70 protein-coding genes and 1 pseudogene are annotated in these 91,332 nt (G+C 57.5%); 37 read left to right on the top strand and 34 right to left on the bottom strand.

Annotation, left to right across the window (positions count from 1 at the left end):
* The first annotated feature begins 315 nt into the window (after positions 1 to 315).
* Positions 316 to 4,914: a dermonecrotic toxin domain-containing protein gene (locus ACIPL2_RS27270; RefSeq protein WP_401361634.1), complete on the top strand. Its 4,599-nt coding sequence runs from the start codon at positions 316 to 318 to the stop codon at positions 4,912 to 4,914.
* Here the strand turns inward: ACIPL2_RS27270 and ACIPL2_RS27265 are convergent, their stop codons facing one another.
* Positions 4,915 to 6,465: a PLP-dependent aminotransferase family protein gene (locus tag ACIPL2_RS27265; RefSeq protein WP_401361632.1), complete on the bottom strand. Its 1,551-nt coding sequence runs from the start codon at positions 6,463 to 6,465 to the stop codon at positions 4,915 to 4,917.
* 90 nt (positions 6,466 to 6,555) lie between these two features.
* Between ACIPL2_RS27265 and ACIPL2_RS27260 the strand changes: the two genes are divergently transcribed.
* The 5 genes from ACIPL2_RS27260 (at position 6,556) to ACIPL2_RS27240 (ending at position 13,868) form a co-directional block, all read left to right on the top strand.
* A complete protein-coding gene (locus ACIPL2_RS27260; protein WP_401361630.1) occupies positions 6,556 to 7,185 on the top strand; it encodes an FMN-binding negative transcriptional regulator in 630 nt (209 codons plus the stop codon).
* A 2-nt stretch (positions 7,186 to 7,187) separates the two neighbouring features.
* The gene (locus ACIPL2_RS27255) at positions 7,188 to 7,634 is read left to right on the top strand and encodes a GNAT family N-acetyltransferase (protein WP_401361628.1); all 447 of its coding nucleotides are present in this window, start codon (positions 7,188 to 7,190) and stop codon (positions 7,632 to 7,634) included.
* Positions 7,635 to 7,651: 17 nt separating this feature from the next.
* Entirely contained in the window at positions 7,652 to 8,323 is a 672-nt protein-coding gene (locus tag ACIPL2_RS27250; RefSeq protein WP_401361626.1) for a GNAT family N-acetyltransferase, read from the top strand.
* Positions 8,324 to 8,544: 221 nt separating this feature from the next.
* Positions 8,545 to 11,508 carry an autotransporter domain-containing protein gene (locus tag ACIPL2_RS27245; RefSeq protein WP_401361624.1) on the top strand — a complete coding sequence of 988 codons (2,964 nt, stop codon included), beginning with the start codon at positions 8,545 to 8,547 and terminating at the stop codon, positions 11,506 to 11,508.
* A 200-nt stretch (positions 11,509 to 11,708) separates the two neighbouring features.
* Entirely contained in the window at positions 11,709 to 13,868 is a 2,160-nt protein-coding gene (locus ACIPL2_RS27240; protein WP_401361622.1) for an autotransporter domain-containing protein, read from the top strand.
* Between the two features lie 210 nt (positions 13,869 to 14,078).
* On the opposite strand, the gene oadA is transcribed toward ACIPL2_RS27240, so the two are convergent.
* Both oadA and ACIPL2_RS27230 read right to left on the bottom strand, forming a co-directional pair.
* Positions 14,079 to 15,887: a sodium-extruding oxaloacetate decarboxylase subunit alpha gene (gene oadA, locus ACIPL2_RS27235; protein ID WP_401361620.1), complete on the bottom strand. Its 1,809-nt coding sequence runs from the start codon at positions 15,885 to 15,887 to the stop codon at positions 14,079 to 14,081.
* Positions 15,888 to 15,898: 11 nt separating this feature from the next.
* A complete protein-coding gene (locus tag ACIPL2_RS27230) occupies positions 15,899 to 17,314 on the bottom strand; it encodes an acetyl-CoA carboxylase biotin carboxylase subunit (RefSeq protein WP_046030798.1) in 1,416 nt (471 codons plus the stop codon).
* 190 nt (positions 17,315 to 17,504) lie between these two features.
* Between ACIPL2_RS27230 and ACIPL2_RS27225 the strand changes: the two genes are divergently transcribed.
* The gene (locus ACIPL2_RS27225; protein ID WP_401361618.1) at positions 17,505 to 18,467 is read left to right on the top strand and encodes a LysR family transcriptional regulator; all 963 of its coding nucleotides are present in this window, start codon (positions 17,505 to 17,507) and stop codon (positions 18,465 to 18,467) included.
* Here ACIPL2_RS27225 and ACIPL2_RS27220 read toward each other — a convergent pair.
* Together ACIPL2_RS27220 and hexR are read right to left on the bottom strand one after the other, a co-directional pair.
* On the bottom strand, positions 18,409 to 18,618 hold the full coding sequence (locus ACIPL2_RS27220) for a PA3496 family putative envelope integrity protein (RefSeq protein WP_401361616.1): 210 nt from the start codon (positions 18,616 to 18,618) through the stop codon (positions 18,409 to 18,411). The genes ACIPL2_RS27225 and ACIPL2_RS27220 overlap by 59 nt on opposite strands.
* A 212-nt stretch (positions 18,619 to 18,830) precedes the next feature.
* A complete protein-coding gene (gene hexR / locus ACIPL2_RS27215) occupies positions 18,831 to 19,697 on the bottom strand; it encodes a transcriptional regulator HexR (protein ID WP_008027445.1) in 867 nt (288 codons plus the stop codon).
* Between the two features lie 357 nt (positions 19,698 to 20,054).
* On the opposite strand from hexR, the gene ACIPL2_RS27210 reads away from it, so the two are divergent.
* Positions 20,055 to 20,369 carry a hypothetical protein gene (locus ACIPL2_RS27210; protein ID WP_401361614.1) on the top strand — a complete coding sequence of 105 codons (315 nt, stop codon included), beginning with the start codon at positions 20,055 to 20,057 and terminating at the stop codon, positions 20,367 to 20,369.
* A 65-nt stretch (positions 20,370 to 20,434) separates the two neighbouring features.
* Here the strand turns inward: ACIPL2_RS27210 and ACIPL2_RS27205 are convergent, their stop codons facing one another.
* Positions 20,435 to 23,305 carry an EAL domain-containing protein gene (locus ACIPL2_RS27205; RefSeq protein WP_401361612.1) on the bottom strand — a complete coding sequence of 957 codons (2,871 nt, stop codon included), beginning with the start codon at positions 23,303 to 23,305 and terminating at the stop codon, positions 20,435 to 20,437.
* 258 nt (positions 23,306 to 23,563) lie between these two features.
* On the opposite strand from ACIPL2_RS27205, the gene uvrD reads away from it, so the two are divergent.
* The 4 genes from uvrD (at position 23,564) to ACIPL2_RS27185 (ending at position 27,920) form a co-directional block, all read left to right on the top strand.
* Complete coding sequence (uvrD, locus tag ACIPL2_RS27200) at positions 23,564 to 25,747, top strand: DNA helicase II (RefSeq protein WP_401361610.1); 2,184 nt, start codon at positions 23,564 to 23,566, stop codon at positions 25,745 to 25,747.
* Between the two features lie 136 nt (positions 25,748 to 25,883).
* Complete coding sequence (locus tag ACIPL2_RS27195) at positions 25,884 to 26,324, top strand: EamA family transporter (RefSeq protein ID WP_401361608.1); 441 nt, start codon at positions 25,884 to 25,886, stop codon at positions 26,322 to 26,324.
* Between the two features lie 179 nt (positions 26,325 to 26,503).
* Positions 26,504 to 27,376 (top strand): Tim44 domain-containing protein, encoded by an 873-nt coding sequence (locus ACIPL2_RS27190; RefSeq protein WP_401361606.1) that lies wholly within the window; start codon positions 26,504 to 26,506, stop codon positions 27,374 to 27,376.
* 136 nt (positions 27,377 to 27,512) lie between these two features.
* Positions 27,513 to 27,920, top strand: coding sequence for an SMI1/KNR4 family protein (locus tag ACIPL2_RS27185; RefSeq protein ID WP_008156656.1), 408 nt, complete (start codon positions 27,513 to 27,515; stop codon positions 27,918 to 27,920).
* 160 nt (positions 27,921 to 28,080) lie between these two features.
* Here the strand turns inward: ACIPL2_RS27185 and ACIPL2_RS27180 are convergent, their stop codons facing one another.
* Positions 28,081 to 29,844 (bottom strand): cation:proton antiporter, encoded by a 1,764-nt coding sequence (locus ACIPL2_RS27180; RefSeq protein WP_401361604.1) that lies wholly within the window; start codon positions 29,842 to 29,844, stop codon positions 28,081 to 28,083.
* A 283-nt stretch (positions 29,845 to 30,127) separates the two neighbouring features.
* Here ACIPL2_RS27180 and ACIPL2_RS27175 point away from each other — a divergent pair, with 283 nt between their 5' ends.
* Positions 30,128 to 30,610, top strand: coding sequence for an acyl-CoA thioesterase (locus ACIPL2_RS27175; protein WP_401361602.1), 483 nt, complete (start codon positions 30,128 to 30,130; stop codon positions 30,608 to 30,610).
* A gap of 147 nt (positions 30,611 to 30,757) precedes the next feature.
* Here the strand turns inward: ACIPL2_RS27175 and pdxY are convergent, their stop codons facing one another.
* Positions 30,758 to 31,630, bottom strand: a complete 873-nt coding sequence (pdxY, locus tag ACIPL2_RS27170; RefSeq protein WP_401361600.1) for a pyridoxal kinase PdxY — start codon at positions 31,628 to 31,630, stop codon at positions 30,758 to 30,760.
* Positions 31,631 to 31,749: 119 nt separating this feature from the next.
* On the opposite strand from pdxY, the gene ACIPL2_RS27165 reads away from it, so the two are divergent.
* Positions 31,750 to 32,163, top strand: coding sequence for a DUF3301 domain-containing protein (locus ACIPL2_RS27165; RefSeq protein WP_401361598.1), 414 nt, complete (start codon positions 31,750 to 31,752; stop codon positions 32,161 to 32,163).
* Positions 32,164 to 32,309: 146 nt separating this feature from the next.
* Here the strand turns inward: ACIPL2_RS27165 and ACIPL2_RS27160 are convergent, their stop codons facing one another.
* Positions 32,310 to 33,281, bottom strand: coding sequence for a CobW family GTP-binding protein (locus ACIPL2_RS27160; protein WP_401361596.1), 972 nt, complete (start codon positions 33,279 to 33,281; stop codon positions 32,310 to 32,312).
* Positions 33,282 to 33,308: 27 nt separating this feature from the next.
* Here ACIPL2_RS27160 and ACIPL2_RS27155 point away from each other — a divergent pair, with 27 nt between their 5' ends.
* Positions 33,309 to 33,665, top strand: a complete 357-nt coding sequence (locus ACIPL2_RS27155) for an NADH:ubiquinone oxidoreductase (RefSeq protein WP_401361594.1) — start codon at positions 33,309 to 33,311, stop codon at positions 33,663 to 33,665.
* 2 nt (positions 33,666 to 33,667) lie between these two features.
* Here the strand turns inward: ACIPL2_RS27155 and ACIPL2_RS27150 are convergent, their stop codons facing one another.
* Entirely contained in the window at positions 33,668 to 34,360 is a 693-nt protein-coding gene (locus tag ACIPL2_RS27150) for a DUF1826 domain-containing protein (protein WP_401361592.1), read from the bottom strand.
* On the bottom strand, positions 34,344 to 35,549 hold the full coding sequence (gene zigA / locus ACIPL2_RS27145; protein WP_401361590.1) for a zinc metallochaperone GTPase ZigA: 1,206 nt from the start codon (positions 35,547 to 35,549) through the stop codon (positions 34,344 to 34,346). The genes ACIPL2_RS27150 and zigA overlap by 17 nt, the downstream gene beginning before the upstream one ends.
* Positions 35,550 to 35,677: 128 nt before the next feature.
* On the opposite strand from zigA, the gene folE2 reads away from it, so the two are divergent.
* The 5 genes from folE2 to ACIPL2_RS27120 are packed head-to-tail and all read left to right on the top strand — an operon-like array spanning position 35,678 to position 39,549.
* Positions 35,678 to 36,574, top strand: coding sequence for a GTP cyclohydrolase FolE2 (gene folE2 / locus ACIPL2_RS27140; protein ID WP_401361588.1), 897 nt, complete (start codon positions 35,678 to 35,680; stop codon positions 36,572 to 36,574).
* A complete protein-coding gene (locus ACIPL2_RS27135) occupies positions 36,571 to 37,239 on the top strand; it encodes a metal ABC transporter ATP-binding protein (protein ID WP_401361586.1) in 669 nt (222 codons plus the stop codon). The genes folE2 and ACIPL2_RS27135 overlap by 4 nt, the downstream gene beginning before the upstream one ends.
* Positions 37,239 to 38,105, top strand: coding sequence for a metal ABC transporter permease (locus tag ACIPL2_RS27130; RefSeq protein ID WP_401361584.1), 867 nt, complete (start codon positions 37,239 to 37,241; stop codon positions 38,103 to 38,105). Before ACIPL2_RS27135 ends, ACIPL2_RS27130 begins: the two co-directional genes overlap by 1 nt.
* Positions 38,106 to 38,116: 11 nt before the next feature.
* Positions 38,117 to 38,992, top strand: coding sequence for a metal ABC transporter substrate-binding protein (locus ACIPL2_RS27125; RefSeq protein WP_401361582.1), 876 nt, complete (start codon positions 38,117 to 38,119; stop codon positions 38,990 to 38,992).
* A complete protein-coding gene (locus ACIPL2_RS27120) occupies positions 38,989 to 39,549 on the top strand; it encodes a DapH/DapD/GlmU-related protein (protein WP_401361580.1) in 561 nt (186 codons plus the stop codon). Before ACIPL2_RS27125 ends, ACIPL2_RS27120 begins: the two co-directional genes overlap by 4 nt.
* 143 nt (positions 39,550 to 39,692) lie before the next feature.
* Here ACIPL2_RS27120 and ACIPL2_RS27115 read toward each other — a convergent pair whose 3' ends face one another.
* A complete protein-coding gene (locus ACIPL2_RS27115; protein WP_401361578.1) occupies positions 39,693 to 40,214 on the bottom strand; it encodes a DUF3617 domain-containing protein in 522 nt (173 codons plus the stop codon).
* Between the two features lie 27 nt (positions 40,215 to 40,241).
* On the opposite strand from ACIPL2_RS27115, the pseudogene ACIPL2_RS27110 reads away from it, so the two are divergent.
* Positions 40,242 to 40,322: pseudogene (locus tag ACIPL2_RS27110) on the top strand (CRISPR-associated DxTHG motif protein); the annotation flags it as partial.
* A gap of 23 nt (positions 40,323 to 40,345) precedes the next feature.
* Positions 40,346 to 41,785: a cardiolipin synthase gene (gene cls / locus ACIPL2_RS27105; RefSeq protein ID WP_401361576.1), complete on the top strand. Its 1,440-nt coding sequence runs from the start codon at positions 40,346 to 40,348 to the stop codon at positions 41,783 to 41,785.
* Here cls and cfaB read toward each other — a convergent pair.
* The 5 genes from cfaB to hflK (ACIPL2_RS27080) form a co-directional block, all read right to left on the bottom strand.
* Complete coding sequence (gene cfaB, locus ACIPL2_RS27100) at positions 41,782 to 42,969, bottom strand: C17 cyclopropane fatty acid synthase CfaB (RefSeq protein WP_401361574.1); 1,188 nt, start codon at positions 42,967 to 42,969, stop codon at positions 41,782 to 41,784. The genes cls and cfaB overlap by 4 nt on opposite strands.
* 204 nt (positions 42,970 to 43,173) lie before the next feature.
* Positions 43,174 to 45,105 carry a heavy metal translocating P-type ATPase gene (locus ACIPL2_RS27095; RefSeq protein WP_401361572.1) on the bottom strand — a complete coding sequence of 644 codons (1,932 nt, stop codon included), beginning with the start codon at positions 45,103 to 45,105 and terminating at the stop codon, positions 43,174 to 43,176.
* Positions 45,102 to 46,160 (bottom strand): protease modulator HflK, encoded by a 1,059-nt coding sequence (gene hflK, locus ACIPL2_RS27090; RefSeq protein WP_401361570.1) that lies wholly within the window; start codon positions 46,158 to 46,160, stop codon positions 45,102 to 45,104. The genes ACIPL2_RS27095 and hflK (ACIPL2_RS27090) overlap by 4 nt, the downstream gene beginning before the upstream one ends.
* Complete coding sequence (gene hflC / locus ACIPL2_RS27085; protein ID WP_401361568.1) at positions 46,157 to 47,197, bottom strand: protease modulator HflC; 1,041 nt, start codon at positions 47,195 to 47,197, stop codon at positions 46,157 to 46,159. The genes hflK (ACIPL2_RS27090) and hflC overlap by 4 nt, the downstream gene beginning before the upstream one ends.
* On the bottom strand, positions 47,194 to 49,152 hold the full coding sequence (hflK, locus tag ACIPL2_RS27080) for a protease modulator HflK (protein WP_401361566.1): 1,959 nt from the start codon (positions 49,150 to 49,152) through the stop codon (positions 47,194 to 47,196). Before hflK (ACIPL2_RS27080) ends, hflC begins: the two co-directional genes overlap by 4 nt.
* A 220-nt stretch (positions 49,153 to 49,372) precedes the next feature.
* Here hflK (ACIPL2_RS27080) and lpdA point away from each other — a divergent pair, with 220 nt between their 5' ends.
* Positions 49,373 to 50,773, top strand: a complete 1,401-nt coding sequence (gene lpdA, locus ACIPL2_RS27075; protein WP_401361564.1) for a dihydrolipoyl dehydrogenase — start codon at positions 49,373 to 49,375, stop codon at positions 50,771 to 50,773.
* Between the two features lie 127 nt (positions 50,774 to 50,900).
* On the opposite strand, the gene ACIPL2_RS27070 is transcribed toward lpdA, so the two are convergent.
* Positions 50,901 to 51,374, bottom strand: a complete 474-nt coding sequence (locus ACIPL2_RS27070) for an Lrp/AsnC family transcriptional regulator (RefSeq protein WP_401361562.1) — start codon at positions 51,372 to 51,374, stop codon at positions 50,901 to 50,903.
* Positions 51,375 to 51,519: 145 nt separating this feature from the next.
* Here ACIPL2_RS27070 and ACIPL2_RS27065 point away from each other — a divergent pair, with 145 nt between their 5' ends.
* A complete protein-coding gene (locus tag ACIPL2_RS27065; RefSeq protein ID WP_401361560.1) occupies positions 51,520 to 52,149 on the top strand; it encodes a LysE family translocator in 630 nt (209 codons plus the stop codon).
* Between the two features lie 3 nt (positions 52,150 to 52,152).
* On the opposite strand, the gene ACIPL2_RS27060 is transcribed toward ACIPL2_RS27065, so the two are convergent.
* From ACIPL2_RS27060 to ACIPL2_RS27040, 5 genes are all read right to left on the bottom strand, one after another.
* Positions 52,153 to 54,285: a hypothetical protein gene (locus ACIPL2_RS27060; RefSeq protein ID WP_401361558.1), complete on the bottom strand. Its 2,133-nt coding sequence runs from the start codon at positions 54,283 to 54,285 to the stop codon at positions 52,153 to 52,155.
* Positions 54,272 to 55,456, bottom strand: coding sequence for a DUF3142 domain-containing protein (locus ACIPL2_RS27055; RefSeq protein WP_401361556.1), 1,185 nt, complete (start codon positions 55,454 to 55,456; stop codon positions 54,272 to 54,274). The genes ACIPL2_RS27060 and ACIPL2_RS27055 overlap by 14 nt, the downstream gene beginning before the upstream one ends.
* A 115-nt stretch (positions 55,457 to 55,571) precedes the next feature.
* Positions 55,572 to 57,602: a pyridoxamine 5'-phosphate oxidase family protein gene (locus ACIPL2_RS27050; protein WP_401361555.1), complete on the bottom strand. Its 2,031-nt coding sequence runs from the start codon at positions 57,600 to 57,602 to the stop codon at positions 55,572 to 55,574.
* A gap of 63 nt (positions 57,603 to 57,665) precedes the next feature.
* On the bottom strand, positions 57,666 to 58,292 hold the full coding sequence (locus ACIPL2_RS27045) for a glutathione S-transferase family protein (protein WP_401361553.1): 627 nt from the start codon (positions 58,290 to 58,292) through the stop codon (positions 57,666 to 57,668).
* 130 nt (positions 58,293 to 58,422) lie between these two features.
* Complete coding sequence (locus tag ACIPL2_RS27040) at positions 58,423 to 59,325, bottom strand: LysR family transcriptional regulator (RefSeq protein ID WP_401361551.1); 903 nt, start codon at positions 59,323 to 59,325, stop codon at positions 58,423 to 58,425.
* Positions 59,326 to 59,647: 322 nt separating this feature from the next.
* Here ACIPL2_RS27040 and ACIPL2_RS27035 point away from each other — a divergent pair, with 322 nt between their 5' ends.
* The 9 genes from ACIPL2_RS27035 to ACIPL2_RS26995 all read left to right on the top strand — a co-directional run bounded on the left by ACIPL2_RS27035 (position 59,648) and on the right by ACIPL2_RS26995 (position 71,016).
* Complete coding sequence (locus ACIPL2_RS27035; protein WP_401361549.1) at positions 59,648 to 60,430, top strand: SIR2 family NAD-dependent protein deacylase; 783 nt, start codon at positions 59,648 to 59,650, stop codon at positions 60,428 to 60,430.
* Between the two features lie 439 nt (positions 60,431 to 60,869).
* Complete coding sequence (locus ACIPL2_RS27030) at positions 60,870 to 62,849, top strand: N-6 DNA methylase (RefSeq protein WP_401361547.1); 1,980 nt, start codon at positions 60,870 to 60,872, stop codon at positions 62,847 to 62,849.
* Positions 62,846 to 64,303: a restriction endonuclease subunit S gene (locus ACIPL2_RS27025; protein ID WP_401361545.1), complete on the top strand. Its 1,458-nt coding sequence runs from the start codon at positions 62,846 to 62,848 to the stop codon at positions 64,301 to 64,303. The genes ACIPL2_RS27030 and ACIPL2_RS27025 overlap by 4 nt, the downstream gene beginning before the upstream one ends.
* Positions 64,303 to 67,503 (top strand): type I restriction endonuclease subunit R, encoded by a 3,201-nt coding sequence (locus tag ACIPL2_RS27020; RefSeq protein WP_401361543.1) that lies wholly within the window; start codon positions 64,303 to 64,305, stop codon positions 67,501 to 67,503. The genes ACIPL2_RS27025 and ACIPL2_RS27020 overlap by 1 nt, the downstream gene beginning before the upstream one ends.
* A 418-nt stretch (positions 67,504 to 67,921) precedes the next feature.
* On the top strand, positions 67,922 to 68,200 hold the full coding sequence (locus ACIPL2_RS27015; RefSeq protein ID WP_401361541.1) for a hypothetical protein: 279 nt from the start codon (positions 67,922 to 67,924) through the stop codon (positions 68,198 to 68,200).
* Positions 68,201 to 68,202: 2 nt separating this feature from the next.
* Positions 68,203 to 68,544 (top strand): helix-turn-helix domain-containing protein, encoded by a 342-nt coding sequence (locus ACIPL2_RS27010; RefSeq protein ID WP_401361539.1) that lies wholly within the window; start codon positions 68,203 to 68,205, stop codon positions 68,542 to 68,544.
* 23 nt (positions 68,545 to 68,567) lie between these two features.
* Positions 68,568 to 69,587 (top strand): ImmA/IrrE family metallo-endopeptidase, encoded by a 1,020-nt coding sequence (locus ACIPL2_RS27005; protein ID WP_401361537.1) that lies wholly within the window; start codon positions 68,568 to 68,570, stop codon positions 69,585 to 69,587.
* Between the two features lie 194 nt (positions 69,588 to 69,781).
* A complete protein-coding gene (locus ACIPL2_RS27000) occupies positions 69,782 to 70,207 on the top strand; it encodes a C1 family peptidase (RefSeq protein WP_401361535.1) in 426 nt (141 codons plus the stop codon).
* Positions 70,207 to 71,016: a hypothetical protein gene (locus ACIPL2_RS26995; protein WP_401361533.1), complete on the top strand. Its 810-nt coding sequence runs from the start codon at positions 70,207 to 70,209 to the stop codon at positions 71,014 to 71,016. The genes ACIPL2_RS27000 and ACIPL2_RS26995 overlap by 1 nt, the downstream gene beginning before the upstream one ends.
* Here ACIPL2_RS26995 and ACIPL2_RS26990 read toward each other — a convergent pair.
* Genes ACIPL2_RS26990 through ACIPL2_RS26980 form a run of 3 tightly spaced genes read right to left on the bottom strand, consistent with a single transcriptional unit; the run spans position 71,013 to position 73,198 of the window.
* Positions 71,013 to 71,678, bottom strand: coding sequence for a uracil-DNA glycosylase (locus tag ACIPL2_RS26990; protein WP_401361531.1), 666 nt, complete (start codon positions 71,676 to 71,678; stop codon positions 71,013 to 71,015). The genes ACIPL2_RS26995 and ACIPL2_RS26990 overlap by 4 nt on opposite strands.
* Complete coding sequence (locus ACIPL2_RS26985; protein ID WP_401361529.1) at positions 71,665 to 72,885, bottom strand: hypothetical protein; 1,221 nt, start codon at positions 72,883 to 72,885, stop codon at positions 71,665 to 71,667. The genes ACIPL2_RS26990 and ACIPL2_RS26985 overlap by 14 nt, the downstream gene beginning before the upstream one ends.
* A 16-nt stretch (positions 72,886 to 72,901) precedes the next feature.
* Positions 72,902 to 73,198 (bottom strand): DUF4031 domain-containing protein, encoded by a 297-nt coding sequence (locus ACIPL2_RS26980; protein ID WP_401361527.1) that lies wholly within the window; start codon positions 73,196 to 73,198, stop codon positions 72,902 to 72,904.
* 36 nt (positions 73,199 to 73,234) lie between these two features.
* Here ACIPL2_RS26980 and ACIPL2_RS26975 point away from each other — a divergent pair, with 36 nt between their 5' ends.
* The 4 genes from ACIPL2_RS26975 (at position 73,235) to ACIPL2_RS26960 (ending at position 80,204) form a co-directional block, all read left to right on the top strand.
* The gene (locus tag ACIPL2_RS26975; protein ID WP_401361525.1) at positions 73,235 to 73,588 is read left to right on the top strand and encodes a helix-turn-helix transcriptional regulator; all 354 of its coding nucleotides are present in this window, start codon (positions 73,235 to 73,237) and stop codon (positions 73,586 to 73,588) included.
* Positions 73,589 to 73,936: 348 nt separating this feature from the next.
* Complete coding sequence (locus ACIPL2_RS26970; protein WP_401361523.1) at positions 73,937 to 78,142, top strand: glycosyltransferase; 4,206 nt, start codon at positions 73,937 to 73,939, stop codon at positions 78,140 to 78,142.
* Positions 78,143 to 78,527: 385 nt separating this feature from the next.
* Positions 78,528 to 79,139 (top strand): HAD family hydrolase, encoded by a 612-nt coding sequence (locus ACIPL2_RS26965; protein ID WP_401361521.1) that lies wholly within the window; start codon positions 78,528 to 78,530, stop codon positions 79,137 to 79,139.
* 237 nt (positions 79,140 to 79,376) lie between these two features.
* Positions 79,377 to 80,204 (top strand): hypothetical protein, encoded by an 828-nt coding sequence (locus ACIPL2_RS26960; RefSeq protein WP_401361519.1) that lies wholly within the window; start codon positions 79,377 to 79,379, stop codon positions 80,202 to 80,204.
* A gap of 134 nt (positions 80,205 to 80,338) precedes the next feature.
* On the opposite strand, the gene ACIPL2_RS26955 is transcribed toward ACIPL2_RS26960, so the two are convergent.
* The 8 genes from ACIPL2_RS26955 to ACIPL2_RS26920 all read right to left on the bottom strand — a co-directional run bounded on the left by ACIPL2_RS26955 (position 80,339) and on the right by ACIPL2_RS26920 (position 91,310).
* Positions 80,339 to 81,610 (bottom strand): TnsD family Tn7-like transposition protein, encoded by a 1,272-nt coding sequence (locus ACIPL2_RS26955; protein WP_401361517.1) that lies wholly within the window; start codon positions 81,608 to 81,610, stop codon positions 80,339 to 80,341.
* 251 nt (positions 81,611 to 81,861) lie between these two features.
* Positions 81,862 to 83,319 (bottom strand): ATP-binding protein, encoded by a 1,458-nt coding sequence (locus ACIPL2_RS26950; protein ID WP_401361515.1) that lies wholly within the window; start codon positions 83,317 to 83,319, stop codon positions 81,862 to 81,864.
* Positions 83,312 to 85,492: a Mu transposase C-terminal domain-containing protein gene (locus tag ACIPL2_RS26945; protein ID WP_401361513.1), complete on the bottom strand. Its 2,181-nt coding sequence runs from the start codon at positions 85,490 to 85,492 to the stop codon at positions 83,312 to 83,314. The genes ACIPL2_RS26950 and ACIPL2_RS26945 overlap by 8 nt, the downstream gene beginning before the upstream one ends.
* On the bottom strand, positions 85,452 to 86,405 hold the full coding sequence (locus tag ACIPL2_RS26940) for a TnsA endonuclease N-terminal domain-containing protein (protein WP_401361511.1): 954 nt from the start codon (positions 86,403 to 86,405) through the stop codon (positions 85,452 to 85,454). Before ACIPL2_RS26940 ends, ACIPL2_RS26945 begins: the two co-directional genes overlap by 41 nt.
* 196 nt (positions 86,406 to 86,601) lie before the next feature.
* On the bottom strand, positions 86,602 to 88,434 hold the full coding sequence (gene glmS, locus ACIPL2_RS26935) for a glutamine--fructose-6-phosphate transaminase (isomerizing) (protein WP_401361509.1): 1,833 nt from the start codon (positions 88,432 to 88,434) through the stop codon (positions 86,602 to 86,604).
* Between the two features lies 1 nt (position 88,435).
* The gene (locus tag ACIPL2_RS26930; RefSeq protein ID WP_401361638.1) at positions 88,436 to 89,215 is read right to left on the bottom strand and encodes a DeoR/GlpR family DNA-binding transcription regulator; all 780 of its coding nucleotides are present in this window, start codon (positions 89,213 to 89,215) and stop codon (positions 88,436 to 88,438) included.
* A gap of 188 nt (positions 89,216 to 89,403) precedes the next feature.
* Complete coding sequence (glmU, locus tag ACIPL2_RS26925; protein ID WP_401361507.1) at positions 89,404 to 90,771, bottom strand: bifunctional UDP-N-acetylglucosamine diphosphorylase/glucosamine-1-phosphate N-acetyltransferase GlmU; 1,368 nt, start codon at positions 90,769 to 90,771, stop codon at positions 89,404 to 89,406.
* A 113-nt stretch (positions 90,772 to 90,884) separates the two neighbouring features.
* Complete coding sequence (locus ACIPL2_RS26920; protein ID WP_401361636.1) at positions 90,885 to 91,310, bottom strand: F0F1 ATP synthase subunit epsilon; 426 nt, start codon at positions 91,308 to 91,310, stop codon at positions 90,885 to 90,887.
* Positions 91,311 to 91,332: the final 22 nt, after the last annotated feature.

Here is a 91,332-nt window from a genome sequence, read left to right as displayed (position 1 = left end):
CCCCGGCCATGGATGGCCGATGGCGGCGGGCCCCCGGAGCAATGCCGGAGTGAGGGCATGCCGAGCCACAGCGAGGCACCGAATGGAGGGGCAAAGCGTTTTGCTTCCTTTTGGGCGTCTGCAAAAGGGAGTCGCTGTAAGAGCGAAACCGCCAGCAGCCGTTACCGCAGAAACGGATATGCCCCCCCACCCAATCCACCCTTAGCAGTTCCCCCGAACCTATACATATCTACCACCTAAGCCCCAAGGCGCCTGAGTACTTTGGATTGCAGACGGCAACTGCCGCCACGCCCATCCCCAACCGGTTCCGAAATCATGAGCGAAACAATCCCAACGCCCACCGCCCCCTTGTTGCTGAACAAAAGCCTCCTGGTAGAACTGACCAGCGACGGCCCAACCCTGCACGACGCCGCTGCTGAGCTTTTACGCCAGGCCCTGAAAAAGACCTTCCCCGATCAGCAGATCGACCCCGACAAAACCATGCTGATGTCCCCCATATGGCGCCAGCGGGGTGAAGAGTTCATCACCCACAGCAGCCATTTCGAATCGCTGACTCACGCGTTGGCGCGTCAGGCCTTCACCCAGGAGCTCGCCAACTACATCGAAGGCGAACATTTCCTGACCCTCACGCCCCGGTCCCCCGAACCGATCCATCTGCCCATCAGCATGGACGCGATCACCACCCTGCTGAACGAGCACGCGCCGATGCTGTTCAAGGGATTCGAACAAAGCCAGCTGGATTACTGGAACGAAACCACGGAAAAACAACCGCGCTGGCAAGTCCTGTCAGACACCCTGAAAGAGGCCCTGAACATCCAGTCCGTGAATGGCTGGGACGCACATGAATGCACCCTGGCGCGACTGATTTCGCAACACCCCGACAAGGCATTACGCCCGACCTCCGACAGCGGTCTGGCGAACATTCGCGCCTGCCTGCTGGACGTCGACCTCGCCTTTGAATTGGCGGAAGCCAGCAGAACCCGACACCTGATGCTGTCCGGTGCACTGGTTTTGACCGCGACACTGGGCAGCCGCGAGTTGATCGTGATGTACACCCTGTCCAATGGCTACGAAACGTTCAGTTCGATGGCGCAGCTGGGGGCCGTCCTCCCCGCTCGGATCGACATCGATCTGAGCGGCCAGAGCCTGAAGTGGCGGCTCTACGAACCCGAGGGCAACATTTTCGACGCAACGGTCTGGGCCTTGGTGGGTTGCCAGCTCGACTCCATCGATGCGCTCGACCCGGCCAGTCGCTCGCCCTTGGTCGGATTGATGTCCCGGCAGGCGACAAGCGCCACGCTCAGCGTCGCCGACAAGGCGCGCGTCGAACAGCTGGATGATGCGATCCCCGAGTGGTTGCTGAAGAGTTCACTGGACGATATCCAGACCTACAGCAGCTACCTGACGGATTTGGGAAGCCTGAGGGGTGAAGCCAACAGTGACGTTTTCAACGTCAGCGAAATCCCCCTCATCCATGCTTACGCCCAGCAGAAAATCTGCGCGGCGATTGTCACGGACAGGCCCGGCGAAGACGCGACGACGCTGCGACTGGATGACATTCGGATCACCATTACCCACAGTTTCGAAGCCGGCGGTTTCACCCTGCCCGACCCGCACAATCGCAGCGTCGAGACCCTCGCCGAATTTGCCCTGCAAAACACCCGCCCGTACAGCGCGACGGTCGCCTATGCCGACGGCACAGCCGCGCCGGCCTGGATGACCGTCACCTTCCTGTTGCGCATGGCCAACCAAGTCAACGTCGGCGAAACCTATCCCCAACTGATCAAGCGCACACTCATCGACGACCCGATGCAGGCCCTGCGCCACAAGGCCCGATACTGTCGTCAGCTGCCGTTGCTCCTGCCGCTGCTGGCGCTGGAGTGCAAACTCCAGCGTCGGGGCGATGTCGATGAGCAGGGCTACCGTCAGGTTCGCCAGCTGATGGAGTCGATCGAAAAAAAATCTCCCACCCGAGAATGGCCGGTGCACATTCGTCCGCTGGCATTCATGCCTCGTTATCGACTGGGCAACACGCCGGACACCGTCGCCAACACGTACATCATCGGCCCCAGCGAGGGCCAAAATGGCCCGTGCCTGCTCTATCAACCGCTGCTGGATCAACCGCTGCGCCAGTTCCCTTCCGAGCAAAACATGCTGTACGCGTTTTACCAGCCCGGCGAACTGCGCGATTCGATACTGGCCTGGCTGCCGGACCGGGCGTTGAGTTTCGACTATGCCCAGTATGTATTTTCCAGCGGCATCCCTTCGCCCTGGACCATTACCGAACTGGCCTTCGAGCCCTTTATCCACCTTGACCTGAGCGCGTCTATCGAGTTGGCGAACACGCCGCTGGACGGCAACATTCTCGCGACCCTGTTCCAGCACAACAGCCAGGCCATGGCCGAGCTCGCCGACCGCCAATCCACCTCCAATGCCGAGCGTCGCTGGACGTTGCTGGCGGACAGCGGCTGGGCCATGTTCAGTGTGGCGGCGAACTTCCTCAGCGGCTCGGCGGGCACCGCGGTGTGGGTCTGGCAAAGCATCCATCAGATTCAACAAGCCCTGGACGCCAATGAACGCGGTAACACCGCCGTGCAATGGTCCTCGATCGGCGATGTGCTGCTGACCCTGGGAATCCTGCTGACCCAAAGGGTCGCGACACGGCGCATCTGGCTTTCAAGTCCCTTCCACGAAAGCGCTGTAGCGAAAGGCCTGCTTAAGGAAGAGCCGCCATTCATTGCACCGCCGTCGACAAAGGCCCCGACCGTCACCCATGAAACAACGCCATTGAGCGCCGAACTGCCCACGACTCATCTCTCGACCCTGACACCCGCGACACTGGGCCGTATCAATGCGGGGGCGCAATTTTCCCGGCAGATCAATCGCTTCCAGGTACCTGCCCCGAATCTGCCAGAGGGCGCTGGCCCCAACGCCAATCACCTTCACGAATTCGAGGGAAAGCTGTTCGCCAAGGTGGGCGAGCGCTGGTTCCAAGTCAGCGCCGAAACGGACGAACCGGTATTCATCGTGGACCCGACTGATCCCTCGCGGTCCGGTTTCGGTGTGAAGTACGACGCAGGCGAACATCGCTGGCACTGGGATTTAAAACTGCGCTTACGCGGGGGTGGGCCGACCGGCAGGATCGAAGCCCTGCGTCGTGAAAAGGCCAGGAAAAAGGACGACGCGTGGGCGGCATTGCATCGGTTCATTGAACTGGAAACCACTCGAAAAGCCAGCCTGGACGAAGCCTTGAAACCCCTGGATAACAACGACCCATTAACCACGATGTCCGAGGAAGCCATCGCCACTTACATTGCAAAATCCGATGAACTTGCCAGTGGCTACGGTCAGGCGCTGGACGATCTGGAAAAATGGCGCGAAGCGGGCGGCGCTGGCGTGTTTTATCAGTCTCAACTGATGCGCTTGACCGTCGAACTGCATCGTTACCTCAGCGGCTGGATGCGCATGAAGTTGCGCGAGTACGCAAAGATCGTTGCACCCCAGTTCAGCCCGTCGGAACCTCCGGAAACGAGGGCGCGTGCCGTGCAAATGGCGGCCGCACAGAAGGCCATCGCCGTGAGCGATGAAATGATCGACCGTCTCGGTCGGCTGCAGGCCTCACTGGACCGATTAATGAGCCATACCGGGACCACGCGTAAAGTCGCCGACGACCTGCGAAGGTTACTGCCTTCATTCTCTCACTATGACTTTGAAGCCAATGAAATCGGCATGTCGACCGAGCTCTGTCTGCGTGAGGTGCCCGGCAGCGACATGGGTCAGATTCGCCAACGCGTCGTAGAGAGTTTCGACAATGCCGCCGACGCGGGTCACACACTGATCGAGCAGCGGACCAAACGACCTGCCGACACCCCGGCACTGGGTATCGAGCAGCTCACCGCTCTGGTGGACCGTTTGGCGGACACCGAAAGACGTCTGCAGGACCTGTCGATCAGCTCGCACGATCAGCTGGAACCGGTCCGGTTCAAGCGTGTACAAGCGCTGGTGGGTAAATTTCATCAACTGGCGCGCAGTCGACTGCTCAAGCTGCTGCCGGAAACTGAAGAAATACCGGTCGCCGCGATGGCCAGGCTCGAGCCGGTGCCCTCCACTTCACGCGCCATCGGCAAGGTGAGCAAATCCCGGCCACGGGTTGTGAAAGTGGAAAAGACGCCGTCGACCGAAACGGAGGTCAGAGATGCAGTGCCCATCGTCAAAATGGCCAACAGGCGCCCCGTGCAATCGACGACATCGGACGACGCCAGCATCGTCGCTAACGGGCTCGCCCTGAATAGCGAACTCGACGCATTTATCCAACGCACACGCTCGGACGCCCAGCGCCCTTCGCGCATTCCAGCGGACATGAAAGACCTGTTCGATCAACGGGCCAACCGCCTTGAACAGGCCGCCGAAGAAGTTGATGCCGTATTGACCCGCAGGGGCGCTGAGTTTCCAGTGGCGAGCCTGACCTCAGAGCTACGCGAAGGCGCCGCGAGAGCCCGGCGTGAAGGCATCAGTGTCTACGGCGCCATGCTGATGGGACGAAAACCGCGGGAGACGTACCTGAAATGGCTGAGCGACCACGACCAGGTCGAGATCGTCAAAGACGAGCGCGGCCGCATCAAGACCCAACAGCGCAGGGACTACTTCCAGGAATACCGGATTCTCGACAAGACACGCCAGAACAAGGTGGTGTGGGTCGCGCACTTTCATTACGACCATTTGACCGACGCTGGCGACAAACCCACGGCCGCGCACCTGAAGTTGGCCGATGCGTATTTACAGGAACTGCCGGCCACGACGCGTGAGGAAATGAGCACCTTCGACGCGGTAGACAATGCACTGCGCCGGATCACTGATCCGGCGGTGCGGGATCTGTTCCTGGCGCTGGAACCGAAAGCCCCGATACGACGCTGATCACTCGCACCAGACCGTGCGCAATCGTGCCAGAGCCGCTTCGATCGCCGGCTCTGGCACGGCGGCAAATCCCAGCACCAGCCCGGCGCGCTGATCCAGCGGTGTCTGCGAGTCGGGCAACCAATAGCTGCTTAAGCTATTGACTTCGACGCCGACGCCTTCGGCCTTTTCGATCAGCTCGCGCTCCCGGGCAACGCTGTTCACCGAGACCGTCAGGTGCAAGCCGGCTGCCACGCTCGGCAAGCTGCCAACGCCCTCGATGTTCGCCGGCCAATGCGCCAGTAAACAATTGCGTCGACTCAAGGCCGCGCGGCGCATGCGCCGGATATGGCGCTGGAAATGCCCGGTGGCGATGAACTCGGCCATCACCGCTTGGGTACTCACTTCAGAGTGGCGCACGTCGACTGCGCGGCGTTGTGCGAAGGCATCCACCAACCCCGGTGGCAGCACCAGATAACCCAGGCGCAACGCCGGAAACGCAACCTTGCCGAACGTCCCCACGTACAACACCCGACCCTGGCGATCGAGTGCTGCCAACGGCGCCAGCGGTGCACCGCTGTAACGGTACTCGCCGTCGTAATCGTCCTCGACGATCCAGCCTTCGCTGCGTTCGGCCCAGGCCAGCAATTCCAGGCGACGCGCCAGGCTCATGACTACGCCCGTCGGGTACTGGTGCGACGGCGTCACGTAAGCCAGACGACAATCGCCCAGTTCCGCCAATTCGGTGCAGTCGATGCCCTCACTGTCCACCGATACTCCGCGCAATCGCGCCCCCGCCACGGCGAACGCATGACCCGCCGCGCGATAGCCCGGATTTTCAATCGCCACCCCGGCGCCCGGCTCCACCAGCAGCTGTGCACAAAGGCTAATCCCCTGCTGTGCGCCACTGGTGATCACTATTTGCTCAGCCTTGCATTGCATGCCCCGTGAACTGCGCAAGTACGCGGCAATCAGCCCACGCAAGCGCGCATCGCCGGCCGGGTCGCCGTAACACAGCTGTTGCAAATCCGGTTTGCGCCAGAACGCCGCATTCAGCTTGGCCCAGACCTCAAAGGGAAACAGGTCGAACGCCGGGACGCCGACTCGAAATGCCCGAGGCGGACCACTGGGTGGCGTCGGCAAATGGTTCTTTTCAACCCGCGCCAACGCGCCGCTGTGGATAACTTTGCTGGATGAAACCACAGGTAAATCCAGCCAATTTGTGGATAAACCTGTGGGTAACCCTGTTGAAAACCCTGTGGATACTTTTGTGGATAGTTTTTTCACCGGCACCGCGCTTTGCGGCAATTGCGCAACATAGGTGCCGTCGCCCACGCGCCCTTCGATGAAGCCTTCGGCATAGAGCTGGTCGTAAGCGCGAACCACGCTGTTGCGTGAAATCGCCAACGCCGCCGCCAGATCCCGACTCGCCGGCAACCGCGTGCCGCTGGCCAGCCGTCCGTCCAGCACCCGCACGCGCAATGCCTGATACAGCTGACGACTCAGGCCCTGGCGGCGATCGAGTTCGATACCCGCCGGGTTGAACGACAGGGACAGCGGTTCGCTGGTCATGGCAATGGACCTATGAAATTGGTCATTAATGGCTCTTACAACAGACCAATAGCCTGCCTAGGATGCAGGCATTCGCCAAGGAATATTTCCATGTATACGCCAAGCTACTTTGCCATCAAAGAATTGCCCGAACTGCAGCAACAGATACTCGGCACCCGCCTCGCCCTGCTGGTCACCCATGGCGAACAAGGCCTGCAAGCCAGTCATTTGCCGTTGCTGCTGAACACTGAAGAAGGGCCGAATGGCACCCTCTACGGCCACTTCGCCAAGGCCAATCCGCAGTGGAAAGAACTGCAGAACGGCGCCGAAGCCCTGATGATTTTTGCCGGCGCCGATGCTTACGTCAGCCCCGGGTTTTACCCAAGCAAAGCCGAGCACGGCAAACACGTGCCCACCTGGAACTACGTCGCCGTGCACGCCTACGGCAGCGCCGAAGTGTTCACTGATGCCGATCGCCTGCTCACGCTGGTCAGCGCGTTGACTGATCGCCATGAAACCGGCCGCGCCCAGCCGTGGAAAGTCGCCGATGCCCCCGCTGATTACATCGACGGGATGCTCAGGGCTATCGTCGGTTTTGCCTTGCCAATCCAGCGCCTGGAAGGCAAGCGCAAGCTCAGCCAGAACCGCAATCCCACAGACATCGCCGGTGTGCGCGAGGGGCTCGCCGCCAGCCCGGATGCGCACGACCAGGCCCTCGCCCACTTGATGCTTAAGGAATGAACATGAGTCAGATCGAGATTCGCCAGGTTAACGCCGACGACCACGCCGCGTGGCTACCGTTGTGGCAGACCTATTTGCGCTTTTACAACACCGAACTGCCGGACGCCGTTACCCAAAGCACCTGGCAGCGTATGCTCGACCCGAGCGAACCAACGCACGCCGCCCTCGCCTGGGCCGACGGCAAAGCGCTGGGCATGGTGCATTTCATCTACCATCGCTCGAACTGGAGCATTGAAAACTCCTGTTACCTGCAAGACTTGCTGGTGACGCCCGAAACCCGTGGCACCGGCATCGGCCGCAAGCTGATTGAATTCGTCTACACCACCGCCAAAGAAGACGGTTGCTGCAAGGTCCACTGGCTGACTCACGAAAGCAACGCCACCGCGATCCAGCTCTACGAGCGCATCGCCGAACGTCCCGGATTCATCCAGTTTCGCAAAGCCATTTAACGTTCAAGGAGAACAGCATGTCGACTTCACTCGCCGATTGGAAAGGCGTCCCGGCACCGTCGGCTCAAACGCTCGAAGGGCGTTTCATCCGCCTGGAAAAACTCGACCCGGCACGCCACGCCGACGGCTTGTGGAAAGCCCTGCAAGGCCCCGGCTCCGATCCCAAGCTGTGGGACTATTTGCCTTACGGCCCCTTTCCCGAGCGCAGCGCCTTCAACGATTGGCTGAACAACCACGCGGCCAACAGCGACCCGTACTTCTTCAGCGTGATCGACCGCGCCAGCGGCGACGTGCAAGGCATCCTCAGCCTGATGTCGATCGTCCCGGCCCAGGGCCGCATCGAGATTGGCCACGTCACCTTCGGCGCACCGATGCAGCGTTCGCCGAAAAGTACCGAGGCGGTTTATCTGCTGGCCAAGGAGTCGTTTGCCCTGGGATACCGGCGCCTGGAATGGAAGTGCAACAACGGCAACGCGCGCTCCAAGTATGCAGCCGAGCGATTGGGCTTCAGTTTTGAAGGGGTGTTTCGCCAGCACATGGTGGTCAAAGGCCAGAACCGCGATACCGCGTGGTACTCGATTCTGGATTCGGAATGGCCGGTGGTTGGGGCTGGGTTTGAGAAGTGGTTGAGCGATGAGAACCAGACGGATTCGGGGCAAGTGAAGACATTGGCGGAGTGCCGCGGCTGATCTTCAGCGCCTGGACGGACGCCTTCGCGGGCAAGCCTCGCTCCTACAGGGTGTGTGTCGTTTTCCAATGATGGGAACGACACAAACCCTGTAGGAGCGAGGCTTGCCCGCGAAGCTGTTAATGATCGTAAAGCTCCGCAAACGCAAAACCCAGACATCATTCTGTAAAAACCTTTCGCTATACAGGACGCCCCGCTTATAACAACACGGACGTCCACCCCATGCCCTTCTCGCCCCAGCGCCTGGCGCTCAGCATCGCCCTGTTGATCAGCACTGGCGTCAGCGCTGCGCCGTACAAGAACGTGCAGATCGACACCGCGACCACCGCCGCGCAAACCCTCGGCGGTGCGGACACGCTGACGATTTCGGCGCCGGGCAGCATTACAAACGCCGGCAAGACGGTCAGCCTCAAGGACGGTACCGCCGGCGTCGGCGTGAAGATCGATAACGCGGGCAAGATTATTTCCAGCGGCGGGCGAGCGATCGACAGCAGCGGCGACCTGACCCAGGCGCGCAACTACAGCATTTACAACCGGGCCGGCGGGCAGATTCTCGGGTTCAATGACGCCCTGCGCATCGACAGCAATTTCGCCAGCGGCAGTCTGTTGATCGATAACAGCGGCATCATCCGCTCCACCACTGGCCAGGGCCTGGACCTCGATGCACTGCGCAGCGCCGGGGTCACGACCACCATTATCAACCGCGCGGGCGGGTTGATTCGCGGAGATGCCAGCGACGGCATGAAGACCGGCGCCAACGCGACGATCACCAACTATGGCGAGATCTCCACGGGCGATGCCCACAACGCTGACGAGAAGTTCGACGGCATCGATATCGATTCGGCACCCGGCGTGTCGGTGACCAACTACGGCACGATCAACGGTGGCCGTCACGGCATCACCACCGATCTGGGTGCGACGCTGACCAACTACGGGCAAATCACCGGGCGCAACGGCTCGGGTTTCGGCTCCGATGGCGATGGCACCGTGATCAACCACGGCATTATCACCGGTGCCTACTCCGGGTTGCAGCCCAACGGTGACGGCGACGGCGTGGACATCGACAAGCTCGCCCACATCGAAAACTACGGCACCATCCAGGGCGTCGGTGCGGGTGGCGTGGACAAGAACGGCTTCGCCAATGGCAGCGAAGGTATCGCGCTCGGCGGCGGCTATGTACTGAACGCCAAAGACGCGCTGATCAGCGGCGCCAACAGTGCCATTTTGGTCGACGACGGCAGCGGTGGTTCCGGCGTGGCGGCGACGACCCTGGAAAACTTCGGCGTCATTCAAGGCCTCGATGGTTTTGGCGTGAAGTTCGTCGGCGAGTTTGCCGACAGTGTGATCAACGGCGGCACCATCAGTGGCAGCGACGGCCTGGCGCTGGACTTGGGCGGCGGCAACGACAGCCTGACCCTGCGCAACGGCAGCCGCTTCATTGGCGTGGTCGACGGCGGCAGCGGCGTCGATCGCGTGGTCATGGATGACGTGGCAGGCGGCAGCTTCGGCGCCAGTCGCCACTTTGAATCGCTGGAGGTCAAGCAAGGCGCCTGGACGCTGACGGGGAGCGGTGATTTCAGTGACGGCGGCGCAGTGCGCAATGGCGCCACGTTGATCAATCAGGGCGGCATTGCCGGCAGCCTGACCGTTGACGCGGGCGGCGTGTATGCCGGCGGCGGTTCGGTGGGCAACTTGCTGGTCAATGGCACCTTGCAGACCAACACCCGACTCGGCACCGCGGCCGTCACCCGCGACCTGACCATGGGCAGCGGTTCGACCCTGGCCTATGGCGTCAATGCCGATGGCAGCAGCGCGCCGATCCAGGTTGGCGGCACGGCCAACCTCAACGGCGCGACGCTGGCGGTGAACCCAAGCGAAGGCACTTATCCGTGGCAAAGCCACTACACCGTGTTGCAGGCGACGAGCGTCAACGGCACCTTCGGCAAGGTCACCAGCGACTACGCGTTCATCACGCCAACCCTGGCCTACACGCCGACCCAGGTCGACCTGACGTACACCCGTAACGATGTCGCCTTCAACGAATTCGCCGTCACCGGCAACGGCAGCCGCGCCGCCAACAGCCTGGCCTCCCTCGGCCAAAACAATGCGCTGTACAACGCCCTTCTCAATACCACCAGCGCCACGGCCGGCGCGGCCATCGAGCAACTCAGCGGCGCCAGCAACGCCGACCTGACCAGCGCGACCCTTGGTGTCAGCAACCAGATTGGCGGCAGCATGCTGTCGGCGATGCAACAGATGGGCAGTGGTTCCGCGTTGCTGGTGGGCCTCGAGCAACGGGACACGCCGGTCCTCGCCGCTAACGGCGTGCCCAACGCAGCACGCAACCTTAACGACCCGAATGCTCAGGGCCGGCTTTGGCTGCAAGCCATCGGCGGCTACGGCAAGCTCGACGGCGAGCACGGCAGCAGCGGCCTGGAACAGCGCAGCAAAGGCACAGTGCTGGGCGTCGACTGGTCACTCGATCCGCAATGGCGCCTGGGCGTGCTTGGCGGTTACTCGAAGACCGACCTGGATGCCACCGGCGTCGATGGCAATGTCGAGAGCTGGCATGCCGGCGTCTATGCCCTGCGCCAGAGTGGCCCGTTGGCCGTGCGCCTCGGCGCGGCGTACAGCGGCCATCAGGGTGAAAGCAAACGCACCGTGGCCTTCAATGGTTTCAACGACCGCCCCAAAGGCGATTACGACGCCGACAGCCAACAGGCCTTCGCCGAACTCGGCTACGCCATGGGCAGCGGTCGCCTCAGCGCCGAGCCGTTCGCCAACCTCGGCTACCAGCGCTATCACCGCGACAGTTACCAGGAAAAAGGCGGCACCGCGGCCCTGCAGGTCGACGGCCAAACTCAGGACAACTTCAGCACCACCTTCGGCCTGCGCCTTGCGCACCTGAGCAGCCTGGACAACGGCATGAGCCTGACCCCGCGCATGACGGCCGGCTGGAAACACACCTACGGCGATGTCAGCAACTCGACGCGTCAGGCCTTCGTGGTCGGGGGCACGGCGTTCAGTGTCGATGGCAGCTCACTGGACCGTGACAGCCTGGTGCTGGAAGCCGGGCTGGACGTGGGCATCTCGGCGCGGCATAGCGTTGGGGTTGGCTATAGCGGCGAGATCGGCAGCAACAGTCGCAATCATGGGGTGATCGGGCAATGGCAAATGAGTTTCTGACAGAGCGATAGCGACGCGGGTCTCGATTTTTTGTAAGAAAAATCGTCTTCTCTCTCCGATAATGTCAGCCGCCTTTAAGCAGCTGTGCCTTTTCCGCGCCAAACGCCGACATCAGCCGCAGCACCTGCGGACGCGCCTGACATCGGTATTTGTGGCTGCCTTTTAGAGTTTGGCCTCCTGTCAAAAGAGGCCAGACGCCGATGCCCGCTCAACACATTTACCGACCAAAACACCTCGCCTTGGCAATTGCGCTTGCCTTGGGTTGCGCTGATTTTGCGATTGCTCAGCAGACCCCGACCGAGATCGCTTCTCCAGCGGATAAAACGCCGGAGGCGCAGATCGCCGACTTAGATCGCTTCCTGAAAGCTCCCGACACCCTTTCCCAAACGATCAAGAAAGCAACGGACGGCAGCACCCTGCAACTGGACGATCGCAATGATTTGATCACCATAGGGACTCGCGGAAGTATCACCGGACTGCTGGATGGCGGCAGCGGTGAGAACGCCGTACAACTCGATGCCGCAAAAGGTGGCAGCCTTGGTGACACCCGCCAATTCCAGCGACTCGACGTCAAGCAGGGTTCCTGGACAACGACCGGTGAAGGAGACTTCAGTACGGGTGCCCTGGTTCGTCCGAAAGCGACCCTTGCCAATGCAGGACGTATCGCCGGCGATGCGTGGGTCCAGGGCACTCTGAACAATAAGGGCGATATCGATGGCCGCGTCGACGTCTTCGAAAAAGCGGCGTTCAGTGGCAACGGCAGCGTGGGTGCCCTCCACGTTCAGGGCCACATGACGGTCAACCGATTGCAAGGTGCACCGACGGTGAAAGGCGACATGAGCCTGTCGAAAACGGCGGTCTTGTCCTATGAGGTCAATCCCGACGGTTCCAGCGAAACCATCAAGGTCGATGGCACTGCCAAACTCGATAGCACGACGCTGAAAGTCGTCACGACAGAGGGCGAATTTCCGCAGAGCAGCCAGTACACAATCATTGAAGCCAACAAGGTTGAAGGCAAATTCGGCAAGGTCATTAGTGACCGGGCTTTCATGACACCAACCCCGCAGTACAACGAAAAGAATGTCGGCCTGACCTATGCCCGTAATGAAGTGCCTATCGAGAGCCTTGCCGATACTGACAACGGACGGGAGTTCGGCAAAAGCGTCATCGAGCCACCGCACAATAGCCCGGAAGTTCAAATACCCTCGGACGGTGGAAATACTGTCGTCGAGGAAGCGTCGCCAACCACCAGCACTGACACACCGCCAGCAGCGTCTCAGCCTTCGACGGCCGCAAGCGCTTCCGCTACAGCTCAAAAACCAGTATCGAACGCTGCCGTCACCACCCTGCTCGCCTCCAACAAAGAAACGGCCTCATACGCCCTCGAACAACTGGCCGGTTCCAGCAACGCCAACCTGGCCAAAGCGACCTTGAGCAGTGTCGATCCGGTCAGCGCCAGCCTGCTTTCAGCTATGCGCCAATTGGGTACCGACAACCAGAGCACGCGAAACAACGCACCACGCCTGGCTGCCGGCAGCGAAGACAATGGCAGGGTCTGGCTGCAAGCACTGGGTCACGGCGGGAAACTGGATCGCGACATTGAGCCGTTGCAACATTCGACCAAGGGACTGTTGCTGGGAGCGGATTGGAGCATCGACGAAGAATGGCGCTTGGGGGTCATGGGCGGTAGCTCCCGTACGCAGTTGGATAGTCGCGAACTCGACGGCAATCTCGATAGCTGGCATCTCGGCGCTTACGCGTTGAGGCACAACGGTCCGATGTCACTTCGGCTTGGCGCGACTTACGGCAGCCACGACGGAAGCACCGCACGCCGGGTCGCCTTCAGCGGTTTCAGCGATCGCCCAAAAGGCAGCTACGATGCCAACACCCAACAAGCCTTCGCGGAGGTGGGTTACAACCTTGGCCGCTACAATGTCAGCTTCGAACCGTTCGCCAGCATCGGCTACCAACGCTATCAGCGCGACGGCTACACCGAAAAAGGTGGGGCCGCGGCGTTGAAGGTTCATGAGCAAGCCCAAAGCAACATGAACAGTACGTTTGGTTTGCGCCTGGCGAAGGTCGAGACCCTGGATAACGGCATGCGACTGACGCCGAGGTTAAGCGCCGGCTGGAAACACACTTACGGTGAGCTCTACACCCACACCCGCCAGCGGTTGGTCACGGGTGGCAACAACTACACCGTTTACGGTGCCGAGCTGGATCGCAACAGCCTGCTGGTAGATGCCGGCCTGGACCTTGGGGTCTCGGCAAATCACAGCGTGGGGGTTGGCCTTACCGGCGAAGCCGGCAGTGACAGCCGCAGCTACGGCGTGATGGGGCAATGGCGGATAGCGTTCTGATCCCCCACTGCCTCAACACCACCCCCCTGTAGGAGCTGTCGAGTAAAACGAGGCTGCGATCTTTTGATTCTGTTTTTTAAAAGCAAGATCAAAAGATCGCAGCCTCGTTTCACTCGACAGCTCCTACACGGCACGATGTTGATCGGCGCACAAAAAAAGGGGAGCACATGCTCCCCCGAGGTTTAAAACAGTGTGATCTCAGCTGTTAAATCAGCCTTCGATCTCGATCAGGATTTCGCCCGGGTTCACCCGGTCGCCCTTGGCCACGTGAATGGCGGTGACTTTGCCGGCGATGGCGGCCTGGACTTCGGTTTCCATCTTCATCGCTTCGGTGATCAGCACCGCCTGGCCAGCCTTGACGGTGTCGCCTTCCTTGACCAGCACGTCGACGATATTGCCCGGCATGGTGGTGCTGACATGGCCCGGTGCAGAGGCTTGCTTGCGCTTGCTGCTGCCGCCGCTGACGAACTCGTTGAGCGGCTCGAACACCACTTCTTCCGGCATGCCGTCGATGGACAGGTAGAAGTGACGCTTGCCTTCAGACTTCACGCCAACACCGGTGATGTCGACGCGGTAGGTTTCGCCGTGGACGTCGATGACGAACTCGGTCGGCACGCCTTCGCCACCGGCCGAGGTCACGCCACCGGCTTCTGGAATCGGCAACAGCACTTCAGGCGTCAGGGTGCCGGCGGCACGTTCCTCGAGGAACTTGCGGCCAATGTCCGGGAACATGGCGTAGGTCAGCACGTCTTCTTCGGACTTGGCCACGGCGCCGATTTCGGCACGCAGCTTGGTCATTTCCGGCTTGAGCAGATCGGCTGGACGCACGTCGATCACGTCTTCGCTGCCGATCGCCTGGCGACGCAGCTTCTCGTTCACGGTGCCCGGCGCCTTGCCGTAGCCGCCTTGCAGGTAGAGCTTCACTTCGTTGGTGATGGTCTTGTAACGCTCGCCGGCCAGCACGTTGAAGAACGCCTGGGTGCCGACGATCTGCGAAGTCGGGGTCACCAGCGGCGGGAAGCCGAGGTCTTCACGAACGCGCGGGATCTCTGCCAGCACTTCGCTCATGCGATTCAGGGCGCCCTGCTCTTTCAACTGGTTGGCCAGGTTGGAAATCATCCCGCCCGGTACCTGGTTGACTTGAACACGGGTGTCGACGGCGGTGAATTCGCTTTCGAACTGGTGGTACTTCTTGCGCACGGCGTAGAAGTACAGGCCGATCTCTTGCAGCAATTCCAGGTTCAGGCCGGTGTCGAACTCGGTGCCTTTAAGGGCAGCGACCATCGACTCGGTGCCTGGGTGGCTGGTACCCGAAGCGAAGCTGGAGATCGCGGTGTCGATGTGGTCGGCACCGTTTTCAATGGCTTTGAGTTGGCACATGGTGGCCAGGCCAGCGGTGTCGTGCGAGTGAATGAACACGGGCAGCGACTGCTCGCTTTTCAGCGCCCTGACCAGTTCGCCGGTGGCGTACGGGGTCAGCAGGCCGGCCATGTCCTTGATCGCCACCGAGTCGCAACCCATGGCTTCCATTTGCTTGGCTTGGGCCACGAACGCGTCGATGGTGTGCACCGGGCTGGTGGTGTAGGCAATGGTGCCCTGGGCGTGTTTGCCCGCCGCTTTCACCGCTTCGATGGCCACGCGCAGGTTACGCACGTCGTTCATCGCGTCGAAAATGCGGAACACGTCGATGCCATTGACCGCAGCTTTGGCAACGAACGCCCTGACCACGTCATCGCTGTAGTGGCGGTAGCCCAGCAGGTTCTGGCCGCGCAGGAGCATTTGCAGGCGCGTGTTAGGCAGTGCGGCGCGCAGTTGGCGCAGACGCTCCCACGGGTCTTCTTTCAGGAAGCGTACACAGGCGTCGAAGGTCGCGCCGCCCCAGCATTCCAGCGACCAGTAGCCGACTTTGTCGAGCTTGTCGCAGATCGGCAGCATGTCTTCGGTGCGCATACGCGTGGCGAGCAGCGATTGGTGGGCGTCGCGCAGGATGGTGTCGGTTACATGGATCTTCTTGGACATTGTTTTATTCCTCACAGGCCTGCGTGGGCGGCGATGGCGGCGGCGATGGCCAGGGCCAGCTCTTCGGGTTTGCGCTTGATCGAGTAGTTGGTCAGTTCAGGGTGGCTTTCAACGAAGCTGGTGTTGAACTGGCCGCTACGGAATTCCGGGTTGCGCAGGATTTCCTGATAGTACGCGGCGGTGGTCTTGACCCCTTGCAGACGCATGTCGTCGAGGGCGCGCAAGCCACGGTCCATCGCCTCTTCCCAGGTCAACGCCCACACCACCAGTTTCAGGCACATGGAGTCGTAGAAGGGCGGAATGGTGTAACCGGTGTAGATCGCCGTGTCGGTGCGCACGCCGGGGCCGCCGGGGGCGTAGTAACGAGTGATCTTGCCGAAGCTCGGCAGGAAATTGTTTTTCGGGTCTTCGGCGTTGATCCGGAACTGCAACGCGAAACCGCGGTGCTGAATGTCTTCCTGTTTCACCGAAAGCGGCAGGCCGGACGCGATGCGGATCTGCTCACGGACGATGTCGATGCCGGTGATTTCTTCGGTGATGGTGTGTTCCACCTGCACCCGAGTGTTCATCTCCATGAAGTACACCTCGCCCTCGGCGAGCAGGAACTCCACGGTGCCGGCGTTCTCGTAACCCACAGCCTTGGCCGCACGCACCGACAGGTCGCCGATGTAGGCGCGCTGTTCGGGGGTCAGTTGCGGGCTCGGGGCGATTTCGATCAACTTCTGGTTGCGACGCTGGATCGAGCAATCACGCTCGAACAGGTGCACCACGTTGCCGAAGCTGTCGCCGAGGATCTGCGCTTCGATGTGCTTCGGATTGACGATGCACTTTTCCAGGAACACTTCCGCGGAACCGAACGCCTTGGTGGCTTCGGAAATGACCCGCGGGAACGCTTGTTCAAGTTCTTCGCGGCTGTCGCAGCGACGGATACCGCGGCCGCCACCACCGGAGGTGGCTTTGAGCATGACCGGATAACCGATGCGGTCGCCTTCAACCAGGGCTTCGGCGATGTCCGCGACGTTGCCTTCAGTGCCCGGGGTGACGGGCACGCCCGCCTTGATCATGCTGCGACGGGCTTCCGTCTTGTCGCCCATGCGGCGAATCACTTCAGCCGATGGACCGATGAATTTGATGCCGCGCTCGGCGCAGATGTCCGCCAGTTCGGCGTTTTCCGAGAGGAAACCATAGCCGGGATGCAAGGCATCACAACCGGTTTCCACCGCCAGGTTCACCAGCTTGCGCGCATTCAGGTAACCCGCCAGTGGCTCGGCACCGATGCTGTGAGCCTCGTCCGCGCGCTTCACATGCAAGGCATGGCGGTCGGCGTCGGAATAGATCGCGACCGAGCGAATGCCCATCTCGGCGCAGGCACGCACGATTCGTACGGCAATCTCACCACGGTTGGCGATCAGGATCTTTTTTATCACTTGGAGGTTCCCTTGAGCCGGTGGTACCCACGACCTGCTAGACCAGGTCGACGCGTGACCAAATGTTTCGATTTAGTCGCAGCCCCACACTAGCCCCCACAAGGGATTAACAAAAATGATTAATTATTGGGTCAGGCATAAGTAAAGACTTATAGTTGATGCTTCAGCCTGCGGCGAGAGCGCCTAAAAAATGCGTAAGTCCTTGATGCGTATGACATTGCGTCAATTGCAGATTTTCAACGAAGTCTGTGATTTGCGCTCCTACAGCCGTGCGGCTGACGAAATGTCGCTCACACAGCCGGCTGTCAGCCTACAGATCCGTCAACTTGAGGAACTGATTGGTCAGCCTTTGTTCGATTACGTCGGCAAAAAACTCTACATGACGGAAGCGGCCGAAGCACTCCAGCGCGCCAGCCGGGACATTTTCGGGCGCCTGGAAAACCTCGATATGCAGCTCTCGGACATGCAAGGGTCGTTGCAGGGTCAGCTGAAACTGGCGGTGGAATCCAGCGCCAAGTATTTCGTGCCGCACCTGTTTGCCGCGTTCAAGCGCCAGCACCCTGAAGTGAACCTGCAACTGACGGTGGTCAATCGCGGGCAAGTGATTCGACGCCTGTCGGACAACCGTGATGACCTGGTGATCATGTCCATGGTGCCGCAGGACATGGGGCTAGAGTTCTTGCCGTTCCTCAACAACCCGATCGTTGCCGTGGCGCCACCCGATCATCCGCTGTGCCACATGGGCCCGCTGCGCTTGCAGGATCTTGAACCGTACACCCTGCTGATGCGCGAACTCGGCTCCGGGACGCGGCTGGCGTGTGAAGAGTATTTCAAAGAGAAACGCGTGCACTTCAACCAGACCCAGGAAGTCTCGTCGGCCGAAGCTCAGCGTGAATGTGTGGTGGCGGGTCTGGGCGTGGCGCTGTTGACGCGACACGCCCTGAACCTTGAATTGGCGACCGGCGGGCTGATCGAACTGCCGGTCGAAGAGCTGCCGCTGTACCGCAGCTGGTGCCTGGTGCAGGCCAAGGCTAAACGGCTGTCACCGGTGGCTCACGCATTCCTTGCGTTTATTCGTAGCGAACGGGTGCAGATCAGCGCGCTGGTTGAGCGTTTCGACGGGAAGTTGCCGGCGCTGCCTGCCAGTAGTTGAGTTCCAACTCAGGAAAATCACCAATCTCGGCCAGTAGCTGACGGCGTTCGCAGCGGTCTTCGATAGCGCGGCGGAATTCCATGCGGCGCTGGTCTTCTTGCTGACGACGGGTTTTGACAGCGCTGTTGCGTTCTTCGTAGGGCTGGGCCATTTCGAGTCTCCCAAGGCGAGTACGGGAGTTACACGATGAACGCTGGGGATGACGGTTTGGCGGCGGGCCGGTTACAGGGATGTGAACATTGGCGAAGGGTGTGGCGAGTTTGAGGACGCCTTCGCGAGCAAGCCCGCTCCCACAGGATAACGCGATCAAAATGTGGGAGCGAGCCTGCTCGCGATTAAGGTCGGAACGACCTTACGACGACGTCAGTCGTCCAGCGCTTTCACCGATTTGGGCGACAAGCGCAAACTGCGAAGGCTGCGTTTGACGCTCTTGAGGTGATTGACCAGGCTCGGCCCGCGCGCCATGGCCACGCCCATCGCCAACACGTCGATCACCACCAGGTGGGCGATACGCGAGGTCAGCGGCGTATAGATTTCAGTGTCTTCATGCACATCGATCGCCAGGTTGACAGTCGACAGCTCGGCTAACGGCGTCTGACTCGGGCACAGCGTGATCAGCGAAGCGCCGCTTTCGCGCACCAGATTCGCGGTGATCAACAAGTCTTTGGAACGCCCGGACTGGGAAATGCAGATCGCCACATCAGTTGGCTTCAAAGTAACCGCCGACATCGCCTGCATGTGCGGGTCGGAATACGCCGCAGCAGTCAGCAGCAAACGGAAGAACTTGTGCTGGGCATCCGCCGCTACTGCGCCCGAGGCGCCAAAACCATAGAACTCGACACGTTGGGCCTGGGACATGAGCGACACCGCCCGCTGCAGTTCCACCGGATCGAGCTTCTCGCGAACTTCCATCAGCGTGTGCAAGGTGGTGTCGAAGATTTTCAGGCTGTAGTCAGCCACCGAATCGTCTTCATGGATCGCGAACTGCCCGAAGCTCGCGCCCGCCGCAAGGCTTTGCGCCAGCTTCAACTTCAAGTCCTGGAAACCGGAACAACCAATGGCACGGCAAAACCGCACGATGGTCGGCTCGCTGATGCCCACGCTGTGGGCCAGGTCGGCCATGGAACTGTGCATCACCGCCGCAGGGTCAAGCAGCACGTGGTCGGCGACCTTGAGCTCCGACTTGCGTAACAGGTGGCGTGACTGGGCGATGTGTTGCAGCAGATTCAAGGGGCTGGACTCTTTGTTATTGGCAGGTGCCGGGGATGTAGCAAGCTTGTAGTTATACTACATGAATCGGCTTTTTGCCTGCTCAATGCGTAACCATATCCCTCGACTACAGGTGCGCGCGCTCGATGTAGCGCTTGTCGCCGGTGTCCTGGCGAGTCATCGATTCACGCCCTCCAAGGTAATAACGGCAACTAGGCGAATCACTTTAAGTCTCTCTTGTTAGTTGCCAAGCGATTAACACCATCAAACATACAACCTTACAAATGCAAACCGTATATACCCACCACAAATAAATTTAGTTGGGTATATTGCTCGGGCAGGAAGCAACATCACTTAAATTAAAAGGAGTTACACACTATGAGCATTAAAACCAAAAACTGGACCGCACAAATCGACCGCATGCCTGTTGCACCTTCTTTCCGCACCTTTGGCACCGTGACCGTAGCGCACACGGGCATTACGCCAAAACTGGAAATGAGTGCAATTCAAGACAAATCCTTTGATCTGCGACTGGAGTTGAAACTTGAAAACTCCAATGAAATCTCGTTGCAGGTCGAAACGGATAAATTGGTTGAATATAAAGTACTGGGTGATTCCAACGTCACTGGCGTCAGTATCTTCTACGAAGGTAAGTTGCTGCATCATATTGATAAAGTGCTGATTACCAACTAACAGCACATCGCTTCAAGGCTTCCCGTCAATCCACTACAGAAGCTGACGGGAAGCTTTCCACTCGCTCAGTCTGCGCCCTGCTCTCGTAGCAGAGCAGCCAGCCCATCCGCCTCAATCGGCCGGCTGATCAAATACCCCTGCACCTCATCGCAGTGTTCGCCCTTGAGAAACTCAAGCTGCTCTGCCCGCTCCACTCCCTCAGCCACCACTTTCAACGACAAGCCGTGCGCCATGGCAATGATTGCCCGGGTGATGGCCGTGTCCACACTGCCCTCGCCCAGACCGCTGATAAACGCCTGGTCAATCTTCACGTAATCCACCGGAATACGCTTGAGGTAGCTCAGGGACGAATAGCCAGTGCCGAAATCGTCGATCGCCAGTTTTATCCCCAGATCGCGCAACTGCTGGAACGTCGCGATGATGTGCTCGACGCTGTCCAGCAACTGGCTTTCCGTGAGCTCCAGCTCAAGGTAGTGCGGCGCCAGGCCGGTTTCTTCCAGCACCTGGCGAACCAGACTGACCAATTTGCCCTGACGCAGTTGATGCACCGACAGATTGACCGACACCCGAATCGGCGCAAGCCCCTGGCGCTGCCATTCGCACGCCTGCCAACAGGCCTGACGCAATACGAACTCGCCGATGGGGCCAATCAGCCCGGTTTCCTCGGCCAGCCCGATGAAATCCCCCGGCGGCACTTGGCCCAGCGTCGGATGATCCCAGCGCACCAGCGCCTCGGCGGCATTCAAGCGGCCCGTGGCGAGGCACAGTTTCGGCTGGTAAAACACCTTCAGTTGCTTCTCTTCGATGGCTTTGCGCAGCTGATTTTCCAGCTGCAAGCGCTCCAGCGTGCTGGCTTGCAAGCTGTCGGTGTAGAACTGGAAATTGTTGCCACCCAAATGCTTGGCATGCTGCATGGCCATGTTCGACTGGCTGACCAACGCGGAAATCTCACGCGCGTTGTCCGGCAACAGGCTGATGCCCATGGACGCACTGACCACCAGTTCATGACCGTCGACGGTCACTGGCAAGCGCAGCTTGCTGGACAAGCGTGTCGCCACCCGCGCCAGGCTTGAGAGGTTGCCGTAGGCGTTGAACAACACCGCGAACTCATCGCCGGACAATCGTGCAATGGTGTCCGCCTCAGGCAGCGCATTGACCAGTCGCCGGGCCATTTTCTGCAACAGCTGGTCAGCGATCTCATGGCCGAGGCTATCGTTGAGCAGCTTGAAGCGATCCAGATTGATGTGCAGCAACGCCAGGCTGCGGTGGACGCCCTGGCGTACGCGCTGATGAGCCTCGTTTAATCGTTCGCGGAACAGCGAACGGTTGGCAAGGCCGGTCAGTTCGTCGTAATGAGTCAAGTAGCGCATGCGCTCTTCGGATTCGCGCCGAGCCGACAGATCGGCGAAGAAGCCCACAATATGGCTCACGTTTCCCCGAGCATCACGCACCGTATTCAGTTGCAACAGCTGCGGATACAACTCGCCATTCTTGCGGGTTTCCACCAGTTCGCCTTGCCAGCTGCCGTGCTGTTCCAGCGCCTGATGAATCGCCCCGTAGTGCCGACGGGCATCGCGACTGCACGGCAACTCGACCACGTTGCGCCCGAGCATGTCCTCGATGTCATAGCCAGTGACCCGGCTGAAGGCTTGATTGACCGCGATCAGCGCGTAATTGGGGTCGAAAATCACGATGCCTTCGCTGGCCGCTTCAAATACGGTTGCCGCCAGTTGCCGTTGCGCTTCCAGGCTTTTGCTGGCACTGATGTCGCGTCGGGTACCAACCATGCGAATCACCCGGCCATTTTCGCTGCGCTCAACCGCGCGGCCCCGGTCCTCGATCCAGACCCAGTGACCGTCACCATGGCGCACGCGGTATTCGATCTGGTAATCCTCAGTGCGGCCCTTCAAATGCTCGACCAGCGCGCGCTTCAGTGCTGGCAAATCATCGGGGTGCAGGCGTGGTTTGAGGTGACGCAACATCGCCGTCACGTAGTCCGGCTCCAGGCCAAACAATTCTTGAAGTTGAGTGTGATGGACTTCATCGGTTTGCAGGTTCCAGTCCCACAAACCCAGCTCACTGGCCTTCAACGCCAGCGCCAGACGCGCTTCACTTTTGCTCAGCGCCTGATTGGCGGCGTCCAGTTCCAGGCTGCGCTGGGCGACACGGCTTTCCAGACCGATCTGAATTTCACGCAGTTCGTCTTCAGCACGACGACGCTGGTCGATTTCCTTGGCCAGCTTTTGATTGAGCTGGTCGCTGCAGTTTTGCGCTTGCTGCAAATGCTCAATCAGCGCCTGATTCTGGAACCGCCGCAACAGCCCGCTATCAATCAATCGATTGACCTGCCAGGCGACGACGCTCAATGCGCCGAGCAGAATCAGGCCGAACCAGCCCCAACCCTGACCTTGCTCATCTCCGCCCCAGAACAAATAGCCGATGGCCGGCAACAGACAGGGCAAGGTAAAGGACAGGAAGGCTGGCAGGCTGACGGCGTAGGCAACGCTGGCCGAGAGGGCCGCGGCGCCGATCAGGCCGAAGACCCAGGCTTGCTGCATGAAGTTGTCTGCAGGGGCCAGCGCAATGCCGGCGCCGGCCAGGGTCAGGCCGGTGAGACCCGAGCCGAGCAGAAACATGCGACGCCAGATCGGATGAGCCTGCCGGTTGGGGATCGCGGAATCGAAGGCCGCCACCTGAATCACCCGCAGCGCCACCAGCGACAACAACCACACCAGCCAGACGCTGACCAGGAAGTAGCGCTGCGGACTCCAGAGCAACCCGGCGCAGACCAGACCATTGATCAACATGAACAGCGTGGGCAGCAGCGAGCCTTGGTAAAGCAGGCGCGTGCGTTCGACCGCCATTTCCATGGCGTACTGTTTACGGATAACCCGGGGCTCCACAGTGGGGCCCGACAGGTCGGAGCTGAGGGTCATAGGCAATGTTCTTGTTCTTATAATGATGAGCATGAGCCCGAAACGTCGACGGAGCATACACAAGCCAGTGCCCGGACCAAACTGCCCCAAGTCATAAAATAGACGAAAGTCTCGACCGCCCGCACCCGCGTAAAAGCAGGCAAGCGAGCCCCGCCAACGCTTGCAGCCAGTGACCGACCGGTCGTCCTCCAACTATCTTTCATCGGCTAAAGCGATGCGGGGTTTGCCCGGTGTGACGCCGCCCCCTAGAATGCCCCGATGCGCGATGATCTCTCCCTTCTGCTGAACTCCCTCAACGATGCCCAACGTCAGGCCGTAGCTGCCTCCGTGGGTCGTCAGTTGGTCCTGGCCGGTGCTGGTTCCGGTAAAACCCGAGTGCTGGTGCACCGTATCGCCTGGTTGATCCAGGTCGAAAACGCCTCGCCCCACTCCATCCTGTCGGTGACCTTCACCAACAAGGCCGCTGCGGAGATGCGTCATCGCATCGAGCAGCTGATGGGTATCAACCCGGCCGGCATGTGGGTCGGCACCTTCCACGGCCTGGCGCACCGCTTGCTGCGGGCGCACTGGCAGGAAGCCGGCCTGAGCCAGACCTTCCAGATTCTCGACAGTGACGACCAGCAACGGCTGGTCAAGCGGGTGATCCGCGAGCTGGGCCTGGATGAGCAACGCTGGCCAGCCCGTCAGGCCCAATGGTTCATTAATGGGCAGAAAGACGAAGGTCTGCGCCCAAAACACATTCAAGCCAGTGGCGACCTGTTCCTGGCGACCATGCGCAACATCTATGAAGCCTATGAGGCGGCGTGCCTGCGCGCCGGCGTCATCGACTTCTCCGAGCTGCTGCTGCGCGCGCTCGACCTGTGGCGCGATCACCCGGGCCTGCTGGCGCATTATCAAAAGCGCTTCCGGCACATTCTGGTGGACGAGTTCCAGGACACCAACGCCGTGCAGTACGCCTGGTTGCGTTTGCTGGCCAAGGGCGGCGACAGCCTGATGGTGGTCGGCGACGACGATCAGTCGATCTACGGCTGGCGTGGCGCAAAAATCGAAAACATCTATCAGTACTCCGACGACTTCCCGGACGCCGAAACCATTCGCCTGGAGCAGAACTACCGCTCCACCGCCGGGATCCTCAAGGCCGCCAACGCCTTGATCGCCAACAACACCGGACGCATGGGCAAAGAGCTGTGGACCGAGGGCGGCGAAGGCGAAGCGATCAACCTGTACGCCGCGTTCAATGAGCACGATGAAGCGCGTTACGTTGTCGAAACCATTGAAAGCGCGCTGAAAACAGGCCTGGCTCGCAGCGATATCGCGATTTTGTACCGCTCCAACGCCCAATCGCGCGTTCTGGAAGAAGCCTTGCTGCGCGAGCGCATTCCGTATCGCATCTATGGCGGCCAGCGCTTCTTCGAGCGGGCGGAAATCAAGAACGCCATGGCTTACCTGCGCTTGCTGGAAGGCCGTGGCAATGATGCGGCGCTGGAGCGGGTGATCAACGTTCCTGCCCGTGGCATCGGTGAAAAAACCGTCGAAGCGATTCGCGACCACGCGCGCCACAGCGATGTGTCGATGTGGGAAGCGATGCGCCAATTGGTGGCCAACAAAGGCCTGACGGGTCGTGCCGCCGGGGCGCTCGGAGCGTTTATCGAGTTGATCGAGAACCTCGCCGCCAAGTGCATGGACATGCCGCTGCACCTGATGACCCAGACCGTCATCGAACAGTCGGGGCTGATTGCCTACCACGAAGCGGAAAAAGGCGAGAAAGGCCAGGCACGGGTAGAAAACCTTGAGGAACTGGTCAGCGCCGCGCGCAACTTCGAAAACGCTGAAGAAGATGAGGACCTGACGCCGCTGGCAGCCTTCCTCGGTCATGCGTCGCTGGAGGCCGGGGACACTCAGGCCGACGAGCACGAAGACAGCATTCAGCTGATGACCCTGCACAGCGCCAAGGGCCTGGAATTCCCGTACGTGTTCCTGGTGGGCATGGAAGAAGGCCTGTTCCCGCACAAGATGAGCCTGGAAGAGCCCGGCCGCTTGGAGGAAGAGCGTCGCCTGGCCTACGTCGGCATCACCCGCGCCATGCAAAACCTGGTGATGACCTATGCTGAAACCCGACGCCTGTACGGCAGCGAAACCTACAACAAGGTGTCGCGTTTCGTACGGGAAGTGCCGAAAGGCCTGATCCAGGAAGTGCGGCTGTCCAACAGCGTCAGCCGCCCGTTCGGCGGTGGCCAGCAGCAGAGCGCCAGCAGCCTGTTTGGTGGCAGCGAGATCCCGGACACCGGGTTCAGCCTCGGTCAGACCGTGCGACATTCGGTGTTCGGCGACGGCGTGATCCTGAACTTCGAAGGCGCCGGGGCTCAGGCTCGGGTGCAGGTGAATTTCAGCGAAGGCAGCAAGTGGCTGATGCTCGGCTATGCGAAGCTGGAAGCAATCTGAAGCTCGCCTGAGGGCTAATGTGGGAGCGGGCTTGCTCGCGAAGGGGCCGTGTCAGCAGACATCAATGTTGACTGACACACCGCTTTCGCGAGCAAGCCCGCTCCCACAGGGTTAAGCGCTAACCAAAGGAAAAATCATGGGCTCAGGCTTCTTTTCTTCCTGGACATTCTGGGCCCTGATGTCGGCAGTTTTCGCCGCGATGACCGCAATCTTTGCCAAAGTCGGCATCGAAAACGTCAATTCCGACTTCGCCACCCTGTTGCGCACCGTGGTGGTTTTGGTCAGCCTGGCCTTGATTTTGTATGCGACGGGCCAATATCAGTCATTAGGATCTATCTCCGCCAAGAGCTATTTATTCCTGCTGCTGTCTGGTCTTGCCACCGGTGCCTCGTGGATTTGCTATTTCCGGGCGCTGAAACTTGGCCCGGCCTCGCTCGTCGCCCCAGTCGACAAGCTCAGCGTGGTGCTTGTGGCGGTGCTGGGCGTGATCCTGCTGGGAGAGCGGCTCGACCTGCGCCAGTGGGGCGCAATCGCTCTGATCACGGCCGGCGTGGTCATGTTGGCACTGCGCCGCTAGGCAGCCCTTCTACAGAACTTATCCATTCCTCCTACAGACCAACGTTAACAGGCCTTTTGGCGCTGACTGAAGCTGAACGCAACCTGTCAGGCAAAAGCCCGAAACACTCTGCCGCTAGCCAGTATCACTTCAGCTGTGCAACATGGCGCGCGTGCCATCCACAAATGGGAATTCCCTTTATGAAACGTTTTCTTAGCATCGCCATGGCGTTGTGCATCGGCCTGACGATGAGCCTCGACGCCAACGCCAAGCGCTTTGGTGGCGGCAAAAGCGTCGGCGCCGCGCCGACCCACCAAACCAGCCAAATGGCTCCTTCTTCTGCCGCGGGCGGCGCTGCTGCGACCGCTGGTGCTGCCGGTGCCGCTGGCACTGCTGCAAAAGCCGGCGGTGCTTCGCGCTGGCTCGGCCCTCTGGCCGGTATCGCGGCCGGTGGCCTCCTGGCCTCCATGTTCATGGGCGGCGGCTTCCAGGGCATGCAGATCTTCGACATCCTGATCATGGCGGTCATCGCCTTCCTGGTCTTCCGTTTCATCGCCGCTCGTCGTCGCAAGCAGCAGGAGCACCTGGCTCCAGCCGGCGCGCCGATGCAGCGTGAAGTGTTCGAGCAGAAGCCAGCAGGCATGGGTTCGATCTTCGGCGGTTCGGCCGCTCCGGTTGCCGCTCGTCCGGTGATCAATGCACCGGCCTGGTTCAATGAAAAGAATTTCATTGAAGCGGCCCGCAACCATTTCCAGTCCCTGCAGCAGCATTGGGACGCCAACGAAATGGACAAGATCGCCGAGTTCGTGACCCCGCAAATGCTGGAGTTCCTCAAGCGCGAACGTGCCGACCTGGGCGAAGGTTTCCAGTCCACCTACATCGATAACCTCAATGTACAACTGGACGGTGTGGATGATCGCGCCGACAAGACCATCGCCACCCTGACCTTCACCGGTGTGTCGAAAACCTCGCGTTTCGACCAGGGCGAAGTGTTCAGCGAAAGCTGGAACATGGAACGCCCTCAAGGCGAAAACCAGCCTTGGCTGGTCGCCGGTATCCGCCAGAACGGCTGATCCGCTCTGCGTTAAGTACGTTGTAATAAAAACCCCGGCCTCGGCCGGGGTTTTCTATTTCGCGGTTGCATCTATAGCGAGCTACTGTATAAACCGCCCCAACTAAACCGCGCCATCAAGCAAGAGGATCCCGGACGTGGAAGAAATCATCGAACAACTGCGTGAAGCCAACGAACCGGTACCGGTCCCCTTGGAGCTGCCTGACGAAGATCAACTGGTGGAAATCGAAGAACAGCTGTTCATCGACATCCCGTTTGTCTTCAGAGAATTTTTGCTGACCGTCAGCGACGTGGTCTACGGCAGCCTGGAACCGGTGACCGTCACCGACCCGCAATCCCACACCTACCTGCCAGATGTTGCCGCTAACGCCTGGGATGCTGGCGTTGATCGCAGCATGATCCCGATCTGCCAGGACGGTGATAACTACTACCTCGTCGAAGAGGATGGCACCGTGGTGCTGTGGCTGGCCGAAGAAGAACTGATTGCCGAAGAAACCTGGGAATCGGTATGGCACTGGGCGCGGGACGTCTGGCTGGAAAGCTGATCTTCCGTATCCCCCGACTCTGTAGCAGCTGCCGAAGGCTGCGTTCGGCTGCGCAGCAGTCGTAAATCAGTCAGTGAGGTGTTTCAGGTCAACCGAGTCAGCAGGTTTACGACTGCTTCGTAGCCGAACGCAGCCGTCGGCAGCTGCTACAGGGGTTATGTCAGTGGCCGGATGCATCCTTGTGGTTGTCCAGGGTTTCCAGCAAGGCCACCTGCATCCGCGTGTGCACGCGGATGAACCAGCGCCAAAGCAGCGCCGCTACGGCGGCCGCGACCACGACGATCAGTACCAGCAACTTGTTGGTCGGCAGAATACTGGCCGACAAGGCTGCCAACAGCAGGAAAATCACCAACAGCGAGAGAATCGGGATCACTTCAGCGATCACCCGGCGCACTCGCTGTGTGTGTCGGCCGGCCATCTCCGGCTTCACGCCCATCTCCGCCAACAGCATCGACAGCGCCTTGAGCTTGCGATAGGCGGCGATCAGGAACGGCAGCGACAACAGCAGCGCCCCACCCCAGATCAACGCTTTCTGCCAGCTCGGGTCGCTGATCCAGCCCTGCAAATACGTGGACATGCGCTCAGCGAAGTACGCGCCCGAAAAGAAAATCGCAATCACCAGCGCCAGATTGACCCCTACCTGCAACAGAATCCGCCGAATCATCGACGCCAGCAGCGCGCCCTCGCCCTGCGGCTGGATGCTGCGCAGCCATTCGCCGTACATGCCCAACACGCGCCCCAACCGCTGCGGCATCACCGCTGCCAGTTTGATCGATAGTGGGTCAGCGGCGCGGATCAGATAGGGTGTCAGCAGCGTGGTGATCACGGAGACGGCCACGGCCACCGGATAGAGGAAGTTGCTGGTGACCTGCAGCGTCATGCCCAGCGCCGCGATGATGAAAGAGAATTCACCAATCTGCGACAGACCCATACCGACCCGCAGTGAGGTGCGTCCGTCATTACCGGCGATAAAGGCGCCGAGCCCGCAGGACAGCATCTTGCCGAGTACTACCGCCACGGTGATTACCGCGATCGGCCAGGCGTATTGCAGCAGGATCATCGGATCAAGCATCAGTCCGATAGCGACGAAGAAGATCGCACTGAACAGGTCGCGAACCGGTTCGATCAATCGCTCGATCTTCAGTAATTGCCGGGACTCGGCCATGATCGCACCAATCAGGAAGGCGCCAAGGACCATGCTGTATTCAAGTTTGACCACCAGCAGGCAGAAGCCAAAACACAGGCCCAACACCGTAATCAGCAGCATCTCGTTGCTTTCAAACTTGGCCACGTAGGCCAACAGTCGCGGCACCAGCAGAATGCCGATGACCAGTGCAACGATCATGAACAACGAGAGCTTGCCGACCGTAGAAAACACTTCGCCGGAACTCACCGTACCGCTGACCGCGATGCTCGACAGCAAGGCGATGATGCCGATACCGAGGATGTCCTCGACGATCAACACGCCGAAGATCAGCTGGGCAAAGCGCTCGTTTTTCATCTTCAGGTCGTTGAGCGCCTTGACGATGATGGTGGTCGAGGAAATCGCCAGGATCGCGCCGAGAAACAGCGAGTCCATGGTGTTCCAGTCGAACCAGCGGCCGATTTCGTAGCCGATCCAGATCATCAGCACGATTTCCAGGAACGCCGCGATAAACGCTGTCGCGCCGACCTTGAGCAGTTTGCGCAAGCTGAATTCCAGGCCCAGGCAGAACATCAGGAAAATCACCCCGAGTTCGGCGAGGGTCTTGATGGTTTCTTCGTCGTGGATCAAGCCGAAGGGCGGCGTGTGCGGGCCGATGATGAAGCCGGCGACGATGTACCCCAGAACCACCGGCTGTTTGAAGCGATGAAACAGCACGGTCACCACACCCGCGACCAACATGATCACTGCCAGGTCCTGAATAAAACTGATGGCATGCATGGTGTGGGCTCCTGGGGTGACATTGCTCAGGTGCCGGACGCGGGAAAGGTCCGATCGAGCAAAGTAAAAAATCCGCTTTCCGCGTAGGAATTGCCCTTGAGGTGGGCTTTTGAAGGGTAACACCGCGACTTCCGGCAGAAAGGCGGTGCAATATATGGAAACAGATCGATCCGGCGTGACGGCGACCACCCGCCCGGCGTCCCGATAACTGTGGTTTGTAAAAACCGACCAGGCATCCGCAGAGGTGCGTCCCCGAAACCCTGCCTTGAACCGTGAGAATGCTATGGAACCCGGAAATGCCCAGCTGTCTATGACGGTATTGATGACCCCCGACATGGCCAACTTCTCTGGCAATGTCCACGGCGGTACCCTGCTCAAATACCTCGACGAAGTGGCCTACGCCTGCGCCAGCCGTTATGCCGGCCGCTACGTGGTGACCTTGTCGGTAGATCAGGTGATTTTTCGCGAGCCGATTCATGTCGGCGAACTGGTGACCTTCCTGGCCTCGGTCAACTACACCGGCAACACCTCCATGGAGGTGGGCATCAAGGTGGTGACCGAGAACATTCGCGAGCGCTCGGTGCGCCACACCAACAGCTGCTTCTTCACCATGGTCGCGGTGGATGACGCCCGCAAACCCGCTGTCGTGCCGCCCCTGCAACCGCAGAACAGCGAAGACAAGCGTCGTTTCATGCAGGCCCAGCAGCGCCGGCAGATTCGTCAGGAACTGGAAAAGCGCTATCAGGAAATCAAGGGCGACTCCTGAGCTGTTCAGTAGGCTTGATGTCGTTCATTAGATAGTCTTCGCGAGCAAGCCCGCTCCCACATTAGGTCTCTGTCGTACACAAAATTTGTGTTCACAGGAGATCCAGTGTGGGAGCGGGCTTGCTCGCGAATGGGGTCAACCCGCAACTCAGAGGCTGATCGCCGTCGCCTCGAACCGCACCCGCGGATGGGCTATTCGGTCTTGAGCCCGCACCAGTTCCAGCTCATAGCTGGAACACGCCTGGGTTTCCAGCAGCACTTCGTGCACCGCCGACGCGGCGAACTCGAAGGCCGCCACCAAGCTGTCGCCCAACAGCACCCGTGCCAGAAACAGCCCGGAGGTCAGGTCGCCGACACCCACCGGCTGACGTGGAAACGCCAACAGCGGACGGCGCAAATGCCAGCTTTCCTCGGCCGTCACCAGCAGCATCTCGAAGACGTCCGACGGTTTGCCGGGATAGTCCAGATGCTTGACCAGCACTGCCTTCGGACCGCGCACCAGCAGCGCTCGCGCCATGGCGAGGCAGTCGAACAGCGATTGCGGCTTGCGCCCGGAAAAGCTGTCCAGTTCCAACTGGTTCGGGCACATGAAGTCCGCCACGGCAGCCGCTTCCTGCAACAGGAAATCGCTGACTTCCGCGGGCACGCTGCAACCTTTCTCCGGGTGGCCCATCACCGGGTCACACAGATAGAGCGCCTTAGGATTCATCGACTTGATCCGCGCCACGCCCGACAGAATTGCCCGTCCCTGCGCCGCACTGCCGAGGTAACCGGACAGGACCGCATCACAGTTGCCCAGCTCACCAATCGCAGCGATGCCTTCGACCAACTCGGGAATCTGCTGTGGCGCCAGCACCTCGCCGGCCCACTGCCCGTATTGGGTGTGGTTGGAGAACTGCACGGTATTGAGCGGCCACACATTCACCCCGACCCGCTGCATCGGGAAAACCGCGGCGCTGTTGCCAGCGTGGCCGAACACCACGTGGGACTGGATGGCGAGCAGATGGGGCGTACGTTTCATTCGGTGAGTTTTCCGTAAACGATTGAAATTGGAGCCGCGCAGTATGCGACTAAACGCAGCCTGTACGACAGACCGGCGACGCAGTTAAGCTGACACTATCTTGTTGGAGCAACCTGTTGATGCTGACCCTCGGAAATATCTTCGTGCTGATGCTGTTCGCCACGGGCGGCGCATGGCTCTGGCACAACCACGGCCTGCGCGAACGCGCGCTGGAGCGGGTCAAGCAGCATTGCAGCAAGCTTGGCATCGAGTTGCTGGATGGCAACGTGGCGTTGAAAAGAATCGCTTTCATCAAAGACGCCAGCGGTCGGCGGCGCCTGGCCCGTGTGTATAACTTTGAATTTACCGTGACCGGAGAAACCCGCCACACCGGCACCATCACCCAGTTCGGCGCCCACAGTGCGCAGATCGAGCTGGCGCCCTACCCAATGCCACACGACGACACTCCGCCGGTGGTCGACGTGGTCAAGCCCCGCGCCGAGGTGATCGAGCTGAGCCAATGGCGGCAGGAACACACCAAGTGGCGGCCGTAAGGTTGATGTTAGCCAGTTAGAACCCTTCGCGGGCAAGCCCGCTCCCACATTGATCTCCGTCGTGCACAAACTTCATGTTCGCTGGAGATCCAGTGTGGGAGCGGGCTTGCCCGCGAAGAGGCCCTCAAAAACCACCCAATAACTCACTAATTCTCTTGATTCCGGCAACCCGCCAAGCCTTTCTGCAGCAATTCAACATTCTGCGGCTCACTAAAGATCAGCTCAATCCGCGAATCCCGCCGCCACTCACTGTCTTGCCAATTCAACCCCGAGTTATCCACCGCATTAACCGAAACCCAACCCTCAGCGCTGTGGATAACCAGCTTCGCCCGCCGCCATGCAAGACCTTCAAGCCACCGCCTAACAAGTGCAGTATCGAATACCTGGCTCGGATGCCAACGCCAGCCAATGCTCCAGCCACCCTCCTGCTCCTGGCTCATACAAATCGGTAGTGCAGGATCAGTCCAGATGGCCGGCATCTGCGCCACTCCTTTAGGCGCAATAAAGTTATCCACACCCGCTACTGCCTGAACGCCAAGACCCGGTAATTCGCTCAACGGCAGCTGCGCCTGCTGCGTCCAAAACAGAGGACGAGCAGGCAACCGTGTGGCGATTCGTTGCCGATCGTTGTCGTCGAGACCTTCCGCCTTGTTCAGCAGCAACAAACCCGCGCTGCTCAACGCTTCCTGTTGCGACTCGGGCAGCGCTTTGCCCACAGCGAGCGCTTGGGCATCCAGCACCAATACGCAAGGCTGTACTGCCAGTACGCCTACCCAAGGTGCTTCATTCAACTGTTTGAGCAACTGTGCCGGATGTCCCAACCCCGAGGGCTCGATGAACAGCCGATCCGGCCGCGCCTTGCGCAGCAACCTTCCGAGGCCGATCTGAAACGGCGCACCGTTGACGCAACACAAGCAGCCCCCGGCCACTTCACCCAGTGCGATACCATCGGCGTCCTGGGTCAGCAGCGCGGCGTCGAGGCCAATCTGGCCGAATTCGTTGATCAGCACCGCCCAGCACTCGCCGACCGGCCGCTGCATCAGCAAGTTCTTGATCAGGCTAGTCTTGCCGGCACCCAGCGGACCCGCAACGACGTGAGTGGGGATGTTCTGCAACATAATCAATGTTTTCGAAGGAGATAAAGAATGCGGTGGATGGGATTGTCGTTGCTCTTGGCGCTCTGCTCCGGCGAAGCGTTGGCTCAGGCGTGTGTAGTACATAGTACGGGCGCGAGAATTGACGTAAAAGTATGCCAGCAGAACCGCAACATCCCGGAAAAACTCTTCGCCGAAGGCTTCTGTCAGCCAAACCTTCCGGGGCAGAAAGTCGAGGTGCAGTACGTCGACCAATGCCCCAGCGGTGCGTTCGGCGTATGCAGCAACGCCCAAGTCGCCAATATGCCTTACCGCCAGGATATTCACTATTACGGCGTGGCCACCGATGCGGCGTATTTGAAGCCGTTTTGTGAAGCGCAGAGCCAGGGCACCTGGCTCAAGCCTTGAGCCTAGCTGACCCAGTCGAGGGTCAGGATTAAACGACGCTCACACGGAGCGAGATGCGGTGAGCGATGGATCAGGCCGAACCCTTCGTTGCCATACCATTTCTCACCCTTGAGCAGCGCTACGTCGCCGCTGGCGATCTGCTGGATCAGCGAATCGTCCCGGGGTTCGGCATCTGGTTTGCCCAGTTGCTGACGCTCCATCGCTCCCTCCTTCAGCCACTGGCTGCCGATTCCGGCGTACGTGGTGATCAAGCGCACCGGCACGTGATCGACGTGGAAGCGCGGGCACATGGCCTTGTCCAGAGCCCGCAGGCGCAGGCCTATGCGTTTGGCGCCCAGCAGGCAGGCGAAGGCGCTGACTAGCCAGGAAACGTCGGCGATGAAGCCTTCGTAGCCTTCCAGATCGCTGAAGCCTGAGGCCAAGCCTTGGAGATTGGGTTCGGCTTCATCGCTTTGCATGTCCAGCGACAGCCCTTCGGCCAATGGTTCGTTAAGGGACAGCAGCAGGCTGCCAAAATCAGCGATGTGTACCGGGAGTTGGCGGTTCCAGACGGCCAGGTTTACGTCGTCCTCAAGGATTTTGGCCAGCGCGCCTCGGGGGTTGAGCCATGGTGTTGATGTCTTGTTCGAAAGGACGCCTTCGCGGGCAAGCCTGTTCTCACAGGGTTCAATATGAGCATCAGGCGGCCTCTTCATGCCAAGGGCCGAACGGGTCCGGCAGCAGTCGCCAGCGCTCGGCACCCAACGCCATTTCATCATCGCTCAGCAGGCAATCGTCGAGTTCGGCGATAAGTTGGGCGAAGTCGATATTTTGCCCAATGAACACCAATTCCTGACGGCAATCACCGGTCGTGGCGGTCCAGTTTTCCATGATCCCGGTGGTGCTTTCCTCGTCCTGTGGCCACTGTGTTTTCGGCACGAAACGCCACCAGCGTCCGGCGAAACCGTGGCGCATCAGGCCGCCGGCCTGGGACCAGCTACCGGCGTCCATGGGCTTGCTCGCCAGCCAGAAGAACCCTTTGGAACGCAGCAGTTTGCCGTTCACCCACGGGCGGTCGATAAAGCTGAAAAAGCGCTGCGGGTGAAACGGGCGACGTGCTCGGTAAGCGGTGGAGGCGATGCCGTACGCTTCGCTTTCCGCTACATGCTCGCCCCGTAGTTCCTGCAACCATCCCGGTGCCTGAGCGGCTTTGTCGAAGTCGAAACGGCCGGTGTTGAGGATCTTTTCCAGAGGGATTTCACCCATGACCATCGGGATGATTTCCGCCTGGGCATTAAGCCGTTCGAGGATTGCAATCAGCTCCTGGCGCTCGCTGCTGCTGATCAAGTCGATCTTGCTGATCAGGATCACGTCGGCGAATTCGACTTGCTCGATCAGCAGGTCAGTGATCGAGCGTTCGTCCTCCTCGCCCAATGTTTCACCTCGGGAGGCCAGACTGTCAGCGGCCTGGTAGTCGAGCAGGAAGTTCATGCCGTCGACGACAGTGACCATGGTGTCGAGCCGGGCCATGTCCGCCAGGCTCTGCCCGTCTTCGTCGCGGAAGGTGAAGGTTTCCGCTACTGGCAGCGGTTCGGAAATGCCGGTGGATTCGATCAGCAAGTAATCAAAACGACCGTCCCTGGCGAGCTTGCTGACCTCTTCCAGCAAGTCTTCGCGCAAGGTGCAGCAGATACAGCCGTTGCTCATTTCCACGAGTTTTTCTTCGGCACGATTCAAGCTGACATCCCGCTGGACCTCGCTGCCATCGATGTTGATTTCGCTCATATCGTTGACGATTACCGCGACTCGCAGGTTGTCGCGGTTGCGCAGCACATAGTTGAGCAGCGTGCTTTTACCGGCGCCGAGAAATCCCGACAGGACGGTCACGGGGAGACGATTGGGCATCAGGTGTTCCTCACAGGAATGCCCGATCAGAGAGCCGGGCTTGATGAAAGTCCGTTCATGAAAAAGGCATGGTTGATTTTAATGTAATAACATAACATGTAAAATCAATTCCCACGATGGACCTGCTCATGAATGCGCTGACTCTGCCGGATATCGCCGCGCAGGCCTCACGCCAAGCCCTGCCACTGGAGTGGGTGGGCATGTGCGGCATTGCACTTCCTGTTTTATTCGATGGCCAACGACTGAGTGCCAAGGCCGATGCGGGCGTTAGCCTCGATGATGGAGAAGCGCGCGGCATTCATATGTCGCGGCTCTATCTGGCGCTGGAGATGCTTGAACAGGAAAACCTGACACCCGCCCTGTTGCGGCGCGTTTTGCAAAATTTCCTCGAGTCCCATGACGGCCTCTCCCACAGTGCCTACTTAAAAATTCACACTGATTTACTGCTTAAAAGACCTGCGCTGATCAGTCCGTTGGCTGGCTGGAAGACCTATCCAGTGAGCATCGAAGCACGTCTGAAAAACGCAATGTTCCACGTGGAACTAAAAATCGACATCGCTTATTCCTCAACGTGCCCGTGCTCAGCCGCACTCTCGCGGCAGCTGATTCAGCAGCAATTCATTGATGACTTCGCCAACCAGCCGCTGCAACACGCCGATGTTTTGGCTTGGCTCGGATCGCCAAAAGGCATCATCGCGACGCCGCATAGCCAACGCAGCACTGCGAAATTAAGTCTCCGTTTGGACGACTATTTGGATGACCTGCCCCTTATCGCGATCATCAACGACGCCGAAGCAGCGCTCGGCACCGCCGTTCAAACCGCGGTAAAACGCGCGGACGAGCAAGCCTTCGCACTGGCCAACGGACAGAATCTGATGTTCTGCGAAGACGCCGCACGACGCTTGAACTTCGCCCTGAAACGCTCCCCTGGCATCAGCGCCTTTCACCTGAAAGTCATCCACGCCGAGAGCCTCCACGCTCATGACGCCGTCGCCGAAAGTCGCTGGAATTGGGAGTCCGTATGATCCGTTGCCAGGCATTACGCTGGGGTGCGCCGGGCCAACCGCTGACACCTGCCGTGGATTTCGATCTCCCTGAAGGAAGCCTGACGGCTGTCATCGGCGCCAACGGCTCCGGTAAAAGCAGCCTGTTGAAAGTCATCGCCGGCCTGCAGAAGCCATTGTCGGGAAGCGTCATATTGGATGTTCCACGCAAGGGCGGTCTCTCGTTCTTGCCCCAGCAGCAACACCTCGACCGCCAATTCCCCATCAGCCTCCAGGAGTTGGTAGCCGCTGGTTTCTGGGGTAGCAAGCAATCGACAGAGGTGCGCCGCCAACGCCTCAATGCAGCCCTGGAAGACTGGTGTCTGAGAGACTTGGAACAGCTTCCACTGATGGCGCTCTCCGGCGGTGAATTGCAACGCGCCCTGCTCGCCCGTTTGAGCCTTGCTGATGCACCGTTGCTGCTGCTCGACGAACCCCACGCCGCCCTCGACGAACTCGGTCAGGCACTGTTGTGGAAACATATCCACGCCTGGCATGCCGAAGGCCGGACCCTGGTGGTCGTATGTCATGACCTGGCTGCCGTTCGCCAACACATGCCAAAAACCCTGCTGATCAAAAGCAGCGGCTGCACCCTCGGGGCGAGCGTCGATCTGATCCATCAACAACCGCAAACGCAGGTGGCCTGATGATCGCCGCCGCGCAACTTTGGCAACCGTTCCACGAGTTCGTTTTCATGCGCCGAGCGCTGCTTGGCGGATTGGTCCTGGCGTGCAGCACAGCCCCACTGGGCGTGTTTCTGATCCTGCGCCGCATGAGCCTGATCGGCGATGCCGTGGCTCACGGCATCTTGCCCGGCGCCGCGCTGGGTTTCTGGTTCGCCGGGTTGAGCCTGCCTGCGCTGACCCTCGGCGGTCTGGGTGCCGGCCTCAGCATGGCCGGACTTGCTGCATGGATCACCCGTCGAACCGGCCTGCGAGAAGACGCGAGCCTCGCCGCGATCTACCCGATTTCCCTCGCCAGTGGCGTGCTGATCCTGGGCATCGCCGGCAAACGTCTTGACCTGCTTCATCTGCTGTTTGGCTCGGCGTTGGCCGTCGACGGTCCGACGCTGACGGGCATGCTCTGGGTCTCGGGGTTCAGCCTGATCGCCATGGCACTCATCTACAGGCCGCTGTTGCTGGACACCCTCGACCCGCTCTTCCTGCAAACGGTCAGCCGTCTCGGCCCGTTGGCGCACGGTGTATTCCTGACCTTGGTGGTCCTGAACCTGGTGATCGGTTTCCAGGCCATCGGCGCATTGATGGTGGTCGGCTTGATGATGTTGCCGGCGGCCGCCTCACGCTTCTGGAGTCGTCGTTTGCCGGTGTTGATGGCCATCGCCGCCGCGCTCGGCTGCCTCTCGGTGTGGTTCGGGTTGCTGCTGTCGTTCTACTACTCGCTGCCCAGCGGCCCCGCCATCGTGCTGGTGGCTGGCGGTTTGTATGTGCTGTCCGTGGTGTTCGGGCCGGTCCACGGTTTGCTGCGCCGCCCGCCTTTGCTCACATCCCCATGAGGTCTTACCCGATGCGCGCTTTACTCGTGCTGTTCAGTTTGATGCTGTCGATGTCGCTGTCTGCCGCCGAAAAACTGCAGGTGGTCACCAGCTTCAGCATCCTCGCCGACATGACGCATCAGGTCGGCGGCGACCACATCCAGATTACCAACATGGTCGGCCCGGACGCCGATGCCCACACCTATGAACCCACCCCGGATGATGCCAAAGCCTTGCTCAAGGCCAGGCTCATCATCAAGAACGGGCTGGGTTTTGAGCCATGGCTGGATCGATTGGTGACCAGCACCGAGACCAAAGCACCGGTGATCAGCGCAAGTCGTGGCGTCATTCCACGCGCCCTTGATGAGGACGGAGAAACCGTTCCCGACCCGCATGCCTGGCACAATCTGGCCAACGCCGAGCTGTACATCGGCAACATCACCAAGGCGTTGATCGCCGTCGACCCGGCGAACAAAGCGGACTACGAACGCAACAGCCAGGCCTACCTGAAACAGATCTATGCCCTGCTCGCCGAAGCCAAGGCCAAGCTCGGTTCGCTGCCACCGGGTAATCGCAATATCGTGACGTCCCATGACGCCTTCGGCTATCTGGGCCAGGCCTACGGCATCGACTTCATGGCCCCCCAGGGTCTGTCCATCGAACGCGAACCTTCGGCGGCTGAAGTCGCTGCGCTGATCACCCAGATTCGTCAGGCCAAGGTCAAAGCGGTGTTCATGGAAAACATCAAGGACGCCCGTTTGCTCAAGCAGATTGCCGACGAAAGCGGCGCGCACATTGGCGGTACGTTGTACTCCGACGCGCTTGCAACCCGCGGTCCGGCCAGCACCTTTATCGGGTTGTTCGAGTACAACCTCAACACCCTTTACAACGCGTTGAGCAAGCTATGATCCGCAAGAATCCTTCAGGTGATCTGCCAGTGATTGCGGAGTCAGCCTACGTGGACAAGACCGCGATCATTTGCGGCAAGGTGGTGATCGGCGAAAACGTGTTCGTTGGTCCCTACGCGGTGATTCGCGCCGATGAAGTGGACGACTCGGGTGAGATGGAAGCGATCACGATCGGCGCCAATTCAAACATCCAGGACGGCGTGGTGATCCACTCCAAGTCCGGCGCGGCAGTGACTGTCGGTGAGTTCAGTTCGATCGCCCACCGCTCGATCGTGCATGGTCCATGCACGGTCGGTAACCGGGTGTTCATTGGCTTCAACAGCGTACTGTTCAACTGCGTGATCGGTGATGGCTGTGTGGTGCGGCACAACTCGGTGGTTGATGGCCGGGATCTGCCGGACGACTTCTACGTGCCTTCCACCACGCGCATAGGTCCCAATACTGACTTGTCACAGTTCCCGCCGGTGAGCGTCAGCGCTTCGGAGTTTTCAGAGGACGTTGCGCGCACTAATGTCGATTTGGTGCGAGGGTACAAAGCGCTGCAGAACGAGTTTTGAATTCGACTGAGTCGGGATTGGAATAGAGGTGTTTGTGCGGACGCCTTCGCGAGCAAGCCCGCTCCCACATTAAATCTCTGTCGTACACATGATCTGTGTTCACCGACTATCAAATGTGGGAGCGGGCTTGCTCGCGAATGCTTTTAGGCTCTTGGTTTAACGGTGCCGCAATCCTGTCCCAACCACACCGCGCGAGTGTCGAGGCTACCCTTCTGCTGGATGCCGGTGGCGTTGAAGGTGCCGTTGACCTTGGTGGTGAACTCACGATCGCTGAGGAAGGTGGCGACGCCCGCACCTTGCGCTTTCGGACAGCTGAAACGGAATTTCCACTGGTTGCCGGTGCGCTCGGTGATTTCCTGTTTGCAGCCGGATTGCGGGTCGGTCAGCGGGATGTTGTCGGACTTCACCTGCTCTGGCGTCAGGCACGCACGAATCCCCTTGCCACCCATAGTGATGCCCTGCTTCTCCAGCTGTGCGCGCTGTTCAGGCGTCATCTGGTTCTTTAGCTGGCCGAGGATCAATTGCAGATCCGGCATGTCCTGGTCATCGACCTTCATGTTGCTTGAGGTCAATTCCCACAAACCAGGCTGCAGCATCTGTGCCTGAGCGGCCACAGGAAGTGCCAAACCAAAAGCCACGGCCAAACCCAGCAGACGAACGTTCATCGAGTAACTCCTGATCAGTAGTGGCCGTTAGACGTCAGCCACGGGCTTCGGTTCATGGGCCAATTAAATAGCGACATTTTGCACGGAACATGGTCTGTTAAGCATTGAATCTTCAGGAGCAAGGCTGCCCCATGGATTATTTTGGACCGCATGTTTTCGGTTATCTGATCGCACTGCTGCACTTGTTAGGCATGATTGCCGCCATTCATGCCGTGTTGACCGTTCGGACCGCTCAGGGCTCGATCGCCTGGGCCCTGTCGTTGTTGTTCATTCCCTACCTCACGCTCATCCCCTATCTGGTGTTCGGCCGCAGCACCTTCGATGGTTACATCAAGGCCCGACGCACAGCCAACGAAGAAATGCGCAAGGCCATCTCCGAACTGAACTGGCGCCCGTGGGTAGAAGAGGCGCTGACTGCCCGCGCCTCCAACGCTTATGCCTCCTTGAGGGCCATGCCGAAACTCGGACGCATGCCGTGTCTGGCGAACAACGAAGTGCATTTGCTGATTAACGGCCAAGCCACCTTCGAGGCGATTTTCGAAGCCATCAGCAACGCGAAAGAAGCCGTGCTGATCCAGTTCTTCATCATTCACGACGACCGCCTTGGCCAACGCCTGCAAACCTTACTGCTGAAGAAAGCTGCCGAAGGGGTGGCGGTTTACTTGCTGTACGACCGCATCGGCAGCCACTCGCTGCCCCACAGTTACGTGCAACCGTTGCGCGATGCCGGCGTACAGGTCAAAGCCTTTGCGACGCGCAGCGGCTGGCTTAACCGCTTTCAGGTGAACTTCCGCAACCACCGCAAGATTGTGGTGGTGGACGGTGTGTTGGGTTTCGTTGGCGGGCACAACGTTGGCGACGAATACATGGGCGAAAAACCTCCGCTGGCACCGTGGCGCGATACCCATGTGCAAGTCCGCGGACCGGTGGTGGCCTGCATGCAGGAATCGTTTGCCGAAGACTGGTTCTGGGCTGCACGTTCACTGCCCCCGTTGATCTTGCCGGACGTGTACCCGGACGACGGCGTGCTCTGCCAATTACTGGCGAGCGGCCCGGCGGATTCCTACGAAACCTGTTCGTTATTCTTTGTTGAAGCTATCCATGCGGCGACAGAACGGGTGTGGATCACCAGCCCTTATTTCATCCCCGACGAAGCGGTATTTGCGGCGTTGCGGCTGGCGGTACTGCGCGGGGTGGATGTGCGATTGCTGCTGCCTTCACGGCCCGATCATCGCATTGTCTACGCGGCATCCAGCCTGTACGCCTTCGAAGCAGTACGCGCCGGCGTGCGCGTGTTCCGCTACGAGCCCGGGTTTCTGCATCAGAAAGTGGTGTTGATCGACAGCGAAATCAGCGCCATTGGCAGCGCCAATCTGGACAACCGTTCGTTCCGGCTTAATTTTGAGGTGATGTTGCTGACCGTCGACAGCGCGTTTGCCGGCGAAGTGGAACAGATGCTCAACGATGACTTTGCCCAGGCCCACGAAATTGCCAAAGAAGAAAGCCGGGAGACCCACCGCCTGCAACAGGTCGGCATGCGGATCGCCCGGCTTATTTCACCGATTCTTTAAGGGTTGTAGATGTCGTCGCGGGTCCATGGCAGTTCATGGCTGCCATCGGGATGGGCTTTCACCGCGAGGATCTGGTGCAGGTTGATCCAGCCCTTGGCGAACGCATAAGCGCATCCCGCCAGATACAGCCGCCAGATCCGCAACGCCTGCTCCGGTACCTGCCGGGAGGCGGCTTCCAGATTGTCCTCCAGGCGTTCGCTCCAATGGTCGAGGGTGCGCGCGTAGTGCAGGCGCAGGCTCTCGACATCGACGATCTCCAGGCCAGCTTCGCTGATCTCGGCGGAGATCATCGACAGGTGCGGCAGCTCGCCATTGGGGAATACGTACTTCTCGATAAAGTCACCGGCACCCCGTCCCACTGGCCGGCCATCGGTGTGCTTGGCGGTGATCCCGTGGTTCATCACCAGGCCGCCCTCTTTCACCGCGCCGTACAGGGTTTTGCAGTACTCGGCCAGATTGGCATGGCCGACGTGTTCGAACATGCCGACGCTCACCACCTTATCGAAGCGCCCGTCCTGCGGCAGATCGCGGTAGTCGAGCAGTTGCAGTTCAACCAGATCGTCGAGGCCCTCCTCGGTCACTCGCTCACGGGCCAAGGCGAGTTGTTCTTTACTCAGGGTTATCCCGAACACTTTCGCGCCGAACTCACGAGCGGCGTAGCGTGCCAGTCCGCCCCAACCGCAACCGACATCCAACAGATACTCGCCAGGTTGTAGACGCAATTTGCGGCACAGGTGGCGGAATTTGGCTTGTTGGGCTTGCTCCAGTGTTTCGCTGCCGGTCTCGAAATAGGCGCAGGAATACGCCATGTCGCTGTCGAGCCACAGTTGATAAAACGCATTGGAAAGATCGTAGTGGTAGGAAATCGCCTTCGCGTCGGTTTCCTTGTCATGGACGGTGCGGACCGGCTGACTGCCTTCGTCCTCGTCCAATAACGCCTGACTCCATTCATCGCACACGCGGATCACATCGCTGATGGAACCTTCGAGCTCCAGTTTGCCTTCGACAAACGCTGCCCCTAGCGCGTCCAGGCTTGGATGAGTGAACTGGGTGACCATTTGTGGGTCCTTGACCACAATCGTGACGCTGGGCGTCGGCCCCAGATTGAATTCATGGCCGTCCCAGAGTCGCAAGCGAAGCGGTAATTGCAGATTCTGTAAGGCCGGTGGAAGTTGCGCGAGCATGGATAGTCCCCCTTGTTTCAGACGTCTGATGTGAGGGTAGACCATCTTTAGAAATATAGCTGGCTATCGATTTAATAGCCGATTTCTATAACCCGCGGCGCTCCAACCAGCCGTCGTGAGTCCATAAAGTGATGGTCCTCACCCTAGATGACTACAAATTCGGCATTCAGTTCTAAAAAGTTGATTCGCCCCCGATCACGCGATTTAGAGCACTCGACTGGATGACTCAACGTCGTCCTTGAGTTTGAGTAGCGGCTCCTGAAAACGCAGCAGGCGTCCGGCGTTGCCCAACACCAGCAATGTGCTGAAGTTATGGAGCAATGCAGCGATCATTGCCCCTGCCGCACCGAGCCAGCCGAAGGCCGCGAACGCGACGATTGCCAGCGTCCAGCCCAGACCGATAATCACATTGACCTGCAACGTATGCCGGCACTGACGACTCAAGCGCACACACGTGCCGAGCCGTCGCAGATCGCTGCCGATCAGCACGATATCCGCCGAGGCCAACGCGATGTCCGCCCCGCCCGCGCCCATGGCAACGCCGACCACACCCGCTTTGAGCGCCAGCGAATCGTTAATACCGTCGCCTACCACCATAGGCCTGAAACCATTACCGATTTCTTTCAACACGCGATTGAGTTTGTCCTCGGGCAACGCTTGCGCTTCAACGTCGCTGATCCCGACATCACGTGCCAATGTGTGAGCGACGCTTTGCCGATCTCCGGTGAGCAACAACTGTCGCCCTAATCCAAGTTCACGCAACTCGCTCAGGGCAAAGCGCGCTTCCGGTTTGACGCTGTCAGCCAGCAACAGCCACGCAAGAAATTCACCGTTGAGTGCCAGCCCGGCTATCGGGCCATCGTGCTCGGGAATAGTGGAAGTGGCGATGCCCAATTGCGCGAAGAGCTCCGGTCGACCAAGCGCTGCTTCACCTTGCTCGGTCATCGCCACCACGCCCAAACCCTGGCGCTCGTGAATGTCCGAAAGCAGCAGGAAGTGTTCCTGCGTGACCAACCCGGCGAGTGCGCGGCTGACCGGGTGACTGCTGGCAGAGCCGAGACTGGCGGCCAGTTTGAGGACGTGACTGCGATCCTCTAGAGGACTGTCGATGGACTGCAGGCGCAACGTACCGAAGGTCAGGGTTCCGGTCTTGTCGACTACCAGCGAAGTCAGGTCCGCCAACTCTTCAAGAAACGCCGAGCTGCGAATCAAAATCCCGTGACGCGCCGCCACGGCTACGCCGGCAATTGCCGTGGCCGGCGCCGACAACACCAACGCACAAGGACAGGCCGCCACCAACACCGCGAGCATCGCCTGCGCATCATTGGTGACAAACCAGGTCACCGCGGCCAGCAACAGGACCAGCACCATGTAGCTGCCAGCGTAGCGTTCCAATAAGCGCGTAATCGGTGGCTTGGAACGCTCAGCGCTCTGCATCAGGGCAATGACTTTACCCAAGGTCGACTCATGGCCGGTGCGAGTCACTTCAATGCGCAATAGTCCGTCGAGGTTAATCGCACCGCCGAACACGGACATGCCGACGCCCGCCTCCATCGGCACGGATTCGCCGGTAATCGAAGCGGTGTCCAGGCTGGCTTGGCCAGACAAAACCCGCCCATCCGCCGGCACTCGATCACCGGCGCGCACTTCAACCAGGTCGCCGGCCTTGAGCGTGCCGTTGTCGACTTCGACGATGGCGCCGTCCGCCTGAACCTTGCGCGCGTGGCTGCGAGTCAGTTTGCCCAGCGCATGAATCGCTTCCTGGGAACCGATGACGCTGCGCTCTTCCAGCACGTGGCCGAAGATCATGATGATCGGCAGTAACGCCGCCGTCAGCAGATCGCCCGTCGCCCAAGCTCCGAGCATGGCCAGGGCGATCAGTTGATCGGTGATCCCGTGCAAGCTGGGATAACGCAGGCTGTACCAGGCCGAACGCATCACCGGCACGGCCACCAGCAAAGACGCAAAGCCGAGCAGCAATTGGCTGACACCGGTCTGCTCCGGCGACAACCAGCGCCAGATCAGGCCGAGCGCCAGAAGGCCAAGTGCAAGCATGGCCAGGGTCAACTGGCGTGCGGCGCTACGTTGTTCAGCCGAGGACAACAGGCTCGGTGCAGCGGCAGTTTGGGCGGTCATTGTGCAGCTCCCTGAATGATCAGGCGGGAATCGTCTTTCGGGTTGACCGTGGTCACCGAGCCGGCCTGACCGAGAATCTTCGGCATCCGTTCACGGTAGATGCGCAGCAGCATTTGCGGATCGGTGCCCTGCTGTTGCGCCTTGGCCAGACTCAACACTGTGGCCGTGTCCGCCGAGGCTTTGGCCAAGCGCTCGCTCGCTTGAGCGTGGGCCACTTGCAACGCGCGGTCGGCTTGCTCGTTGGCGGCCTGAGTGAGTTTCTCGGCTTCGGTGCGAGCGTTGGCCACGGCTTTGTCGGCTTGCTGGCTGGCCGTCAGCACGGCGTTAAAAGCATTGACCGCCGGGCCGGGCAAACTCGATTGCACGTCCACGCGCGCCACTTCGATCCCGAGCCCCTGCCCGGTCGACGTCAGTTCGGCCAGGCGTTGGTTGATGCCTTGCACCAGGTCGCCGCGCAAGCGTTCGCGTCTTTCGGCGGCCTTGTTATCGGCGCCGATCAGCTCCGGTCGTGCGACCAGAATGGTGTCCAGGTCACGCGCCGCAGTCAGCGCGACGGCGCTGCGGGTGACCAACCGATCCAGCGCCGGTAACACGTGCTCGCCTTGAAGAACGAAGGCATAGGGTTCGGTCACCTTGTAGAAAACCCGCACATCGAGTTGCACCACGCCCGCGTCACCGGTCAACAGATACCCGGAACCCGCGAGTGCGTCGCTGATCGGCGTGGCAAAACTCGCCACTCGATCAGCCTGCAATGCGACGTCCGTGCGCAGCAGATTTTCCACTCGACGCTCGATCACTCGATCCGCCGCGGGCAACAAAACCACCTGTTCAAAAGGACGCGGCCAAGCCAACAGCAACCCGGCGTTCTGAATACGATCCAACGCGCCAAAGTGCAAAACCACCGCACGATTCTGCGGATCGATTTGACGCACATTGGAAAACGCCCACGCCAACGCAGCCAAGACCGTGATCGCGTAAAGCGCGAGAAACGCCAATCGCCCCGCCTGAATCCATGGGCTGCTTAACTCATTTGTTCCACGTGGAACCAAACTCATGGCTGCGACCCGGACTTGTTTTCGAGCGCCGGCGGACCATCAATCAACACCCGAAACGGTGCGGCATCGGTACGCAAAATCAGTTTCGTGCCGGGCGTGACGATCGTGCCCAAGGTGTCCAGGGAACGCAGCAAGTTGTAGAGCTGCGGAGAACCCGCGTACCCGCGGCCGTAAATCTGTGCCGCTTCAACGCGAGACTGCGCTTCGATGTCAGCCGCTTTTACCGTCGCGTCAGCTTGCACGATGCGCGCATCGCGCTCGGCAGCGGAACGGATTTGCGCGGCTTCACGCTTACCGATGGCCGTGCGCTCCGTGGCAATTGTTTCACGCTCGGCGCGCATGCGATCTACCGTCGCGGTGAGGGTTACCGACGGCAGGGTCAATCGCTCGATACCCACTTGCAGCACTCGCACACCGTAAGTGGTCAGCAACTGCTGATCGATTTGCTGACGCAGCTGCGCCTCGAAATCGGCGATGTGCACCTGATTGGCATCGGTGTTCACCAGGTTGGCCAGGTCAAAACTGCTGGCGGTGGTTTCCAGCGCCGAGCCAACGAACGTGCGAATCTGCCGCGCCGCTTCGTCCGGCTGATTCTGCACGGCGCGCATGAAGCGCTGCACGTTGTCCGGGTCGCCCTGTACCTGCCACGCCACATACGCCTGAACGATGATGCGTAAACCGTCTCGCGTGCCCACATCCTGCAAACCGCTGGACGTGGTGCGCAGTCGCAAATCCACCGGGATCGCGGCCTCGAACGGTGCCGGCCAGCGCCAGCCCAGCCCCGGCTCCAGGAGCACCCGCGATGGATTGCCGAAACGCGTGATCACCGTGGCTTCCCCTGAACGCACTTGCACCAGGCTCGCGGCGGCGATGGCAAACGCGACCAGCAACGCCGCCCAACCGATGCGTCGCCACGGGAACGGGCCCGCTTCTTGAGGATCACCGTGATGGTGATGGTGGTGTCCGTGGTGATGCCCGCCATGGCCGTGATCATGGCCAGCGTGGTCGTCGTGATCGTGAGTGTGCGACTGGCTCAATTGGCAGCTCCTGGCTGAGCGGTCTTACCTGACGGCGCAGGGTCAGCCGGCAGGGTGAACGTACGGAGGTCGATGGTCGGCGCGTTGCTGCTGCCGCCCAGACGATGATCGAGCACCAGCAACTTGGCGTTGGCCAGGCCCTGGGCCAGTTGGCTGAAATACTGTTCAAGCACAAAGGCCTGGCCGGCACTGGCGTAGGCTTTTTGTTCAGCGTTGAATCGCAGGTCAGCCGCTTGCGCAGTGGCGTTGATTTCACGCGCACTGGCCGTCGCTTGATCGCGAGCAACCCTGGCCTGCAATTGCGCCTGATTGGTCGCTTCCGCGGCCGCTCCACGCTCACGGGAAATCAATGCCTGAGCACCAATTTGCGCCGCCTGCACACCGTGATAAGCATTGGCGGCACCGGCCGGTGGATGAATCGCCTCGACTACGGTGGCGAGAATCTCCACGCCGCTGTCGAGTTTCTGCAAGTCCACTTGCACGGCCCGACCGATCTCTTCAGCCAGCCCTACCCTGTCCTCGCCGAGCAAACCGTCGAGGGTTCGCGAAGCAAAGTCATGCACCAGAATCCGGCTGGCGGTGCTGCGAATCAGGGTCGGCACGTCGGCGCTGTTGTACGTCGCGGCCAACGCCGCTTGATCGCTCAGGCCGATGCGGTAGACGAAACGCACGTCCATGTTGACGATCTGGAAGCTCTGCTTGTCGCCACGGCTGCTGGCGATGACCTGGGATTTGTCGTTCACATGACTGGCGTCCCACAAGCGATTGGCAATGGTCGGCGCCGGGCCTTCAGCAGGGTCGGCCACGGACGGTGCCGGTGTTTCGCCGACACTGGTGGCCAACTCGTGAACCACACCGTTTTCGACGCTCAGCACTCGGCCCAACGGCCACGGTAAACCTGCATGCAAACCGGGACCGAACACTTCTACCGGTTTGCCGAAACGCTCATAGATGCCACGCCCTTGCAGCGGTATTTCGTGAATGCCGGTGAGCGACCAACCCACGATCGCCACCACCGCGAGCACCGGCACCAATGCCCGACGCATGTAAGTGAAGGCCCAGATCTGCCGCAGGTCGATGCCGAAGCGGTTGTGCAGTTCGTGTTGCAACGCCAACAAAGGTTGCGGCGGCCAGCGCAGCATGTCGGCGACAACACTTCGCGCCAGCAGCGCCGGTTCAAGTGGCTCACGCTGTGGACTGAACAGCGACAGCACGGCGCGCAGCAGCAACTCGACGGCGACCAGCCCCGGCAACAAGCCGATCAGTACCGCCAGACGCACGGGCCATACCGAGGTTTCGTTGCCGAACAACAGGCACAAGGCGCTCAGCACCAAACAAATGATCGCCACCCGCGTCAGCTGCGCCAGCGCTCCTGCTTCAGGCCATTGGGCGACATTTTCCTGGGCCAGTTGACGCTCCAGCACCAGCAAACCGAAAGCCAGCAACAACGACAGCGCCGCGCCGGCACTGGCGGATAATCCCAGCGCAGTGGGCGGCAGTGCGAGGTTCCAGACCTGCTCGACGCTGAACAACGTCAACAACGACCAGCCACCCAGCCAAAGGGTCGGTGCGCCGATTTGCACCAGCATTCGCAGCCATCGCTGGCTAATCCGATCCAGCAGCCGTTCATACCAGCCCACCGGAGCAACCACTCCCTGCGCCACAATCTCCTGCGCCACAGGGCTCATCGCCCGTGCGCGCCACTGGGTGATCCACCAGGCAGATTGCAGGCCGGCCACCAGCACCAGCAAACCGGCGCCCTGATTGACCAGCAACACAGGCCACAGCGACTGCGGCGCAAACAGCCCGACAAAAAACGCCAGCACCCAACCGGTCGCAGCGAGAACGCCCAGGCCGATTGCGAACTGGCGTAATCGTCGCCCTTGAAAGACCGCCTGCTGAAAACGCGGCAGCCCCGCTACTTGCGTCCCATCGACATCGAGATCGACTTGCATACCACCCCAGTGTTTTATCGTTGCTCATCGCGCGAATCGTTACGATATAACGAAAGCCGTGAAATTTCCGTTCTTAAATGCTCTATCTAAAGACGCTCAACCTGTCGCTTGCCTGAAGCCTTGACCGAAATGCTTCCGAACGCACATATTACGTTCGTAATTTTAAACGCGGACTACGTTTACCCATCCGATCCTTGTTCAATCCAGGAGTACTACAAGCATGAGCACCTATGACGTCGTGATTCTGGGCGGAGGCCCTGGCGGCTATAACGCGGCCATACGCGCTGGCCAATTAGGCCTGAAAGCGGCGTGTGTAGAAGGTCGCGCCACCCTCGGTGGCACCTGCCTGAACGTTGGGTGCATGCCGTCAAAAGCGTTGTTGCACGCCTCCGAACTCTACGACGCCGCCATGGGTGCGGAATTCGCCAACCTGGGGATCGAAGTCAAACCCACCCTCAACCTTGCCCAGATGATGAAGCAGAAGGATGAAAGCGTTAGCGGGCTGACCAAGGGCATCGAGTTTCTGTTTCGGAAAAACAAAGTCGACTGGATCAAGGGCTGGGGCCACATCGACGGGCCCGGCAAAGTCACGGTGACCGACAGCCAGGGCGGCAAAACTGAACTGAGCGCCAAGGACATCATCATCGCCACCGGCTCCGAACCCACTCCCCTGCCGGGCGTTGATATCGACAACAAACGCATCCTCGATTCGACGGGCGCGCTGTCGCTGGCTGAAGTGCCGAAACACTTGGTGGTCATCGGCGCCGGGGTGATCGGCCTGGAGCTGGGTTCGGTCTGGCGGCGACTGGGCGCGCAGGTGACGGTGGTCGAGTTCCTCGACCGGATCTGCCCCGGCGTGGATGCCGAGGCGGGCAAAACCCTGCAACGTTCTCTTGGCAAACAGGGCATCAGTTTCAAATTGAGTTCAAAAGTCACCAGCGCCAGCACCTCCGCGACAGGCGTTCAGCTCAGCGTTGAACCCGCCGCCGGTGGCACCGCCGAGCTGATTGAAGCCGATTACGTGTTGGTCGCTATCGGTCGCCGGCCTTATACCCAAGGCCTTGGTCTGGAGAACGTCGGCCTCGCCACGGACAAACGCGGCATGCTCGCCAACAAGGGCCATCGCACCGAGGCTGCCGGGATCTGGGTGATTGGCGATGTCACGTCCGGGCCGATGCTCGCGCACAAGGCTGAAGATGAAGCCATGGCGTGCGTCGAACAGATTGTCGGCAAGGCCGGCGAGGTCAATTACGACCTGATTCCCAACGTCATCTACACCAAACCCGAGCTGGCCAGCGTCGGCAGGACCGAAGAACAGTTGAAGGCGGAAGGTCGAGCCTACAAGGTCGGGAAGTTTCCGTTCACCGCGAACAGTCGGGCGAAGATCAACCACGAGACTGAAGGCTTTGCCAAAGTGCTGGCGGATGAACGCACCGATGAAATTCTCGGCGTGCACCTGGTGGGCCCGAGCGTCAGTGAGATGATCGGCGAGTATTGCGTGGCCATGGAATTCAGCGCTTCCGCTGAGGACATTGCCTTGACGTGTCATCCACATCCGACCCGCTCCGAGGCGTTGCGTCAGGCGGCGATGAATGTGGAGGGGATGGCGACGCAGATGTAGGTCTGGGTATTGGCGGTGGCTGGCCTGCCGCTTTCGCGAGCAAGCCCGCTCCCACAATTGATCGCGCCTGTCTGAACAACTCGGTCAAATGTGGGAGCGGGCTTGCTCGCGAAAGGGTCAACCCGGTCTAAAGCGGCAAATGTTCTAAAGGCAACGCCCCCGGCGTCTTCACCGTGTGAATCGCAAAGTTGCTGCGGATGTCGCTCACGCCTGGCAACTTCAACAATCGTCCGGTAAGAAAACGGTCGTAAGCACGCAAATCCGGCACCACCACTTGCAGCAAAAAATCCGATTCCCCCGACACCAGAAACGCCGAAACCACCTCCGGCAACGCCGTCACAGCCAGGCGAAAGGACTCCGCTTGCTCGTCGTTATGGCGTTCTACCTTCACCCCGACAAACACCGTCAACCCAAGCCCCACTTCGTCGCGATCCAGATTGGCCTGATAGCCGCGAATCACCCCGGCTTCTTCAAGCATCCGTACCCGGCGCAAACATGGAGAAGCCGACAGGCCAATCTCGTCAGCCAGTTGCACGTTGCTCAGGCGACCGTCGCGCTGCAGGGCGGTGAGAATCTTGCGGTCGTAGGCGTCCAGTTTCATGGCTTGGCAGATCCCGATAGTTCAAACGTCATTGAGTGGCAGGTTATGCCAATTTACAACGATTTAGAAGCAAACTACGCAACCACCTGCCCTGCCCTAACGCCCTAGACTGGCCCTACCGAATCGACAACGAATGGGGTGCAACGTGGCAGGACTCTGGCTGTTTTTCATGGCGCTCGCGGTGGTTTACCTGTTGCCCGGCCCGGACATGATCCTGCTGTTGCAGACCGGCGCTCGTCAGGGCAAAGGTGCAGCGTTGGCGACGGCCGTGGGCTTGGGCATTGCTCGTGGGTGTCACGTGGCGCTGGCGGCGCTGGGGTTGGCGGCACTGTTCAAGGCCGCGCCCTGGACCTTCGACGTGGTGCGCCTGGCCGGGGCCGCGTACCTGCTGTGGATCGGCATTCAGTGCCTGCGCACGACCCTGCTGCCGAACCTGAACGGCGGCAATCCAACCACCGAGAAAGCGCGGTGGCGCGAAGCGATCCAGCGCGGCTTGTTGACCAACCTGCTCAACCCCAAGGCGTTGTTGTTCTGCTCGGTGCTGTTGCCGCAGTTCATCGATCCGCACGCCGGGCCGGTGCTTGCGCAATTTGCGACCCTGGGCGTGGTGCTGGTCGGCGTCGGTTTGTTGTTCGACAGCGCTTACGCATTGGCGGGCGCCGCGCTAGGCCGTTGGCTGCAACGCAGTCCTTCGGCCCAACGCCTGCAGCAATGGTTGTTCGGCAGCCTGTTGATCGGTTTCGCGGTGCGCCTGACCTTTGTGCAACAGGCCTGAGCTTTACTGCGTCTTGCGCCGACGACGATTGATCAGCAACAGCGCCGCTGCCGTCACCGCTACCACAGCGCCGATCTGCAATGGCTTTTTGTAGGGCCGCAGCGTTGAGCGTGCGGCGTCGGTGACCTGGGTCACATAGCGCTTGTCGGCATTGCGGAAGTCCGGCTCCTGGCATTGATGACCAAAATCGCCAGCCCAAACCACATAGGGACCTTCCTCGACGTATCGACGGTAAAACGCACTTTGCTCCTGCAAGCTGCTCCCCCAGGACGAAGCCTTGCACAGCACCGAAGCAAACGCCTGACTGCTGTGAGGCACATGATCAGCGGCCTTGCTCGCCAGGGCCGTGGCGACAAAACGGTAATGGAAACGCTCATCCGGTTTCGCCACCGTGGCTTGCTGGCGCTGCACTTCACCCTCGGACATCAGCGGTCCGACTTTGAGCGGCGGCGCCTCCAGACTGTAATTGCCACCGAGGGTGGCGTAGTCCGGAGACATCTCGTAACCCAACAATTGCATCCCGTCATAGCGGGCTGTGAGGGCGGCCTGGTAGTAAGCGGACGCGCGGGTAGTCGGCCACCATTTGGACTCGGCTTCCTGACGCATTTGCCCGTACCACTTGGCCCTGGCCTGCAAGTCGGCGTTATCGAAATACGCCGGCGCTTCGTCGTATCGCTCTTCACGCAGCAATCGACGCCCAAGCAAGTTGCGCAGGCTCGCCGCCACCGGCAGCGGCACATAGTTATCGCGCTCCTGCTGGGTCAGCGGTGGCGGTGCCGGCACTTGGGTGTCGACGTAATGCTTGAGTTCATCGAGGGTCAGCACCCGCTCGGCGACCGTCGCCGCATCGAACCAGTAGATGCCCTGGCTGCGATAGAGCTGATCAAACGCTTGCAGGTAATCCCCGCGTTGCAGCGCCAGGATTGCGCTTTCGCCCTCGACCCGGCACTTGGGTTGAAGCGTTTCGTAATCGAAGTCCGGGGTCCGTCGGTCGCCCCAGGATTCATTCTGCGGGAAGGCCTGGGCCGCTTTGGCATACGCGGCAGCAGCGGCGCTTTTATCGCCATCACGCATGGCCAGTTTCGCCCGCAGCCACCATGCCAATCCACCATCGCCAGCGTGCTCGAGGAAGGCCTTGGCGCTGGCGTAATCGCCCTGTTGATAATTCATCGCCGCCAGACGATCCGCGTTGTCGAGGCTACCGCGCGTGCTGGTTTGCAACAGTTTGATCAGTTTCAGCTCATTCGGCGGTTGATCACCAAATGACCAACCCAAGCGGCTGATCAAGGACGCCGTCACCAGTTGCTGCACCGCTGTGCCCTTGAGCAGTGTGGCCAGCTGATCGTCGGGCATTGCCGCCAGATCAGCCATCAACAGTTTCAGCGAGGTGTAACCCACCGCCGAACCGTGGAGATTTTGCGTGACGTAGAGTTTGATGGCGCTGTTCCAGTCGCCGGCCGTGCGTGCAACGCGAGCTTCTTCGCCGAGGCTGGCGACGCCCAGTTCCAGCGGGTCGCTGAAGCCTTCGATGCTCAGCTGACGGGTCTGCTCGAAAGCCTTTCGCGACTGAGCCAGCAGTTCGGGGCCTGCGTCTGCTTCTGAACTCATGGCAAACAGCGCTCGACCCAAGGAGTAAGCCGCCCAGGTGCTGCGCAATGCGCGTTGATCAGCCGGCAACGCCAGCACTTTCTGGAAATACTCGGCCGCCAACCCATGATCACCGGCAGTAAATGCCACGGCACCGGCCAAATAGAGTTTGATCTCGGCGGTCAGGCTCGCGCCCTGCTCTTCGACCTGACGGGCATCGGTCAGGCCGCGAAGTTGTTTCACCAACGCTTGCTGCTCAGCCGTCAAACCGGCCTGCTCGGCCTGGTCCCGCTGATTGGCATAATCGGGCTCATCGCCGTAGCCCTGGTTTGGACTATTTGTCGCATCCGTGACGTTCTTCAGCCCGGCGATGGCGTGCCCGAGGCGGTTGATCTCGAAGTTGAAGTTGCCTTCCGGCAGTTCCGCCAGCGACTGGCCACGGTTGTCCAGCAGACGCATGGGGAAATCCGGCCCACAGGCCAGCGCCGAACCCAGCGGCAAGCTGAGGCTCAGGCAGAGCAAATGGCGGGGCCAGTTACGGGTGAACATTCGAAGCTCCTTGATCAATATGTGCGCAGCGTGCCCAACCGATGGCCCGCTGCCCGCCGGCCGGTATACGGCCGTCGCGCAGGCGGGTGAAGGTAAGCAGATCCGGGCGCTGTTGCAACGCATAACCGGCCAAGGCATCGGCGCCATCACAGCCTTGCACCGCCAGCGTCAGACGCTCGGGCCAGGCGCTGTCGAGATTGCCTTGATTACTCAGGCTGATGTCAGCGAGGCCATCCTGCACCGAGACGTTAAGCGCCAGGCGAATGTCGAGGGCATCGCCGCGAGCCACGGCGCGCAAGGTCGTCAGGCTCCAGGCCCTGCGATCGTTGGCCAGCGGCAGGCGAAACCAGATCAGGCCGGCCAGATGCGCCGGTGGATTGTTGCGCAGCTCGATGCCGAGGCGGCTCAATTGCTGCGGATCGGCCATCAGCTCACGACGCTTTCCACCCTGTTCGATCGACACTTCGCTTTCCACGATCGGTACGCCACTGCCCCCCGGCAATAAGGCCACGCCGTAGGCTGGCAGCGCCAGATAAAATGGTTTCGAAGTAATACGGCTCCAGGCCTTGGCCCATTTTTGGGCCTGATCCGGGTCAAACAAGCCACGACGCGGATCGCTCACCGCGTGCACCTGCAACACACTGCTATCGACTGTGGATAACAGTGCCGGCAGTTCGGGGCTGTCGAGCCAGGAAGGTAATGCGGTGATGCTCAACGGCATCGAGGCGGGAAGAACCGTGCGCAGATGCGTGAGAAATGTCCGATAGGCCGGTAGCCGAGCGTTGCCCGCATCGTGGTCGATTTCCACACCGGAAAGCATCAGTCCCTGGCCCTGCCAATCGCTGAGCACTTGCTGAATCTGCGAGGTGATTTCGTCCTGATCCAGCGAATGGAGCTGGCCATCAAGACGGATCACCGCAATCAACGGCCGACCATCCTGTTTGAGCAGCGCAGGATCAATACGCGCGCGGCTCCAGCCCGCCTGCGGGAACGCCTGCAAGGCCAGCACCCTCAGGGTAGAAAAGTCCGCACGACTGTCCTTTAACGCGGCGTCATGAGCCGGCGTCCATTGCCGTTGCCAGACGTAGAGTTGCTGATCGAGCGGCGCGGCGTCCTGTTGTTCGCAACCAATGAGCAGCACCACCGCCACCAGACAAACCAAAAAACGCATAAAGCCCCTTAAGCCAAACCAAATCCCCTGTAGGAGCGAGGCTTGCCCGCGAAGAACGATAACGCGGTCTACCTTTTGGAAACCGCGGTGCCTGGTTCGCGGGCAAGCCTCGCTCCTACAAGTCGAGCACCAAGGGCTGCGACCCTTGTGCCGGAATCGCACAACATATCAGGACTTGGCCCTCATCCGGCACTTCCGCGGGGGGCTGTGGATAATTCACCTGGCCGCTGATCAAGCGGGTCTTGCAGGTCCCGCAGGAACCGCCACGGCAACTGAATTCCGGACGTAGCCCACGGCTTTCCGCCAACTCCAGCAAACTGCCGCCATCCGGTTGCCAACGCGCTTCTTTGGCCGAGCGCTGGAACACCACCGGGACGGATTTAGTAGCCGCCGGCGGTTGCTCGATGACCACCGCGTCGGGGTCCGGCCGACGACGCAAGGTCGACGGGCCAAAGGTTTCGGCGTGGATTCTGGCATCGCGGATGTCCAGTTCCCGCAGACTGTCGTATAGGCCTTGGGTAAAACTTCCCGGACCACAGAGAACAAAATCCAGTTGATCGTAGTCCTCTTCCTCAAGGATGCTCTGGAGCAATGGCGTGTCGATCCGTCCAGTCAGGTCGAAATCTTCACCTTCGCGCGCCTCGGCTTCCGGCTGACTGAGCAGGCGCAACACCCTGACTGCATCGCCGGCACCCTCGAGCAGCCGATCCAGCTCAGGACGAAACACCTGATCGGCCAACGTCCGCGAACTCTGGAAAAACCAGGTCGGCCGTATATGGCGAGTACGCAGGCCTTGATAAACCACCTCCCGCAGCATCGACAGCAGCGGCGTAATACCCACCCCGGCCGCCAGCAACACCAGCGGTCTCCGTTCATGCGGCGCCACGGTGAAATGCCCTTGCGGCGCACGAGCTTCCAAAAGATCGCCGACCTGAACCTGTTGATGCAGGTGCGAAGACACCCGCCCGTCACGCTTCACACTGATCCGGAAAAAATCATCGGACGGTGCACTCGACAGACTGTACGTGCGGATATGCACCTCGCCATCAATGGTGAAGCGCAAAGGCAAATGCTGCCCGGCCTGGAACACTGGCATCCCGGCACCATCGGTAGGCTCCAGGTAGATCGATCGGATGTTGTGGCTTTGCGCCTCGATCCGCACCACCCGCAACGGCCGCCAACTGTCGCCCAACGCCTGGGCTTGCAAACGGGCGTTAGCCTGAGCCCAGGTGCCCGTCAGCAAACTGGTGGGCGACACGCCGTCGAAGCGCCAGCGCAAAGCCAGGGCAGCGGGCCGACGCACCATGTGTTCCACGTGGAACGTCCACAGGCGCTCGGCGCCTTGAAACGCTTCGATCTGCGGGCCTTCAAGGATGACTTCGGTGCGACCGCTGAGGTGCAGCAGGTCGCCCGAATTGAAATCGATAAACAGCAAACCGGCCCGGGGATTAATCAGCAAGTTGCCCAAGGTGTTGAAAAACAGGTTGCCGGCGAAATCCGGAATGGTCAGGCGATTGCCTTCTACTTGGACGAAACCGGCTTGCCCACCACGGTGAGAAACGTCCACTGAACGTAGGCCATCGACGTCCACGTAACTGGCAACGAAGAAGGTATCGGCCCCGGCGATCATCGCTTTTGCCGCGTCATCCAGTTCGTTGAGGTGCTGTGCGATGCGCGTCGACGGATCCGCCAGCGACACCGAGCGGAACTGCCGCAACTGGATGTATTGCGGGCAATTACCGTAGGACTGTTCAACCGTCACCCCGAAGCCGTTCGCCGACACGGCGCCGACCCGACCATTGACGCGATTGCGTCGTCGCGTGTGCAGTTCGATCCCCAGCAGGCCGATCGCCGCGCCATCGGTCAATTGCGCGGGATCGTCGGCGCCCGGCACGCTGTGGAATTGCAACAAACCGGGCTCGGGCGAGTTAGCAAAACCCGGCGGCCCTTCAAGAATACTGGCCCAGGGATGACCGTCGGCATCGACCGCGCCGTACAGCATGAACGGCAATTGCTGATAGAACGTGCGGTGCTGGTCCGGCATTTCGCTGCGAACCACCCGACGCCCCAACGCTTCCATTCGCTCGGCCACACCCACGTGAGTCTGCAACTGTATCTCGCCAGCATGCCAAGGCGAACGGTCCATAATGGCTTCTCCCCTGCGCCATCGACGCAGTGTGAACGGCCCGACAGTGTCGGGCCGTAAGCATCAGGCAGTTTTTTGCAGGCCGGCGACAGTGCGCGGCATGCCGACAAAACCAGGCAGGGCTTCGATGCGTGCCAGCCACGCACGAATGTTCGCGTAGTCGTCCAGCGACACATTGCCTTCGGGCGCATGGGCGATGTAGCTGTACGCCGCGACATCGGCGATGGTCGGCTCGCTGCCTGTCAGGAAAGCCGACTTCGCCAGTTCCTGATCGATAATCTTGAGCAAGCCGTGGGAATAAGCGATCACCTCTTCAGCGTTGTACGACGCGCCAAATACCGTAATCAGTCGTGCCCTGGCGGGGCCAAAGGCAATCGGCCCAGCGGCAATCGACAACCAGCGCTGCACTTTGGCCGCACCGACCGGATCGGTAGGCAGCCAGCGACCGTTGCCGTATTTCTGCGCCAGATACACCAGGATCGCGTTGGAATCGGCCAGCACCACGCCTTGATCATCAATGGCCGGTACTTGACCGAACGGGTTCAGCGCCAGGTAGTCAGGCTGTTTGTGCGCGCCCTTGGCCAGATCGACAAAGACCAGCTCGGTCGGCAGTTGCAGCAGGGACAGCATCAACTCCACACGGTGAGCGTGGCCGGAACGTGGGAAGTTGTAGAGTTTGATGGCGTGCATAATCGACTCCGCTGGGTGTTGGCGCCGTTCAGGAGTGATCAGCACCGATAGCAGCCATCTTCCACTAACGTTGAAAACAACAGAATAACCAGCAAACGCAATCCATTATTTCATTCAGCGCAATTATCCTTTAACCGTGCAAGTCCGGGTGTTCACGCAGCGCCTTGACTGCAAAGTCGACAAAACTGCGAATCCGCACCGGGGCCTTGCGTCCGCCCTGGTACACCACATGGATGGGCAAGGGCGGCAATTCGAAGTCAGCCAGGACAATTTCCAGTTCACCGGTCGCGACCTTGCTGGCGACCTGATAAGACAACACTCGGGTATACCCCAGCCCCAGGCACGCGGCGGTAATGGCGGCTTGATTCGCCGTGACCACCAGCCGTGGTTCGGGACGGATGCTCAGCGGCTCTCCCGCTTCAAGGAATGGCCAGCTCCTCAGCTGACCGATAGCGGACGTCGCAATAATCGGTGCCCGCGCCAGCTCTTGCGGATGTCGAGGCCGACCCCGGGCAGCCAGAAACGCCGGCGAGCCACAAATCACCCGCCGCACTTCACCGACCCGAATCGCATGTTGATTACTATCGGGTAACTCGCCGATGCGCACGGCCACATCAATGCCCTCCTCGACCATGCTCACCACCCGGTCGACCAGCAGCGCGTTGATGCAGACTTCAGGAAACTGAGTCAGATAATTCACCATCACCGGCGTGACAAACAATTCACCGAACAATACCGGCGCTGTGATCGTCAGTTGCCCACGCGGGTGGGCGTGACTGCCCGCCGCCGAATCCTCGGCTTCCTGCACCTCAGAGAGAATCCGCCGACAGTCTTCGAGGTACCGCTGACCCGCCTCACTCAAATGCACACTGCGCGTGGTACGCGTGAGCAGCAGCGTGCCAATGCGCTTCTCCAGCGCTGCCACCGCCCGCGTGACACTGGCCGCCGACATGCCCAAACGCCGCGCCGCCGCCGCAAAGCCCTGGTCCTGGGCAACGGCGGCGAACACTTGCATCTCCTGGAATCGGTCCATGGGCGTGTCCTCAATTCAGATAAAAAAAATCGCAACCTCAAGGCTGCGATTTTTTAGGGTGTTCTCGAACAATATAGGTCAACACACGTTTCTAGTGAATCTGGGCCCTCAAGCACCATAAAATTCCCCGCAGGGAAAATAAACGCCAACACAAAGCCATGTCTTCACCTATACCTTTATCTCATTGTAAACAATAAAGGTCGATACAAGCCTAAGCCAAATGTCTCCTCAGCATTCTCAAAGCTGCTGGCCCATACTGGAAGACAAGCTCAGCGACAGCTCCTTAAAACGCAAAGCGGGAAGTTAGGAGAAGATTGGTCCCATGTCTTTCATAGAGCAAGCTGTAGAGGCACTACAGAAGGCCAAGAAGGTGGTCTTTTTCACTGGCGCTGGTATCTCCGCCGATAGCGGTATCCCTACGTACCGCGAAAAACTTTCTGGGATCTGGGCAGGATACGATCCGAGGGATTTAGAGACGGCCAAGGCCTTTCGGGAGAACCCAGCATTGGTATGGGGATGGTATCTGTGGCGGCGGCTCCGAGTCGCTCAAGCAGAGCCAAATGCCGCACATCTTGCGATGCCGCGCATGGCTAACTCACAGCGCCAGATTTCTGTTATCACCCAGAATATTGACGACCTCCATGAACGAGCAGGCTCGTTAAATGTGGTGCATTTGCATGGCAGTTTGGCAATGCCCAAGTGCTTCGCCTGCCATCGGCCCGCAGTTGCGCCACCAGATCAATCAGCAGTGTCGAATGAGGGCGCTCTGATCGAGCCTCCTAGGTGTCAGCGTTGTAACGGCAAAATGCGTCCTGCGGTGGTCTGGTACGGAGAGGATTTGCCGCCCCAGGCTTGGAAGGCCGCAGTCCAACTTGTGAAGGATTGCGATCTTCTGATCTCAGTGGGCACCTCTGGCATCGTCATGCCTGCCGCAGGCCTTCCTGACCTTGCGTTGGCGTCCGGAGCTTCGGTCATTCATGTGAACAAGGCTGACGTTGCAATGGGTGAACAGAGGGAGTTCATGCTGATGGGGGCTGCCGCCGAGATACTGCCGATGCTGCTCGAAAGGATAGAGACGGGTAAGTCCAGGGGGCTTGAGCTTTGAAGCTGCATTGCGAACACGCGTTTGTGGTCTGCCCATTAGACCACTACAGGCGTTAGAAAGGCGTGTTTGCAGGACGCTGACCGTTTTACGAATAAGGTTTATAGGGAATTATAGAGCGATTATAAAGCGATTCTGGCGTTGGCGCCGCCGCAGGATTACCCGTAGCACCGATATGTCATGACCTAATCTGCCCTTTCGTGAAATACCCACCCGAGGTGAGGTACTGACAGGATATTGTTCAATTTAGAATCGGCAGTTGGTCATTTCTGCCCAATGAAAAAAGAGAAAGGGCTCAGAAACCCAAAGGCCATCCAGCCTCCGCTCCTCAAGAACCTCGATTTAGGTTGACTGACCTCCTCAGGGCGTGAAGCGGGTGCTCCTGATAGAAACCCTCGGGTGTTAGACTTGCGCTTTTGCCCCTACTCCAAGGAACTGTCGCGTGAATACGGAAAATCATTCCCAGACGGCCGCCTTTCTCTGGTCGATTGCCGACCTGCTGCGTGGTGATTTCAAGCAGTCCCAGTACGGCCGCATCATCCTGCCATTCACCCTGCTGCGGCGCATGGAATGTGTACTGGCGCCGACCAAGGATGCCGTGATTCGCGAGTTCTACGCCCAGGAAGGCCGCCCGGACACCGTACGTGAAATGTATATGCTACGTGCAGCAGGTGGCCTGCAGTTCTTCAACGCTTCGCCACTGACCCTCGGCACTCTGTCCGATACCCAGACCTCGGCCGATTTGATGAGCTACGTGCAGTCCTTCAGCAAGGACGCTCGCGAGATATTCGAACACTTCCACTTTGAAGACTTTGTTCAGCAGCTAGCCAGCGCTAACCTGCTCTATCAGGTTGTACAACGGTTTGCTGCCACCGACCTGAGCCCCGAGCGCATCAGCAACTTCGGCATGGGCATCATCTTCGAAGAGCTGATCCGCAAGTTCGCCGAAAGCTCCAACGAAACTGCGGGTGAGCATTTCACCCCGCGCGATATCGTGCACCTCACCACTTCACTGGTGATCACCGATCAGGACCACAAACTCGCGCCTAACAGCATCGTCACAATCTATGACCCAACCGCGGGTACGGGTGGCTTCCTGTCCGAGGGTGATGAGTATATTCAGTCCATCAGCGAAAAGATCAGCGTTTCCCTGCACGGCCAGGAGCTGAATCCTGAATCCTATGCCATCTGCAAAGCGGATATGCTGATCAAGGGTCAGGACGTAACCAGCATCAAGCTCGGCAACACACTGTCCAACGACCAACTGGCTGGCAAGCACTTCGACTTTATGCTTAGCAACCCGCCGTTCGGCGTGGAATGGAAGAAGGTGCAAAAGCAAATCACCGACGAACACAGCCACAAGGGCTTCGACGGTCGCTTCGGCCCTGGCCTGCCACGGGTATCCGATGGCTCGTTGCTGTTCCTGCTGCACCTAGTCAGCAAGATGCGTGACCCGCGCGACGGTGGCTCCCGAATCGGCATTATCCTCAATGGTTCGCCGCTGTTCACAGGTGGAGCAGGCAGTGGTGAATCGGAGATCCGCCGCTATCTGCTGCAAAATGATCTGGTCGAGGCCATCATCGCCCTTCCTACCGACATGTTCTACAACACCGGAATCGCCACCTATGTATGGATACTTTCCAACCACAAGGCGAACGCGCGCAAGGGCAAGGTGCAACTGGTCGATGGCACGCAGCACTTCAGCAAGATGCGCAAGTCGTTGGGTAGTAAGCGTCAATACATTACCGATGAGCAAATCGACGAATTGGTGCGCCTCTACGGCAGCTTTGAAGAAAACCTGCAGAGCAAAATCTTCCCGATCGAAACCTTCGGTTATCGACGCATCAGTGTGGAGCGCCCGCTCCGATTGAATTTCCAGAGTAGCTCTCGGCGCATTGAGAAGGTTCTTGAAGAAAAGGTCATCTTGAAGCTGGATGATGAAGGCCGCGAGCTCCTACTGACAGCCCTTAGATCCTTGGATGGGAACCAAGTACACCGCAATCGTGAGCAGTTCGCCAAGCTGCTGAAAAAAGCATTTGCCAAGCATGGAGTGAGTCTCAGTGCGCTCGAGCGGAAAGCTGTGATGAACGCGCTCAGCGAACGCGATCCCGAGGCCGATATCTGTATGACCAAGGGGGAGCCAGAGGCTGATGCGGGGTTGCGCGACAACGAGAACGTGCCGCTGGGCGAGTCGATCTATGACTACTTCGAACGTAAAGTGAAGCCCCATGTACCTGACGCCTGGATCGATGAGAACAAGCGTGATGCCCAGGATGGTGAGATCGGTATTGTCGGTTTCGAAATTCCATTCAACCGGTACTTTTTTGTGTTCCAGCCGCCACGACCGTTGGATGAGATCGACCGTGACCTCAAAGCCTGCACGGATAGCATCATACAAATGATCGAGGCGCTGCCGGCATGAGTGCTCCAAATTCACACAGCAACTCAGCTATTTCCCAATGCAAAGCACCAAGCTATGCAAATGGTGAGCAGCCGACTGATCGAATGTCTACCGGAAAAGCAGCTGCTGCAGACGGAGCAGCACTAAATCCAGGCTCCGATAACGGTACAAGGGGCGCAATGGGTCAGCTCGCACCGTACCCGGAGTATAAGGACTCTGGGGTGGAGTGGTTAGGGGTGGTGCCGGAAGGCTGGGCTATAGGTACCTTCAAAAATATGGGGTGGATACGTAATGGGAGAGATCACAAGGAAGTAGAGAGTCCTGATGGCGAATATCCGGTAATTGGCTCCGGAGGTCAGTTTTCAACAGCTACTAAATATCTTTATGACGGTGAGTCGGTTCTGCTCGGGCGGAAAGGAACTATTGACAAGCCGCTGTATATAAATGGTCGCTTTTGGACTGTAGATACCATGTTTTACACAGAGGTATTTAAGGGGGTGTCCGCGAGGTTTCTCTATTATTGCGCGATGACAATTCCTTTTAAGTTTTACTCTACGAGCACTGCAGTTCCGAGTATGACGCAAGGTGATCTATTAAATCATCCTACAGCTATACCGCCGGAAATTGAGCAATACCAAATCGCCCGTTTCCTCGACTTCGAAACCGCCCGTATCGATTCGTTGATCGAGGAGCAGAGAAGACTGGTAGGGCTACTCAAGGAAAAACGCCAGACTGTGATCTCTCACGCAGTTACTAAAGGCCTTGACCCATCAGTGCCTATGAAAAATTCGGAGGTAAAGTGGCTTGGTGAAGTACCAGCACATTGGAAAGTTGTAAGATTGAAAAATATTTCCAGAATAGTTGATTGTAAAAATAGAACGCCAGAATACATGGATGATGGTAACTATTTAGTTGTGAGAACAACGAATGTAAAAAATAACAATCTGACTTTTGAAGGCGGTCTTTACACTGACCGTGACAATTTTAAAATATGGACAGAAAGAGGGGTTCCGCCTCCTGGCTCTATATTGTTTACTCGTGAGGCTCCGGCTGGTGAAATTTGTTTAGTTCCAGATGGGGTTCCTCTTTGTATGGGGCAGCGAATGATGAATATTATTCCGACTGATCATCTCGTGACGCCCTTCTTGTTTGATTTTCTAAGCTCTGACTGTTTAGTTAAATACATTGAATCAGAGTCTTCTGGAAGTACGGTTTCTCACTTAAGGGTGGAGCAGGTTTTTAATATTCCGCTGGCGATCCCACCTGCCAATGAGCGCGCCGAGATTGATAAGTTAGTTCGAGAGCTGAAGAAAAAATATGCAGTCCTCATTGATCAAGCGACGCAGAGTACTGAGTTTCTGAAAGAGCATCGATCTGCTCTAATCTTTGCCGCCGTTACAGGAAAAATCGACATTCGCGGCTGGCGGCCATCGCGCAGCGCTCCAATCTTCACAGCAGATGTAGAGGTCGTGTAATGGCTGACAGCAAGGAAGCACAGTTTCAGCAGGACATTATCAGTGCCATGACTGCGCAGGGCTGGCTAACGGGCCCGGCCAGCGGTTACGACCGACGCACGGCTCTGTATACCGAAGACCTACTTGCATACTTCAGAGACGCCTGGCCGGAGCGTTGGGACAAGTTCGCTAAGGCTAACCCGAATGCACCAGAAGACGTGCTGGTACAGAAGCTGGTGCGGGAATTGGAGCAGAGCGGCACCCTAGATGTGCTGCGCCATGGCTTCAAGCTGCCTGCAGTGAAGGTGGAGCTGTGCAGCTTCCAGTCCGACCACGGTATGAACCCCGATACCTTGAAGCGCTACCAGTGCAACCGCCTGCGCGTGGTACCTGAGGTGTCATACTCGCCGCATGCGCGTGAGGCTGACAGCAGTGGGCAGAGCTACAATCCACGGCTGGACTTGGTGCTGTTCGTTAACGGCATCCCCACCGCCACGCTGGAGCTGAAAAGCGAATTCAAGCAGTCCGTCGAGAACGCCAAGCGTCAGTACCGTGACGACCGCCCTGTGAAAGACCCGCTGACGCGCAAACCCGAGCCGCTGCTGACCTTCAAGCGGGGCGCGCTGGTGCATTTTGCCGTAGGGCAGAATGAAGTGGCGATGACAACCAAACTGGCGGGCAGGGACACCTACTTCCTGCCCTTTAACCTAGGCAGTGAGGAAGGCGGTGCTGGCAACCCAATGCCTGCCGACGATAGCCAGTACGCCACCGGCTACCTGTGGCAACGACTGTTACAGCCAGATGCCTGGCTCAAAGTGCTGGGGCGCTTTCTGCACCTGGACAAAAAAACCAGCGAAGGCTTCGACGGCACGCTGGCTACCAAGGAAACGATGATCTTCCCGCGTTACCACCAATGGGAAGTGGTCAACAAGCTGGTCAACACCACCCGCGCCGAAGGACCTGGCAAGCGCTATTTAATCCAGCACAGTGCCGGCTCGGGCAAGTCCAACTCCATCGCCTGGACTGCGCATCAACTGGCCTCACTGTACGACGGCGCCGGCCAGCGCCTATTCAACTCGGTGATTGTGGTCACCGACCGCACAGTGCTGGATAGCCAGTTGCAGAACACGATCTACCAGTTCGAGCACGCGCAAGGCGTGGTCAAACCAATCAGTCGTGATGTCGGTAACCAGAGCAAGTCCGAACAACTGGCTGAGGCGTTGGCTGAGCAGACCCGCATCATCATCGTCACCATCCAGACTTTCCCTGCGTTGTTCGATGCCCTAGACAAATACCCCAAACTGGCTAGCGGGCGTTATGCAGTAATCGCTGACGAGGCGCACTCCTCGCAGACCGGGTCGTCGGCCAGCAAACTGAAACAGATCCTGGGTAGCGATGCGCTGGATGCAGAAGAGGTAAGCGCTGAAGAACTGTTGGATGCCGCGGTGCAAGCGCGCCAACCGCATGAGCGCATCAGTTACTACGCCTTCACCGCCACACCCAAGGCCAAGACCCTGGAGCTGTTCGGTCGCCCTGCCGACCCCGCGCTGCCGGCCAGCTCCAGCAACAAGCCGGAGGCTTTTCATCTGTATTCCATGCGCCAGGCTATCGAGGAGGGTTTCATTCTCGACGTGCTGCGTAACTACACCACCTACAGCACGGCTTGGAAGATCGCCCACCCGGATGGCGAAGACGACGAGGTGGACAGTAAGAAGGCACGCATCAAGCTAGCGCGCTGGGTGCGCTTGCATCCATACAACATCAATCAAAAGGTTGAAGTGATCGTCGAGCACTTCCGCGCCAATATCCGCAATCTGCTCAATGGCCAGGCCAAGGCCATGGTGGTGACCAGCAGCCGCCAGGAAGCGGTGCGTTATCAGTTGGCAGTGAGAGCCTACGTACAGCAGATGGGTTACAACGATGTGCACCCGCTGGTGGCGTTCTCCGGCAGCGTGCTACCGGATGAGGTGATCCCCGAAGAGGTGACGGAAAGCAGCAGCCTGCTCAACCCCGGCCTGAATGGCCGCGACCTGGCAGTGGCGTTCGACACCCAAGACTTCAACGTGATGATCGCAGCCAACAAGTATCAGACCGGCTTCGATCAGCCCAAGCTGTGTGCCATGTACGTGGACAAGAAGCTGCAAGGCGTGGACTGCGTGCAGACCCTGTCGCGGCTGAACCGCACTTTCGGTGACAGCAAGGAAACCTTCATCCTCGACTTCTTCAACGAGCCGCAGGATATTCTCGACGCCTTCTTGCCGTACTACACCAAGGCCGAGCTGACTGATGTAACCGACCCGCAGATCATCTACGACCTGCAGAAGAAGTTGGATGCCGAGGGTATCTATCACTGGCAGGAGGTCGAGGCGTTCGCCATGGCCTTCTTCGATCCAAAGGCAGCGGCCAGCAAGCTCAGCTACTACTGCACCCCAGCCAAGGAGCGCTTTGCCAAGCGCTACGCCTTCTCGGTGGAGTCGCGTCAGCAGGCGCTGGACTTCAAACGCGCGGCCGAAGCTAACGGCGATAGTAGTGGCTTAAAAAAAGCCGAGCACGCGCTGAAAGAGGCCGGCGAGCAGATAGATCAACTCGACCTGTTCCGAAAGAATCTGCAGAGTTTCGTGCGCCTGTACGAGTTCCTCTCGCAGATTGTGCCCTACGAGGACCGCGAACTGGAGCAGCTCTGCGTGTACGCCAAGCATCTGCATCCGCTACTGCGCTTGGATCGACTTCAACAAGACGACGTGGACGTGGGAGAGCTGCAACTGAGCCACTACCGCTTGAGCAAGCGTTCCGAGCATCAGCTGCGCCTGAGCGAGGAGGAAGGCGAATACACCCTCAAGCCCGGCAGTGACGTGGGTAGCGGTAAGCCTCATGATCCGGAGAAGAAGCGCTTGTCGGAAATCATCGAGGCGCTGAACGATATCTTCGGTGCCGAGGTGAGCGATGACGACCAGCTACAGTTTCTCACCGGAATCGCCCAGCGCATCAGCCGCCAGGAAGATGTGATGGCCCAGGTGAACAACCACTCGGTGGATCAAGTAATGCACGGACTATTCCCCAAGCGCGTTCTGGATACCGTACTGGATGCAATGACCGACCACGAGAAGCTGTCGCTGGAAGTGCTGGATAACGAGACCAAGAGCCGTGCTTTTGCCTTGGTGATTTTGAAGATGCTGAAATCGGCAGCTGCCCTTGGTGAATCCGGCTTGCGCGATGCCTGAAACCATATAAATTGCACCAACGAAATACGCGCCGACATCTGTTTTTTGCCGATTTCTGCCTGTCGTTCCGTGCCGGTCGTCATTACAGCGTTTGCTGGTCAACTCGAATGCAAACGGTTGGTCAGCAAAGATGCAATTGACTTGGTCAGTGGCGATGCGAATGGGTGGTCAAATCCATGCAATTACGCAGCTCAGATACTTTGCAGTGTTAGCGCTGACAAAGGCACGGTCGATCAAGGCTGCGTCACCTTTTGCGGATCCATCGACCATGGTGCGCTGCCGTCTGCGGAACCACCTAAAGATAGTGACTCGTTAGCGATCCAGCACTGACCAAGCTCAGATGACTGCTGAACACCTTGTGATGGCAACATGCAATTGGTAATGTCGACTTCTTCACTCCATTTTTGGATCACATTTCATGGACAAAAAAGCAGCTCTTGAGCAGCTTTTGCGAAAATTCTGGGATGAGAACGTACTGGACAATTCGGAGCTACCACTCGGAGTTGAAAACCTGTACGCCCCTTTGGACTCAGTAACCGCTATCGACGTCCTTTCAAAGATCAAGGAGTTGTTCAAGGATGTTCTCGGGAATAAAAAAATCCCTGCGGAGGACGTTATCCAGAACGGCGGTTATCGCAGTAAAGAAGAATTCGTCCAGAAGGTAGTCGAAGCGGTCGCAAAACACATCGGAGCGTGAAAATGGTCGCCTCAGGTCCTCAAGGCAACAAAGCCAAAGCCGGGCGCTTACTTCACGCTCGAGAATACATTGGGCTAACCGTGCAGGATGTATCCGCTGCGCTGGAAATTCCTCCTGACCTGTTAGACACATACGAGAGCGGGCAAGCAGAGCCTGATGAATCTCTCCTGCGCAGGTTTGCGCAGTTGTACCAACGATCCGTTGATTACCTTCTCTACGGGGGAGCGCCTCGCTCCACCGCACCTGATCAACTGGCTTTCCTGGCACGCGACAAGACAGGCATGTCTGCCGCCGATCTACAGGAAGTCCAGTTATTCGCAGACTTCTTGGAAGGCCAGGCTTAGCTCGCCGGTATTTAGGTCACGGAATGGCAAGAAACAATTTATTTTTAAAAGTTGCCGAACAAGCCAGCGACGCGCTCCACTCATCTGGAGCCCTAAAACGAGTAGACGATGACGGGTATATACGCATTGATCCGTTTCAGGTAGCCACCTCCGCCGGGGTGCCCGTTGTGCTTCGGCGACTAGATAAGCTTCTAGGCGCCTTTCTGCGACTTCCACGACCTGGAATTCTCGTTAACTCCGACCGCTCCGCAGGTTTGGTTCATATGACCTGCGCGCACGAGCTCGGACACTTTTTCATGGGGCATTCCAGCTCTTCCGATGTTCTGCCCGTGGGCGCGAATGCTCAGAAACTTGAAAAAGAAGCTGACGCCTTCGCATATCAATTGCTTGCCCCGAAATCCCTGCTGATTAAACTATTGCGCCGTAAAGATTGGACGCGAGAGCCTTTAACCGCTTTCAGAACCTATCAGCTTTCGCTGAGGTTGGGGATTAGCTACGACGCAATGACATGGACACTGCAACGACTCAATATTATTGATGCGATGACCGGTGAAGATCTGCGTCGCACAAAACCCGCAGATATCAAAAAAGCACTGCTTGGAGCTCAACTGCCGGACAGCAGGAAAGAAGTCTGGCTAATTGACCCGCAGGACAAAAATCTTATTCTAGAGCCTCGCCCCGAGGATCACTTGGTCGTGCGACTAAAAAGCCACGCCGGCTCAGGCTACCTCTGGCACATGCAAACCTCAGATTTGGCGGCCGAGGGCTTTACGGTCGCCCCGCTCCAAACCTCACCCATTGCTGCGGAATATGACCAAGCGAACCGGTTTGGTGGTCCACCGATGATGGATTACGAAATTTCCGGTGTAAGAACCGCTAGTGAAGAGCCGCTATGCCTGCAGCTCGCAGAGACGAGGCCGTTTGCACCGAACGATCCCGTCCATCAGTCGTTTGAATCTCGAGCAAAGTTTGAGGATCTTTCTAGCGGTCTCGCCCGACTCCAACGAATCGCTGGGCTGAATAAGGTGGCTAATGGTGAATGAGCTGATACGACTGCCAGAGGCAGACGTTACAGTCCGTCCGCAGGGTTTAAGGCCAACCTGCCTGGCTTTTGCGTTGTCGGACCTGAACTATCAATTGGCCAAAGACCATTTAAGCCCCGAATACCTATACAGGGCAGCCGCACTGTCTCAATCAAGGTTGGCAACCCCACGACGGGATGACGTGGGATTCGGCAATGGCTGCTGCGAAAAGTGGCCAGCCATTGGAAGTCAGCTTCCCGTACCAAACAGATGAACCATCTCTACCGATACCCGCTCTGCCCCGAAAGCTTCCTCTTCATGGGCACACGGTCAGTCTGCAGCAAAATCAATTCGACGAAATTGTGGTTCGATTGCGTAAAAACACGCCTACCGGACTGGCCCTTCGGCTTACACTTGAATTCTATGCCCCCCAGAACGGCATGGTTTTATTCAGCGAACAAGCGCTCCCTGGAATGCTCCATGCGGTAGTGGTGGTGGGGTACGGAGCGACACCCGACAATAAGCAATGGCTACTCATTCGTAACAGTTGGGGGGCTCCATGGGGCGATGGTGCTGGTCGGGCTTGGATTTGTGAGTCCTATGTGTCAGCTCATTCAACGTTCGCCTTTGGAGTATCTTGATGGCAAAGCTTTTTCAATGTACCGGCCTTGTCGCAGCGTGGCTCGATGCAGCTCAACACCTGGCAAAACTACCTTCTATGGAAGATCAAAATCTCATCCTCGAGATTTCTGATCCGACGTCTATGACCCTAGAAGCAAAAGCAGTACTCAGCTCAGTTGATCAAGCATTGAACCAGAACATTCCAGATCTCACGATCGACACTGTTGCTGGCACAATTTTCCCTCTGGGTGTCTACCTGCGAAACAAGCGTCCGACGTTCTATGGAAAATTCTTCGAATTAATGGCGCAGAGGAAAACGCAGGGGACATGGGGCACGTATGCGTTGCGCATGATGAAACGTACCAGTGGAAGCGGCAAGAACGCCATACATTTGAACCCACTCGAAATTATCGTTCAGAAGTTGGCAAAGGCGCAGACGGGCCGGAAACTAAAATCACATTACGAGCTCGGACTGATTGATATCATCGAGGACGTACTGCCGTTCCATGAGATTGGCGTAGAGTTGCCAATCTATGATCCGGTAAAAGATGCTAAGAAGCCTTCCAGCTACCCCTGCCTCAGTCACATCACCTTCAAACTAATCGATGAAAAAGTCCATCTCACGGCTATTTACCGATCCCACTACTACGGCACCCGAGCCCTAGGCAACCTTGTGGGGTTGAGCCAACTCCTCTGGTTTGTGGCAAAGGAAGCCGGTTTTAGCATCGGGACTCTTACTTGCGTATCAACTCATGCCAAGTTAGATATTGGTAGCCTCGCAGTAAGCACGAAGGAAACGAAAGCATTCGTTAATGCCCTGAAACTTTAAAAGAGCGAAGTCTGTGCATCAGAGCTTTCGGGTACCAGCTCGTAGATCCGGGCCATTCCCGCTCTAAAATCCTTGACGCCACCGTAGCTCGGATGCCGAATAGTCTCGACAGGCACACCGAAACGTACCGCATACTGGCCAGCATCTTGGCCGATTGCGACTATGCGTTTAATGCCCAGCCATTGAATCAGGGAATTGTTCAGCTCATCTACTTGGGAGAGTTCACGCGCTGTGAACTTGCGATTGCTAAACGGATTCCCAGGTTCATGAGGGTGAAATGGAAACACGTTCCATAGCAAAGGTGGTATCTCAATAGACCGCAAAATTGACCATATCTCTGCAGCTGTTCGTTCCGCAATCGCTGGTCCACGTGTGACCTGTTTCGACACGCATCCCGGATACAGTTTTGACATCTCAGGAAGATGAAATTCGTCTGTAAGCGCCAAGCCGGTCCTTCTGCCACCTCGATATCCTAGATCGCGGCCCATCCAGATCGTGTCGACTCCGATATTCTTCACCGCAGTCAGGTAGGTTCGCAAATTGTTACGTCTTGAAGCGGCAGCGTTCGCTCGGTCATGCACAGGACATAGATCAGCATACGGGTTGAAGACATTGCTGAGTGTAAAGCCTGATAAGGCGGCCACAAACTTACTCGGATTCATTGTTTTCTTCCAAGGGCATGAATTTAAGCGTGTGAGCGTTCATATCCACCTCAATTGTGCCGCATCGATCGTCTTGCAATTGCCGGAAAACTGAAAACCCTTCCAGTATCGCCCGCTCCCACTGCCAGAGAGCACAATCACTAACTTCATAGCCATGCACCATACTTCCAATTTGCTTAAGGAGGCCGTAATCCAGGCTGCCTTCCGAGACATCTGAATAATGGTTGCGATGTTTTGCGTGATTGAAAATCCAGGTAGCTATGCCTTCCTCGATGATGGCTGCACGCGCCCCATCCTCGTTTTCATCAAGCTTGGGATTCGATTTACGCTTGCGTTTCATCAACCCACGTAGCACGGGCGACCATCCCAAGTGCGCCACATATGCGAGATGAAAAATGTCGTGAAATCGATAATCGTCTTGCTCATGACTGTTATCGGTGAGGCGATCACCGATATAAACTCCAGACATTCGCTGGACCACGTACTTGTGGCCCCCCTGCTCCCGCTCAATGAAATCCATTTTTATTTTACGTGGAAGCTGCTCGTGGATCGGCATGCCTTCATCGAAATGCTTCGGGTAAATCCCGTGATCCTTAGGCCAACGACTTGCGGTCTTCGAAATATTCGCGACCGCCACCTCTTCCAACGAAAGTCTGAAACTGGCGCAACTCAGTGCAAGCCAAGCCATGAGTTTGCCTAAGTACTCGGCACGCCGCGGAATTGTAAGACTCTGCAATGCACCGTGGGTCATATCCGCTAAAGCACCCGCAGATTTCGCTAGCTCACCCAAATAAATAGACCGTACCAGCCCCTCTGTCGTCATATGGACCTCGATCAGAGAATCTATATGCCTGAAGGTTATAATAGTACTTGGAGCTTCGTTCTGGTCTTTGAACTGTTCTCTCAACACGCGCAGACATTGATGACCCAGCTCGTTAGGTGCAACGCCGAGCAGATGAGCGGTGATAAACAAATACCACAATGCATCACCTAATTCTTCTCCTGCCATTTGGCAGACATTTTCATCGAGGTTGTCGCGCACACTTTTTTTTACCGCTGAAAGCAGGCCACCAATCTCACCAAAAAAACCATATCGGACATACTCAAGGCCCCGATCATCATCCGCAAATCGAAGAGATTCGCGCGCCTTAAGCATAAAGTTAGGGACTGAAAGAGGGGCGGGGCGGGGCGAAAGCATCGTCGACATATCCATTGCCTACTGGTCAGAAAAGTGACAGCTGCAGCGTAACCTTTGGAGGGGACGCCAACAACTCGCTCCTCATCTTTTTGCAGCACGCCACGATGACTTCACGATCTGCGTCTAATGCCCCCAGTTTGAGCGCTCTCGTACGAACCGACATCGTCACGTCATAGTGCGGGTATTTTTCACATTGAAACCAGCTTCGACGCAGGCCAAGCCGACCTGCAAAATCGTGCAACTCGTCAAGTGTATCGGCCACCAGATGGCACCAGCGCCTGCCCCGCCACTCTATCGCCTCAGCATCAACATATACTGTCATGACAGGTAGTCTTGCGCCGTGAAATGTGCAATTATTATGCACATTATGGCAACAAAAATCAAACAACTAATAGATCCTCAGGACCTTGGATTCTCAATAAAATCGAGACGGAAGGCACTCGGCTATACGCAAACAGACCTGGCACGACTACTCGATATACATCACAGCCAAGTGGTCCGGATTGAGCAGGGAAAGATCGCGACGATTAACAAAAGCGTGCGAAAAATATGCACATTGCTGCATATTAGCCTCGAATCTATAGAAGGTGCCGAACAGACGTCCATCGCCGCGCGAGTTGAAAGGCTTATCCGAGAAGCCCCTCAGTCCACGGCTCTATTGCGCAGCACCGTGGAAATTCTTGAGCAGATGCTGCTTCATAAAGACAAATAGTCAAGGCAATTGGCGCATAGCTAGAGGACCGATTAGCTAAGCGCAAAGGCTGGGCTTGCGAATGTGCCAACAGGTAGTGATTGGCCGAAAGCTGGAGGCTAGCCGGTAAGACTTCCGCTTTAAAAACGTCGCATTTAGACTGCAACTGTCGCGATATCGACACTGGCACCGCCAGTTATTGCACAAATTCGAACGTTTAATCGCCGACGATTCCGTAGACGTCGATATGATTCGGTCTAGGGCTTGCGCCGACAGCAGATCATCATCGTAGTACCGAACTCCTGCACCTGATCGAAGGCGCACAATGCACCGCAATTACCCCAAAAATATCGAAATCTAGGAGCCGAGATGGCATACGTGGTGGCTTTGCTCGCAACTCGCTGGGGGAGTGATTTAGGTGGCCTCAATGTTTTTAACAAAGGGCTTGCGGAAGGCCTGATTCAGGCATTGCCCAAAGGAAGCAAGACACTCTGCTTTGTAAATCGGCTGCCAACCACCACCACAAGGGAGGGAGAGGTCCAGCTTATAGAGCATGAGGAGTTCAGCGCTACGATCCTAGCAAGCGAGATCGCCAGCCACTGTGAGACGTTGGATATAGGTACTTTACAAGGCGTGTTAGTAGTGGGGCATGACGCCATTACAGGCCAAGCAGCCATCGACTGCGCCAACCAGCTTCGTGAACATCTGGGAGATGAGACCAGCGTCAAGTCAGCCGTCATCGGTCATATGGACTATTCGGCATATGCCTTTATGAAGGGGCATAGCCTTGAAGAGGTGACAGAGCGGTCGATCAAGCAGCGAGATATCATTGCCGCTGCAGATTGTGCGTTTGCAGTAGGCCCGCTGTTACAAAGCAACTTCGCGTCCGCGCGAAGCGCCATGAATCGCCCAAGGTCGCCAGTCAGGCCATTAATACCTGGCGTGAATGAAGTTAAGTGGAATCATCATAACCCTCGCGTTGATCTGCGGGTTTTTATCTCGGGACGACTTAATAGTGAAGATGATCCGATTAAAAACTCTATATTGGCTATCCATGCGCTCGCAGAAGCATATAAGCGTGGTCGTCAAATTTGCGCTGCGGCTTGGGACGCGCGAGGGCAGCTTTTCGCTTGGGGCGTTGATCCAAGCTCCGACCGAGCTGCAATAGATGAGCTAAAGGCAATCGGCAGTAAAAGTGCCGCGTTTGTGCTACATGCAGAACCGTTCTCCGATGACCAGAAAGCCCTGCGTCAAAGCCTGGCAGACTGTCATGTGGCGCTTATGCCTTCCTGGCATGAAGGGTTTGGTCTGAGCGGATGGGAGGCTCTGTGCGCAGGTGTGCCTCTTGTATGCTCGCGTCAGTCTGGCCTCGCAATGCTAATCGATGATCTAAAGCAGCAGTTCCCAGAGGTGTCCTTTGACAGCGTCCAGTTCGTCAATATCGGCGGCAGCCTGACCGCAGGAACACCGAGCGCGGAGGACATCGGGACATGTGCGGACGCATTGCTTGAAATCACAAGCAACCTCGAAGTACGCAAGCAGGCCGCTATACAGTTGGCGAGCCTGCTTAAGCGCGAATTCAGCTGGAAGCGTTGTGCTTCTGATTTACTAGAGGGTACTGGCTGGGATTTGCCTGGTTCCGTTCACTGGTCAAACCGACAGGCCGTGGGGCGGAAACAGGAGGAGTCTCGTCAGGTATTGGAGCGTATCCTCGACGACCTTGACCATTTGGACCTCGAAGAAGACTGGCGCGATTTGACGACAGCATTCAACAATTTGAGTGATGCGGGTAAGAACGCCGATCTGCAGGATAGACCCGAACTGCGTGCGAAACTGCGCACCATCGGCAGTGCGATTGGTGATCACATGACTGTCGCTAGCGCTCTGTGCGAAACAGCGAGAGAGTCGGGGCGCATGGACGTATGTTGGCGATACATGGCTGCGTGCGCCAACATTTGCTCAAGCTTTCGAGATTTTTCGGAATCTTTTCCAGAGTCAATGTTACAGATGATCTGGAAAGATACGTTTTTAACGAAGGAGTTGTTTTACTACGCCTCAGTCTTTGCGGATGAGTTCACGCATCAGGCGAGCGAGATTGCTCCCAAGTTTTTCGAGCCCGCCTGGTTAACCGATTCGGAGACTGCTTATGCTATTCGACTTGCCCGCTTAGCAAGCAAACGTAAAGAACTAACGCAACTTTTTCCGAGAATGGAAAATGTTCCGGAGTTTATCAACGAACATGAGCGCTGCATTAAACTTGAAAAACACTCGCACGATATTGCGAATGCCATCGCGGACGACCCTAAACTGGTCTCGACGACGCTAGCGCTAATGGCGCACGGCTTAGAGCCGGCACGTCAGATATCCGATCAGACTGTCAGTTTCTTAAGCAGCTATTTCCCCGATGCTGGCACCGCTAAGGGCCATTGGCGTGGTGACAAACGCGTATTCGCAGCGCTCGCTACAGCGAGCTTATCAACACAGGTGCTTCTTGAAGCGTTGCGCTGTATGGCACTCGATGAAGATGAAAGCATCAGGTGGGCCTCATTGCATCTGGCGTTCTCACAGACATTGCGACGACGACTGGAATCTGCCTTCGCGGCTGGGGCACTTACGATCGAAGGCTCGTTGAATGAAGAGTTGGGCAAAATTGTGGACATGGCTATCAGCACCGATGATGGACACCCATGGCTACATCGGGAATTCCTGAGTCATTACCTAGAAGAGTGCGCTTCGCCACCCGGATACGGCAAGCCTAAGCCTTTAGGGGTTTTGGACTTCCCCGTGGCTAGATGGTTGATCGGCCCTGTCGTAGGCGAGCGTGCGCCGAATCTTCGCGGTCGCATGCACCCGGAAGTCGCCGTCACACGCACCGATACTCTACAAGCCGTGAAACGCATCCTCCTCGTATTGCCTCCAATCGAAATCGACGACGCTGCATCCGGTGCATCCCGAACTAGCACGCCTGCCTTAGGCCTCGGACTGCTGGCATCTCACCTAGCGTCTCAGGGCCACGACGTGCAGGTCGCAGACTGCCACCGATTCCCAAGGTTACGTGCTGAAGTGCTGCGTCTGGCACGAACTTTCGACTTGATTGGATTTAATACGGTGTTTTCTACAATCCAGTCAACTATGAATATGCTCGTCGATATTCGCAAGCGCACACACAGCACGACACTCGTAATTGGCGGACCGGCGGCAAAACTAAATGCATGGCAGTTTTCTACGGTTCATACGGAGGACGCCCAGACAAGCTGGGACTTCGCAGTTGCAAGCAATGCAGTTGAGAACTTATCTTCATTAGTGGCGAGCTTGAAAAGTCAGGGTCAATGGCCTGCAGCTCCGGGTATTACTCCAAACCTTAAAAGTTGGAATGTGGTCGGGCGTGGCATCGAAGAATATAACGTATTGCCATTCCCATCGCTCAAATCGTCAATTTCAACGTGGCCGAATGTGATGCTTGATCGACGGATTTATCGGAGTGGGGATGGCCAGTATGAGCCTGCTCGAACACGTTCGAAGTCGCAGACATTCCATGAGGCTCATGTAGTCATGTCGCAGGGGTGCGACTGGAACTGCGCTTTCTGTACCGAGCGTAGGGACAAAAGTGGTGGTGAGACAAGGCGGGAGGTCTCACATGTGCTCAAGGAAATTGGCGATCTCGCATTGCAGCATAAAGATCTCCGGATTCAGTTCATCGACGATAACTTGCTTCCACAGATTGCAGCTGATGGGAAACAGCGAGGGGATAAGTATCAAGGGCTTACCTGGGCGAGCGATTTTCTCGATGGCTTAGTGAAAATAAAAGAACAGACCGGCGATTCATTTGGCTGGCGCGGAATCTTCCGCATTGAGGATTTCATCGCCTACGAGGCCAACTTTGACGGGCCCTTTATAGAACACCTGCAGCGCTCAGGTTGTCGTATGCTTGCATTCGGTATTGAGCATGGTAGTGAAGTGCAGAGGAAGAAAAGCAAAGCGGCAAGTGAGGTTGTAACCAATACTCAAATTTCAGAGTTGTTTCAGCGACTCCGATCTGCGGACATTCTTACGAAAGCCTATTTCATGCTCGGCGGTCCATGGGAGACACAAGAGAGCGCGCACCAGACTATCGATTTTGCAGTTCAGAGTGGCGTAACACTGGCATATTTTGCGCTTTATAAGGACTTCGCCAAGGCCTCGAATATCTTGAGTAAAGAGCAACAAGCGAAGGATCCCAAAGCTGAAAGGTATATTAGGTATGACCAGCTGGCACTCAACTGGGATCGGATCCTAACCAACGTAAAAGTCAGTCATGATCATGTTGTTGACCCCTGCGATATGTCCGGGGGACCTGTAACGAAGCTAGAGCTGGAATGCTATCGCAAGCTTTCGGCACTAGGCTTTCAATTCACAGACTTGGTCAAGTACAACGACTTCCACGATGAGGAGGCAGATGGCGGAAGTCTTCTTCGTGCTGTTACGTGGAACTCGCCATCGGAATATTTTAAGACCGTCGAGCAGGCATACCGAAAATTCTACCTGAGAGATAGCTTTGTTCAAGAATACAACGCGTTACTTTCGCACGGCTACTGAACTGGCTTGTGGCATTAGTGTTCGCCTCCAGATACGCCCGCCCTCGACTTCCTGGGATCCGAGGCGAATAGTACCGGGCTTGAACGCTATCCGAATTTGAAACCCTCCGGCGGATTGACGTGTTGAGGACATCACTCTGGCAGCTGATTGACTGACAAACTAGCTTCTTCCGCACAATCAATGGCCGTGCGTCAGCAGCGGCTCTTTCCCTGAGGCTTACCGCCGTAGAGCCGCTATTATGTAATTGGGAAAGATCGTGTAGACGTGCTCGTTACGGGGGAAAGGCTCCTAGCGCAGAGCAAGGATTGGAAGCGGTTACTACCGGCAAGAAGAAAGATGGTTCACCTTGCTGCTAAGCCAAGACCATTGAAGTGAGCTTTTCTCCATGCCTGTTTCGGCAGCTATTTTCGACGCATTCGGCACTCTGCTGAAGATCAGTGGGGGAACTCACCCCTATCGCCAAATCCTCAAGCTCGGAATTGAGCAGGGCCGGCGTCCCAGAGTCAGTGATGCGGAAGATCTACTGTCAATTTCAATGGACCTGAGGCAAGCCGCCGATTTTTTTGGCATTCACGTTGACCATGATTTGATGAGGCGACTTGAATCAGCTCTCAACCAAGAATTGGCCAGCATTCAAGCGTACCCTGACGGCGTTGCTGCTGTGGCAGCTCTACAGGCAGCGGGGATAAAGGTAGCAGTGTGTTCTAACCTCGCGAAACCTTATGCGGCAGCAATCGAAAGGTTGTATCCAAATCTGGACGGATACGCCTACAGCTTTACGGTTGGTGCTATCAAACCTTCGAGCAAAATCTATCGGCATGTTACGCAGCTAGTTTCTGCTATGCCCGACGAGGCATGGATGATTGGCGATTCGAAGAGATGTGATTGCGATGGTCCCATTCAGTTCGGTATGCGGGGCTTCTACCTAGATAGACAAGGAAGCGGTGTTCACAAAACGCTTTGGCCTTTCGTTGGAGAAATCTTGCGCTCCCGATGACCAATTCTCGATCGGCGATGGTCACAGCGGCAAGTAACCAAATCGGCGGGTTTTTCGCCTAATTTATCCGCACTCACGCCACGACCTTTAAATGTCGAGTCTTTGTTTTCTGACCTTACAGAAGGACCAAGCTGAGCTTAAGGATTATGATGTTTGATTGCTGAAACTGGTCGCATGGGGAGAGTTGTGCTACGTACAAATGGTATAATCTGCTCAATTCTAATCGAGCCGTGATGCATGGATATTATCTCAACTTATTTCCCAGACGAGTATATTGGATCATTTATTCGCCGAAACAAAGAACTACAATGCGAATATAAATTCTCAAAAAATGATTACGAAACTCAACGCATCTCGTTCCGAGACAAAGACAATACAGAGATACTTCCAAGATCAATCAGACAGATTTGTGATCAGGAACGTGTACTAACTGACACGACCCTACATCCGATAGCAAAAAAACTAGGGATATTAAAAAAAATAACCACGGTTATTACACCAACTGAAAAATGGAGTATTTGTGAACAATGTGTAACTGAAGATATCGAGAGCGTGGGCGTAGCCTACATTCACAGGCAACACATCGTGCCAGGCCTAACCGTATGTTATAAACATGCCGGGCCATTGAAGTCTGTCTGCATTGCCTGCTCAACGGCAATAAAATGGCATCACATAACCGGGTTTTATCAATGTCATAAAAGTTATGCGCCCCTCAAATATGATAACGCACCGACCCCACACCACTTTCAGCTATCAGAGTTTTCCGCTGACCTTATCAGTATTGACATTACACATGTTCCCAATGTAAATAGCAAAAAGCTAATACGTCAAAGATTATGCGAATTAGGATATGGTAAAATCGAGAATATCGATTACGTCGCGGTGTCTGAGGACATAATTAAAATATTAGGACCTGGGATACATAAAAATGGCTTACCATCAGCTTGGTCAAACTTTCCAAGTCCTACGCTTTCATCCCTAATTAAATTAGGGTACTTCGCGTATCGAAAAGCTGAATCATATAAACGAGATGTCGAAACTACTACTTTGACCGAAAGATTGTGAGTGTAGCCGACTCCGCTTTAGAAGCTGAACGAGCTTCCAGGTTTAAAGTCGGCCACCTCCGAGCATTCTATTCGGCAGTTGGGTCTCGTCCCACGGGAGCGGATCCTAGCATCAGCTCAGGAGGACTAATTTGGCTAATCTATATACATTGCTAGCTCTTCGTCGGAAAGAACACAGACGTTGATTCCTGCTTTACGCAACAAACTCGATTTCCCTATTCCGCGATACCTTAAGGTTAATTCCCTAGCTGCCCAGGCGACTTTGCGAAGCTGGAATGCGTGCCGTGACTCAATCCAACGCTTGAGGGCAGCGCCACATTGAGGGTGACGTCCTCGATTATCAAAGGTTGCTTCTGATACGCCCAATTCTCGCGACAGCGATGCGATCGTAATCTTAATAGGCTTCCCCGGCGCGGCGACGATTGCTGCTGCTGCCTTATCGATACGCGCGGCAAGTAAGGTATATCTCTCAACGGTATCCACTCTGGTCGGACCCGGTGTATGGAGTCGATGTATCGAGCAATATTCAGTCAGCCATTGTCGATCATGACGATATAGCCACATGTAATCCGAAGCGTTCCTGGCCCCCGACAGTAACGCTTGATCGCTAAACGAGGTGCGCCGCGCCAAGCATTCTTGATCCAAAGCTGATGAGCCAACAGCAGTGCCACGAGCAATCGGCGCGGGCCGTAGATAACTGCCTTCCTCTCGTAGGAATAGCTCGCAGTCTTCGCACGTTACCCCCAAGAGTTCGAGCAAGCAGAAATGATACAGAGGGTGGTGCACCCGAAGCCGCTTCCTGATCAGACTGATCGGCCATGCAGGACATACCGCGCCTTGGCCAACCAGTCTCTCGAATTCAACGAGCTGTGGATAAGTACTTAACGAATGAGCAAGGAAATTCTGCAGATCACGAAGGGCAAATCGGCCAGATCTCAAGAAACACATCGTCTCGATCCGAGAAGCCAGGTAATTCCTTTCCAATAACAAAGAAGCTAACTTTGGATTGGAAAATCCCCAATCGATCAGCCTGGCCAGGTTGAGCATCCGCTGTGCCTGAAAGCTTGTCAGCGAGTAAGGCACAGCGTGCTGTTGAACCCGTTCATCGAGGGGAAAACATAGCGAGTCGTGGAGTTTTTCCAACGCGCTCTCCACTACTCCGCTCAGGGCACAACCATGGATTGGGCAAACCACGATGCCGCTGGCTTGGTGAATCAAATGCCAATATGCCACCCCTTCAATTGAAATGTCGCGCTGAGCGCATTCTGCGCACAGGCGAAGAGTACGGTGCCTTTCAAAACCTGCGGCGGTCACCCCAATTGTCATTTTAAGGCCAACACCTGACATCCCGCCCATCAAACGGCGCGCGATTTGTTCTTTGCCGGGGCCTATGAAAGGGATGAACAACGGGAGGACAGTGTGGCTATCCGCTACTCCAGCAATACCTGTTTGGCTTTCGAAGAAATCTAGACAGCATGGGAAATCAGATTGAAGAGTTCGGCTTTACCTTCCAAAGAGCTCGCACAAAGTCCGCCGAACACTGAAGCTTCCCGTCAGCCGGTGATAGCGCGAAACCATGCTATGCAAGGTTTCACCTTGAAATGGTGTGGGAAAAAACCTGAGGCTGTCCATCAGACCTCCAGAATGACTATCGCACATCACCAGAGCTTTATTGAAGGTTTGCCTATTGCTTCGGGCCCTTTCATCGCTTCTTCCCAGTCGTCTGATTCGACAATTTTCCGAGCCTTGCTTTTGGTATCGACAGGCGGGACAGATGCCACTTTTGCTTTGACGGGCTTCGGTATAGAAGCGGCGGGAGGACTCAGAGTTTCGGCGGTGGTCCTGTGTAAAAGTAAAGAACGATCAACCCTTCGAACCCTGCGCTGCAAGTCGGCGCACATCATCAAAGCAACCTGATCTTTGGCGGGCATCATGTCTTCAAAATCGTTAACCTGGTCGGGGTCGCCGCTACGAAGCGCCTCGATAGGCTTGTGCAAGATGGTCATCTGAGTATCGTAAACGTACTGCAGCAACTCGCCAGTCACGGGTGCCCCTTCGCAGACAGCATGTCTTTGAGCCAGGGTGAAAAGCTTTACCAGAAAATCGGTATTACCTTGGGTCAGATCGAATATCTTGGACTGTAAACCCTGATCTAGGGCGACAGTGGAATCCGCCCAGCTGTAGCCCCAAAGAAATTCAACCAAAAACTGCCATTCAGGATCGTCAGCGGTGAATCGGTCGAAATAGAACTCGCCCATTCCAAGCGCTCGTCGGGCGTTTCGGACCACGCGCGAGAACAGCTTGAAAGTAGCGTTGGTGCCTGAGAGCACGAGCGGCACCCCAGCATCATTAGATAACGCAACGAAAAAATTCAGAAGCTTTTGCTTGTCGCTGCCTTCTGGGGCTGAGTTGAGATTCTGCATTTCGTCAATAATTAGCACACCGACGTGGTAAGTACGACACATCTGGCTCACGCGCTGCATTAACACGCTGATACTGTTGCGAACCTTGATGAACTTGTCCGTGTAATTAGTACCGAGTGCTTGGTCGAGTGCTGCAAAAAATGACGCACACAGACCCCGAGGCGAGCCATCGTGCGGGCACTCGATCTTCAACCAGACTACCTGAGGGGATTTTATTGGCTTGCCATTGTACGAATGATGAAATATCACCTGTGGATACATTTTGACGATCGCGTTAAGCATGGTCGTCTTCCCCATGCCACTGAGACCAATGACTGTCAGGGTATTCGCGGAAGATTTAAACCCGGAGTGTTTCAGTTGTTCCTCTGTCGAGGCGTGCTGCATCGCGACAGTATCTCTGCTAAATGGGTTACGTGCGGTGTACCCATGTCGGAGCAGTTGCCCGAAAGCACCTTCAAATCGGAGATGCATATCTAGGGGAAGGACTGCAGTATCTACACGGCTGATACAGTGGGCGCGAACCTTGGCTGGAAGCAAGAGCTCTCCCCGCGTAGGAAGCGGCGGATAATTCCTGATGAGATTTACGACCTCCTCATCGGTGTAAATACGCGGCAGCGCCTCTATTAGCGGGTTCCCATCATAGTGGGACAGACCCGTCGGTGTGTACACGGCTTCCACATGAGCATCATTCATTTTCGGCAGCCCCACGCAGGGAGTTATGAACCAACTGCAAAATGGCCTTTTTTCGCGGCGAAACATCAGGCTTAGGAATGTCTGCAATTATAGGACTAGCCCCCCTAAGAATTTCCCCAAGCCTAATTTCGTGGAGCTTCTGCACATCCGCAGCCCTCTCAACATCGGCTTCCGATGCACGTTTTTCCCGTTTATTAGCTTTGAAGTCTGCTTTGGATTTCCGGGGTGGAGATTTTTTTTTGAGCTCCTTTGCTTGCTCCAAAATGACATCGATATGCGCCTTAAGATTGGCGGACTCGTTTAAATCGACATACCTTTCGTCAGGGGAAGGGTGACGCAGCGCCTCATATCGATCTTCAATCTCCTCTAAACGGAATCCACTGTATTTTTCGACTTCGTAATCAACTATGCGCAATGGCAAAAAATCACCACCATCGCGGATCCATACGTTGTCTGCGCTATTAGGGTCGTACCAGATTTTAACCCTCTGCATCCGTAAATTATGCGATCGCGCGAACCACTGTTCTTTTTCTGCAAGATCGCAGGTATATAGGATGCCTTTGAAGAAGATCCCTCCTCGCCTCACAGTCGCATCAGCCGATGGCAGCAGAGCAATTTTAATTTCAGCGCTTGGCCTAACATGGCAGTTGATAATACTTTCTTGCATGCCCCATTCCCAGATACTTAGAGGATTGAGATGGACTTCATCTTCAACCATTCGATTAGTAGCTAAATGAGGCAGGTGAAGTGTTTTGTTATGCTTGAGAACTTGGTAAATAATTAGCCTGGTAAACATATCAATGTCCAGTACAGCATCTAACTCGTAGTCCCTGTCACCCCGTTCCTGACGTCTCGCATCAACGCCGCCAGGAATAAATTTTAGATTCAAATCTTTGTTAATTATATGGAACCTGCTCTCCACGATAGCCTTCCAATCCGGCCGAAACGGAGGCGCAATCTTCAGCGTGGGTCCGAGGGCGTTGGTCATCGACTCACCTGCTTTGCTTAGCAGCTCACCACGATCAGCAGAGATCTCAATAGGTATATGGTGACAAGGCCAGTCCTCCTCGGCGATCTCGATACCATAGCGTTTGCAGAAATCAATTTTCGGAGTGAAAGCGTTGTAAAGAGCATGCCTAGCGCCTTCCCAACTAGGTCCTTCCAGGCCCACGTGAATGCCGACAATCATTCTAGAGTAGGCGTCGACGACAACGTACAAAACGGGGCGGCCAATTAACCAGTTGCGGTTAACACGATGAACTAGATATACGTCGGCAATAGTCGCGTCGACTTCATACCTATGGCATGGTCCAGCCAATCCATCTACTGAAGTTCCTGTAAGTGGTCGATAATCCTTATTCCACCTAATCATACCGCCGCGCCCCATCAGGGCGCGCAAAGCATCAAAATATTTGGCTGAATAATATGTGAACTGGCGAAAAGTAGGATGCTCATTACGGCGAAGCTTACCTGGACTGCCATCTGAGTATGTTGTCAGGTAGTACTCTTTCAACATCCAGTCAAAAGCGGAGCGCATGCTCCCTTCTTCGCCATTACTGAAACGCGCGAAAGCAGTCTCTATTGAGAGTAAATGCAATTCTGATATGGGAACCGCTACCCTTTCAATGATTAACCCTCGATATTTAGGAGGGCGTCCTAAAGTTTTTCCAGGAGTTGCTATTCTGCGCTTTCCAGGAGCACCGAACTTAGTCGTGTCAAGCAACAAAGCATTTTTTGTCTGACCATATGCCCAGTACCTGTACAGCAGCGAGTACACTTTCTTCCTAGTAACACCCATCTTGGCTGCATGTCGAGCAACAATACTACCGAAACAGCCATCACTGAATAACTCGCTCGCAAGTTTGTGCTCGACGAGCTCTTTTATGATAAGCCAGGCTTGGTCCCGAGAACATTTCTGTGCATCAGGTATTTCATCCTCAAGTCTCATCATAAACTTCATCGGCTCCTCAGTAGATACTCTGATTTGACCGCTTTTGAGTGCATGAAGAAAATCGTCAAGGTTCGCAATCCAAGGCTTCTTTAGATTAGCCTCCATACTGATCAGCAGCAACAGCCTAGATCGTCGGTCAATATCCAGTACCCTAGTAGGCTTTTCTAATAGCGCTGCTCCCTCAACGGGCGTCAGTACCAGATTGACGTTGATCTGATTCATTGAGCGACACTCCGGTGTGGACTGAGTTGGCGGTTAGGCATTCGGGTAATATTGTTACGGGCCGTGCCATAGTAATAACATGACTATCTAGATCAATTGTTATGATGTGGTGCCATACCATGTAGAAGAACAATGCTTTGACATCTGCGTATAATATATACAAATACTTTGCGATTTTGTGAAGAAGTACTGACAACGAGATTTTATCTAAAGCGTGAGGGCCAAGCAGCGTGAAATAGCGGATAATCAACTTTATGTTCTTATCCACAGCGAGCGATGGTTTAATCGCTGCGTAGCCCCTAATCATAATTAGATTTTTAATCCGAAAATAAGGGAAATCTTCATAGTAAAGAGAATCCCAACTGATATTTCGGCGCGTCCAGTATTCTTCTTCAACCTCTAATTTTTCAAAAATGCGCAATCTTTTCCGCTTGTTAGCTTCTTTTAGTTCCTGTTTATACTTGAGTGAAACGCCATGTAGGAACGTGCCGCCATCTTTGCCTTTCATTGTTAGCATAAAATCCGTAGTGTAAACATGCGGAACCGAAGATTGCGGATATAGCGCAGGCCGGATATTTTTGCTAATAGCGATAGCGTGTGTCTCGAAGTACTCCAGCAAAGGAAATTGCTCCCGTATGTCAATTACATCCGGGTTGAATTCCACCAGAACCAGAAACTCATACTCACTGTCCGAGAGCGTATGGTGCGTCCGAGGGATTTTTACGCCCCGCGTGACCCTGGATGAACCACGAGATGCGAAGGAGGTGATCTGCAACCACGGTTGGTACTCGCCGAGCACTCCCTGACCGAGCCCTGCACGAATTTTCTGATCAATGTATGCCGTAGTCAGTTTTTTAACCCGACTGGGATTGAACGACACTCTGGCACGAGTGGAGGGGGATGAAGGGTTCATATCGGGGGGAGCATTCCATCGGACGAAATCTACATCAGTCACTTACCCAAAAAAAAGGGCAGCCAATTGATGGCCGCCCCAATTTTACTCCCGGAAAATCTACTCGTGTTCATCTTTATTTGTTTGTGCCGACCTTTGTTTGTTTGTGCCGACCTTTATTGATCAAAAACATAGGGTTCGATCACCTGTGGATAACTTATTCCACCGTCACCGACTTCGCCAGGTTACGCGGCTGGTCAACGTCGGTGCCTTTCAACACGGCAACGTAATACGAGAGCAACTGCAGCGGAATGGTGTAGAGGATCGGCGACAGGATGTCGTGGATGTGCGGCATCTGCACCACGTGCGTGCCTTCACCATCGGTCATGCCGGCCTGCTCGTCTGCGAAAACGATCAGCTCGCCGCCACGGGCGCGGACTTCCTGGAGGTTGGACTTCAACTTCTCCAGCAGTTCGTTGTTCGGCGCCACGGTGACCACTGGCATGTCGTTATCCACAAGCGCCAACGGACCGTGTTTCAGCTCGCCGGCCGGATAAGCTTCGGCGTGGATGTAGGAGATTTCCTTGAGCTTGAGCGCCCCTTCCATTGCCACCGGGAATTGCGCGCCACGACCGAGGAACAGGGTGTGTTTTTTCTCGGCGAACAGCTCGGCGATTTTTTCGACGGTGCTGTCCATGGCCAAGGCTTCACCCAGACGGGTTGGCAGGCGACGCAACTCTTCAACCAGTGTCGCCTCGACACCTTTGGCCAGCGAGCCGTGAACCTGACCCAGCGACAAGGTCAGCAACAGAAGACCGACCAATTGAGTGGTGAACGCTTTGGTCGAGGCCACGCCGATTTCCCGACCGGCCTGGGTTAGCAGCGTCAAGTCGGATTCACGCACCAGCGAGCTGATGCCGACGTTGCAGATCGCCAGGCTGGCCAGGTAACCCAGCTCTTTCGCATTGCGCAGGGCGGCCAGGGTGTCAGCGGTTTCGCCGGACTGGGAGATGGTCACGAACAACGTGTTGGGCTGCACCACCACTTTGCGGTAACGGAATTCGCTCGCGACTTCGACCTGGCACGGGACGCCGGCCAGTTCTTCGAGCCAGTAACGGGCAACCATGCCGGCGTGGTAACTGGTGCCGCACGCGACGATCTGCACATTGCGTACGTTGGCGAACAGTTCGGCAGCCTGCGGACCGAAGGCCTGTACCAGCACCTGGTTCTGGCTCATGCGACCTTCCAGCGTGCGTTGCACCACGGCCGGTTGCTCGTGGATTTCCTTGAGCATGAAGTGACGGAACGCGCCTTTTTCAGCCGCTTCGGCGCTGTCGCGATACTGCACCGCTTCGCGCTCGACGGGTTGGCCACTCAGGTCCCAAATCTGCACGCTGTCGCGGCGAATTTCAGCGATATCGCCTTCTTCCAGGTACACGAAGCGGTCAGTCACCTGACGCAGCGCCAATTGGTCGGATGCCAGGAAGTTTTCACCCAGGCCCAGGCCAATGACCAGCGGGCTGCCACTGCGGGCGGCGACCAGTCGGTCCGGTTGCTGGGCGCTGATGACCGCCAGGCCATAAGCACCGTGCAGCTCTTTAACGGCAGCCTTCAAGGCCGCGGTCAGATCGCGCAGATCCTTGAGTTTGTGCTGCAGCAAGTGGGCGATGACTTCGGTATCGGTGTCCGAGGTGAACACGTAACCCAAGGCTTTGAGCTGCCCGCGCAGGGCTTCGTGGTTCTCGATGATGCCGTTGTGCACCACCGCCAGATCACCGGAGAAATGCGGGTGGGCGTTGCGTTCGCACGGCGCACCGTGAGTCGCCCAGCGGGTGTGGGCGATACCGAGGCGACCGACCAGCGGCTCTTCGGCCAAGGCCAATTCCAGCTCGCTGACCTTGCCCGGGCGGCGCAGACGCTCGAGCGTTTCGTCATTGGTGTAGACCGCCACACCGGCGCTGTCATAGCCACGGTATTCCAGGCGTTTCAGGCCTTCGAGCAGGATGGCGGTGATGTTACGTTCTGCGACTGCGCCGACAATTCCACACATGCTATTTCTCCTGACTGACAGCCGCGCAAATCAATGTGATTCCGCGGGCCTGAATCTGATCCCGTGCCTCGAGCGGCAGGCGATCATCGGTAATTAGGGTATGGACGCTGCTCCATGGCAGCTCCAGGTTGGGAATCTTGCGGCCGATCTTGTCGGCCTCCACCATCACGACCACTTCGCGGGCGACTTCGGCCATGACCCGGCTCAGTCCCAGCAATTCGTTGAAGGTAGTGGTACCGCGCACCAAGTCGATGCCATCGGCCCCGATGAACAATTGATCGAAGTCGTAAGAGCGTAGTACTTGCTCGGCAACCTGCCCCTGGAAGGACTCGGAATGCGGATCCCACGTGCCGCCGGTCATCAACAGCACCGGCTCGTGTTCGAGTTCGCTCAAGGCATTGGCGACGTGCAGGGAATTGGTCATCACCACCAGGCCCGGTTGCTGGCCGAGTTCCGGAATCATCGACGCCGTGGTGCTGCCACTGTCGATGATGATCCGCGCATGCTCGCGAATCCGCGTGACGGCGGCGCGGGCAATGGCCTGCTTGTATTTGGAAACCGGTTGGCCGATGTCGGCCACCAATTCTTGAGGCATGGTGACGGCGCCGCCATAACGACGCAGCAGCAGACCGTTGCTTTCAAGCGCGGCAAGATCCTTGCGGATCGTAACTTCCGACGTTTCGAAGCGCTTGGCCAAGTCATCCACACTGACTTCGCCCTGCTCGTTGAGCAAGGCGAGGATATTGTGACGGCGTTGAGGTGTATTGCGCTTCGACATGATTTGCTAAGTTTCGATTCGTAAGATAACGAAAGCAATCAAAACCTATAAGCGAAACTTCGTCAAGCGTGGGGCGATAAAAAAGCTTCGCGGGCAAGCCTCGCTCCTACAGGTGGATGTCAATGCGAACGACGTGAACCCTGTAGGAGCGAGGCTTGCCCGCGAAGACGATTCCCTTGGCTGTGGATAACTCAGGACTTCTTGATTTTCTCCGGGCGCTTCCAGCCGTCGATGTTCTTCTGGCGCGCACGGCCCACAGCCAGTTGTGCGTTATCCACATTCTGGGTAATGGTCGAACCGGCCGCGGTGGTGGCGCCATTGGAGATATCCACAGGCGCGACCAACGAATTGTTGGAGCCGATGAACACATCTTCACCCAACACGGTTTTCCACTTGTTGGCGCCGTCATAGTTGCAGGTGATGGTGCCTGCGCCGATATTGGTGCGGGCGCCAATCTCGGCATCGCCCAGGTAAGTCAGATGACCGGCCTTGGCGCCTTCGCCCATGTGGGCGTTTTTCAGTTCGACGAAGTTACCCACATGGGCGCGAGCCTCCAGCACCGTGCCTGGACGCAAACGGGCGAACGGACCGGCATCGCTGCCTTCACCGAGAATGGCGCCTTCGATGTGGCTGTTGGCCTTGATCATCACGCCTTTGCGCAAAGTGCTGTCCTTGATCACGCAGTTCGGACCGATCACCACGTCGTCTTCGATGACCACCTTGCCTTCGAGGATAACGTTGATATCGATCAGCACGTCGCGACCGATGGTGACTTCACCGCGCACATCGAAACGCGCCGGGTCGCGCAGGGTCACGCCTTGAGCCATCAAACGACGACCGGCGCGCAGCTGATAGTGACGCTCAAGCTCGGCAAGCTGCTTGCGATCGTTGGCGCCCTGCACTTCCATGGCATCGTCAGGTTGCTCGGTCGCCACTACCAGTCCGTCGCCCACCGCCATCGCGATCACATCGGTCAGGTAATACTCGCCCTGGGCATTGTTGTTGGAGAGCCGGCTCATCCATTCGCCAAGTTTTGCGAACGGCAGCGCCAGAATGCCGGTGTTGCCTTCGGTGATCGCACGCTCGGCTTCGTTGGCGTCTTTCTGTTCGACGATGGCAGCAACCTTGCCGTCGGCGTCACGGACGATGCGACCATAGCCCGTCGGGTCGTCCAGTTCGACAGTCAGCAGGCCGAGTTGCTGCGGCGCTACTTGCTTGAGCAAACGTTGCAGGGTGTCGACTTCGATCAACGGCACATCACCGTAAAGAATCAGCACGGCGTCGGACTCGATGAACGGCACCGCTTGCGCAACCGCGTGGCCAGTGCCCAATTGTTGGTCCTGCAGGACGAAATTCAAATCATCCGCCGCCAGACGCTCACGCACTGCATCGGCACCATGACCGATCACCACGTGGATGCGCTGTGGATCAAGTTGCCGGGCGCTGTGGATAACATGGCCGAGCATTGAGTTGCCGGCAATCGGGTGCAGGACTTTCGGCAATGCCGAACGCATGCGTGTGCCTTGGCCAGCAGCGAGAATAACGATTTCAAGAGACATGACTGGCTATCCTGGGTGGTCAGCAACTGCGACCAAGGTTATGAAAGTCGAAAAAGAAAAAAGGGTAGCCGAGGCTACCCTTTTTAATCAATCGCACAACAAGCGATGGCCTATTAGTGGCCAAACTTCTTGCGGATCGCCTGGACGGTGCGCAGCTGAGCTGCAGCCTCGGCCAGACGTGCGGCAGCAGAACCGTAATCGAATTCGGCGCCACGTTCATGCAAGGCCTTCTCGGCAGCCTTAACGGCTTCCTGAGCAGAGGCTTCATCCAGGTCGGCAGCACGTTGCACGGTGTCGGCAAGAACCTTGACCATGTTCGGCTGAACCTCGAGGAAACCACCAGAGATGTAAAACACCTCCTCTTCCCCGCCCTGCTTGACCAGGCGGATCGGACCCGGCTTGAGATTAGTGATCAGCGGCGCGTGACCCAGGGCGATACCAAGATCACCCAGTGCACCGTGCGCAATCACCATCTCGACCAGGCCGGAAAAGATTTCCCCTTCCGCGCTGACGATATCGCAATGGACTGTCATAGCCATCTGATTGCCTAAAACTAAAATA

This window comes from Pseudomonas sp. NPDC086251, from assembly GCF_044746405.1.
Lineage (GTDB): Bacteria > Pseudomonadota > Gammaproteobacteria > Pseudomonadales > Pseudomonadaceae > Aquipseudomonas.
Note: the sequence above shows the minus strand (reverse complement) of the source record. Positions and strands in the feature narration are given on the sequence as shown.

Bases quoted from the DNA above. Each gene is read 5' to 3' on its own strand.
- ACIPL2_RS26990 (WP_401361531.1), bottom strand. From the start codon at position 71,678: ATGAATCCGAGTAAGTTTGTGGCCGCCTTATCAGGCTTTACACTCAGC.
- ACIPL2_RS27175 (WP_401361602.1), top strand. From the start codon at position 30,128: ATGGAACCCGGAAATGCCCAGCTGTCTATGACGGTATTGATGACCCCC.
- ACIPL2_RS26980 (WP_401361527.1), bottom strand. From the start codon at position 73,198: ATGACAGTATATGTTGATGCTGAGGCGATAGAGTGGCGGGGCAGGCGC.
- ACIPL2_RS26995 (WP_401361533.1), top strand. From the start codon at position 70,207: ATGGCAAAGCTTTTTCAATGTACCGGCCTTGTCGCAGCGTGGCTCGAT.
- hflK (WP_401361570.1), bottom strand. From the start codon at position 46,160: ATGAGTTTGGTTCCACGTGGAACAAATGAGTTAAGCAGCCCATGGATT.
- ACIPL2_RS27220 (WP_401361616.1), bottom strand. From the start codon at position 18,618: ATGGCCCAGCCCTACGAAGAACGCAACAGCGCTGTCAAAACCCGTCGT.
- zigA (WP_401361590.1), bottom strand. From the start codon at position 35,549: ATGCCCAATCGTCTCCCCGTGACCGTCCTGTCGGGATTTCTCGGCGCC.
- ACIPL2_RS27015 (WP_401361541.1), top strand. From the start codon at position 67,922: ATGGACAAAAAAGCAGCTCTTGAGCAGCTTTTGCGAAAATTCTGGGAT.
- ACIPL2_RS27135 (WP_401361586.1), top strand. From the start codon at position 36,571: ATGATCCGTTGCCAGGCATTACGCTGGGGTGCGCCGGGCCAACCGCTG.
- ACIPL2_RS27010 (WP_401361539.1), top strand. From the start codon at position 68,203: ATGGTCGCCTCAGGTCCTCAAGGCAACAAAGCCAAAGCCGGGCGCTTA.
- ACIPL2_RS27165 (WP_401361598.1), top strand. From the start codon at position 31,750: ATGCTGACCCTCGGAAATATCTTCGTGCTGATGCTGTTCGCCACGGGC.
- ACIPL2_RS27260 (WP_401361630.1), top strand. From the start codon at position 6,556: ATGTATACGCCAAGCTACTTTGCCATCAAAGAATTGCCCGAACTGCAG.
- ACIPL2_RS27240 (WP_401361622.1), top strand. From the start codon at position 11,709: ATGCCCGCTCAACACATTTACCGACCAAAACACCTCGCCTTGGCAATT.
- ACIPL2_RS27055 (WP_401361556.1), bottom strand. From the start codon at position 55,456: ATGCGTTTTTTGGTTTGTCTGGTGGCGGTGGTGCTGCTCATTGGTTGC.
- ACIPL2_RS27125 (WP_401361582.1), top strand. From the start codon at position 38,117: ATGCGCGCTTTACTCGTGCTGTTCAGTTTGATGCTGTCGATGTCGCTG.
- ACIPL2_RS27070 (WP_401361562.1), bottom strand. From the start codon at position 51,374: ATGAAACTGGACGCCTACGACCGCAAGATTCTCACCGCCCTGCAGCGC.
- lpdA (WP_401361564.1), top strand. From the start codon at position 49,373: ATGAGCACCTATGACGTCGTGATTCTGGGCGGAGGCCCTGGCGGCTAT.
- ACIPL2_RS26975 (WP_401361525.1), top strand. From the start codon at position 73,235: ATGCACATTATGGCAACAAAAATCAAACAACTAATAGATCCTCAGGAC.
- ACIPL2_RS27155 (WP_401361594.1), top strand. From the start codon at position 33,309: ATGCGGTGGATGGGATTGTCGTTGCTCTTGGCGCTCTGCTCCGGCGAA.
- ACIPL2_RS27005 (WP_401361537.1), top strand. From the start codon at position 68,568: ATGGCAAGAAACAATTTATTTTTAAAAGTTGCCGAACAAGCCAGCGAC.
- ACIPL2_RS27190 (WP_401361606.1), top strand. From the start codon at position 26,504: ATGAAACGTTTTCTTAGCATCGCCATGGCGTTGTGCATCGGCCTGACG.
- ACIPL2_RS27195 (WP_401361608.1), top strand. From the start codon at position 25,884: ATGGGCTCAGGCTTCTTTTCTTCCTGGACATTCTGGGCCCTGATGTCG.
- ACIPL2_RS27245 (WP_401361624.1), top strand. From the start codon at position 8,545: ATGCCCTTCTCGCCCCAGCGCCTGGCGCTCAGCATCGCCCTGTTGATC.
- ACIPL2_RS27225 (WP_401361618.1), top strand. From the start codon at position 17,505: ATGCGTAAGTCCTTGATGCGTATGACATTGCGTCAATTGCAGATTTTC.
- ACIPL2_RS27205 (WP_401361612.1), bottom strand. From the start codon at position 23,305: ATGACCCTCAGCTCCGACCTGTCGGGCCCCACTGTGGAGCCCCGGGTT.
- glmS (WP_401361509.1), bottom strand. From the start codon at position 88,434: ATGTGTGGAATTGTCGGCGCAGTCGCAGAACGTAACATCACCGCCATC.
- cfaB (WP_401361574.1), bottom strand. From the start codon at position 42,969: ATGCTCGCGCAACTTCCACCGGCCTTACAGAATCTGCAATTACCGCTT.
- glmU (WP_401361507.1), bottom strand. From the start codon at position 90,771: ATGTCTCTTGAAATCGTTATTCTCGCTGCTGGCCAAGGCACACGCATG.
- ACIPL2_RS27045 (WP_401361553.1), bottom strand. From the start codon at position 58,292: ATGCACGCCATCAAACTCTACAACTTCCCACGTTCCGGCCACGCTCAC.
- uvrD (WP_401361610.1), top strand. From the start codon at position 23,564: ATGCGCGATGATCTCTCCCTTCTGCTGAACTCCCTCAACGATGCCCAA.
- ACIPL2_RS27115 (WP_401361578.1), bottom strand. From the start codon at position 40,214: ATGAACGTTCGTCTGCTGGGTTTGGCCGTGGCTTTTGGTTTGGCACTT.
- ACIPL2_RS27130 (WP_401361584.1), top strand. From the start codon at position 37,239: ATGATCGCCGCCGCGCAACTTTGGCAACCGTTCCACGAGTTCGTTTTC.
- ACIPL2_RS27255 (WP_401361628.1), top strand. From the start codon at position 7,188: ATGAGTCAGATCGAGATTCGCCAGGTTAACGCCGACGACCACGCCGCG.
- pdxY (WP_401361600.1), bottom strand. From the start codon at position 31,630: ATGAAACGTACGCCCCATCTGCTCGCCATCCAGTCCCACGTGGTGTTC.
- ACIPL2_RS27250 (WP_401361626.1), top strand. From the start codon at position 7,652: ATGTCGACTTCACTCGCCGATTGGAAAGGCGTCCCGGCACCGTCGGCT.
- ACIPL2_RS26970 (WP_401361523.1), top strand. From the start codon at position 73,937: ATGGCATACGTGGTGGCTTTGCTCGCAACTCGCTGGGGGAGTGATTTA.
- ACIPL2_RS27120 (WP_401361580.1), top strand. From the start codon at position 38,989: ATGATCCGCAAGAATCCTTCAGGTGATCTGCCAGTGATTGCGGAGTCA.
- ACIPL2_RS27025 (WP_401361545.1), top strand. From the start codon at position 62,846: ATGAGTGCTCCAAATTCACACAGCAACTCAGCTATTTCCCAATGCAAA.
- ACIPL2_RS26945 (WP_401361513.1), bottom strand. From the start codon at position 85,492: ATGAATCAGATCAACGTCAATCTGGTACTGACGCCCGTTGAGGGAGCA.
- ACIPL2_RS27020 (WP_401361543.1), top strand. From the start codon at position 64,303: ATGGCTGACAGCAAGGAAGCACAGTTTCAGCAGGACATTATCAGTGCC.
- ACIPL2_RS27040 (WP_401361551.1), bottom strand. From the start codon at position 59,325: ATGGACCGATTCCAGGAGATGCAAGTGTTCGCCGCCGTTGCCCAGGAC.
- ACIPL2_RS26950 (WP_401361515.1), bottom strand. From the start codon at position 83,319: ATGAATGATGCTCATGTGGAAGCCGTGTACACACCGACGGGTCTGTCC.
- ACIPL2_RS27150 (WP_401361592.1), bottom strand. From the start codon at position 34,360: ATGAAGAGGCCGCCTGATGCTCATATTGAACCCTGTGAGAACAGGCTT.
- ACIPL2_RS27035 (WP_401361549.1), top strand. From the start codon at position 59,648: ATGTCTTTCATAGAGCAAGCTGTAGAGGCACTACAGAAGGCCAAGAAG.
- ACIPL2_RS27265 (WP_401361632.1), bottom strand. From the start codon at position 6,465: ATGACCAGCGAACCGCTGTCCCTGTCGTTCAACCCGGCGGGTATCGAA.
- ACIPL2_RS26960 (WP_401361519.1), top strand. From the start codon at position 79,377: ATGGATATTATCTCAACTTATTTCCCAGACGAGTATATTGGATCATTT.
- folE2 (WP_401361588.1), top strand. From the start codon at position 35,678: ATGAATGCGCTGACTCTGCCGGATATCGCCGCGCAGGCCTCACGCCAA.
- ACIPL2_RS27180 (WP_401361604.1), bottom strand. From the start codon at position 29,844: ATGCATGCCATCAGTTTTATTCAGGACCTGGCAGTGATCATGTTGGTC.
- ACIPL2_RS27000 (WP_401361535.1), top strand. From the start codon at position 69,782: ATGGCTGCTGCGAAAAGTGGCCAGCCATTGGAAGTCAGCTTCCCGTAC.
- ACIPL2_RS27050 (WP_401361555.1), bottom strand. From the start codon at position 57,602: ATGGACCGTTCGCCTTGGCATGCTGGCGAGATACAGTTGCAGACTCAC.
- cls (WP_401361576.1), top strand. From the start codon at position 40,346: ATGGATTATTTTGGACCGCATGTTTTCGGTTATCTGATCGCACTGCTG.
- ACIPL2_RS26940 (WP_401361511.1), bottom strand. From the start codon at position 86,405: ATGAACCCTTCATCCCCCTCCACTCGTGCCAGAGTGTCGTTCAATCCC.
- ACIPL2_RS27095 (WP_401361572.1), bottom strand. From the start codon at position 45,105: ATGACCGCCCAAACTGCCGCTGCACCGAGCCTGTTGTCCTCGGCTGAA.
- ACIPL2_RS26920 (WP_401361636.1), bottom strand. From the start codon at position 91,310: ATGGCTATGACAGTCCATTGCGATATCGTCAGCGCGGAAGGGGAAATC.
- ACIPL2_RS26985 (WP_401361529.1), bottom strand. From the start codon at position 72,885: ATGTCGACGATGCTTTCGCCCCGCCCCGCCCCTCTTTCAGTCCCTAAC.
- oadA (WP_401361620.1), bottom strand. From the start codon at position 15,887: ATGTCCAAGAAGATCCATGTAACCGACACCATCCTGCGCGACGCCCAC.
- ACIPL2_RS27160 (WP_401361596.1), bottom strand. From the start codon at position 33,281: ATGTTGCAGAACATCCCCACTCACGTCGTTGCGGGTCCGCTGGGTGCC.
- ACIPL2_RS27270 (WP_401361634.1), top strand. From the start codon at position 316: ATGAGCGAAACAATCCCAACGCCCACCGCCCCCTTGTTGCTGAACAAA.
- ACIPL2_RS26965 (WP_401361521.1), top strand. From the start codon at position 78,528: ATGCCTGTTTCGGCAGCTATTTTCGACGCATTCGGCACTCTGCTGAAG.
- ACIPL2_RS27060 (WP_401361558.1), bottom strand. From the start codon at position 54,285: ATGTTCACCCGTAACTGGCCCCGCCATTTGCTCTGCCTGAGCCTCAGC.
- ACIPL2_RS27210 (WP_401361614.1), top strand. From the start codon at position 20,055: ATGAGCATTAAAACCAAAAACTGGACCGCACAAATCGACCGCATGCCT.
- hflK (WP_401361566.1), bottom strand. From the start codon at position 49,152: ATGCAAGTCGATCTCGATGTCGATGGGACGCAAGTAGCGGGGCTGCCG.